Here is a 115,343-nt window from a genome sequence, read left to right on the forward strand (position 1 = left end):
AATACGAAAGAAGTTTAATCATGGCAGAAAAATTCCACGGCGTTATTCCACCAGTAGTTACGCCATTAACGGCAGACGGCGAAGTAGACGTTGTTAGCTTTGAGCGTTCGCTTAACCGAATGATTGAGGCAGGCGTAGACGGCTTGTTTACGCTTGGATCTTCTGGCGAAGTTGCGTTTAGCACAGATAAGCGCCGTCGTGAAATCATTGAAACCGTAATGCGCATTGTTGATGGTCGCGTGCCAGTGTTGGTTGGGTGCATCGATACGGAAACAAACCGTGTTATTGAGCATGCAAAGGAAGCTAAGGAGCTTGGAGCGGCTGCAATCGTTGCAACAGCGCCATTCTACGCACTCGGCGGCATGGCAGAAGTTGAGCGCCACTTCCGTCTTATTCACGAAGCTGTTCCAGATTTGCCACTGTTCGCTTACGATATTCCAGTTTGCGTACACACAAAGCTACCAGGCGCTTTGCTTGTAAAGCTTGGTAAAGATGGCGTACTTGCAGGCGTTAAGGATTCTTCCAACGATGACGTGTCGTTCAGGTTCCTTGTAGACGACAACAATAAGGCTGGCCACCCATTGACTTTGCTTACGGGTCAAGAGGTTGTTGTTGACGGCGCATACATGGCTGGCGCGGACGGTTCTGTTCCAGGACTTGCAAACGTTGAGGCAACTGGCTACGTGCGCATGTGGAAGGCTGCTCAGGCTGGCGATTGGGCAACAGTTAAGAAGGAGCAGGATTGGCTTGCTGCTTTGATGCGAATCGTTACTGTTCCTAGCGGAGTGGCAGGCTTCGGCGCAGGAGTTGGAGCATTTAAGACCGCAATGGCGTTGCTTGGCGTGTTTGATACAAATCAGATGCCAGACCCAGTTTGCCCACTTGAGGGAGAAAACGTTGAAGCCGTGGCTCGCGTTCTTAAGGAAGTTGGCTTGACTTTGGCAAAGACCCCAGAAGAAGTAAGCGCTTCTACTAAGTGAGTATTTTTATCAGATAATTTAAGCAAATAATTTAAGCAAATAATTTAAACAAAATCGTTTATTCATGGTGCATAGTAAATAAATGGTATTGCGGCGTACGCTTAAACGTATGCCGCAATGCTAATATTTGCTTGGAGTATTTGCAGAATCAAAAATCACCAAAGCTTTAAAGGAGAAGCTAAAGATGGCTGAAGTTATTATTGTAAAAGATCAGGATGAGGCAGGCGAGCTATACGCCGAATCTGTTGTAGATTTGATTAGTCGCAAGCCAGATGCAGTACTAGGGTTGGCAACAGGATCAAGCCCATTAAAAGCCTACGAGCATCTTGCAAAGCTTGTAAAAGACAAGAATGTTGACGTGAGCCGCGTACGTGGATTTGCGCTTGACGAATACATTGGATTGCCATTAGAGCACGAACAATCTTACCACAGCACAATCCGCAGAACTGTAACAGATCTAATAGGCCTAAACCCAGATTTAGTTCATGTTCCAGGAGATGTTCTTAATGGAGCGCCATTAAGCGAAGGTGATAAGATTGCGCACGCTGGAGCAGACTACGATGCTGCTATTGCTGCCGCTGGTGGGATTGACGTGCAAATCTTGGGAATTGGCTCCGACGGTCACGTTGGATTCAACGAGCCAGGATCTTCTCTTGCATCTGGTACTCGCGTTAAAACACTAACCGAGCAGACTCGCGTAGACAACCGCAGATTCTTTGACGGTGATATTAACCAAGTTCCAACTCACTGCATAACACAAGGAATTGGAACGATTTTGCGCGCTCGCCATCTCGTGCTTCTTGCGTTTGGTGAAAATAAGGCAGATGCGGTAGCTGCAACAGTAGAAGGTGGAGTAAGCTCGCTATGCCCGGCTTCTGCGCTTCAAATGCATCCTCATGCAACAGTGATTATAGATGAGGCTGCTGCAAGCAAACTTAAGCTTGCTGACTACTATCGTTGGGTGTATGCAAATAAGCCATCTTGGCAGGGGATCTGATACACAAGTCTGAAATTTAAGATAATAAATTTAAGATAATAAGATATCAAATAAGCACAAGCATAGGTGAATGAAATGTCAAAAGATGTGTATTTAGATGCCGTAAAGAAGATTGATGATTCACTAAAATCAAACGAAGAGCGCAATTTTGTAGTGCGCAACGTGAACGTTGTAGACGCTCGAGGAATTGTACCCAATTCGTGGATTTTGGTTAGTGACGGCGTAATTCTAGAGACTGGCATTTTAGACGAAGACCTTGCTTTAGCTATTAGCACTCGCGGCTTAAGCGCATCTGATTTAAGTGTTGTGGATGGGTGTGGCTGTTTTGCTACGCCAGGGTATATTGATCTGCACGCTCATGGAGCCTGGGAGCATTCGTTTGACGATGGTGCCGAAGGTATTGCTATAGCGCGCGCGTATCACATGCTTCATGGAACAACTAGGCAAGTTCTTAGCTTGATTACAAACCCTCTTGACGTAATGCAAGAGAATTTGCGTACTGTTAAGCGTGTTATGCAAACGCGTCCAGATGTGCTTGGGTCGCATTTAGAGGGTCCGTTCTTGGCGTTGTCTAGAAAAGGCGCGCACGACCCTAATTGCCTAGTGGACCCTACTCCAGAGCGCGTTGAGGCGTTGCTTGAGGCGGCAGATGGAACTTTGCGCCAAATTACTTTGGCTCCAGAGCGAGAACACGGCATGGAAGCGATTAAGCGTTTTGTAGAAGCTGGCGTGATCCCAGCAGTGGGGCATTGTGATGCAGATTATAAAACCGCGCGCGCGGCTTTTAATGCTGGCTCTACGCTTATGACTCACATGTTTAACGCCATGAACGGCATTCATCACCGTAAGCCAGGTCCAATCCCTGCAGCCTTGGAGGATTCACGCGTAACTATTGAGCTTATTAACGATGGTTTCCACGTTGAAAACCCAGTTTTGAGAATGGCTTTTGATGCTGCTCCTAATCGCATTGCGTTTGTAACAGATGCTATGGCGGCAACAGGTTGTGCGGATGGCGCTTATAAGCTTGGCGCTCTAGACGTTACGGTTACGGGCGGCCATGCAAGGCTTGTTTATAATGGTGCTATTGCGGGATCTACCCTGATCTTGGAAGTGGCAGTTGAGCGCGCTGTTAAGGAACTTGGCATTGGTTTGCCGGCAGCTATTGCGGCTGCAACTCTTATTCCTGCCCGCGCACTTGGAGTAGATAAGCCGAATGCTATAACTAGCGCTCCTTTGGGCTTAGTTGAAAAGGGGTACGCAGCCGATTTGCTTTTGCTTAATCCAGGAACTTTGGCAGTTGAGCACGTTTGGTGCGACGGTCATAAAATTTCGTAACGTAAAGCGTATCGTTGCGATTAATCGTGATGCTTTAGTACTCAGGCATCACCATTGAAGATGAAAGAACCGCTCTCGTTTAGTTAGGGAGCGGTTCTTTCATCTTATGCATACCAAGTGCGGTAGAGATTCGAGATTTTTCGCAGCGGATGAAGCGAACCTCAGCATCTTTGATGGTGATTCGCTGAAGTAGCAAGAAAAATCGAGAATCTCGGTGATAAACGCTACGCAATTGTTTTAGTACGTAAGAGGGCTGGGTGATTCTTGGTCGAACAGTATAAGAGCGGCAGCCGATACAAAATAATCCAATGATCAACCACTGCAAACAAACTTCAACACAAAAAACAAAATCAAAGACAAAACGGAACAACCGCAACAACAGACTACGCGTAAGAGGCAGAGCGTTGTGAGACAAGAAACACCCAGCCCTCAGCAACTCTAAATAGGAAAATCGCGCAAGACCAAGCTAAGTCACAGTGCTCATACAAGTCGATTTGTAAGAGAATGTACGTGCTTTAGTTCTTTTGCAGTCTATTAAGCAAAATAGACTGAATTGGCTCGTAATGGTCGTTTACAGCCTGTCTATATCCATCTGCGTCTCCCGCAATAGCCGTTTTTAGCATAAGCTCGTGCGCTCTAGCGGTTTTTTCAAGCTCGTCCGAAACTTCCAACCCCAATTGTGGCAAAACCGCCATATGCACAAGCCACAAGCATCGCACGAATTGCTCTGCAATCGTATTGTTTACCGCGCGCAAAATACCAGTGTGGAAAGCAATGTCTTGTTCCAAGAACGTTTTTCCAGCATGTGCTTCTTTAGTCATTATTTCCGAAAGCGCCTCCAATTCTGGCTGCTGTGTTCCTTTAAGTGACTCAACCACCTTATCCGCGCATCCAAGGTCTAGGAATTTTCGCATTTCTACAACATCGCTTAAATCTTCAAAATTCTTATTTATTGAGATTAAAGAGCGGAATGCAAGTGTTTCCACCATTGGGTCAAGCGATAATGAGCCAACAAACATGCCTTTCCCTTGCTTAACTTCCACAATATTAAGCGCTTCCAGCTTGCGAATCGCCTCGCGCACAGATGACCTTGATGCACCAATCAAGTTGCAAAGCATTGGTTCTGTTGGCAGCATATCTTTTGGCTGCAAGCGTTCTCTTAAGATAAGCGACCTGATTGCATCCATTGTTTCATCGCAGCGTTTTCTGGCTGTGATTGGAGCGGAGTTTGAGTTTGAGCTTGCCTGTAAGAAAGATAAACGATCTAGTGTTGTCATCTCGTCGTCTTCATGGCTGCTAAATGTCTCTTCCATGTTGGCTCCTTTCAGTTCGCGTAAGGCTTCCTTCTTCTAAATCTTTCATTTTTTCACTTGTGTTTATTTTATTTTTTATACAATCTAAGTCTGTATTGTTTAAACTTTTTGCATTGCTTTTAAAATCTATTTGTAAATTATCCTGCTTCCAAAGATTGGAATCTATTGCCGTTATATAAATTCCAGTAGTCTCTCTTTCCCACAGTAGTTGCAAAGTTCGTTTATTGCTAGAGCTAAGGCATTGATAAACGTGGTGGAATGGGTTTATGCACACGTTTTTTGCCCATGTTTTTCCGCCGTCGTAGCTAAATCTCACAACTCCGCGACCGCGATAAGGCATCATTTGGCTTGCGTTTGCAAACGCTATACAGTCTGCGTTTTCTGCATTTTCGCTGTTAAAACAGGTTGCGCTCGGCTGGCTGAATATCTCTGGCAAACTTGTGTCAAAAATTAGCTCGCTCCAAGTTTCTCCGCAATCATGACTAATGGCTTTGCCTACACATCCCGAGCGATTTTGATTTCGGAAGAAAGCCAGAATATCGCCATTTTTGCGTTCAACAAACACAGTTTCGGAGCTTGTGGCATCGTCGTCTTGCATTGTTATAGGATCTACGATTTTTCCGTTGATTAATCGCCCTTCGTTAATCATTTTGCCTCGGCTCCATGTTTTGCCGTCGTCGTCCGAAATAAGCGCTCCCGAAGAATAGTGCGATTTGCTTTTGCCGCTGCAATAGAATGGCACAAGTATTCTGCCGTAATGTTTCTCGCTTTGTCTAATAACTATTCCGTTCCCTGGGCATACTCCAGCGAAGCTCATCCATGGCTCCTTAACCATGTGATCGATTAGACGTGTCGCGCTCCACGTTTTGCCGTCGTCGTCCGAGTAGATTTGAGCTATATAACACGTTTTTTCGGCAAATAATGGCTGACTTTCGCTTGCAATTTCTTGCGATTTCCATATGTTCCACGTGGAACTGTCGCAAGTTTGTTTACTGTGCGAGTTATTGCGTAAGTCATTGTGCGAATCGCAATTTTTTATACTTCCGTCTGGGAAAACTAGCCACTTTGTTGCGCATTCTTTTTCGCTAGAATCGCATGGCAATTTTACGGCCGCGCTTCCATCCATTGCCGCCGCGTAGTTGCCACCTAAGCGGTCTATAAGCTTGATTCTTCCGCACGCGTCTACGCCTACAGCGGTTTTGCAATTTGTTAGCCCAATTCCGCTAGGATTAAGGTCTATTAATACGTTAATTCTTTCGCTTTTTCCCGCTGGATCTAAAATGGGGCAGGAGTCGATTGCGCTCGCGCCCAGTTTTCCAAGGTTTTTGCCAGGCATGTTGATTACGGTTTGCAAAGGCTTCCACGTTTTTCCGCCATCTGTGGATCTGCGAATCACAAAGTTTATGTGGTTTGGAGCGTCGTTTGAAACGCTTGTTCGCTGGTCTGCTCCTGAGATTAGCGTTCCCATGCGCGTTTTTACAAGAGACGGTATTCTGTAGCTGCGAGAGCTCGCATATCCCGTATCGAATAATGCGGTTGTTACAAGCGGCTTTACTCTTGATATTCTTTGGATTTGTCCTTCGGTTAGTGCGCTAAAGTAGATTCCGCCTGTTCTAGCTTCGCCCATTAATCGCACTCCGCGCAAGTCTTCGCCTATACTCACTGCGTTTAATTCTGGTATGTTTGCAAACCAGAATTGTCCTATGTTGTGCGACTGGCTGTATCCGTCTACGTAAATGTCGGTTGCTCCGCGATTTGCGCGAATAATCAAGTCGTGCCATTCGCCGTCGTCAACGCTTGCGGCTGCTTCGATTACGCTTTTTACGCACGTTTCGCTGTCGATTAGCGTGATTTTTATGCCTTCTGGTCCTGCGTACACGCTTATTTTTCCGCTAGATTCTAGATTAGTTTTTGTTCCAACAGTTCCAGCAGCAAAAAGCACTCCATGTTGGCCAGGTCCGCGCAATCTAAATTGAATGTGCAAAGTTCCGCTTGAGTTGCAAGATACGCGTTTTATGTCTCTTGCACAAATCGTAGGTCCTGCAAACCATATGTCTGGCTGTGCTTGAGTGGCCGAATTTGCGATTTCTTCTGGATTTGGCAAGTGACTTGAGTAGTAAAAGTCGTAGATTTGCGAAGATTCTGCCTGCGCTGCACACACTTCGGCCGCTTTTCCGCTCACTCTTTGCGGCCCAAGATTCGTTGCGCTCGCAAAGCATTGGTATCCGTCTAAATAGAATCGGCTTCCAAAACTTCCGTACGTTATTGCAAAATCGTGTTCGCGCCCGTCGCATGCGCCTAGCGCATCTTCCATTTGTAGTGCAATTTCTTTCGCACCGTTTGCGTCGGCGCTATCTTCTAAAAGATTTTGTGCACTAAGCAGGGGAGCGTCTTCTTTAATACTTATTTTTATTATTGGAGTTGTGTGCTCTTGTTGTGCAGAAGCTTCCGACTTTTGCGCGGGCTTAATATCTAATAAATCACAATCCGAATTTGCTACAAATTTAAACCCTATTATTCCTTCGTTCTGATTTATTTCCTCGTTTTTATCTTTGCGATTGATTCCCGATTCGTTTTCGCTATATTTTTTGATTTCACTAGATGGTGTAATTTTTATTGTGGCATGGTTGAATCGCGTGTGCTCCGAACCTTTGATATCCGCGATATCTTCAATAAGGCTCGTCGTCTTCGTTGAACGACGTTCCATTTTAGTCCTCCATGACCAGAAAAATTAAAACCACTATGTTTTAACACGTCTGACGTCTTACGACATCTACTTATTTAGTCTATCACATATTTTTAAGCAAACGCGCAACTGTTGTAAGATGATGCTACAAAATAAAAAAGAACGTCGAAAAATCAACGTTCTTAAAGAGTGCGAACGGCGGGACTTGAACCCGCACGAGTATACACTCACTGCCACCTGAAGACAGCGCGTCTACCATTCCGCCACGTTCGCATACAGACCACAAAGCTACCATATTTGCAGCCGTTTAGCAAATATACACCTAGTGTGTTGCGTGACGACCTGCCTTCGAGCTTAGAGCGTAGCGCGAGAAGGCAATTCGGAGCGCTGAGCTTGCTCAAAGTTGAAAGCACAGTGTGCTTTCAACGCAAGCGAAGGCGTGAGCGCGCTTAGACCGCGCGAACGCAGAAACACCCAGCCCTCTCGCAACGTTAAGTAGGAAATTGCACAACAACAAGTAAGGATCGCGCAACACCAAGCAAATTATCCACGCGAGCCATTCTCATAATAATGGGCTAACGATTCATCTCTGAACTCTTCAAAATATCCGCCGTCAATCGACGCACGAATGTCGTCTAGAAGCTTAACAAAGAATCGCTCGTTGTGAATCGTAGCAAGCGTGTATCCGTTCATCTCTTTAGCGCGCAGCAAATGGCTAACATACATGCGCGAATAATGCGTGCAAGTGTAGCAATCGCATCCAGCTTCAAGCGGTCCCTGATCGTGCTTAAATTCGGCGCGCTTTACGTTGTATCGTCCGTGGCGAGTAAAAATCGCGCCGTTTCGGCCGCATCGCGCAGGGGCAACGCAATCAAACGTATCTCCGCCGTTTTCTACGCAAGCAAAAATGTCGTCAACTGCAGCAATTCCAAGCACGTGGCGAGGGCGATTTTCTGGCATAGCATCGCAGATCCAAGCGCAAGTGTCTCCAATAATGCGCTTTTCAATTGCTCCACCAATTCCGACGCCATCAAAGTCGAGCGAAGCAATCTGCTCTGCCGCGTGCCTACGCAAATCCTCGTAATTCGCTCCCTGAACAACGCCATACAACGCCTGATACGGCTTTCCTAATCGCGCCTCGGTTAATCGCTTGTGTTCGGCAACACAACGCTTAGCCCAGCGGAAAGTGCGCTCAACGGACTCTTCTTGATATCGACGAGTATTCATCAAAGTTGTAAGCTCATCGAAAGCAAACATAATATCCGCGCCAAGCTTGTGTTGAATACCCATCGAGATTTCTGCGCTAAATCGGTGAATTGAGCCGTTTAGAGGGGACTTAAAAGTAACGCCATCCTCGTCAACGAATGCCATACGCTCTTTACCTTCTGCAATAACATCGTCGGACTTCATGCCTGTAACGTCCATTGCAAGAGTTTTCTTAAAACCAGCGCCAAGCGAAAGCACTTGGAATCCGCCAGAATCCGTAAAAGTTGGACCATCCCAGTTCATAAACTTTGCAAGACCGCCAGCTTCGTCTAAAATGTCTTCACCAGGGCGCTCATATAAGTGGAATGCGTTAGAAAGCATGCATTGGCCGCCCAAGTCTTTTATTGACTCTGGCAGCACGGCCTTCATTGCGGCTTGAGTTGCAACAGGCACAAAAGCAGGCGTATGAATATCCCCGTGAGGCGTGCGAATCACGCCTGTACGCCCGTATCTAGCTCCATCTTTTCCTTTACCGCTTGCCGTATTTTCCAAACGTGTTTTTGTTGTAAACGAGAATTCTCTGCGATCTCCTGGTTTACCAGGCTCTGCTCCGCGTGGGTGTTCAATAAGATTAGTCATACCTTTTACTCTATTAGAAGGTATGACGATATGCTCATAAGTTGCGGCATTGTGCGCGGAAAAGTCGCCAGCAACCGTTCGTTAAATTTTACGTGTTTATGTATTTTCTATAAAAACCGCTAGCTAATTTTACGGTATTCATACGGTAACTATATGGTATTTATACGGCATTATATGGCTAAATATTCAGGTAATTTTAAGAGCAAAACGTTTAACTCATATTGTAAGAAAATTAAATCTTAGATTTTAACTTACGCTTTATTTGCGTGTAGAAAGATTAAAGCGCGTAAAAATCTCATATTAACTTGTATGAATGCGTGTAATCAGATTAGAGTATGTTGTGTTAAAAGATTTAAGGAGGATTAATGGCTGACGATATTTATGATTCTAAGGCCTATGATTCTAGTGAAGTGCAATCTGAGCAGTCTTCACAAGGACAGTCACAGACGGAGGAGACTAAGCAGACTGGTCAGGGTGAACCTCAGATTTATCGTCCTGCTCCGGAATATGGTGCATATGGTCCTGTTAATACTGGCGACGGAAGTGATGAAAATAATTCTGCAAACTCTTCGGTTGCTGGCGACTCTACTGCTAATGATGGTGAAGAATCGTCAAGAAACACAGTTAACGGAGATTATGCGCGTTCGGATGACAATTTGGATAATCCATTCTTGCCTTATGGTGATCCCTATAGCGGCAATATTAAAAATTCTAGATTTGGGAATCCTTATGATTTGAGTGATGATGCTGCTGATGGCGATGCTGGCGATAATCAGGATGATGCAGTTCATGGCGAAGTACAGGTCGTAAATCAGGGTTCAAATCAGAATCCAAATCAGGGTCCACATGTAGTGTACAAAAAGCGTGGCGCTAGAAAAGAGTCCAGAGAAAACTCAAATATAACAGTGGCGATTGTGTCGTCAATTATTTCTGCAGTGGTATGCGTTGTTGTAATGTCATTCGCTATTACTCAAGGACTAATTTCTATTCCAGGTTCGGGAACGCTTGCAGATGTAGGCACGCAATCATCTTCAAAAGGCACAGCAGTAGTAAAAGGTGGTCAATCTCCAGATTGGCGTTCGGTTGCTAAAAACGTTTCTGGCGGCGTTGTGTCTATTCAGGCGCGCAATGACAAGAATATGAGCAAAGGCTCTGGGGCAATAATTGACAAGCAAGGTCATGTTGTTACAAACAATCACGTTATTGCTGGAATGCAACAGTTGCAAGTAACGCTATCTAATGGCCAGATTTACAAGGCAAAGCTTGTTGGAACCGATAAAACTACCGATTTGGCTGTGCTTAAAGTAGACGGTTTACCAAGTAACGTAAAGCCAGTTGAATTTGCTGATTCTGATGCTCTTGCTGTTGGAGAACCTGTGATGGCAATTGGAAATCCTCTTGGTTACGACGATACTGCTACAACAGGCATTGTTTCCGCGCTTAATCGCCCAGTTTCCGTTATGGATGATCAGAGTCGTTCGGAAATCGTAACAAATGCTGTGCAAATTGACGCTGCAATCAATCCTGGTAATTCTGGCGGACCAACTTTTGATGCTGCTGGAAAAGTAATCGGTATTAATTCTTCTATTGCCGCAACTTCTGCTAGAGGTGGCACAGCAGGGTCTATTGGAATTGGATTTGCTATTCCATCCAATCTTGTTAAGCGCGTAGTAAACGAGATTATTAAGAATGGTTCTGTAAAACACGTTGCTCTTGGAATTATGGTTAAAAGCGTGAACGTAACGCAAAATAACATTACGCGCGGCGGCGCCCAAGTGGCGTCTGTAACTCCTGGCGCTCCTGCAGCAAAAGGCGGAATGCGTGCTGGAGATACAATCGTGGCGTTTAATGGAAAGCCTGTGACAAGCAATTATTCGCTTTTGGGATTTGTGCGCGCTACCGCTTTGGGAGATAAGGCAACAATAACAGTTGTTCGTGGTAACGGAACTGTCAATCTAACAGTCAAGTTTAACCAAGAAGAAGCTGCTGTTAATGGCGCAACTCGTCAAGACCCTCGATCCTTGAGGAAGCGCGGAAGTAAAAAGCCTGATTCTTCCGATAAGAAGAGCCAGAACAACAATGGAGGCGATTCTTCAGATGGAGATGATGATCCTTTGGATCAGCTCCCTCGAGGCGGAGACGACGATTCTGACGATGGTGGCATTTTTGACCCATTCGGTTTCTGGTAAACTGATAGCATGACTTACAAAGATTTTTGCCAACTTGCATCGGAGCGGTTTTCTGCACGTGACTTTTTAAACAAGCCGATTGAGCAAAACGTTTTAGAGTCAATATTGCACACTGCTTCTCTTGCGCCAAGCTGGAGCAACACAAGAGCTTATGCGCTTGCGATTGCGCAAGGTGGCAAAAAAGATCGCATTGTGAAAGCTTATTTAGATAAGTGCAATGCAATGCTTAAAGCCAAAGATAAGAGTTTGAGCGAATCTGAGCGCGCTCAGTTTGCTCAAGAGTCAGCGCCTAATGGCGACGTTCCTGTTGCAAAGCCGTACCCCGACGATTTAAAGCAGCGAAGCGCTAAACTCGGTCTAGCGTTATATTCGCATTTAGGAATCGAAAGGCACGATTTTGCAGCTAGGAACGCCCATACGCGCAGAAATTTCGAAGCTTTTGGAGCACCCGTTATTGGCTTTGTTTTAGCTAGACGCGATTTTATGCCATTTGCTGCAATGGATGCAGGTCTTATGCTACAAACGCTGTTTCTTGCTGCTAAAGATTTAGGCGTTGACTCTTGTCCGCTTGGAGTTTTGGCGACCTGGCGAGATCCGCTAGACGCGGAGTTTGATGTTCCAGAAAACATGGAGCTTTTAACTGGATTTGCGCTTGGGTATGCTAGCGATTCGCACACAAACGAGTTTAGAGCCGAGCATCCAAAGATTGAGCTGCTTTAGCGATTGCGAAACAATCGTTTTTGCCTATTTTATGTGTGCTTTGCGCTCGTAAATAGTGGCAGTGCTTTCCCAAACAAGAGCCTTCCAAGACGTTTTAACGTTGGAAACAGCGTGCGCATTGTAATGCGAAATGTTGTAGTTTAAAGCCAAGAAGTAGTACCACGGCTGGCTGGATTCGCTAACAAAAAATTCTGGCTCGCCCTTTGCAGCACAATCCGTCAACTCTTGTGCTTGCTGGCTTGCAGTAGGGCTTTCATTCGTTATAAAAGTCTTGTTTTTGTAAGCGCAATCTATAAGATTTTTAGAAAAATAAGGGTTTGCGCCTATTAAAAGCCACGAATATTGGTGAGTGTCGTTTTCTTCGTGAGAAATAACTTTTCCACTTTCGTCAACCTGCTCGTCGTTATGGAGCCAAGATGCTACAAAACGCTTATTTTGCAAGTGATTACTAGATATGTATTGTGATACAGCTCTAGAAGGCGAATAGTCAAACAGAATGTCGTTTACGCAAGCAAACGCGTTCCAAATTAGGCTTGGTGCAAGGATTATTGATATTAGTAGGTTGATTTTAAAAGCTTTGTTTTCGGTAATTTTTGTTTTATTTTGATAAAGATTAGTCGGCTTTATTTTAGCTAGTGCAGATTTTGTAAAAATGGCGACTTTAATAAAAATCGCAGGAATATCTTTTGTACTAAGCGGCTCTTTGATGTGACTAATCCAAAGTATGCTTAGCAGAAACACAAAGATTAGACCTGCGTGGTGAAGTGTAAAATAGCGAACGGCTACGATTGTAAGAACAAGATAAGGGATTACAAGAACTGTAAGAAGTTTTCTGCGCTTGGCGATTCTAATTGCAAATGCCCAAATCGCAAGACTAAAAATCGTGCATATTGTGATTGGCAAAAAGTCAAAAGGCATTCTTCGCATTGAAATATCGCCATAAAAGCTTGTGAACATGCTTTCGGAAGGCATTACAAATATAAAAGCGAAGCATTTTGCGATTGTTGAATTACCATCAATCGTTGCGCGAGTGGCGAATGCGTTTTTTGCTGGCCATACAAGAGCAAGGTTTGCAGCGCCAAAAATGGCGATTAATCCCCATGATATAAGTCGCGCCAAATTTGATGCGATTGTTGCTTTAATCGCGTGAAGAATGGAGCTAAAATTAAGAGTTTTGCTAATATTCTTGCTAAAAACTCGCCAAATCCAAGCAATTGTAAAGCCTGCAGCAAATGCAATCCCGTACACGCTAAGCAAGCACATAAACATAAGACTAATCGCAAGTTTCCAAGCGCTAGAAGTCTTAGAATCCGCACTATTCCAGTAATGTGCCGCTACTAGCAAGCTTAAGCAAAGCAAAGCGTATGGTCGCGATGTAACACCGTACTGGAAGCAAGCAAAATAAGTAAACGGAATAAGAAAAGTTGCAAGGCTGCTTGCGTGTTTAAAAGGTGACTTAAAAATAAGCCACGCACCCAGTAGGCTTGCGCAAACCAGTTGAATACCCTTAATTCCAAACTCGTATGGAACGCCATTTTTAGCTGCAATCGCAAGTAAAAGATTCCAAAAAGGAGGGTGACCCTCGTAATGCGTTCTAACGCTAATAATGTCTGCAAGCGACGAGTCGCGCGCAATCAGCCAGCTTTGAGCTTCGTCAAACCAAGGTTCGTGGAAACACATTACGATTGCAATAATCGCAATGTATAAAACAAAAGCTAATAATAAAGCCAATGTGCGCGCGTTATGTGAATCTTGTAAATTGCGTGGCTTAAAAATCCGCATTACTGTTAACTCTTAATTCGCAATGCTAATTACTAATTTTGACTCAAGGCGGCAAGCCTACGAGCGTTAGCAACAGCATACAAGCTGATTCCAGCTGCAACGGATGCGTTAAGCGATTCGACAGCGCTAGAGATTGGGATTCCAGCAATAGCATCGCAAGCTTCACGCGTTAGGCGACTCATGCCCTTGCCTTCGCTTCCAAGAACTACAACAAGCGGATCGGTTTCAAAACCAGTTTCGCCAACAAGCTTGTCGCCGCCGCCATCAAGACCAATCGCGTACCATCCGCGTTCGCGCAAACCTTGAATCGCCTTGTTTAAATTCACAACGCGAGCAACAGGCAAGTGTGCTGCGGCGCCTGCAGAAACCTTCCAAGCGGCAGCTGTAACAGATGCGCTCCTGCGCTCAGGCAAGATTACACCATTTGCGCCAAAAGCTGCTGCGGAACGAATAACAGCACCAAGATTTTGCGGATCGGTAACTCCATCTAGTGCTATAAACAATGGGCGCGCGTTAATGCGAGCGGCTGCAGAATCCGCCGCCTCCATAGCGCGAGACTTCTTTTCTGCGCGATCAACAAGCTCTTGCAGCGAATAATATTGATAAGGCTGCACTTTTAATATAATGCCTTGATGGTTGGTGCTGTGAGCAATGCGATCCATTTCCAAGCGATCCGCTTCCAAAAGTCGCAAGCCTTGCATGCCAGCAAGCTTAACTATTTCGCGCGTGCGATCGTCGTGCTCAATGCGATTTGCAACATAAAGCTGCGTGCTAGGAACGCCTACGCGCAAAGCTTCAAGAGCTGCATTTCGCCCAATTACCAACTCGTCGCTATCTGTGCCCAACTTATCTACTCTTCGTCTAGCTGCCAAACGCGGATCTGCAAATGTGCGCTTAATCGCAGCCTTTTTAGCGAAATAAGCTTTATGATACACGCGGTCTTCTGCCTTAGGAGTAGGTCCCTTGCCGCGCAATGCATTACGATGTTTTCCACCCGACCCCTTGGTCGGTCCTTTTTTCATAGCCATATTCCTATTTTCACATGCCCCCGAGGCATTGACGATGCTTTGGTGCTGCATTAGCGAGGCATTAGTATTTGGCGCTTTATGTGGCATAATAGAACGGTACTTAATTATTGTTATTGCAATAATCCACAACCGCGCAATAATCAAGATTTTGAGTCAACTTTGCGTAAAAATTTTGATTATTGACTACTCCGCGGCGCTCCCAAGGGGGAAAATATGGTTGATCAAAGCGATCAATCCAAAGATCCGTCATTGCAAGACGTGCAAAATGTTGCAAATTCGCTTAATGTAAACGTTTCTACGGGTTTAAGTAGTGATGAGGCGGCTAAAAGGCTCGCGCAATTTGGCTCGAACGTTTTAGCTAGCGCTCCTAAAACACCAGCGTGGAAGAGGTTCCTCGAACAGTTTAAAGATCCGCTTGTTTACTTGCTTATAGCGGCTACTATTATTTCCGCAATCGCATGGTTTGTTGAGCGCGCACAACATGGTGGCGAAAGTGGCGGCGAAGTTCTGCCGTTTGACTCAATAGTTATAATCGTGATTCTTATAGCAAACGCAGTTTTGGGCTATATTCAAGAGTCGCGCGCGCAAGAAGCAGTTGAAGCGCTGGCAAAAATGAGCGCTCCACAAACGTCTGTTCTTAGAGATGGGCGAGTTATGCGCATAGATACGGCGGATGTTGTGCTTGGAGATATTTTGGTTCTTGGCGAAGGTGATGCTGTTTCTGCAGATGCAAGGCTTATTGCAGCCGCTTCTTTGCGCGTTGCGGAAGCAAGCCTTACGGGAGAATCTGTTGCTGTTAGCAAGCGTCCAGAAACTCTAGCTTCGCCAAAATCTTTAGCAGACCGCACAAACATGGTGTTTAATGGCACTGCCGTAACGCAAGGCACTGGTCGCGCAATAGTCACTTCTACTGGCATGAAAACTCAGGTTGGAAAAATCGCGGATATGCTTTCTAGCGCGCAAGAAGAAGCCACTCCTCTCGAGAAGGAGATGGTTCGCGTATCTAAGGTTCTTGGAATCGCAGTGTGTATTATTGCAGCCGTTGTACTTGCGTCTATGTGGGCGCTTGAAGGATTCCGCACTATTGAAGATGTTATAGATTCTTTGCTTCTTTCCGTTTCTCTTGCTGTTGCTGCTGTTCCAGAAGGCTTGGCTGCTATTTTAACGGTTGTTCTTGCGCTTGGCGTGCAGCGCATGGTAAAGCATCATGCTGTTGTTAAAAAGCTTTCGTCTGTAGAAACGCTTGGCTCCGCATCTGTTATTTGCTCTGACAAAACGGGTACTCTAACTCGAAACGAGATGACTGTTGAGCGTGTTATAACGCCTAGTGGCCAGGTGCAGCTTACAGGTAGCGGATATAAGCCAGAGGGACGAATGGTTTTGCTTGATTCTTTAGATGCTGATTTGGCGGTTCCTCCAGCTCTAGCAACAGAGGTGATTGGCGCGCTCGGATCTGGGTATTTAGCAAACGATGGCGATTTGCACCATAATGAATCGTCTGACGCATGGCAGCCAGTTGGCGACCCTACTGAGGTTTCTCTTATTGTTGCGGCGCGCAAAACCAAGGCGGACAAGCGTTACGCGCATCTTAGTCGTGTTGCGGAAGTGCCATTTACTTCTGAGCGCAAACGCATGTCTGTTGTTGTTAAAGACGATTCGGATTCTGGAAATCTTATTGTTTGTGCAAAAGGTGCTCCAGATGTTTTGCTTTCTTATTGCACGCGAATCGCAGTGGCTGGCGCTGTTCGTCCGCTTACAGATGGCGATCGCGAAGAGATTCTTGCAAATGTGGAAAAGCTCTCTGGCGAAGCGTATCGCACGCTTGCAATGGCGTATAGACCGCTTGGCGTAGATAGTTTAGCTAAAGTTGACGGCATGGTTTCTAACGCTGCCGGCCAAATCGCAGATGTTGCTGAACAAAGTGATGTTTTGGAGTCTGATTTGATTTGGAACGGCATGGTTGCGATTATTGATCCTCCTAGAATCGAAGTTCGAGATAGCGTTGCTCAAGCGCATCGTGCTGGAATCAGAACTGTTATGATTACTGGCGATCACCCGCTTACCGCTGCTCGAATCGCTCGCGACCTTGGCATTATTGGAAAAGATGAGCATGCTCTTACTGGCGATGAGCTTGACGAGTTGCTTTCTAGAGACGATGACAATATTGCTTTCGACGATGCGATTAGCAAAGTGAGCGTGTATGCGCGAGTAGCTCCAGAACACAAGCTTGCGATTGTTTCCTCGCTACAAAGGCAAGGCAATATTGTTGCTATGACTGGTGACGGCGTAAACGATGCTCCTGCCGTAAAGTCGGCAGATATTGGCGTTGCAATGGGCATTACGGGTACGGAAGTCACTAAAGAATCTGCCAAGATGATTTTGGCAGACGATAACTTCTCTACAATCGTTGCAGCAGTGCGCGAAGGTCGCGGAATTTTCGACAATATTCGTAAATTCTTGAGATATTTGCTTAGTTCCAATGTTGGCGAAGTGTTCACCGTGTTTGGTGGTGTAGTGTTTGCTGGCGCTTTGGGAATTACGCAGCCAAACTCTGTTGGCGTGACTTTACCTTTGCTTGCAACGCAGCTTTTGTGGATTAATTTGCTTACGGATGCGGCTCCTGCGCTCGCAATGGGTGTTGATCCGCAAACGGATGATGTTATGAATAGGCGTCCGCGAAGGCTTACGGATAGCGTTATCGATAAGCCAATGTGGGGAGACATTGTGTTTATTGGTGTGATTATGGCAGCTATAACGCTGATTGGCATGGACATGCATTTGGCTGGCGGATTGTTTACAGACCGCTCCACAACTGTTTTAACTCATGCAGCTCAAATGACTCACGCGCGCACAATGGGCTTCACTATTCTTGTGTTTGCTCAAATGCTTAATGCTCTTGCATCTCGCTCGCATTTGCAAAGCGTGTTTGTTGGCTTGTTCGCAAATCGTTGGCTTTGGGGTGCAATCGCAGTTTCCGTAGTGTTGCAGCTTGCTGTAATTTATATACCATTCCTTAATGGCCCGTTTGGCACAGTTCCGCTCGACTTTATGGAGTGGGTGGAGTGCCTTGGGCTTTCAATGGTTGTGCTTATTGCTTCGGAGTTAAGAAAGTGCGTTTTGCGATTTATTGCTAAGCGCAAAGCTGCATCTTCTGTTGCAATTTCTGCCTAATATTTTCGACCGCGGCACGCGCTACACTTGGCATATTAGTGTATTTAAGTGTTTGTTTTACGCGGTTTTATCGCAAGGAGATTTGACGTTATGCTGTTGTCTGATCGCGACATTCTCAAAGCTCATGACGAGGGTCATATTGATTTGACCCCATGGACCCCACAAATGGTCCAGCCTGCGTCGATTGATGTGCGGCTCGACCGATTCTTCCGGTTGTTCAATAATCACGCTTACACCTACGTGGATCCTGCAGAAAATCAGGGGGAGTTGACTGAGCAGTTTGCGGTTGCCCCTGATGAACCTTGGATTTTGCATCCTGGCGAGTTTGCGCTTGGATCCACTTGGGAGTATGTGAAGTTGGATTCCACAATTGCTGCGCGCTTAGAAGGTAAAAGCTCTCTTGGCCGTCTTGGAATTTTAACTCATTCCACAGCTGGGTTTATTGACCCAGGTTTTGAAGGCCACATTACTTTGGAGCTTTCAAATGTTAGTACTTTGCCAGTTAAATTGTGGCCAGGCATGAAGATTGGCCAGATGTGCTTCTTTAAGCTGAGTTCTCCTTGCGAAAATCCTTACGGGTCTTCTGTTAATGGATCTCACTATCAAGGTCAGCGTGGTCCAACACCATCTAGGTCTTATGAGAACTTCTATCGCGCAAATTTGGAAGATTAAATTTATAAGATTAGAGTTGAAAATCTAGATTTGAAAGTCTAAATTTGTAAGATTAGCAACTAATATCAAGAAAAATCAGGGGAAAAGTAGTAAACTTTCAGGAACTTATCAGCTAACGTACTAGCAGCACTAAGGATTATGTGTTTTCATAATATTAGTGAAAAACTTAAAAAGTAATTCACGAAAGCTTATTCATATTTTTTCCTTTAATTTAAACCCCGACTTAAACGGTCGGGGTTAAATTTTTATGTAGCGTTTACGCTTAGCGCAGTGTTCGGGTTACAAGGGTTATAAATGCCAAAGCTGTGCCGTATGCTGTAGATATGACTAATCATAACGGTGTGATCTCAGATGAGTTCGACAACGGCGAGTTTGACAATAACGACAATAATGGCGTTTTTGGCAGCGAAGACAGTGCTGCAAGCGCTTCAAATGGTCTCCATGCTGGTCGCGAATCTAGCGTTGTTCCAGGACGTTTCGGCGAAGATTTACATGTAAACGCTGCTAAGTATTCTCGCGGAGAAGCGTCGGCTTACGCTACAAGACCTCTTCTTTTGCTTCTGCACGGGTGGGGTTCCAATGAGGATGATTTGCTTGATTTGCTGCGCGTTGTTGCCCCCTATAATGATGCGATTTCTTTGCGTGCTCCGCTTCGATTAGATCAAGGCGCTTACAGCTGGTTCCATGATGCTGTTCCTCAGGGAGATGACTTAGATCGAGATATGTATGCTGCAGCTGCTGCAATTGACGAGTGGGTTGCAGCGAACGTTCCTGAAGATCGCGCTGTTGTGCCATTTGGTTTTTCGCAGGGTGCGGCGCTTGCTGTTCATATTCTCAGGCTTAACCCTGAACGTTATCGTGCAGCCGTTGCGCTTTCTGGCTTTGTAGCTCCTAATATTGCCAAGGATATTTCTCTTAATGATGATGTTCTTGCAGATCTTAATACGCCCGTTTTCTTTGGTTATGGTTTGGATGATGCTGTTATTGCTCCTTACGAGTTTTCGGCGGCTGCAGCCTGGCTTGAGGAACATACGTGGTTGGAAGAGAAGCGTTACCGAGGGCTTGACCATGCAGTTCACATGGAAGAACTTGGCGATATTCGCTCTTGGTTTGCTTTGCACAATATTTCTTCGGGGCTAATGTGACTTTGTGCGCGCGCGAATATGTTCCGCTAATGCAAGAGGCATTGCGACTTGCGCAAGTTGCTTCCGATTGTGGAGAGGTTCCAGTTGGCGCTGTTGTTGTAGATGGTTCTGGTGTGATTATTGGCCGCGGCTCTAATCTTCGTGAGCGAGACTCTGACCCTCTTTCTCACGCAGAAGTTCTTGCGATTAAGCAAGCAGCAGAGAGTAAAAAGTCTTGGAATCTTAGTGATTGCACGCTTGTTGTTACTTTAGAACCTTGTCCTATGTGCGCTGGGGCGATTTTACAAACGCATATAAAACGTGTTATTTTTGGCGCATGGGATTCAAAACTTGGCGCATGTGGATCTGTTTGGGATATTCTGCGAGATCCTCATGTTGGCTCGCATCCGCAAGTTTTTGGTTCTGTTTGCGAATCGGAGTGTGTTCAGATTCTAAGCGATTTTTTTAAGAATTGCAGGTAGGTTTGATTTACTCAAGTCTTTTCTAGCTTTGTTTAGCCTTGTTCAATATAGTCTAGTTTTGTCTTCTTTTATTGTGTCTTATTTAATCTTATCTACTCGTATTTTTAAATTATTTTATTTTACTAATAATTATTTTAATAATATAAATTTCTTAATATTTTTATCTTGCAATTGCGCTTTTTAAATGTTATAGTTGCGGTAACGTTACCGCACAAGGTTTGCTATGGAAGCGAGAAGAGTGTGAAAACGTTATCTCATAGGTGACTTTGGTCAGCGCTGATGAAGCTACTTAGTGAGATTGAGGTTAGTAAAAACATCATATGCATAGATGCATAGTGTGATTCTCTCAAAAGAGAGGAGTATATGAAAAAACGTAATTTAGAATATAGAATACAAGAGAAAATCAGAGCATATAAATTGCAATGTAAATAATCTTAAATGCTGTACTTGTATAGTTTTGTATAGTGTTACCGATGGGAGGTGCTATGACGTATATTACGATTCGCGATGTTGCACAACATGCTGGAATATCAGTGTCAACTGTGTCTCGTGCATTAAACAACACGGGTCGTATATCGGCAAACACCAAGGCAAAAGTTGAGCGTGCGGTTGCTCAATTAGGTTATATCCCAGATTCGCGCGCGCAAGCAATGCGATCGTTACGCACAAAAACAGTAGGACTGCTTGTGCCAGACATTCGTAACGCATATTTTGCCGAACTCGCTTACACTGTTCAAGACTCATTGTTTGAGGCAGGCTATTGTGCATTTATAGGAACATCATCTGAAAGTGCATCTCGTCAAGATTCATTTATAACCAGTATTCTTTCGCAACGTATTGATGGGGCGATTATAGTTCCTCAGGGTGAAGTTACTGAAGCTATGAGAAAGCTGATTGAGCAGCGACTCCCTATGCTGTTTATGGATCGCCACGTAGAACCGCAAGCTGGCGGCTTAGAACACGTGCCAGTAGTTGATTCAGACCCAACAAAGGGCATTCGTGATGCTCTGTTAGATGTTCTGCAACATGGTTTTCACTCAGTTGGCTATATTTCTGGCCCAATTATTGCTTCGCCCTCGTTGCAAGAACGTGAGCAAGCATTTAGAACCGTGGCTTCAGAGATATTTGGCGAAGAGCATGTATTCGTAGAATCAACAGGATTTGACCAGTCGTCGTGTGCAAGCGTAATGCATCGCATGATTAATGTTGGAGTGAAAGCTCTTATTATTGGCTATTCGCCAGATGCGTTGCGAGTAATGCAAGTGATGGCTCAAGAAGGATTAGTAATAGGCAAAGATATATCATTGATTTCTTTCGATGATGTAGAAGTGTTTCGCCTAGCAACTCCACGTATTTCTGTGATTTCACAGCAAGTTCAACGTATTGGCCACATAAGTGCTGCACTGTTTTTAGATATGCTTGAGAATAATGGTGACGTTAAATCGCAGCGTGTAGAAACTGTGTATATCCCTCGCGAATCGCTAGGGCGAGCATAGATTCGTAAAAAGCTGCAAAATATCGTCATTATTTAATGGTTTATCTATCAGTATTTCAACTGATTATTGCACTGTAACTTTGTTGTATGTGTATTAATTGTTTGAGTGGACATTGTTCGTACTTTGTACTTTGCACATTGTACTTAATGTTTTATTCGCAATTCGCAAGTCAATATAAACGTAACTAAACAAACAATAACTTGACGTAATCAATGGTAATTTCGCGAGCGCATTGATGCTATAGCGAAGGAAGAGGCTAAACATGACGGAGCTGTCATTAGTAGGAGTATCGAAAATATTCGGTAATTCTACTGTAGTTGACAATGTGTCAGTAAAAGTAAAGCCAGGTGAAGTTCATGTTCTACTTGGTGAAAATGGTGCTGGCAAGTCAACTGTTATTAAAATGATGAGTGGCATTTATCAGCCAGATAAAGGTCATATTGAGATTAACGGTAAAACGGTGCGTATTCCTAATGTAGATGCTGCGCGCAAATTAGGTATTGCTGTAATACACCAAGAGTTAAATTTAGTGCCTGAACTTTCTATTATGGAAAATCTGTTTCTTGGCATGCTACCAACCAAAGCTGGTTTTGTTGATCGTGCAACTATGCGATCTAAAGCAAAAGAGGCATTGCAAGTTATTGGCTTAGAAGAAGATGTAGATAGGCCAATGGGAGAGCTTGGAGTGGCTCGTCAACAAATGGTAGAAATTGCTAAAGCGCTTATGCAACATGCATCTATTCTTATTCTTGACGAACCGACAGCAGCACTTACAAAACGTGAGTGTGAACAATTATTCAGCATTATTGCAGATTTGAAATCTAAAAATGTTGGAATGGTATTTATTTCTCACCATTTGGACGAGATTGCGCGAGTTGGAGATGTAGTAACCGTACTTCGAGATGGAAAATACGTTGACACTGTTAGTGCAGATGTTCCAGAAAAAGAACTTGTAAGGTTAATGGTTGGACGCGATATAACTAATCAGTTCCCACATGGAAACAGGCATCAAGGCAAGGAATTGCTAAAAGTAGAAGGATTAACGCGAAAAGGTGCTATTGAGGATGTGTCTTTTAGCGTTCATGCTGGAGAAGTCGTTGGACTTGCAGGCTTGGTTGGTGCTGGTAGGACTGAGGTTCTTCGTGCAATATTTGGAGCGGATACTTACGATTCGGGATCTGTTTCAGTAGACGGAAAAGCGATTCCTAAAGCAAATATTGCTGGCAGCATTGCTGCAGGTCTTGGATTAGTGCCAGAAGATCGTCGCGTGCAAGGTCTTATTTTGGAGGCATCTGTTGCAGATAATCTTGGAATCTCTACGTTAATTCCTACATCTCATGCTGGTTTTGCAGATTTAAAAGGTCAGCGTGCGCATGAAGAAGAAACTGCAGAGAAATTGCGTATTCGCATGGCAAATATTGATCAGCTTGCTGGTTCGCTTTCTGGTGGAAATCAGCAGAAAATCGTATTTGGCAAGTGGTCTATGGCAAACGTAAAAGTGCTGCTTTTGGATGAGCCTACTCGTGGCGTTGATGTTGGCGCTCGCGTTGAAATCTATGAGCTTATTAACAATATCGTTGAAAACGGTGGAGCAGTACTTATGGCTTCGTCAGATTTACCTGAAGTTCTAGGAATGTCTGATCGTATTCTCGTAATGTCAAACGGCAAGATCAGTGGAGAACTTGCTGCTAGCGAGGCTACGCAGGAAAAGGTTATGGAACTTGCTGTAACGCATCTTAGTGAATCAGATAAATAGGAATAAATAGCAATAAATAACGATAAACAACAATAAACAACATGGCGTGAAGTCATATTGAAAAATTAAAAATTGAAAGATTACTTGTAAAACGTAAAAATTGCGTTCTGCAGTTTGAAAAGCGCAAATAGGTGCTGTGAACTGTTGGAAACTCGTTAAAGGAGTATTTGTTATGAGTGCTACAAAGAGCGAAAAATCTCACCGTTTAGGGTATGGTGCAGACGACAAAGGATTTTTGCCAACGTTAAAAAAGTTTGCATCTCGTAATGGTGCACTTATTGGTTTGATTATTTTGTGTGCAGCGCTTTCTTGCGCTACGCCTGCATTTTTAACAAGTGTAAATATTCTCAACGTTGGCATTCAAGCTGCTACGGTAGCAATTTTGGCATTTGGTCAAACTTTCGTAATCGTTTCCGCTGGAATTGATTTGTCGGTTGGTGCAGTTGCTGCGATTTCTAGCATGTTTGTTGCTTACACTGGCGCTTCTATGGGCTTACCTCCAATATTGACTATTATTATTGGTGTAGCTACAGGTGCAGTTTTTGGCTTAATTTCTGGCGTTGCTAATGCTTTTCTTAAGCTGCCGTCGTTTATCGCCACGTTGGCAATGATGTCTGTGGCTCGTGGACTTACGCTGGTTGTTTCGGATGGTCGTCCTATTTCCACTTCGGGCATGGTGAATTTCTTCGGAGCAACAATATGCGGAATCCCTATGCCAATAGTGATGATGATTATTATGGGCGTTATTTCCGCAATAATCTTGAACTTCACTACTACAGGTCGTTCAATGTATGCTGTTGGCGGAAATATGGAAGCATCTCGTCTTTCTGGCATAAACATTCATAAAACTCAAATTATGGTGTTTATTCTTTCTGGCGTTTTTGCTGCTGTAGCTGGTTTAGTGATTGCAGGGCGTTTGCATTCTGCTCAGCCTCAAGCAGCTACCGGTTACGAGATGGATGCTATAGCGTCTGTGGTTATTGGTGGCGCATCGCTTTCTGGAGGCAAAGGTAAGATTTCAGGCACATTCGTAGGCGCAATACTTTTGGCTGTTATTCGTAATGGCTTGAACATTTTGAACGTTTCTTCCTTCTGGCAGCAAGTTGTTATTGGCTTGGTGATTGCGTTTGCTGTAAGCCTCGATACTTTGCGACGCAAGGAAGATACTCACTGAAATAAGGCATACTAAGCAATTAATAGACATATTAATAATCCGTAGAAACTTGATCTCCTTGCTTAGAAGGGGGGTGTTTATAAAGGTATTGACTTAATGGTGGCAAGCATCAATGCCTAAATGCAGCAAAAATATAATAAGAAATCTAACAAAAATCTAATAAAAATAATTTAAATTATAACTGAAAACAATTTAACAATATGGTAAATAAATGGCAAAAACATCAGCCTTATTTATGCAAATAATGTTTTAAATATTGTGATTTGCGATTAATAAGGCAATAGTCAAAGGAGATATGATGAATTATCTAGTTATGCGCCGTGGTATGAAGCTCGCTTGTGCTGTTGCAGCAGCATCGGCTCTTGTTTTCAGCATGAGTGCGTGTGGAAATGCAAGCTCTAGCGACAAGGTTGCGCTGTTAGTGTCTACGCTAAATAATCCATTCTTTGTGGATTTGCGTGATGGTGCGCAAGCGGAAGCCAAGAAGCTGGGAGTTGATTTACAGGTTTCAGATGCTCAGAACGATTCTTCTAAGCAGCAAGATCAGGCTCAAAACGCGCAATCTCAAGGTGCTAAAGCAGTAATTATAAATCCTGTGGATTCCGATGCTGCTGGCCCAGCCGTTGCGCCACTTCTTAGCTCTGGTATGCCTGTGATTTCTGTGGATCGTTCCGTAACTGGCGAAAAAGTTACTTCTCACATTGCCTCCGATAACGTGGCAGGAGGTGCTCAAGCTGCCGATGCGCTCGCTAAGAGCATGGGAGAAAAGGGCGAAGTTCTAATTTTGCAAGGCATCCCAGGTGCTGCTTCTACGCGAGATCGTGGCAAAGGTTTTAAGGATCGCATTAAGAAGTATCCAAATATTAAGGTTGTTGCGGAGCAGACTGCTAACTTTGATCGTGCTGAGGCGTTGAACGTTGCAACCAACTTGTTGCAATCTCATCCGAACGCAGCTGGCATTTACGCCGAGAATGACGAGATGGCATTAGGTGCAATCCAATCATTAGGTGCTAAAGCTGGTAAAGATGTTAAAGTAGTTGGCTTCGATGGTACTGCCGATGGCATGAAGGCCATTAAGGCTGGAACAATGGCTGGCACTATTGCTCAGCAACCAAAGGAGCTTGGGCGTTCTGCCGTTGCTGCAGCTGTAAAAGCTATTAAGAAGCAAACTGTTCCAAAGACTGAGCCAATTACTGTGAAAACAGTTACAGCAAAGAATGTAGCTGATTTCGAGTAATAGTAAATCAAGTAGTACAAAAAGTAGTACAACAAATAGTACAAAAAAGTAGTAAACCAAATAGTGTGAAAAGTGTACAAAAAGTAGTACAACATTTATATGGCGTTGAAATCGTTGACTTGTATGCTGAGCGTAACAATTAATACGATTTTATTGTATATGCAACGTGTATGTTGTCATCGTTTTCAACGCCGCACTATTTGTTGTTTTTAATATCACATTATTTTTTGATGCATTATTTGTAAATATATAAAAGTAAATATTTAAAATAAAGTAAATACAAATAAGTAGATATTTAGTCTTACATCAATCATTACAGCAAGCATTTAAGCTTGATGAGCATTTGCTATTATGCGATTATCACTGTTGATAGTCACTAACGCAAAGTAAAAATTTAATATCATAAGGAGAAAAAATGTTAACTCATGGCATCTTGAACTCGCAATTAGCGGCTGCTCTTGCAAAGCTTAGGCATAAGGATCAATTTGTTATTTCTGATTGCGGATTACCGGTTCCTCAAGGCGTAGAAGTAATAGATTTAGCTTTAGTGTTTGGGATTCCGCGATTTAGCGATGTGCTGAATGCAATCAAAGCTGATTTGGTACTTGAATCAGGCATAATGGCTAAAGAAGCATGCAATAAAAAGCCAGAAGAGTGGGTAAAAGAATCCTTAGGCGTGCCGCTAACATACGTTCCACACGATGGCGATGAAGGTTTTAAAGCTTTAGTTTCACAAGCAAAATTTGTGATTCGTACAGGCGAAACTACGCCATATTCCAACGTTTTATTGCGCTGTGGCGTTCCTTTCTAAATTTCTAAATTGTGGTGTTCTTTTATAAATTTTTAATATTAAAGATTAGTTGCTGATTTAGGAGAAAAATGCATTGTTATAGTAAGCTTGATTCGTTAAGTGGATTAGAAAATATTGCGTCGCTCCGCTTAAACGATTTAAAAGTTACGCAAGAGAATATGCAAGAATCACATAAAGCGGATTCAAACGCTATTGCAATAGTCGGCTCTATGAATGCGGATTACACTATTGTGGCAGATCGTCTTCCTAACCCAGGAGAAACCATTAATGGAAACGAGATTCGCGTGTTGCCAGGTGGAAAATCTGGTAATCAAGCTGTATCGGCTGCAAAACTCGGTGCACACGTTAAAATGTTTGGTGCAGTTGGCAATGATTCCAATGCTGATTTTCTCCTAAATTCTTTGCAATCTTCCGGAGTTGATACAACTTGTGTTCGTCGCGTAGAAAATAAAAAGAGTGGCGCAACTGTGATTACTGTAGATGCGCATAGTGGGGAAAATACTATTGTGTATGCTCCAGGATCTAATTCTTTAGTAGATTGTGAGTATATTCAATCGCCGTTAGTAAAATCCGCTCTTACTAGCGCAAAAGTTCTTGGTCTTTGTTTAGAAAGTCCTTTAGAAACTGTAACTATGTGCGCACAACTAGCGCATGAAAACGGCGTAAAAGTGCTTCTTAACGATTCGCCATTTTTAAACAAGTTGCCTAAAGATTTGATTGATTCTGCGGATATTTTGCTTGTTAACGAGCATGAGATGGCGCAGCTTTTGAATATTGAAGAGCCAGATGATGGAGATTGGTATTCTTTTGATTGGAATCATGTAGCTCACGCTATGCATGATTTTGGCTTTGATGAAGCTGTAGTTACTCTTGGCTCTAAAGGCTCTGTAGTGTTGGATTATTCAAAAGAGGATTGCGTATGCATGATTTCCCCTCAGAGCGTTAAAGCTGTTGATACAACTGGCTGCGGTGATGCTTTTATGGGCACAATATTAGCTTGTTTGTCTGTAGATATGCGTTTAGACGAAGCTGCCGCGTTAGCGTCTTATGTTTCTGCGTATGCAGCTACTGGTTTTGGCGCTCAAGCTTCTTATGGCACAGTTGAACAAATTCGTCAATTTTTTAATGTTTAAGTGACTGAGTTGTAGGTGATTGCGATATACGCATATTTGTGAGCATTATTAGTTGGTAATTGCATTTTAAATAATACAAAATTTTGACATTCTCAAAAAACTGTGTAATATGCTATAAAAACCAAAAAGCAGTTGGCTGATTTTAGTCACTACAATCAGCTTTACTGCTTTTTACTATATTCATAGTCGCTTCGACGAATTTCCATGTATGTACGAATTTCGCCTAAGCACATTTTTACCTAAAAGGAGGTGTCACTATGAGTGGCATGAAATATGCAATGATCGGTTCTGGAGCTATGGGGTATCGCTATGGCGTTTTGTTGCAGGAAACGGCTGGCATTCATGTTGATTTCATTGATGCCTGGGATGAAAATGTGAATAAAGTTCGCGAGCAAGGCGGCGTAATGGTGAGCCGCGATCATGAGAATCGTCATCTTGTGCCAATCAATATGTATACCCCTGAGGATTATGAAGGCGATCCAGATGTGTGGATTGTGTTTATGAAGCAGATGCAACTTGCTCAAATGTTGGAGCGATGCAAGCATTTGTTTAAGGATCATCAGGTTGTGTTCGCGGCAATGAATGGTTGGGGTCATTTTGAGAAGCTTCAGCAATATTTCTCGGATGATCGTATTTATGGCGGCACTGCAATGATTGCAACCGTGCTGAATGGCCCGGGCGACGTTGATTTTATTGGTAAAGTCGGCGTTGGTACGATGAATATGTGCGCGTTGAACGAGCAGGTGAGTGATGTTGAGCTTGCTATGCGAGATGATTTTAAAGCTGCTGGCTTGAATCCTACTATTACGGAAGATTTCAAGGGTACTTGCATGGCGAAGGTAGTTTTTAATTCCGTAGTTAACACTTTGTGCACAATGTATCAGATTCAGATGGGTCAGTTTATTTCGTACCAAGGGGCTATGGATATGGCTCGCCAACTTATTGACGAGGCATACGATGTGTGCGATCGTGCAGGAATTCGTATGGTTAATACGCGTCAGCAGGAGTTGGAGGCTATTGATTACGTGAGCCGAGTGGCAAATCCTTTGCACTATCCTTCTATGTATCAAGATATGAGTCGTGGACGAAAAACAGAGGTTGATTATATCAACGGTTATATTGCGAAGCTTGGTCGCGAAAATGATTATGTATGCCGCACTCACGAGTTCTTAACGCACGGAGTGCATTTGGCGGAGCTTGCATTCAAATTGCATAATCAGCAGTGATTTGGAGAGCATTCTACAATTCGTACAATGAATGAGAAGGAGACACGGCTCGTGGTTTTTACTACGGGCCGCTTTTTATTATCCGCGCGTAACATCTAATATGCTGATAAAATTTAGAGTCTAAAATCATAAATACTATTAAATAAATAAAATTATTTGTAATAAATAAAACTGTAATAAAAATACTTATTGACGTAAATTAATGGGGAATGTATGACTACTTTTGACAGAGCGAATTTGCCAGAATCCGTGCGCACAAACGGTGCTACGCCAAACCCTTGGTGGGCGAATGCAGTTGTGTATCAGATTTATCCGCGAAGCTTCCAAGATACTAACGGCGACGGAATCGGTGATTTGAAGGGCATTACTTCGCGTCTTGATTATTTGGCTGATTTAGGTGTTGACGTGCTTTGGCTTAGCCCTGTTTACAAGTCTCCACAAGACGATAACGGCTACGATATTTCCGATTATCAAGATATTGATCCGCTTTTTGGCACTCTAGAAGATATGGACGAGCTTTTGGCACAAGCGCACAAGCGCGGGCTTAAGGTTGTGATGGATTTAGTAGTAAATCACACTTCCGACGAGCACGCTTGGTTCCAGGCTTCAAGAGATGCTTCTAGCGACTACGCGGATTGGTATTGGTGGAGACCAGCGCGCAAAGGTTGCGTTCCTGGGGAGCCAGGTGCTGAGCCAAATAAGTGGGGCTCGTATTTTGGCGGTTCTGCGTGGACTTACGATCCAAAGCGCGGCGAATATTACTTCCACCAGTATTCGCCAAAGCAGCCAGATTTGAATTGGGAAAATCCTGCGGTTCGTGCTGCCGTGTACAAGATGATGAATTGGTGGATGGATCGCGGAATTGACGGCTTCCGTATGGATGTGATTACGCAAATTTCTAAGCGCGTAGATAGCGAAGGACGTTTGCCAGGGGAATACGGTTCGCAGATTGAAGATGCTCCAGCAGGCGACGACGGCTACTCTTCGCCGTATTTCTTCTGCTCCGATGGCCCTCGTTTAGACGAGTTTTTGCGCGAGATGCGCGAGGCGGTTTTCAAAGGTCGTGAAGGTTTCTTAACTGTTGGCGAGGCTCCTGGAATTTCCGCGCATCGAAACACTTATATTACAAATCCTGCTAATGGTGAGCTAGACATGCTCTTCTTGTTCGATCAAGTTAATGTTGATTGCGCAAATGGCACTAAGTGGAATCCTATTCCTCTTAAGTTGACGGCATTAAAACGCGCAATGGCAGATCAGCAGCAGGCAGTTAGCGATGCTGGTTGGGCGAGCTTGTTCTTTAATAATCACGATCAGCCGCGTGCGCTTTCTCGCTGGGGTAGTGAGGCTAGCGATGAGATGCGCGTGCTTTCCGCTAAGGCGATTGCAATGCTCTTGCACATGCACCGCGGCACTCCGTACGTGTATCAGGGTGAAGAAATTGGCATGACAAACGCGCACTTTACGCGTCTCGAGCAGTATCGCGATTTGGAAGCGTTAAATATGTTTAAGCAGCGCGTAGAAGAAGCGCATATTCAGTCGGCTGAGTCGATGATGGATGCGCTCGCAAAGCGCGGTCGCGATAATTCTCGAACGCCTATGCAATGGAATGCGTCTAAATATGCGGGATTCATGCCTTTTAATGTTCCGTCGCAAAATAATGCACAGCCGTGGATTAGCGTGAATCCTAATTATGTAGATATTAACGCGGCTGAGCAAATGGAAGATTCGGATTCTGTTTACTCGTTCTACAAGCGTTTGATTGAGTTACGTCATTTGCAGCCTGTTGTTTCGGCTGGTTCTTGGAATTTGATTGATGCGGATGATGAGTGTGTTTACGCGTTTATTAGGAAGGTTGAGCAGACTTGTGAGAATGCTAAGGCGGATGAGACAGGTCTTGAGAATGGTGTGCGTTCTTCAAGCGCGGTTGCTGGCGATTCTTCCTCTGTCTCGATAAAGAAGCTGCTCGTAATGGTAAATATGACGGATTCGTCTGTGGCAATACCTGCTCAAAGTGCCGAATTGTTGCGTAATGTCGCCTCTAATGGCGTATCGTATGATGATGTGATGATTTCTACCTACAGCGCGGATCATGCTCTTAAATCACTTAAAAATGGCACGCTTGCGCCTTGGGAGGGAATCGCTGTTAGCTTGCAATAATTATTTTGAAATAGTCACTTTGTAATATTCACTTTGCAATAGTTTCGTCTACTAATTTTGGCAGAGCTTTCGCAATATCTTCGCGTATTATGCGCTCTGCCAAATAATCGTATTGCGTAGCGCTCAGGTTCATTATCGTAATCGGCACTCCTGCGCGAGCAGCTAGTGGCACAAGGCTGGCAGCTGGAAACACTTCTAGCGTGGAGCCAATAACCCACAGTTCGCTTGCTTGCATAATCGCCTGCGCGCTGCGTTCCATCGCCCCTTCGGGAAGTGCTTCTCCAAAATATACTACGTCCGTTTTTATAAGACCATTGCAAGGCATATTTCCGCGATACGGCAGCGCGCGCCTGCAATGTGGATCTGGGTGCGCGTCTAAGTCGCGCATAATGTCTGCTGTATTGTAGCTTGCGTGGCAGCTCATGCAGTGTGATGTTCCAATGCTTCCGTGCAAGTTCACTACAATATCTGGGCTGTTTCCAGCTTTTTCGTGAAGCGCATCAAAGTTTTGAGTGGCGATTAAGTCCAGCATCCCAGCTTTCTCAAGTTTTACTAGCGATTTGTGTGCTGTTCCTGGCTGAGCGTTCCAAACTGGCGACTCTTTTTGCCAGCGCCAAGAGTAAATGCGTTCCTCTTCACTGCTTAAAAACGCGTCTATATCGTAAACACTCATTTGCTCTGGGTGCTTAGTCCAAACTCCATCTGGGCCTCGAAAGTCTGGAATGCCTGCGCTTGTAGATATTCCGGCGCCTGTTAGAGCCACAATGTGATTATGTGAGTTGTTCTTGCTGTTTTTCTCGCTATTTCTCATATACCTATATATAGCACGCGAACGCATAGCACGTACACATGTTGTATGCATATATTTTGTTTACGTTGTTTGCGTTGTGTATTTTGATTATTTTGCTCGATTGCTTTGCACGACACTCCCGGGTTTTGGGTTTTTTATGGTTTTTTGTTTGTTTTTTGGGTTGTTTTTGGTTTTGTGTTGGTGGTTGTGGTGGTTTGTTGTGGTTTTTTGCGTGTTTTCGACACGCCGATGTTTTGGCTTGTTTTCAATGGTTTTGTGGTGTTTGTTTGGTGTTGGTTTGCGTTTTGGTGGGGTTTGGTGTAAGTTTATCTCTTGCTGCTCAGCGCGGCTGGTTCTCCTCGGTTGAGGTTGATGGGCCGGCTGGTGTGGTGGTGGTTTGAGAACTCAAGAGCGTGTCTGTACTACTTATTAGTTAATTATTGCCAGTTCATTGTCAGCCTCACGGATTGTGGGGTGCCTGAGAGATGGTTAAATGATGGTGAGGTTTTTTGTTGGGATGTTCTTTCCTTAAAGAATGTCTCGTCTTTTTCTTTTATATTGGAGCCTTTTGTTGGCTCTTCATTGAAGTTTTTCGTGGAGGGTTCGATTCTGGCTCAGGATGAACGCTGGCGGCGTGCTTAACACATGCAAGTCGAACGGGATCTGACCAGCTTGCTGGTTGGTGAGAGTGGCGAACGGGTGAGTAATGCGTGACCAACCTGCCCCATGCTCCAGAATAGCTCTTGGAAACGGGTGGTAATGCTGGATGCTCCAACTTGACGCATGTCTTGTTGGGAAAGTGTTTAGTGGCATGGGATGGGGTCGCGTCCTATCAGCTTGTAGGCGGGGTAATGGCCCACCTAGGCTTCGACGGGTAGCCGGCCTGAGAGGGCGGACGGCCACATTGGGACTGAGATACGGCCCAGACTCCTACGGGAGGCAGCAGTGGGGAATATTGCGCAATGGGGGAAACCCTGACGCAGCGACGCCGCGTGCGGGATGAAGGCCTTCGGGTTGTAAACCGCTTTTGATTGGGAGCAAGCCTTTTGGGTGAGTGTACCTTTCGAATAAGCGCCGGCTAACTACGTGCCAGCAGCCGCGGTAATACGTAGGGCGCAAGCGTTATCCGGAATTATTGGGCGTAAAGAGCTTGTAGGCGGTTCGTCGCGTCTGGTGTGAAAGCCCATCGCTTAACGGTGGGTTTGCGCCGGGTACGGGCGGGCTAGAGTGCAGTAGGGGAGACTGGAATTCTCGGTGTAACGGTGGAATGTGTAGATATCGGGAAGAACACCAATGGCGAAGGCAGGTCTCTGGGCTGTTACTGACGCTGAGAAGCGAAAGCGTGGGGAGCGAACAGGATTAGATACCCTGGTAGTCCACGCCGTAAACGGTGGACGCTGGATGTGGGGCCCATTCCACGGGTTCTGTGTCGGAGCTAACGCGTTAAGCGTCCCGCCTGGGGAGTACGGCCGCAAGGCTAAAACTCAAAGAAATTGACGGGGGCCCGCACAAGCGGCGGAGCATGCGGATTAATTCGATGCAACGCGAAGAACCTTACCTGGGCTTGACATGTGCCTGACGACTGCAGAGATGTGGTTTCCCTTCGGGGCAGGTTCACAGGTGGTGCATGGTCGTCGTCAGCTCGTGTCGTGAGATGTTGGGTTAAGTCCCGCAACGAGCGCAACCCTCGCCCTGTGTTGCCAGCGGGTTATGCCGGGAACTCACGGGGGACCGCCGGGGTTAACTCGGAGGAAGGTGGGGATGACGTCAGATCATCATGCCCCTTACGTCCAGGGCTTCACGCATGCTACAATGGCCAGTACAACGGGTTGCTTCATGGTGACATGGTGCTAATCCCTTAAAACTGGTCTCAGTTCGGATCGTAGTCTGCAACTCGACTACGTGAAGGCGGAGTCGCTAGTAATCGCGAATCAGCAACGTCGCGGTGAATGCGTTCCCGGGCCTTGTACACACCGCCCGTCAAGTCATGAAAGTGGGCAGCACCCGAAGCCGGTGGCCTAACCCTTTTGGGATGGAGCCGTCTAAGGTGAGGCTCGTGATTGGGACTAAGTCGTAACAAGGTAGCCGTACCGGAAGGTGCGGCTGGATCACCTCCTTTCTACGGAGTTTTTGTGCACGCTCGGATTGAGTGTGGTTACTGGTGTGGAAAACAATAGTTAATGTTTTTAGATGAGTTTGTTGGGCATGCTTTTGGGTTCCCGGATTGCCACCCCCCTTTTTTGGGGTTGCGGTCCTGGCCCTTGGATTACAGGTTGAGGCTTTTTGGTTTTTGGCTTGTGTTCTTGGTGTTTGGTGGTTTGAGAACTGGATAGTGGACGCGAGTAAGAATAGTGAGACTGTTTTTGGTTTTGCTTGTTTTTACTTTTATCAATTTCAACCGGCTCCATTTTGGTGGAGTCGCTTGATCGTTTTGTGATCGTTTAGTGTGATGATTTATTGTCTAGAGAGTTAAGCGATAGGCTTTTTACTGGTGTATCACTGGTAAGGGCGTATGGTGGATGCCTTGGTAGACAGGACCGATGAAGGACGTGACGGGCTGCGATATGCCTCGGGGAGCTGCCGAGTGGGCTTTGATCCGAGGATTTCCGAATGGGGAGACCCGGCCACTGTTATGGGTGGTCACCACAGTTTTTGTGGGGGGTACGCAGGGAAGTGAAACATCTCAGTACCTGCAGGAAAGGATACTCCGTGAGTAGTGGCGAGCGAAAGCGGATCAGGCTAAACCGAGTACGTGTGATAACCGTCAGGTGTTGCGTATTCGGGGTCGTGGGATTGACTGTTCAGCCTCTGACGGGGTTGAGAAGAGTGATAAAATGTCGTGTTATGTGAATGGGATTGAATTCCCAGCCGTAGAGGGTGATGGCCCCGTAGCAGGTTGCGCGATGTCTTTTTATGTTTATTCCCAAGTAGCGCGGGCCTCGTGGAATCCCGCGTGAATCTGCCCAGACCGTTGGGTAAGCCTAAGTATTCCTGTCTGACCGATAGTGTACTAGTACCGTGAGGGAAAGGTGAAAAGCACCCCGGGAGGGGAGTGAAATAGTTCCTGAAACCGTGCGCTTACAATCCGTCGGAGCCTTCTTTGTGGGGTGACGGCGTGCCTATCGAAAAATGAGTCTGCGAGTCAGTGGTATGTGGCGAGGCTAACCCGGGTGGGGGAGCCGTAGCGAAAGCGAGTTTTAAAAGGCGTTTTAGTCGCATGTCCTGGACCCGAAGCGGGATGATCTAGCCCTGAGCAGGTTGAAGCGCGGGTAAGACCGTGTGGAGGACCGAACCCACCTAGGTTGAAAACTGGGGGGATGACTTGGGGTTAGGGGTGAAAGGCCAATCAAATTCCGTGATAGCTGGTTCTCTCCGAAATGCATTTAGGTGCAGCGTCATGTTATTGCTTGCAGGGGGTAGAGCTACTGGATGCTTGCGGGCCCATACCGGGTACTAATAGCAGCCAAACTCCGAATACCTGTTAGGTTTATCATGGCAGTGAGTCGGCGGGGGATAAGCTCCGTCGTCAAAAGGGAAACAGCCCTGATCGTCGTCTAAGGTCCCGAAGCGCGTGCTAAGTGGGAAAGGATGTGGAGTCGCATAGACAGCCAGGAGGTTGGCTCAGAAGCAGCCATCCTTGAAAGAGTGCGTAACAGCTCACTGGTCTAGTGGTTCCGCGCCGACAATGTAGCGGGGCTTAAGCACGCCACCGAAGACGCGACTGCATGATTTAGTTCATGTGGGGTAGGAGAGCGTCCTGTATGGGGTGAAGCGGCAGTGTGAACTTGTCGTGGACTATACGGGAGTGAGAATGCAGACATGAGTAGCGAGAGACAGGTGTGAATCCTGTCCGCTGAATGACTAAGGGTTCCGGGGCCACGTTCGTCGTCCCCGGGTGAGTCGAGTCCTAAGGCGAGGCCGACAGGCGTAGTCGAATGGATGAACGGGTTGATATTCCCGTACCGGTGTTACACCGTTCGAACTGAATCTGAGAGTACTAACCTTCGTTATTCTGGTTGATTGCCTTTCGGGGTTTTCTTCTGGTTTAGTGTTGGGACTGTATCGGTAGTAGGTTAGCGTGGGAGTGACGCGGGTAGGTAGCCGGCTGCGGAGGTGGTTTTCCGTGGCTAAGCGTGTGGGCTGTCCTCTAGGTAAATCCGGGGGATGTTTAAGCTGAGGCGTGATGGGTAGGCTGTAAGGCTGATTCCGGTGATCCTGCTTGCCGAGAAAAGCTTCAACGTGAGGTGTGATTCCGCTCGTACCCTAAACCGACACTGGTGGTCTGGTAGAGTATACCAAAGCGATCGGGCGAATCCTGGCCAAGGAACTCGGCAAATTACTCCCGTGCCTTCGGCATAAGGGAGACCCCTGATGGTGATGTTTTTTACAAGCGGAGCTGTTGGGGGTGGCACAAGCTAGGGGGTAGCGACTGTTTACCAAAAACACAGGAGCGTGCGAAGGCGTAAGCCGCTGTATACGCTCTGACGCCTGCCCGGTGCCGGAAGGTTAAGAGGATCCGTTAGCTTCGGTGAAGCGGTGAATTTAAGCCCCGGTAAACGGCGGTGGTAACTATAACCATCCTAAGGTAGCGAAATTCCTTGTCGGGTAAGTTCCGACCTGCACGAATGGCGTAACGACTTCCCCACTGTCTCGGCCAGGAGCCCGGCGAAATTGCAGTACGAGTAAAGATGCTCGTTAAGCGCAGAAGGACGAAAAGACCCCGGGACCTTTACTATACCTTGGTATTGTCGTTAGGTGTGGATCGTGTAGCATAGGCGGGAGGCTGTGAAGCGTGGGCGCTAGCTTGCGTGGAGTCGATCAGTGAAATACCGCTCTTTCCATATCTGGCGTCTAACCTCGACACGTTATCCGTGTTAGGGACAGTGCCTGGCGGGTAGTTTAACTGGGGCGGTTGCCTCCTAAAGAGTAACGGAGGCGCTCAATGGTCCGCTCAGCCCGGTTGGCAATCGGGTGTTGAGTGTAATCGCACAAGCGGGCTTGACTGTGAGACTGACGGGTCGAGCAGGGACGAAAGTCGGAGATAGTGATCCGGTGCCGGCGTACGGACGTGGCATCGCTCAACGGATAAAAGGTACCCCGGGGATAACAGGCTGATCATTCCCAAGAGTCCATATCGACGGGATGGTTTGGCACCTCGATGTCGGCTCGTCGCATCCTGGGGCTGGAGCAGGTCCCAAGGGTTCGGCTGTTCGCCGATTAAAGCGGCACGCGAGCTGGGTTCAGAACGTCGTGAGACAGTTTGGTCTCTATCCTCTGCGCTCGTTGGAATGTTGAGGAGACCTGCCCATAGTACGAGAGGACCTGGGTGGACGAACCTCTGGTATGCCGGTCGTCACGCCAGTGGCGCTGCCGGTTAGCTACGTTTGGAAGGGATAACCGCTGAAAGCATCTAAGCGGGAAGCCTGCTCCAAGATTAGCATTCCTTGCACTTTGTGTGTGAGCCCCCATGTAGAACACGTGGTTGATAGGCTGGATGTGGAAGCCCTGTAAGGGGTGGAGCTGACCAGTACTAATGGGCGATTGTGATACTACTTGTATTGCTTATCGTTTAATTCTCTTAGATAGTATGGAGTGTTAGACGGTCATTTTATGGTTAAGTTGTTGATTTTGATGATTGTTTCTTCTGTTTGCTCGCGTTCATGTCCGGTTCCCAAACCGCCAAGTTGCCGCTCGTTTAAAGCGAGTGTATAATCTAGTTTTGCGGTGGTCATGGCTCAGGTGAGACGCCCGGTCCCATTCCGAACCCGGAAGCTAAGGCCTGACACGGTGAGGGTACTGCACTCGATAGGGTGTGGGAGACTAGCACGCTGCCGCATTATTCTTTCTAGCGGGGAACTTGATTGTTCCCCGCTATTTTATTACTTAAAACCAAGTCGTCGCGCAAGTGAGGTAGAGATTCGAGATTTTTCGCAGCGAATGAGATGTTTCGCTCGCGCGGTCTAAGCGCGCGAACGTCTTCGCCGCGCAGAAGCAGTGCTTCTGCTTTGAGCGGCTCAGCGCTCCGAATTACCTTTTCGCGCTACGCTCTAAGCGAAAAGGTAGGTCGTCGCGCATATAAATAACGTCATAACGAACATATATAGTCAAACATAGGTTCGGGGTGCGCATAAGCGCTGAGATTATACCCGTTGAACCTGATCTAGTTAGTACTAGCGAAGGGAAAATCATGACTACTGTGTCGTGTTCTAAAAATAATGAATTCTCAACTAATGCTCGTTGCAAGCAATTCATGCAAGATGTGCGAGAATGCATTGAAACTTTACGCGCAAAAAATCCGCTAACGCATTGCGTAACGAATAATGTTGTTCAAGAAATAACAGCAAACGTTCTGCTGGCTGCTGGAGCATCGCCAGCAATGGTCGTAGATGCAGAAGAAGCTGAAGTATTTGCTCAAATCGCATCTGGTGTATTAGTAAACATTGGAACGTATAGGCCAGTAGACAAAGAATCTATGGATGCTGCGATTCGCGGAGCTGTAAAAGCACACACTCCATGGGTTCTTGACCCAGTTGCAGTTGGCGGTTTAGCTCCACGCACGCAATACGCGCGCGAAATTGTTAAAAGTCATCCTGCTGTAATTCGTGCCAACGCTTCCGAAATCTTAGGCTTAGCTGGAGAAGAAAGCGGCGGTAAAGGCGTAGACGCTGGAGATTCCGTTGATTCGGCAGTTGCAGCAGCTAAGAAGCTAGTTAAACGCTACGGCTCGGTAGTGGCTATTTCTGGCGAAAAAGACGCTATTTATGGTCATGGATGCTCGGCACGAGTTTCTGGCGGCCACGAAATAATGACGAAAGTAGTCGGCACGGGCTGCTCTCTTGGCGCATTGGTGGCAGCGTACGTTGGAGCAAATCGAAATCGACCTTTTGCAGCAACAGTTGCCGCTCACGTACACGCTGCTGCAGCAGGAACTTGGGCAGCGCAACGCTCAACATTGCCAGGGTCATTTAGAAAATTATGGATGGATGCGCTTATGTATTTGAGCGCAGACGAGATGCTGAAATTAGCGAATATTGAATTTGAACTCGATCCTGTTGATTGGTCTTTATACTTTATAACAGACCCAAAGATGAGTGATCGAGCCGAAGAAGATATTGCAGTTGATTGCGTTAAAGGCGGAGCAAGCGTAGTTCAATTGCGCGATAAGTACGCAAATAGCGAAACTTTTAACAATAAAGCTCAAAGCCTGCGAGACAAAATGCTTGCTAATGGTTGCGGAGACGTGCCGATTTTTGTTGACGATCGTATAGATTGCGCTAAAAGCTTAGGGTTCAACTTGCATGTTGGTCAAACAGATACACCTTATATTGAAGCGCGTAAGTCTATTCCTGCAGAGTGGATGGTTGGACTTTCTATAGAAAAGTTAGAACAGTTAGATTACGTTTATAACGAATGTGCTAAAGAAAATGTGGCATTGCCTGATGTTATTGGAATAGGCCCAATTTGGCCTACTGCAACTAAGCCAGACGCTGCTCCTGCTTTAGGCGTTGAAGGAGTAGAAAAGATTGCTAAACGCGCTAAAGAACTCGGCATTAGCACGCTCGGAATTGGTGGTGTTAATGAAAATACCGTGTTTCCTATTAAAAGCACTTCAATAGATGGTTTATGCGTAGTATCTGCTCTAATGCTTGCGCAAAATCCTTGCGAAGAAGCACACAAATTACGCGATGCTATTACAAAGGAATAAAATAATGAATAATCAATTTTCGCAAACTCAAGCACCTTTGCAATCAATTTCTAAATTATATGATTCAAGCCTAAGGCCATCTTCCTTGCCATCTTTAGAAGAGCCAATTATTCCGCGAGTGCTAAGCATTGCTGGAACTGATCCAACAGGCGGAGCTGGAATTCAAGCTGATCTAAAATCAATCACAGCATCTCATGGATTCGCAATGTGTGTAACAACTAATTTGGTTGCTCAAAACACTTGCGGTGTGCGCGAAGTTTACGCTCCTCCAACAGACTTTTTGCAAGCGCAACTAGAAGCAGTATTTGATGACGTAACTATTGATGCTGTAAAAATCGGCATGCTTGGAGACAAATCATATATTAGCCTAGTTCAAGATTGGCTTAAGAATCATCCTGTTCCTGTTGTTGTGTTAGACCCAGTAATGGTAGCAACTTCGGGAGATAGGTTGCTTGAAAAGTCTGCAGAAGATGCAATGCGTGAGTTTGCGCCTCTTGCAGATGTGATTACGCCAAACATACCTGAACTCGCAGTATTATGCGATAAACAGCCTGCATCTAATTTTGAAGAAGCTTATGCTCAAGCAAGCGAGTGGAGTGCAAAAAACAATACTATTGTTATTGTTAAAGGCGGCCACTTAACAAGCGAAGATGCTGGTAATACTGTTGTGTTCCCAGATGGCCACAGAGTGCACGTTCCTTGCCCTAGGGTTGATACAACAACAACGCATGGCACAGGCTGCTCGCTATCTTCCTCGCTTGCTACGCGCATAGGATTAGCGTTGCGAGAAGGCAAGAAGCTAAGCGATTACAGTACAGTAGCGGATGCTCTAGCATGGTCGTCAAGATGGCTTAACGAAGCTATTGCTTGCGGTAAAGATTTGCATGTTGGCAAAGGTCATGGGCCTGTGAACCATGCTGCTCGTAATTATCGTTTGGAATTAGATTCTTCGTCAACTCCTTGGGAGCATATGCAAACTAGTGGCTTAGACGGATTAACTCCACAAAGCGTAGTCGTAAAAGCTCATAGCAAGGCTAGAAAGCCAAATGTGGAGCCTTGTGGCCCTTGGACTCAAGCTTTATGGGATGCTAGCGCAGATGTCGATAACAACATTATGAAAATGCCATTTATTAAGGCTTTAGGTAATGGAACGCTTGACTCCGACTTGTTTGCTTTCTACATAAGTCAAGATTCCGAATACTTGAAGCGTTACTCGCGCGCGCTAGCTGCTGTTGGAGCTAAAACGCCAGATAATGAAGCTAGAGTGCATTGGGCTACGGGCGCAGCTATGTGTATAGAAGCAGAATCGCAGTTGCACAGAGATTGGCTTGGAAGCAGAAATATAAGCATTGATGCGTCTTGCTCTCCAGTAACGTTAGCTTACGTAAATCACTTACTTGCTTCTACAATGGCAGAAGACTATGTGATTGGAGCTGCATCCATATTGCCATGCTATTGGCTTTATGAAGAAGTGGGGCAAATTTTAGTCAAAAATAATACTCCTGAAAACCCATATCATGATTGGATTTCAATGTATTCTTCTCATGATTTTGAGTCAGGAGTAAGAATGGCAGTTAAATTTGTTGAGAGAGCTTTTGAAGAAGCTGGACCAAAGGCTCGAATTCTTGCTGCTCAAGCATATATGACTTCATGCATTTACGAGTATGAGTTCTTTAATCAAGCTCATAGAGCATTGAGGTAGATGGTTTGATAGCTTGATAGCGCTGATGCATTGACTTCGTCTTTATTAACAAAATCTAGAAGATTTGAAGATGAGTAAAAGCGTCAGCGCATTTTTATAATACGCATGTCTCTTATTTATTGTTGATTTTCTGAGCAGCGCAGATGCACAAGTGACTTGCTTAAGACCTTGCTTAAGACTTAAATCGTGAGTAGTAAAAGTTACCTAAATTCGCTAGTCAATTTTCCTATCTGCATATTTTCCCATTTTCATATCTCCCTATCTTCCTATCTTGCAAAACTCAAAGTACTTTGGAAAATATCAAATAGAATTGCATTCAATGACGGTTATGCATTTGCGATGATTTTGTATGCAATGCCTATTTACTGAATTGATAAATAGGCATATACTTATATGTGTGAAGCGAAAAGAGTTGGAGAAAAAACTCAATCAGCTTGCAAGAAGTACTAATAGACAAATAACTTGGTCTGAGGGCGGTAATCATAGCAAAGTTTGCATTGGCGAATTGGCTACTACTGTTCCGAGGCATAATGAAATAAATGAGCTTACTGCTAGAAGCATTATTAGATATTTTGAAAGGAACCTGCAGGCATGATAGGAGCAATGAGTGTTACTGAGCATGATAATGCAACAAATTGTTTGCAAAAGGTGACTGCTATAGCTCGCAGATGCGATGACTGGTGGGCTATAGAAGTGCCAGAAATACCAGGATTATTTACTCAAGTACGTAGGCTTGATAAGGTTGCAGCAATGGTAAAAGATGCTGCTGCAACTTTAAATGTTAAAGTCAATTGCGTGGAAGTAACTCCGAAACTTAGTGAGCAAGATGAGCTTATGCTTCAGCGCATGTTAGATGCAAAATCTGCAGCTATAAAAACTCAAGAAGAAGCGTCTATACTTATGCGTGAAACAGTTCGTATACTAAGGAATCAGGGATTGACGGTTCGTGATGTTGCAGAGCTTACGGGGGTTACTCCGCAGCGAATAAGCTCGCTTAAATCTTAGTGATTTAATGCAATGCGGTTGGGGCTATGCACAAGCAAGTTGCTCAGTAGTGTATAAACTCTATGCAAAACAAATCAATAGCGGATAAATAAGTAAAGGTCAAGTCGTAGGATGTGTGGCTACAACTTGACCTTTGAAAATTGCGATATGTTTTTAAGTTAAAATCGCAGTCTAATGCTTTTATTTATTCTTGGCAATTCCAAGAGCTTTTGAACTTTCATCCTTGTCAAGGCCTATAAATAAAAGCACGATTATGCCAATAATCAGCGGAACATAACCGTATCCAGATCCGTGGATTATGCCGAATATTTCCATAAGTCCATTTGCTATTACGGCTAGTGAAGATACTATAAAATATAGTTGAGCGCACCACGGTTTTTTAATGAGAAACATGGTTGCAAGACCAAATAATCCAGCGATAATTTGAGGCACTCCCCATAGATAATCATTACGCATTACAATCAGCGCAATTCCGCTAGCAAGAAATACACCATTGGCTATTGTCCAAAATACGGATGGAATTTGTGCTTTTGTATCTTCTAAATTACTCATATTCTTCTCCTTCTAATACAAGAAAATAATTGTGTATATCAAACCTTTACAACTTATAAATTAATGGCGTGCTAAAAGGTAAACAATATCTTGTCTAGGAAAACCTTTACAAATAATTACTATCTAAAACTGCTTAAGATTCATTAATCTTTTAAACTGAATCAGTAAGCCATACTATCTATACAGTTATGTTCATTTTTGAAAGGAATAACTGCATTACATTCCCAATACTTACCAAAGGCTCGAAAATAGAGTGAACCGCCTAAATGCTTTATGGTATCGCGATGAAGCAAAAGTCCTTTTTGAGATACTGAGCGAATTGCATCTTTACTTTTCCCGCCCAAAAATCGAACATTGAACTGTTTTATAACAATTTGTTTTTCGCGTATCGAAATTCTGATGTAATAAACTAAAGAAGCATATTTTCGCATGTTCAAATATAGTTCTTCGATTAATTCAATAACTTCACAGATGATTTCATTGCTAATGTCTTCAGGAATATCGTTACTAGATATGTTGCATATTGATCTTCCTTTTAATCCACAAGATGTATTGATTGAGTCGTTCATTTGTAGTGTATCTTCAATGTGCTGAATGAACTCGCTTCGAGCATCTTGCTTAGCAGTATTTCCACGTAGAATGTCGATAATATTATGTCCTTCTTCAAAAGCCTGATCTGCCAAATCATTTATTGCCTCAATAGCACTTCGCTGTTTTTTAGAAATAGACTTGTCAAGTAATGCTATTTTACTTTGTAGTGCAATATCTGCAATCTTATTAGTTAATCTATCGTGCATTCGCACAGCCAGATGAAGATTATTAATTGTTTGCTTATCTTTTTCATAAAGAACCATTTTTTGGTGAGAAATGCGCAAAATAATACCAGTGCAAACGCAAAATATATTTATTAAAAGGTAAGCAATAAGATACTTGAAAGACAAAGTTGATAGGTATCGGTATGCAACGTAGTGTAATGCATCTATTACTAAGAATAAAGGTAGTGTAAATTGAATCGGATATAAATACGAAATAAAAACAAATGATATGATGAGCCCGAAAGTTACTGGTGGAAGATTCAGACTAGGAATAACAAGAATGCTGAGATGTACAAAAATATAGCACATGCTCATAAAATGCGGGAGCAAGCAAAGAAACAGATTTATAGCAGCAAGAATCATGTAAACTATGACAAGTTGTATTGTGCTATTGTCGCTATTTGAGTAAATATATGCATCCATTGCGCTCGACAAACATCCCAATAGTAAAAATGTTTTATTGTCAATAAGCTTTTCTCGTAAACGACGCATTAAGAAAATAATCATTGTGTATCATTTCCTAAATATTCATCATGCAGCCATGTAGTAATAAGTTGTGAACGATTTGTCACATTCAATTTTTTGAACACGCGACGAAGGATAGTTTCCACAGTACAAGTTTCAACAAATAAACGTTTGGCGATTTGCGCATTAGTCATGCCTTTACTGCACAACTTTATAATTTCAGTCTCATGATTCGTTAAAGCAAGGCGTCCATTTTTTGGCTTATTTTGCAAACGCTGAAATGCTGTCGTCGTGTCGTCAAAATGAAGATCTCCTATTATTTGTGGCTTGAACGTGCCATTGGCAATACTGCTAAGCATGGCGCAAATAGTTTCTGGGTGGTTCTTTCCAACAATGCCTTGCGCGCCTGCTGTTGATGCTTTTAAAGCATAATCGTTTATAGGGAATGAAGTTATAGCAATTATTATTGGGAGTGAGTATCTTCTTCGCAATTCGTATAATATTTTAATTCCCGAAACCCCAGACATATACATGTCAATTAGCAGCACGTCTGGGCATTGATTTTGACAAAATTGAATTGCTTGATCGGCGTACGCGGATAACCAGCAAATACTGCAGGACGGAACAACCTGTTCAATATATGTTTTTAGGCCGTGTAGACAAAAACAATCATCATCAACAATGCCAACAGTAATATGCTTTGCTATCATATTGCTCCTTCAGAAAAGCATTATTTAAGTAATAATAGTACTTGAATTTGTATGATGAATATCTTGTCTAGGAAAACCTTTACAAAGGTAATCTTATAAAGGTAGGCACTGAGAGCTTACGGGGGTTACTCCGCAGCGAATAAGTTCGCTTAAAGTTTAGTGATTCAATCACAATGTGGTTGAGGTTATAAGCAAATAAATTGTTCAGTAACATATAAACTCTATGCAAAACAAATCATTCTCTGGTATTACGCAAGCTCCAAAAATCATAAATAAAATCATCATTTAGTGTGATGCAAACTCTTTACGGCGATTATAGGCTATTAAGCAAAAGCTGAAATCCTCAATAAAGTGTCAATCATAAAAGCATTAATTGTAGCATTATCAAGCACTTTATTTATTTTGGATCAGTTTGAGAGGCTTGTTTCGACGCATACTATGTGTCTACGAGTTTGGCGAGTAAGGAGATTTGTGTTATGAGTAAGTTTACGAAAGTACTCTTGTTAGCTGCTCTGCCAGCGTGTTTGCTTACTGCATGCGCTGGTAGAGCAGTTGATAATAGTCAGCAGCAGGCATCACATGATTCAGTTCCACTTGTTTCAGTCAAAAAACAGCCTTTAACACAAGTTGTGTCGGGTAAAGCAACAATAGAACAATCGTCTACCTTTGTTATCACTGCTGTAAGTAGGGGGAATTTTTCTCCATCGGTAAAAGCAGGCAGTACTGTAAAAGCTGGAAGTATTTTAGGCTACAATGCTGGTAACAAAATTATTGCTCCCGTAGACGCTAAAGTTGTGTCAGTAGCTGAATCATCTGCGGACGTGCCTAAATCTTTCCCGCTATTCACTCTTAAATATGAAGGTTTTTCAATAAGCCTTAATGCAAAAGCTTTACTTCGTTCTGCGGATATTACAGATGTTAAAGGTCGCTTCCAAGTTGAAGACGGTGTTGGACCAACCAATTGTTTGCAAATAGTACAAAGCGGTGGAACTTCTACCGATGTTGCAGCCTCGGGTAGTAGCAAGAATGATAATGCTGATTCAACTCAAACAGATGAGTCGAGTGCGCAAAGTAAACCCAGTGTATCGTCAAAAGTTTTAACGTGTTTAATAGATAAAAGCGCAGAAGTAGAATCAGGTCAAAATGCGACGCTTGTTTTTAATGGCAAGCATAAACAATCGGTTCTAACTCTGCCTGTTAGTGCGATTGCTGGAAGAGTTCAAAAAGGCTTAGTCTCATACAAGAAAGGCGATAATTGGGAGCGTAAAGAAGTTGGTCTTGGAATCAGTGACGGCGCTAATATTGAAATTACGTCTGGTTTGCATGAGGGTGATGTTGTAGCAGGTGTTTCTCCTGATCTCATTCCAGGAGTGCAATGATTATGGAGAACAATCCTGTTCCACTGGTTGAACTACAAGACGTGTCAGCGCGTGTAAAACTAGGCAATGGCGAATGGCTTACCACTGTCAACTCTGCTTCTATGTTACTTAATCAAGGTGAAACATACGCGGTAGTTGGCAGGTCTGGCTCCGGCAAAACGAGTCTTATTTCTATTATTGGATTTTTGAATAAAAATTTTACTGGAAAATACTATTATTCTGGCAAGTCAATCCAAAAGTGTAGTGATAGTACAGTATCGCATATGCGCGCTCGAAATATTGGTTTTGTTTTTCAAAACTATTCTCTCATTAAGCATTTAAGTATTAGAGAAAATGTTGAGTTGCCGCTTTTATACGCGGGACTACAACAAAGCAAGCAGACAAGAAGAAAAACTATAGAAGAAGCATTATGTGATGTTGGATTGCAAGATAAACTAAACGAATACCCTGGAAGGCTATCAGGCGGTGAACAGCAGAGAGTCGCGATAGCGCGTGCTCTCGTCACTAATCCCGAATTACTTATTTGCGATGAGCCAACTGGTGCGCTCGATAGTAGTACGGGAGAAAAAGTGCTTCAAGTGTTGCACGATCGTGTTCAAGAATCTGGAACAACATTACTATTAGTCACTCATGATATGAAAGTGGCTCGTTCTTGCTCTCACATTTTTACTATGGAAGGCGGTGTTCTTTATGATCATGCTGCTTAAAGATTTGCGCCTGTCTCCTATGAGATCCTTCCTCACAGGTTTTTCAATGTTTATCGGCATCATTGCCGTTATTGCGTCAGTGCTTATCGGCACGGTTGGTAAGGACTATCTTATTGCAACTAACGAACAGCTAAATGGCCGTAGACCGACATACGAGATTACTTTTTCAGCACAAAATTTTGACGAATATTCAGTATTTAACAAATTCTTAAATCGCATTGAATCCGCAAACCGTAACGCTAACGTTATGCTACAACCAAACACTGGACTACTATTTAGCGCTTCTATGCCAGCCGTGAAGAGTGTAAAAATAAGCAAAGAATATAAGACTGGCAATCTTCAATATGCTGACGCTGTTTACACTACGGCAGGATACAACAAAGTTTATAACTTACCTATTGTAAGTGGAAGATGGTTTAGTAATAGCGATAAAAGCAACGCATTAGAAATGGTAGTAAACCAATCTGCTAGCAAAAGATACAAGATTGGTGAAGTAGCATTTATTACTTCTCGCAAAACAACACAAATGAGTCCTATAAGGATTGTTGGAGTTGTGAACGATGGCGTAGACTCAGCAAAAGTATACGTGAATATTCTAGGATTATTACGTTATGCTCCAACTCTTTGGGAATATTCTGGAAAAGAAGCTCAAGGCTCAATCTACTGGTTGAATAAAGAAAATCGTTCTCAAAAATCAATTAAATCTTATGTTTCAGATGCTCTTTACGACTGTTGTGGTGGACAAGTAAACGAAATTAGAAGACATGATAATAGTGATGATTACGAGAATGTTATAACAGTATTGCAATTAAGTTTTGCTATCGTAGCAGCATTATTGCTTTTTGTTTCCGCGCTAGGTTTAATCAATATTGGTTTAGCATCGTTGGAGCAGCGCACACATGAACTGCTTATACGCAGAGCCTTGGGTGCTACTAGATGGTCTATTGCTTCACTCGTGTTAGGAAGTGCGATTATTTTAGCGCTGATAGTTTCGATTGCTGCTGTCGCTGTTTCTTTTGGACTTGTGTCTATAGCATCAAGTTTTTGGGATGCAGCAAGCCCAGTTAGTCCGCCAGTTTACCCATATGAAGCCGCTATTGGAGCTGTTATTGCGGCTTTTATTACAGCGCTTGCTGGAAGTGTGGTGCCGGCAATAAAAGCATCACGTTTACAACCAGCATTAGCATTGCGTTAATTTTCAAAAAATAAGAAAGAAGGAATAATGAATAATCATACTATTGGTAAAGCAACTCTTATTGTTGGTGTGCTTAGTGCGCTTCTTATGTTTAATGCGTGTGGAGGAATAGGCAACAATAATGCGAGTGGTATGGGTGGCGCGCGCTCGCAAAATAGTTCGCCTAGAGAGACTGTTGATTTTGCTCATATAGAGAAGGAATATCAGGAATCTGTGGCAAAGCTTAGTTGGCCTGAAAAATATAAAGCTCCTGCAAACTTGGTTGGAGAAGAAAAAGACGCTCAGTTCCAGAGTGGATATGGTGATACGCAAGCATCTAATTATTATCAGTGTGCTTGGGAACGGCAATGGTTAGACACGTATGCTAGTGATGAACAAGCGGCAAGTAAAGCTTTGCATGAGCTTGAAAAAGTGCCTAGCATGCCGTTTATGGGTCCAGATCGTTGTGATGATGCAACGCGAAACTTTTTCAAAGAGCACATGCGTAAAGCAAAACTAGGAGATCCGTCAGGATTCCAACAGGATGTGCAAACTAATTGTCCTGTGATGTAATTGCATTTGTATAGCTTTATTGTGCTTACGCGCTAAATATCTTGTTATATGCTTCTTTTTACCCATGTTGATGGTGTCCAATAATCTTTGGTAAGCATTGATGGGTATGTTTGTTTACGAGCTTGAATAATCCATAAGGCTATACCTGTTGAAACAAGTATTACGCCAGCTGCAATCATTATGAATAATGATGAATTTAGATTTCCCCATGCTAGTACGCTTGCATACCCTACGATAATGCCGCATTGCTCCATAATAGAAGTAAAAGTAGTAGTTGCGCCGAGAATGTGTGTTGGTATGCCGTCGAGAAGAGCTGTTTGCCCATAGACAATAGTTGCGTCAAAAATAATACCTGCAATGAAAGCAGAGCAAAGGAAAAGAGCGATCCAATTATTAAGTGCGAAAATAAGTAAAGGAATAGAAAGGAATCCAGGTAATAAAATAGAGTATAAAATCTCATAATGTAGCACAATATATTTGCATAATAGCGAACCTACAATCATGCCAATGTTAAATATGCTGACTATTGATCCCCACGTGGATGCCGAATGAAAAAGCGTGAGACAATGGTGTGCTCCCATTAGTCTGAATGCAGCAAGCCATGAGCCTGATTGTAATGCTGATACTACTCCTAAGACTATTAACCATGGTGTAGATTTCATATAGTGTAAAGAAGCTGCAAAACCAGCAGTTTTATTGCTTCCTGTTTTCGTATTGTTTGAGCTATTTTGTGCTTGCTGGTTTAGATTAACTAACAGTAGAGGTAGTGCCGCTAATATCATCACAATAGCAATGCTCGTAAAGAAAATGAGCGGATTACATATATCAACAAATATGCCAGTAATCGCTGGTGCAGCAAGCCTGCTGAGATTAATCCACATACGCATGCTTGCTAAAAACTTGGTTTTTTCGCCAGTTGGCACGCTATACGCCATCAATACTTTTTGATTAGGCGAAGAAAATGCAGTAAAGAATCCGAATATTATGCCGAGTAGCGTAACCATAATAGCAATAAGGTTATGCTGTGCTACTAAAGCGAAACCGTATCCAGTACACAGCAAGGCAAAGCAGAACGTTAGAGCTATAAACAATCTAGTTGGTGGATATTTATCTGCGATAATGCCGCCAAGTGGTGCTGCTATGCAGGTCATAAGTGCTACGGACACTGCGTTAAGTGCTGCGTGAGATAAGTCAACATGCATTAAAAGATATAGACTTACGCCAAATCTACAGCTTGTTATAAGAAAAGCATTAAGCGATAAAACGGCAATAATAAGAGTTGTGCGAATCCGTGCCGCAGCGTTCATTTCCTTCTCTTTTTTCTTTCTTTCATGTTATGAATGTCTTTCATATTCTGAATGATATATGCCTCTTGATATACACCTTTTTCTGGACTGTGAGTGAAATGAGTGTTTTATTGCAGTGTTTTACTCTTAACTACTCTTAACTGTGCTGAGCCCTACTCTCGTATGGCTTTGTTGGGTTTTCTTTGTGTTTATTGTGGTGTTTCATTCCGAAATACTCCGAAATGTATTTACTTTTGCGCTTTGTTGTTTGTGTCGTGATTCGAATTGCTGCAGTTTGCAAACAAGATATATAACTACTGGCGATAGTAGGAGAGGAAGCTGGAGAGTTTGCCCATTGCATCGCGAAGCGTTTGCAAGCGCGGTAAGTAGATAACGTGTAATTATTTTATAAGGTATTGACGTTTGTTTAACAATGTAGTAAATTGATTTACAAGAGTTTAGCATTGCAGTTCAAAGGAGACTGAAATGGAGAGAATGCCTAAAGGTAAAAAGTTCCAATTTAAGGCATTGCTTGATGACAAACAGTGGGTATCTAAAGATAATGTCTTCGGAGTTGGAGGGGAGGAGGTAGAAACAAGCGTGCATTTTTGATTTGGTGTCTGTGTGAACATGACATGTAGATTTATATGAGCCAGTGTTTGCGGCAATTAAAAAACTGTTTGCTTGTTATGTAGTCATACAACAAAGAATAAAAAAATTACTAGTTTGTTTTCTGATGCTTTAGAGAATAGTTCGTCACCCATTTTCTAAATGCAAAATGAGTGCAAGTTAACATATGCAGATAAAAAGAAGGTTACAATGAAGAAACTTACAAAAATATGTGCATTAATCGGTGCTGCTGCAATGATTATTAGCGCAGGTGCGTGTGGTAGTGTAAAATCATCCGACGCTAATGGCTCAACACAGCTTACCATTTGGCATTATTGGGATGGCGCTAATGCCGATACCTTTGATGCAATGGTGAAGGATTTTAATGCTTCGCATAAAAATATTAAGATTAAGACTGCGAGCGTCCCGAACTCTGATTTTATGACGAAGCTTCGTGCATCGGCTTCGTCGAAGAGCTTGCCAGATATTTCTATAAGTGATTTGGTATGGGTGCCACAGATTGCAAAAATGGGCAATTTGACTGATCTTTCTAAGGTTATCAGCTCGAAAACGCTCGATGATGTGACTCCTGCATTGATTGACTATGGTCATATTGACGGCAAACAAGTTTCTGTGCCAGTTACTGCCAATAATCTTGCGTACATGTACAACAAGGACGTTTATAAAGCAGCTGGGTTAGATCCTAACAAACCACCACAAACATGGGATGAGTTGAAGAAAGTTGCAAAGACGATCAAGGAAAAGACAGGCAAGCCAGGGTATGATTTGCTTACTCAAGCAGGAGATAACGGCGAAGGTTTAACTTGGAACTTCCAGGTCAACTTGTGGCAAGCTGGCGGCGAATTCTTGACAAAGGATAATTCTAAGGCTGCATTCAATACGCCAGAAGGCAAGAAGGCTATGAACTTCTGGGTGGATCTTATCAAGAGCGGCGTGAGCCCATATGCTAAGTGGGGCGAATTTGAAAAGGGCAAGGGTGGTTCTGCTCAGGAAGGTAGCTGGATGGTTGGCATCTGGGCGCCAGATCCACCATTTGATTTCGGTGTAGCAAAAGCCCCTCATCCAAAGGATGGCAAGGAAGCAACTAATCTCGGTGGTGAACAAGCAATCGTCTTCCATAATTCTGACGCTCGTGCCAAGGCTGCTGGCGAATTCTTGAACTGGTTCTTGCAGCCAGAACAGGTGATCAAGTGGTCGCAAAAGACTGGCATGCTTCCTGTAACGAAGAGTGTTGCAAAGTCTGATAAGTATTTGGATTGGGTTAAGAAGGAACAGCCTCGTTTAATTCCGTTTGTGGAACAAATGGAGATTGCTCATACACGTCCAAATACGCCATTGTATCCAAAGATTTCCTTTGAATTTGCAAAGGCTGTGGAGAAGGCTTTCGCTGGAGAGCAGAGTGTTGACGAAGCGCTTGCGAATGCTGAAAAGGCAGTTAACGACGTGATTGCCAAAGGCTGATTGCATAAATACTGTGCCGATAGCTGGGTCAAAGGAAATGAAGTTGACTCAGCTATCGGGGTTCTTTGCATCAAGGAGTATGTAATGAAAAAACGTCATTTTCTCAAGTCTGCGCACAGGCACTACCAGAAAGATCAAGTAATATGTGCTGCGGTATTCTTGTTGCCAGCAGTGCTTATTATTGGTGGTTTCGTGCTGTACCCTGTGTTGTCTGCTGTATATATTTCACTAACATCGTGGGATGGATTCTCTCCAGAAAAGAAATTTATTGGCTTGGGAAACTATGTTCGTCTTTTCCAAGATCCTGAGTTTTTCAATAGTTTAATGGTAACGGTTATTTATGCTGCTGGTGTATGTGTATTAAGTGTGCTGACTGGATTGCTGCTCGCGCTTTTGCTTGATGCGCCTATACGAGGTAGGAGTATTTATCGTAGTATTTACTTCCTTCCAGTGGTTACATCTTCTGTGGCTGCAGCCATTGTGTGGAAATATATGCTCGATCCTTCTGGATTCGTGAACAGTGTGTTGATGAAATTCAATATACACGGACCAGATTGGTTACAAAATCGTTGGCTTGCGCTTATTGCATTAATTCTTTTGACCGTGTGGAAAAATATTGGTTTTAACGCTATTTTGTATTTAACTGCGTTACAAGCATTGCCAAAAAGCGTGTATGAAGCGGCTGCATTAGATGGAGCTACTGGGTGGCAAAAATTATGGAAGATTACTTTCCCATTGCTATCTCCAATGACGTTTTTTGTAGTAGTTCAGGCATTAGTAACGAGCTTCCAATCCTTCGACCTTGCATACATGCTCACTGGTGGCGGTCCTCGCGGAGGCACGGAAGTGCTTGGCATGATGATGTATCGTGATGCGTTCAAGCTCGGTGATTTTGGCTATGGAACAGCAATAGCGTTCATTACGCTTGCGCTAGTGCTAGGCGTGACGATGATTCAATGGAAAGTTTCTGGAGCACAAGGAGAAGAATAATGAAGTCATCATTATGGTCGCGTTTGGCGCGTCATGCGATTCTGATTTTAGGTTCAGCAACAGTAATCATTCCATTTTTGTGGATGTTCACTACTTCTTTGCAAATGCGTGCTGAAACATACACGAATACTTCAATTTTTCCTACATCATGGCATTGGGAAAACTATATTCACGCTTGGCAAGCGGCGCCGTTTGCGCAATATTATTGGAATACGCTATTGATGACGGTAGGAATTGTTGTAGGACATTTAATATTTGATGCCTTTGCCGCCTACGCTTTTGCGCGATTAGAATTTCCTTTGAAGAAAACAATATTCATTCTGCTGCTTTCTGCATTGATGATTCCTAATTTTGTGATTGTTATTCCGTCTTATGAGATAGTCGCTAATTTGGGATGGGTTGATACGCTGTATGCTTTGATTGTTCCTAGACTTGCAGATGTGTTTGGCATTATTTTACTTCGCCAATATTTTGCAACAATTCCTCGAGAGCTTGATGAGGCAGCGCGCATTGACGGTTGTGGCAGGTTTGGAATATTCTTCAAAGTAATCGTTCCATTGTCGTCCCCAGCGTTTGCGACGCTTGGTATTTTTAGTTTTCTCTTTGCGTGGAATGATTTCCTTTGGCCGTTATTGGTTACGAATACGGATGAAACTCGTACAATTCAGATTGGTTTAGCATCCTTCGTAGGGCGTTACGGAACCTCTTGGAATTATTTGATGGCAGGAACTTTGACTGCAACAATACCAAGTATTATTGTGTTCCTTTTCTTCCAACGTGCGCTTGTTAGAGGAATTGCCAATACTGGTATGAAAGATTAGAAATTGTAGAAAAATTAAGGATGGGGTTTATTATGTCTATACCACAGTGGTTGCCTGATGCAAGATTTTATCAGATTTTTCCTGATCGTTTCTATCGTTGTGAAGGCTACGGTATGCTAACTGAAGGTCATGTGCCGCTTGATCCATGGGATGCTGAGCCTACGCGTGAGAATTTCTTAGGTGGTAATATTGCTGGAATTACAGAAAAACTTGATTATATTCATGATTTAGGTTGCAATGCGCTCTATTTGAATCCAATTTTTTCTGCTGCAACAAATCATCGTTATGACGCAAACGATTATTTTAAAATCGATCCACTTTTAGGAGCTCTTGAAGATTTCCATACATTGGTAGATGAAGCGCATAAGCGGAATATACGTATAGTACTAGATGCAGTTTTAAATCATTGTGGTAAAACTCATTGGATGTTTCAAGATGTTGTTAAAAATGAAGAGAATTCAGAATATGTTAATTATTTTTCAGTGAAAAACTTTCCAGTTAAGTCATTGCCTGTGCCTAATTATAAAACCTGTTCTGGTTGTGAATATCTACCGAAGTGGAATGTGTTTAATCCAAAGGTGCGTGAGCATCATTTTAATGTTGCGAGATATTGGATTGATCAAGGTATCGACGGTTATCGTCTTGATGTTCCATATTTTATTTATCCAGAATTTTGGCAGGATTTTAGGCAAGTTGTTAAATCAAAAAATTCAGAATTATGTTTGATAGCTGAAGAATGGAGAGACCCTGCTCAATGGTTGCAAGGAGACACTACCGATAGCACAATGAATTATACTCTGCGTGATTTAGTTTTAGGTTTTACTGCAACAAAGCGATTCAATGCATACGATTTTGTTAACGGTATTAACCGTCTGCAGGAGCGCATACCGTATGGATATCACCATGGGATGATGAATTTGTTGGGTAGTCACGATACTGAGCGTGTTTTAACTGCGCATCAAAATAATACTGAGGATTGCATAACTGCCTACTGTTGCATGTTTGCCTGCGAAGGTGCTCCGATGATTTATTACGGTGATGAACTTGGTATGGTTGGCGATAATGATCCAGGGTGCCGTTCTGGCATGCAGTGGGATAGTCTTGATACAAATGCTGAAATATTCCGTACAATTGTTCAATTAAATGCATTGCGACGTGATCATATTGCGTTGCGAAGGGGTACGCAAAGTTGTTACGCTGTTGATGGAGATACTGTCATTATTTCGCGAGAGCATAAGGAAGAATCTCTTTTGATGATTATTTCACGTAGTAATTTATTAGAGTATAATTCATCGAAGCTACCTCAACAATTGCAAAATCATAATTGGCGAATTATAAATGGTGTAACTGTTGGAGATAGTTGGCGCCCTAATAAAGATAATTCTATGATCGTATTGCAGGCTCAACAGTAAAAATAATGTAGAAGTAAGAAGTGTGAAGCATGGGAAAGAAAATTACAATGCAGGATATTGCTGATGCAGCGCGTGTCTCTAAATCTGCTGTCTCCTTTGCGTATAATACTCCTGATCGCTTATCGTCAGAAACTGTAGAACACATATTTTCAGTTGCAAAGGAACTAGGATATGTGCGTAATCCTGTTGCTTATATGCTGCGAACTCAAAAGACAAATAGTTTGGGATTGTTACTACCACAGCAATTAGGGCGAGTGCTAGAAAACCCATACTATTCGGAATTTATTCAGGGTATTGGGCAAATCTGTGAGCGAGAGGGATTGACGCTTCTTTTAGTGCCTCCACTTCGTAATTCTATGTTAAAAGCAATTCCTTATGCTGCCGTTGACGGTTTTATAGTAACTGGTTTAGAAGAAGATCGTGGTGAAGTTGAAGCGCTTATGCAGCAAGGAAAGCCATTTGTGATTGTTGACAGTGAAGTACATAGCCAGGCTCCGAGTATCAATATTGATGAGACGCGCGCTATGAAAGAATTAACTGAGCATCTTATTTCATTGGGTCATCGCAATTTTGTGGTGATTTCTCCAGAATCAGGTAATGATGATGGGTATCTTTCTTGGCATGGAACAATTCGTCGCCGTATTGATGGTGTGGTTTCTGCTTTAGAAGAGAATGGAATAGCTCCACTGGTCGATAAGAAAAATGTTATTGAAGTGCCATGTACTCGTACTGGAGGAGAAGAAGCTTTTGCACAAATAAAACAAAATAATTCTGTATTACCAACTGCATTCATCTGTTTTAGTGATGTTATTGCGTTTGGAGTAATGGACGCTGCTAGACAGTCTGGTTTGCAAATCCCACGCGATATTTCTGTTACAGGCTTTGATGATATAGATGAGTCTGCATGTAGTAATCCACCGTTGACAACAGTTAAACAACCTGTCACAACTAAAGGACGTTTAGCTGCTGAATATATAGTAGAGACTTTGAATGCTGGGTATGAACGAGCATCATCCCGTCACGTATGCCTACCTATTACTGTGCTGCTGCGTGAGTCAATTGGCCCAGCAGCATCTATAAGAGAATAGGCTGCGTAGTAAATACTTGATTCCTTCCTCCTATGAAAATATAGTGCCACGTTAAGTTTTTTTAGCGTGGCACTATATGCATAATTTCTTGAATAGGGTCAGAATTAATCGTAATTTTTTGTTTATGCAAAAATTATGATTTCTACTGGCGATAGTAGGAGAGGAAGCTGGAGAGTTTGCCCATTGCATCGCGAAGCGTTTGCAAGCGCGGCAAGTAGACTACGCGGAAGTAGCCTGGAGTCTGCCAATTAAAGCCTTTGCCGTGCACAATCAGCAACTTTTGGTCGCGCAGCAAATCAAGCGCAAACTGTTCGTCGTCGTGAATGTTGTAGCGAGCAGAATCGAGTTTTACAAACATGTAGAAAGCAGCATCTGGTCGCTCGACGCTTACGCCATCCATCTCCTGAAGTGCGTTATAGCAATACTCGCGCTGCTCATACACGCGTCCGCCCGGCTCCAAATACTTCTCAACGCTCTGGTATCCGCCCAAAGCAGTCTGAATAATAGATTGCGCAGGAACGTTCGAGCACAAGCGCATATTAGACAGCATGTTAAGCCCCATAATGTAGTCGCGAGCTTTGGATTTATCTCCCGAAAGGCTCATCCAGCCAATGCGGAAGCCAGCAATCATATGCGACTTAGAAAGTCCGCTAAAAGTTACGCAGAACACGTCTGGAGCAAGAGAAGCAATCGAAACATGTTTTTTGCCGTCCATAACAAGACGATCGTAAATCTCGTCCGCAAAAATAATCAGATTAAACTCGCGCGCAATCTTAACAATCTCTTCCAAAACTTCGCGACTATACAGCACGCCCGTAGGATTATTCGGGTTAATAATCACGATTGCTTTAGTACGAGGCGTGATTTTAGAGCGAATATCGGCAATATCTGGGTACCAATGCGACTTTTCGTCACACATGTAGTGCACAGGAGTGCCGCCAGCCAAGCTCGCGCACGCAGTCCACAACGGGTAGTCTGGGCTTGGTATAAGAATCTCGTCGCCGCAATCAAGCAACGCTTGCATAGAAAGATTAATCAGCTCGGAAACGCCGTTTCCAGTGTAAATATCTTCCATTTGCACGCCTGGAATGCCCTTAAGTTGATCGTATTGCATAATCGCCTTGCGTGCGGAGAAAAGTCCGCGACTATCCGAGTAGCCTTCGCAGTCAATAAGCTGCTGTTGCATGTCGTAAATCACTTCGTCTGGAGCGCGGAATCCAAAAGGCGCAGGATTCCCAATGTTGAGCTTTAAAATATGCGTTCCGTTTGCTTCCATGCGGTTTGCTTCTTCTACAACAGGGCCTCGAACGTCGTAAAGCACGTGCTCAAGTTTGGTGGATTTGTTGAAGTTTCTATGTTTGAGTGTTTCGGAAAGCTCATCTTCTGTTAATGGGTGATTTTCCTCGTGCTGCTCGCTGCAGTCTGCTTGCGCCTTTTGCGCGGTTTTTGCGCAAGAATGCCCACCTTTGATTCCGTAGTCGCTAATTTCAAGAATTTGTGCAAGCATATCTCGCACGTCTTTGCGTGGCTCAGTTTTACCGCTTAAATACTGGCTTAACTGGCTTTTGCCAAGCTTATGGCCGCTTTTTGCTGCAAGATCGATTACATCAATCTGCTTATATCCTTTGATTTTCATGGCCTTTTTAAGGTCGTTTGCAAAATTCTGTGCCATAATCCGTCTTTCTTATAGAAGCTTATAAAATCAGCATTCTTAAATTGAACAAACTTACAACAAAGTTCAAAATAGAAGCTATAAATTGAACTTTGAGGCGATTAAAAGACAATTTTACGCATAAAAAAGCATTTTGCAAGCCTAGAATTGAATTTATTTTGAATTTTGACAGAACCGTGCGAACAATTATGAACTTTTTGAATCTATGTTGAACTTTTGAATAAATAGACAATTTTTTAGATTTATTTTAGATTACTTTGAATTACTCAAATTGTTTTACCATTTTCTTATATTTCGCGCGGTTGCCATGTTTCGATAAGCTGGAAAAATATGGCAAATAAGCAAGGGGAGTTATAGCAGTATGCCAATTTTTGAGCTAATTCTGTACATAATGGCAGTTGTGGTTCTGTCATCATTCTTGGAGCGTTTTATACCAAGAGTTTCAGTGCCACTTGTGCAGATAGCTATGGGCATTATTGCTGCAGAATTGCCATTTTTTCCAAACGCATCTTTAGATCCAAACATGTTTATGGTCGTTATAGTTGCGCCACTTATATACTTTGAGTCTAGAGAAATCAATAAGCTAGCTCTGCTGTCTTCCTTCAAATATTCAGCCACGCTAGCTATTGGATTAGTTTTAGCCACAATGATTGTTGTTGGCATTCTATTGCCTGCAATATGGCCGTTTGCGCCAATTACGGCAGCTCTTGTGTTGGGTGCTGCATTAGGTCCAACGGATGCCGTGGCAGTAAGCGCTTTAAGTCACGAAGTGTCGCTTACGCGCAAACAATTTAGCGTTCTTCAAGGCGAATCATTATTTAATGACGCATCTGGAATAGTAGGATTCCAATTTGCAGTGTTGGTAGCATCCTCAGGCGTTTTCGACATTGTTCCAGCATTAAGCAGTTTTACAACAAAATTCTTTGGTGGAATAGCAGTAGGCGCGTTAGTAGGTTTTGCTGCAAACTGGCTTTTTGAAAAAATCAGGTCACTAGGTTGGGAAACTACGAAAACTAGAATATTAATGGAATTATTCCTACCATTTTTGTTATACATGGGTGCAGAAAGCCTTGAAACTTCGGGAATGCTTGCGCTAGTTACTGCAGGATTGCTTACAAAATTCGATCGTTCTGGAGTAGGTCCTAATGTTTCGCGAACAAATATAGTGGCAAACAGTGTTTGGAGCGTTCTATCTTTTGGGCTTAATGGTGCTGTTTTTGTGCTTTTGGGAATCGCGCTTCCAAAAGTAGTAAGTTCAAGTTGGAATGATCGTGGAATTAACAATCTTATTCTAGTGGCGATTATTTGCGTAACTTTAGTTGCCATTATAGGCGTTCGATTCTTGTGGATGGTTATTATGATTCGCCTTGCAAGTCGATCTAAAGCAAATAGGCGAGATGTAGATTGGCTAAAATCGTCCGTAATAATGACATTAGGTGGAGCAAAAGGAACTTTAACATTAGCGCTGATGTTTACGCTTCCAATTAGCTTCTCGCTTAGAAATGAATTGATTTTTATTGCTGGAGTGGTGATAGTAGTAACGCTTTTGCTAGCTAACTTTATTCTTCCCCTAATATCTCCTAAAGATAACAATCATGAGCTAGAAGCAGTTACGCCAATAATCATAGAAGTTTTGCGGAGAACCGTTGAAGAGCTTACGCTTAACGTTACGCAGGACAATCTTAAAAGTGATGATTATGAAACTCGAGGTGCTGTTTTATCTGTGATTGATTCCTACACGGAACGAATCAATAGGCTAAAACAAAATGTAAATAAGAGTGATTCAAAAGACTACTTGTTATTACGTGTAGATGCTCTAAATTGGGAAAAGGACTATATAAAACAAAGGATTAAAGAACTTAAACAAGATAGTATAAATAAATCTCATAATTTAGAGACAGAAGCATGCGAGAGGCTTTTGGATCAGATAATGAATTCTTTAAGACATATCCACACAGGGGAACAATCACAATCTATAATGTGGCATTTGCGTGGACGATTTAGGTCTGCTCAGCGAAGAGTAGTAACAGTTGTAAGACGAACAAGTAATATGATTCGTCGAACGGCTCCGCTTCTTAGAGAAGACATGATTTTTGTGCGCGTTCGGCAGATTCATATTGACGTTATACATAGCGTTGTTAAACGCTTGTATCAGGAAATGCATAAGGAAACATATAATACGGAGCATTGTTCAACGCTTTTGCGTGAATATAGGGCTAATGAGGCGCTTCTTAGATCTAGGCCAAATGTTGCTATGAGCGTAAAAATGATTGAGAGAATTGATGATGTTAAGCGTGAAAGCTATGCGATTGAGCTTAGGATTATTCACGAGATGTATGAGGCGGGTGACATTACGCGTGCACAAGAGCGGCAGTTGCGAAACAACGTTTATGTTATGAATGTTGATGCTAATGCAGATGTGTAAGTTTTGTGTTAAATGCAGCTTTGTAGTGCGTTTGTATTAACTTTGCGGCGTGCTGTGTCGTTCGCGCGGTCTAAGCGCGCGAACGACTTCGCCGCGCAGAAGCAGTGCTTCTGCTTTGAGCGGCTCAGCGAATCGAGGTGATTTCTCGCGCATTATGCAGCTCGAAATCGTCGATTCGCACGCGGTCTAAGCGCGCTATTCCTCGCGGCTATTAGTAGCCGCTCGGCTGATTTGGCACATAAAGTCCACCGGACTTTATGTTTGAGCCAAATCACGCTTTGAAGGAGCTTGAAATGCGTTATGCAATTTCAAGCTCAGTCAAAGCGCAATCGAACTACATAAAGTTGCGAATCAACGCAGTTTGTTGCGGTGATACTATGGGTTACATGTATTTCTTTACTCCGCGCAGATGTGAATCTACCCAAAAAATAATGTATGCCAATAAAGGGCAGGCTCTTATGGCAGCGGATAAAAGCCTTAGAGAGCGCGGAGCAAGATTATGGGTTTATAAATGCGATTATTGCGGAAGTTGGCATTTAACGCATTCAAATCCTGCAATTCGTAAGTATTGCGATATGCGCTCGCGATTTGAAACAACCAAACCTAAGTCTAGAAAACGCGGATATAAGCCGCGTTTTCGTTAAATAATTAATGCTAAATAATTAACACTAAAAATCAGCAAATCAATAAATCAATACTTAAAAGTAAATCCTTGCGCATTAAGCTGCGATTCGCAACTATGGTTTTTGGCGCCAGAATCTACAGCAAGCTTTGCGATTTGTGCGCTGAACGCGTCTACTGGTTTGCTAGCATTTCGCAAATCGTAGTATTTATGCACTCTTTCATCGAATTCTGCAAGTTTTTCAAGCAAAACATCATCGCTGATAGGGTATTCATTTTCAAAGAATTGCATGCTCGAGTCCATGCGCGGCTTTAGCTCTGGGCTTTGGTCTGGCTCGCCAATCGCAAGCCCAAGTACTGGATACGTGTATTTTGGCAACTTCAAAAGTTCAATTAAATCGGGAATGTTGTTCAAAATTGAACCAAGGATTACGCATCCGAGCCCAAGTGATTCTGCAGCTGTTTCCATAGCGTGCAGTGCAAGAATTGCATCGTTCTGCGACTGTGAGAACCTGTATCCTGTTTTAAGCGTAAAATCGTTTCCGTCTGCATCAATGCCATTTTTGCGCGCTATAGCAGCATTTCTGTGCTGATCAATAATAAAAACATACAAAAGTGGCGCTGTGGCTATATAAGTTTGATTTCCAAGTTCGGAAAGCTTTTTCTTAAGGCTTACGCTTGTGATTTTAATCGCGGACCAGTCGTTTAAAAACTGACTACAAGCTGCGCGCTGTGCTGCTGCTTCCAACGTTTTTACAATATTTTCGCTAATCGGCTCGTTTTTAAAAGCGCGTATAGATCTGCGATTTAGAAGTGTCTGAATTGTTTTATTTTCTTCAATCTGTTTATTGTTGTTTTGATCGTTATTTTGTTGCAACTCTGTCATTTTATTTCCTTAAAATTATGCTATTTAAAAATATTTATGCTATTTAGACTACTTAAAATACTTGTTTTTCTTGTTATTTTCTGCGACTTTGCCTTTTCTTAATTGCAGATAGTACCGCGCGATTTGTGTATCTACCTGCAACTGTTGTTAATATTGCGCTAAAAATCGCAAGCCCGAGGTTCATGAGCAAAGAATCTTCTTGTTTATTGTCTTTACTGATTTTTTTATAGTCTTCCCTATTTACGTCTTTATTTTTGCTACTTTTATTTTTTCTGTATTTCTCAAATTGTTTATTTTGCGCGATTTTGTGCATTTTATTGTTTTTTACGTAATGCTTCCATACGATTTCTGCGACTTTACCTACGACCATTGTAACAATTGCAGGAATTGCAGATTTTGCAATCATATCTAACAAAGTGTCAGGATTTTTAAGTCTTTTTTGTCTTAATGCAATAGCTTTATCGTTAACCTTGTTTAAACGCTTAATTGTAAGATTTGAAGCGCTGCGGGTTGCGCTGCGAGACGCATTATGAGTCGCACAATAATCTGCATGTGCGTTGGAAGATTCGGTATAAAATTGACCAGAAAAGTCTTGTCGTGAATTGTGTTGCGAATCATTCCGTGAATCATATCGTGAATCATTTTGGGTTAACGTCATATTTTTATGGTAATGGTAGCGAAATACCAATTAGTAATTGACATGTAAAAGTGTTATAAAAGTGTTATAAAAGCGAGCGAATATGGCAGTGGAGCCAGTTTGTAAGTAATGGGTTTAGATTTGCGCTAAGGCACCAAGCGTAGATTTTTGACTTGTTGGCGGTGCTTAAGGCGGAGTGGATTTATGCTGAACAGTATTGACGTTGACGTTAATGGTGGTTCATTTAGCGGAGATTCGTACGAGATTCAAGATGTTCCAGCAACTTGTGGCGGAGCTCCAGAGGGAAGACTTGTTCTTTTGCGTCACGGACAAACTGTTTGGAGCGAATCAGGTCAGCATACAGGCAGAACGGATATACCGCTTACTCAAATTGGTTGTTCGCAAGCAGTTTATGCTGGTGAGCGCATTCGACAAGCATTTCCTAAGGGTTTTGATGCAGACTGCCAGTTTGTAAGCCCTCTTGTTCGCGCTCGGCAAACAGCTCAACTAGCAGGTTTTACGCATTGCACGCCGCTAGAATACGCAGCTGAATGGGATTATGGGTGTGCAGAAGGGCGAACTAGAAAAGATGTCTCCGCGTTAAGTGGAGTAGAATCGTGGGATGTTTGGCGAGATGGTCCTAAGGCTCTTCCAGAGTTTATGTCGGATTCTTGTGAAGAGTCTCTTCCGAGTGGTGAAACGGTGAAAGTAGTACGCTGCAATGGGGAAAGTCTGCAGGATGTTTCTGATAGAACGCAAAAAATAATCGACTCTGTTTTGCCAAAGCTTAAAAGCGGCAAGGATGTGATTATTGTTGCGCACGCGCATGTTCTTAGAATTTTAGCTATGAGATGGTTAGGCGTTGATGCGTCTCAAGCGCGGTTGCTGCGACTAGACACCGCCCACTACAGCGCTCTTGGAACTTATAAGGGAGATCGTGTAATCGTTCGCTGGAATTGTTGATTTGTGATTGTTGCAGATTGTGCGACACGCCATCATATCAACACTGCTATCGTTTGCAATATCTTTGCATTTGAGGCATAATAAAAATTGTCGAAAAGGGCACCTAGGGGTGCGGCGGCTCATAGTAGGGTCGACGGCATAGGAGAAAGGTTCGATGATGAATCGTACAATTAAGTCAACAATTGCACTTGTAGCTTGCTCCGCGATGGCATTCGGTGCGCTCGCTGCATGTGGTTCCAGCTCTTCGGATTCTTCCGATAAGGGTAAGGTTTACTTCCTTAACTTCAAGCCAGAATCTGCTGATCAGTGGAAGGAAGTTGCTAAGGAATATACCAAGAAGACTGGTATTCCTGTAAAGGTCCAGAACGCTGCTTCTGGCACATATGAGCAGTCTCTTAAGAGTGAAATCAGCAAGGGTGATGAAGCCCCTACACTCTTCCAGGTGAATGGTCCTGTTGGATATGCATCTTGGAAGGATTACACTGCAGATCTTAAGGATACGGAGCTTTACAAGCAGCTTCAGAACAAGGATATTGCTCTTAAGGACGGAGATAAGGTTGTTGGTGTTCCATACGCAATGGAAACTTACGGCTTGATTTACAACAAGTCTTTGTTAAAGAAGTACACTGAGCTTAAGGATGCAAAGGTAAAGTCTGCTGAAGAGATTAATTCCTTCGATAAGCTTAAGGCTGTTGCTGACGACATTCAGGCTCGTAAGAGTGAACTTGGTGTTGATGGTGCTTTCACTTCTGCTGGTTTCGATTCCAGCTCTGATTGGCGCTTTAAGACTCACCTTGCAAACATTCCTCTGTACTATGAGTTCAAGGCAGACAAGGTAACTAAGCAGCCAGCAAAGATCAAGGGCACGTTCCTTGACGGATACAAGAAGATCTTTGATCTTTACATTACTGATTCCACCACTCCTGCAACTCAGCTCAGCTCTAAGACTGGTGAGGATGCAAACTCTGAGTTCTCGCTTGGCAAGGCTGTGTTCTATCAGAATGGTACTTGGGCTTGGACCGACCTGCAGAAGGCTGGCATGAAGGCTGAAGACCTTGGCATGCTCCCAATCTACATTGGTGCTAAGGGCGAAGAAAAGCAGGGCTTGGCTACTGGCTCCGAGAACTACTGGTGCATTAACGATAAGACTTCGGATGCAAACAAGAAGGCAACTAAGGACTTCTTGAAGTGGGTTCTTACCTCTGATTATGGCAAGGAAGCTATGTCTAAGAAGATGGGCTTCACCACTCCATTCAAGAGCTTTGCTGATATGAAGTCTGAGAATCCTTTGACTGCTGCTGCTGTTGAAGATGCTCAGTCTGGTAAGACTCCTGTAAGCTGGAACTTCACTATGATGCCATCTGACAACTGGAAGAACGATCTTGGCTCCGCTTTGCTTGAGTATGCTCAGGGCACTGGCAAGTGGGATAAGGTTAAGAGCGCCTTCGTTGACAATTGGGCTAAGGAAGTTGCTCAGACTCACGAAGATCAGGATTAATCTGAATATTGATTATTCGGCTTAAACTTGATTACAAATTAAAGTCATAATTTAAGAACATAATTTAAAACGATAATTTAAGATTGGGCTGTTGATGTAATTGCATTAGCACAGTGCATTAATAGCCTACCAAAAGAGCTTCAAGCCTTAGGGGTTTGAAGCTCTTTTGTTTGAATTTAGGCTGACTTAGTCTGATATTTAAATAGTATTTTAAGATTGCATTTAAAATGGTACTTGAACTAAGCTGCGTCAAGTTGAGATGTACTCGAGCGCACAATTAGCTGTGCTGGAATCGTAATGTATCTGCGACTTTCATCTAAATAATCTCCATTAATTAAAGATAAAGTCATTTTTGCAGTATCTACTGCCATGCTTACAGGGTCTTGTCTAATAGTTGTAAGTCCTGTTTCTCTAGCGTAGAAGCTGTCGTCAAAACCAATAATTGAAAGATCTCCTGGAGTATTGTATCCACTCCTAGAAAGCTGGAACATTAAAGGTATTGCTATTCCATCTTCTTGGCATGCAATCGCAGTAGGCATACTACTGTTGCTTAAAAGCGATGAAACTATTGAACTTATGCGGTCTAAACCTTCTGGAGCTACGATTTCGGTAGGCGTAATATTGTTAATCTTGCATTCGTCAATAAACGAATGATAACGTTGTAAAACGCTGAAATGCAGGGAAACATCGCGATTTGTGCGAATATAAGCTATGTTTTTATGACCTAATCCAATAAGATGGCGAGCCATAAGCCTCGCGCCCTGATTGTCGTCAATATTAATTGTTGCGTCAAAATCGCAGTCCATAGGATATAAGCAATTTATGCCTAAAACTGGTACACCAGTTGCCTTTAATGAAGCAACTTCCGACTTATTTACGTCAAATGAGCAAACTATTACAGCATCCGCATTTCTTCGAGTTGGTAGCATATCAAAGAATTCTGCGCGTTCTTGGCTGCTTGATATTTGGAAAATTGATAGATCGTATCCTGCTGGGTGAAGAACCTGATTCAATCCTTGTATTATGGATGCGCTAAACCACAGGCGAATGCTGTCGCTCATTAGTAGTGCGACTCTTAGAGTTCTGCCAGATTTTAAAGCGGCTGCAGAACGAGATATTGAGAAGTTTAGTTTTTCTGCAATAGCCAACACTTTGTCGCGAGTTATTGCGGAAACTAAGTCTGGTCGTGTAAATGAGCGTGAAACAGTAGATACTGATACGTGAGCTTCGTTGGCAACATCTTGAATATTAGCCGGCATGTGAACTCCTTTATTCGCACAACATCAATATCTTCATCAATATTTTTATTAATGTCTTCATTAATATCATTCAATCATCTTCAACGATAGTATATGAGCAGCGCATACATCAATGTTCATTGCGCCTCTTATACACAAACGTTTGCAATAAAAATAATAATAGCAGATTTTGCTGCAAAATCGCCAAAAATAGGGATTTTCTTCACATTTAATTTTGATTTCATCGCGTAACGACATGCAAAAAATGACAACGTTTGACATTGCTGTTGCATGTAGTAATATAAAAGTATTGGTTCGGGCGTCGACGCTCGTACAAGCGTTGTACTCAAGGAGGAGAAAGTGACGAGTCATGATTAATATGAGTGGAAAAGCAATACGCAAATGGTGGGCGTTATTCGCTTTGCCAACGTTTGCTGCTTTTGTAATCGGCTTTTTAGTGCCATTCGTAATGGGTGTGTATCTTAGCTTTACTAAGTTCCATACTGTTACGGATGGAAAGTTTGTGGGTATTCGCAATTATCGCAAGGCTTTGCGCGATCCTCATTTTATTCATTCGTTGATTTTCACAACTGCTTTTACTGTTGTAACAACAGTTGTTATTAACGTTATTGCTTTTGCAATTGCGTATATGCTTACAAAGAAGTTCAAAGGTTCAAACTTATTCCGTACAGTGTTCTTTATGCCAAATCTTATTGGTGGCATTGTTTTGGGATATGTTTGGCAAGTAGTGCTTAATGGTATTTTAGGCTACTTTGGTCGTGCTATTACGTATTCTGCGACGTACGGATTCTGGGGCATGGTTCTTTTGATATGCTGGCAGCAAATCGGATATATGATGATTATTTACATTGCTGGTTTGCAGGCGCTTCCAGGAGATGTTATTGAGGCGGCAGCTGTTGATGGCGCAACACCAATGCAAACGCTGTTTAAGATTACGATTCCTCTTATGATGCCGTCCATTACAGTGTGCACATTCTTGACTGTTACAAACGGATTCAAGCTGTTCGATCAGAACTTGGCGTTGACTAATGGTGCTCCTTCCAGAAAGTCGGAGATGTTGGCGTTGAACATTTTCAACACATTCTATGGAAGAATCAATGGTGAAGGCGTCGGTCAGGCAAAGGCAGTCATATTCTTCATCATTGTGGCTGTAATTGCTTTGATTCAGAACAGGTTGACAACGTCTAAGGAGGTGGCAGCATGAACGAGAAAACTAAGCATCCTGTGCTTTGGACCACGCTTTTTGCTGTAGTGAGTTTGTTGTGGATTTTCCCAATCGCGTTAGTGTTTATGAATTCCTTTAAGTCAAAGGTGTATATTGCTAGCGAGCCATTCTCACTTACTCCAAAGTCGTTTATTGGTTTTGATAATTACGTTCTTGGCATTAACCGCACGAATTTGTTGATGAGCTTCTGGTGGACAATTGTTGTAACGATTGGCGCTGTGGTTCTGATTCTTTTGTGCACTTCGATGTGTGCATGGTGGATTGTGCGAGTAAACAATTGGGCTGCAAGGCTGCTTTACGTATTGTTCTTGTTCAATATGATTGTGCCGTTCCAGATGGTTATGTTCACTCTTTCCAACATCACTACAAAGCTTGGATTGAACACCCCTTGGGGATTGTGGATTATCTACCTTGGTTTTGGCGCAGGTTTGGCTGTGTTTATTTTCACGGGCGTTGTGAAGGGTATTCCTCAGGAATTGGAAGAGTCCGCAATGATTGATGGTGCTTCAGTGCCTCGCATATTCTTCCAGATTATTGTTCCGATTATGAGACCTGCTATTATATCTGTGTCGATTTTGCAAACAATGTGGATTTGGAATGACTTCCTTCTTCCTTACCTCACTTTGGATTTGAACAAGTATAAGACTGTTTCGATTGCAGTTCAATATTTGAAGGGTGGTTATGGCTCCGTTGAAATGGGTGCCATGATGGGCTGCTTGGTTCTTGCCATTCTTCCAATTATTATCTTCTACCTCATCTGCCAGAAGTATATTATCAAAGGCGTTATGGCTGGTGCGGTAAAAGGCTGAGGTCTTTTCTCCTTCGGACCTCGGTTGCATGATGATGGTGGTTGCAAAACTTTGCTTCCACCATCATTTGTGTTTAAGTGTATTTTTTAGTGTATTGTTATTTTAGATTTGTTTTAGATTGCGTTTAACTATGCAGGAGTGGTTGTAATGATTTCTTTTGGAAGCCCCGATTCAAAGTTTGCTCAAGGAATGGAATCGTTTGCAGACGCAGTATGGCTTACCATTTTAATGATTATTACGAGTGTTCCGATTATAACGATTGGCGCATCAATTACAGCTGCTCATGAAACTGCTAGAAGGATTGAGCGCGGAGAAGCACACACAACTTCAATCTATTTTAAATCTTTTAAAAATAATTTTGTTAAATCTACTATTATTTGGATAATCTTGCTTCCGATTCTTGTGGCAATTGTAGGGTCTTGGATTTTTCTGCAGCTTACGCCACTTTTAATAATAAAGTTTGCGATCAGTATTTTATGGGTTTTGGTTGCTCAATGGGTGTTTGCTCTTCAAGCAAGATTTGAAAATTCTGTTGGTAGAACCTTGATTAATTCGTTGATTTTTAGCGTATCTTACATTGCAACCACTTTTATGATGGTTTTGCTTGATTTTGTATTTTTTGCGCTTGTCTATTTATCTTTAAAGTATTTTTTGCAGGGATTACCGCTGTTGATTTTGCTTGGATGGGGGTCTTTGATTATGCTCCATACTCCGCTGCTTGAGCGTGTGTTTGCAAAATACGTTAAAACAAGTGGTAAGTGATTTGTGAATTGACATTAGTAACCCGAGAATTATATTTAATTGGGTATTTGGGTAACTAAATAACCGTGGTAACCAAATAAGGGCAATCGGCAAAATAATTAATGAGGCGAACACCATCACGGATGTTCGCCTCATTTGGGACATCATTACAAGGTGCTTTAAATGTGCAACTATGCGCAAATCCTAACACCATGTCGGGGAAGGAAACAAGTTACTCTTAACAGATAACCATTCCCTTTCATTATACTCTAAATAGCTTTATTTATAAAGGTTTTCACCCTTTCTTTTTTGTTGTTTTTATTGTTGTTTTTATTGTTATTTTGGCTTAAATTCTAATTATTTTTTGCCGTTCATAACAGCTGCCATAGAAAGCACTCTAGGTGACTTAAACACTTCGTCGGTATGAACAACATTGCCATCTTTATCAGTAAGAGGAATACGCCAATTTGGATATTCTGTACTGGTTCCAGGCTGATTCTGCGAACGCTTTTCTCCAACTGCGTCAACAAGCGCCACTTGCAAAAGCAAAGATGGGGAAGTGCGCATAATCGCATGCATAGCCTCCACAATCTCTTGCACATGGTCTTCTACATGTTCGGCAGCATCCTTGCTAATCCATCCGCCTTCCAAAAGCATCTTCATCATGGCGTCTCGCTCGGCGCTAGCAGCCTTCTGGAAGCTTTCTACAGAATCGGTAAGCAAATGAAGCTCCTCGCGAAGCTTAACATGCTCAAAAGCAAGGTATCCAGCTGTAGGTGGCATGTCGTGAGTTGTAACAGATGCCAAAGCGTATTCGCGGTATGTAGAAGGGTTTGCAAATATAATCTGCTTTTTACCAGCCTTCTTAGCGGCTTTTTCTGAATCGTCGTTGTGAGTGAACCATTCAACAACAGTTCCAAGAATTCCATGCGAGGCAAGAACCTTAGAAACATATGCTGGAACAGTGCCCAAATCTTCGCCAATCACCAATCCGCCTGCGCGAGTTGCCTCAATGCTAAGCACAGCAAGCATAGCGTCCACGTTGTAGTACACGTAAGCACCGTTTTTAGCTCCTTGACCTTGCGGAATCCACCATAAGCGGAAAAGCCCGAGCACGTGGTCAATTCGAACCGCGCCAGCATGCAAGAACACGTTGTGAACCATGTCTCGGTATGCAATGTAACCAGTTTCGTCTAGATAATTAGGGTCAAATGGAGGCTGACCCCAATCCTGACCTTGCTGGTTGTAGAAGTCTGGAGGTGCACCAACGCTAACGCCGTTAGCAAATCGCTCTGGGCTCCACCACACATCTGCGCCATAACCGTGAACACCAACAGCCATGTCTTGCATAAGACCAATCGCCATTCCAGCGGCTTTAGCTTCGGCATGGGCAGCTGCAACCTGCTCGTCTGCAATCCACTGCAGCCAGCGGTGGAACTCCAACAAATCAGCGTGCTCGCGCTTAAGCGCGTCAATCTGAGGAGTGCCCTTGCCAGTGGTATCAAACCAAAGGTTATCTCCCCAAGGAGCGCCCCAAACCTCGAAGGCTACGCACCAAGTCGCAAAAGCGTCTAAGTCTTCTCCAGAACGCGCCTTAAAGTCTGCGAAATCCTGCTCGCGCTCTGCGCTTCTAGGCTGCTCAAAAATCATCTTTAATGCTGGTAGCTTTGCGCTCCAAGCAGTGTTAATATCCATAGGATTTGGATCGTTGTTTTGCGCTTCAACCGACTCGTGCAGAGCTTCCACTTGTTCTCTCTGGCTATCGCTTAATTGCGTGTATTCTGGAATATCCTGTGGGCGAATATAAGTTACGTTTAAGAATCTGCGCGACTCAGGCAAATAAGGCGAAGGCTCTAAAGGCGCCACTGGTGCGCAGGCGTGAATTGGGTTTATAAGCATAAAGTCGGCTTTGCCAATGCTACCCGCGTCTTTAAGAAGTCTACGCAAGTCGCCATAATCGCCAACTCCCCAAGATTCCTTTGATCGCACGGAGTAGAGCTGAGTCATGTAGCCCCAGCGATGGCGTTCCTGAACGCTTTGCGGAAGAGGGATTCTTGCTGGAGCAGAAATCAGTGTAACCTGAGCATGCAAGGCGCATTCGTCATCTACAGTTGCTTTCAGAGTGTGGTAACCCATTGGCAAATCTTCTGGAAGTTCCAGCAATAAGTCGCCCTCTTTGCTTGTCTTAAAGTTATTAAGCGGCTTATCAGGCGTATCCTCGTATTCTGTCCCGTCTTCTAAAGTCAGTGTTACGTGGATCTTGCTTGGGTTGATTGCACTGCCGCCAGTGTGCACAGGCACTATTGTTTTTGTGCCATTAAAGCATACAACTGTTGGTGGCAGAAGTTCGCTATCTCGCTTTTCTTGCACTCGTTTTAGTGAGTTTGCAATATTTTCCTCTGTATTTGCTTGCCAACCTAGTGCATCTAGCACGCCAACAAGAGCTTCATCGGTAATTTCCGTATAGTCGCCTAGTTGGTCGATGTAGAAAGTTGCAACTCCGCAGGCTTTTGCTAACTGAATTAGTGGACGATTGAGTCGTTCTGTGCTTTCTTCTACGGGCACAGGCGTGGCAGCCTTTGTTTTGGCGTTGTCTGTTGTGCTCATGATGCTCCTTTGTTAATCAGTGGCACATGTAATCTCGTCGCATCGATGTTGGTTTGCAAACGATGTTGAAGAGTGCGATTTCTCAACACCTCACTGGATTGAGGCACGCTCTAGCTAACCATTATATTAAGTATTGATATCGTTTGCAATATTGGCGATTTTCGTGGCACTTAACAAAAAACCGCAGAAGGTTAAATACCAACTGCGGTTTTTTGTTAAGTGTTATTTGTTATTTGCGCATAGTTGCTGCTACTTACTTGCGACGGATTCGCATAAAGTGCCATCCTGCGCCGATTGCTGCGATTCCAGCAGTTATGCTGCCAGCAACAGCTGCGATTAACGTTGTGCTGTTGCCAGCGGCGTGCTCACCGTTGTTTGCGCCAGATGCCTGAGCGCTCTTATCGCTGCTATTGTCTTTGCTCTTTGAGTCTTCGTTCTTGGACTCTTCGGATTCCTTCTGATTTTCATCTTTTGCGGAATCGTTAGATGTGTTCTTGGACTCTTCGCTCTTTGTTGTGTTTGCGGAGCTTGCTGTAGGAGCAGCAGGAGCAGCAGATGCTGCAGCACGAGGCGTGCGTGCAGGAGTCTCTGCGGTTGCTGGCGACTTAGCAGTAGCATTTTCTACGAGTTCTTCTGCAGCTTTTGCGGTATGCGTGGACTCCGTTTGGTTCGCTGGAACAGCACTGTGCTTAGGTGCAGACTGTGGTGCAGACTGTGATACAGAAGGAGCCGAAGCCTGTGGCGCACTTGGTGCAGCATTGTTCTGTGGCGCATTCTGTGTAGTGCTTGGAGCTGGAGCTGGCTGTTTTGCGCTTGGTGGCGCAGAAGGAGCCGGTTCCAGCACCTGTGGGTTTGAAGCCGCTGGAGGTGCTGGTGGATTAAGCGGAGCTTGTGGCTGCACCTGTGGAGCCTCTTGTGGAGTCTCTTGCGGAGTGCTTGGAGCTGGAGCAGGAGCTGGTGTAGAAGGAGTTGGCTTCTGAACCTGTGGATTCAAAGATTCCTCAGCCTTCTGCTTTGCTGCAGTGAGACTCTTTTCCACATCGTTCAACGTTTGTGTTGATTTATCAAGTTCTTTAGATCGATTAGCAACCTCTTTTATCATTAAATCAAAAGCGAATTCGATGGTTTGGGAGCTTGCAGCATACTTTGAAATAAGTGTACGCTTGGTCTCTTCAATTGAAGCTTTTAGCTCTAAGATCTTTGCTTTAGTTGCTTCAACATTAGTTTTCGCTTCATTTAGTTTTTGCTTTGCTGTTTCAGCAAGTTGTTTAGTCGCCTCGACATTAGTTTTAGCTTCGGATATTTCTTTATCGATTCGCTTCAAGTCTTCTTTCAGTTGATTAAGATTCTTTTCGGCGGTATCCTTATCCATTTTAGCGTTTTCAAAATTAGCTTTTTCATCTTGAACTTTTTTCTCTGCTTTTTGTGCTTCTTCTGTTATTGCCAGTAAGTTTTGAGCAGCATTTTCTGCCGCCTCTTTAGCTTTTTCTGCATCTCTGCTAGCGACGTTTAGATCTTTTTCAGCATCTTGTTTAGATTCTTTTAGCTCTTTTATAGTATTCTCAAGCTCAGCTAGTTCGGATTCTTTATCTGAAACTTTTTTAGCTAAAGAATTAGATTCAGACTTCTTCTCATTGGCAGCTTTTCGAGCATCTTTTGCATTATCAGAAATTCTTGTTAAAGAATTTATCTCAGAAGTCAATTCAGAAATTGTATCTAATAGATCTCTTATTTGACTACTTTTATCTGCTTCGGCAAGTTCTTTTTGAGCGGTTTCAGCCTCTTTTCTTAGTTTTTCACTTCTTCGATTAGCTTCTTCAACTATTGGCTTAAGATTTTCAACTTCGTCTCTGGCAGATTCATATTCTGTTTTAGCTTTGTGCAGTTTATCAACATATCCAGGAGTACTATATTTTGAAGTATCTTTTTCTAAAGATGTATATTCTTTAGATGCGCGTTTATATTCAGCGTCTTTTCCTTCATATTCTTTTTGTTTTTGGGCAGCAGTTTTTTCTGCTTCTTCAGCTTGTTTTTTAGTCGAAGCAACTTTTTCTTTTAACTGATTAATTTTGTTTTGATCATTGTCAGCATCAAGAGTTTTTAGATTTTCTTCTGCAGTTTTAATTTGCTTAGTAATGTTCTCAATCTTATTATCGACGCCTTCAGCAGCTGCTTCCTTTTGCTGTGCTTCTTTTTCAATCTTTTCAGCTTCTGCCTTAGCAGATTCAGACTTTTGCTTGGCTTCAGCTAACTCTGCTTCAAGCTTAGATTTAGCCTTTTCTTCATTTGCTAAATCTTCTGTAGTTTCTTCGTTGTCATCTTTTGCGTCCTCAGCAAGTTCATCTTTTGCAGCTTTTTCTTCAGACCTAATTTTGTTCACTTGATCAGCATTTTGTCTAGCCTCGTCAGTCACTTTCTTGGCTTTTTCTGCCTCTTCTACGGCTTTATTCTTCTCTTCAATGCGCTGCTTGGCATTTGCTATATTCTGAGTCTCTGTTTCTATTTTCTTATTGGTCTCAGCAATGCTATTTTCTGCATTATTTTTCTTTTCTACAGCTTCATTAATTTTTCTTGCAGTATCTTCAGCTTCTTGTTTTGCTTCTTCTACAGCTTTATTTGCTTCATCATGCTTATTCTTAGCTTCTATTTGTAACTTCTTTGATTCTTCGACTTTTTGGAGTATTTCTGCATTTGCTGGAGTGTTATTCTTAGGTGTGCCTGAACCTTGAACCGTTCCAGGATTTTCTTTCTCTTGCTTGCCGGCAGCAGCGTCGCCAGTAACAGGCGAGTTAACGGTTTGTGGTTTAAAATCTTCTGGACCATAAGAAACAACATTGCTAACAGCATCAAAACCAGTGTCGGATATGGTCTTAACCTGTGCTGCTGGATGATTGGACGTATCTGTTGTAGTCGCGTCTGCTGCGTTGGCAGCGTTTGCAATGCTTATGCTTCCAATAAGAGCCAAAGAGCTTGCGCCCAAAGAGATAGCGGCTGCAATCTTAGCGTTCATATTTACCTCATTCTTCAAATCATTTAGGTTTGGGTGTGGGGGTATTTGTTTAATTATCAAGTTGTAAGATCAAAGCGCTGGCATACAATCCGTGTCTGTATTGCGTCTCTGTCTTGTTTCTAGACTTTCTACTCTTCTCTACTCTGCATATTTCTCCACTTTGCATATACACAATAGGGGTATAAAGTATAAAAGTTATTCTAACAGAATCACAGGAATAATTCGCTCACTTTGGCAAGTTATAAGGAACAATTAAGGAAATTACAAGGATTCGCCTTGAAATATTAGTATCCGACTCAGTATTCGAAAATATTGGGTTATTCCCCAAAATATTAATATTCAATCATAAGCCAAAAAATAATCCCGACTTTGTTCCCAAATCACAGGAATAAGAGAACAAAATCGGGATAAATTGCGAGCCGAGCGCGCTCAAGAACTCAAGCAATCAAGCGCGCTTGCGACTCAACACAACGAATGTACGCGGCGGCACATGAACCGCACGCTGAGAGCCATTATCATCGCACAGCATAGAAACGCAGCTGCCAGAGTCGTGCCCCGTCCACTTAGCAAAATACTCAGTGGAATCCAACACGCAGCGCCACGGGCTTGGAGATTTAGCAGGCAAATCAATCGTTGCAGACGCATCATTCATAGGGTTCACACACACAATCAAGTCGCTTCCAATCTGCTCCGCAAGAACAGTATTATCAGACGCAGTAAGGTGAGTGCGCTTAGCATCATAAAACTCAGCATTCTTAGCGCGAAGTTTTATAAGCGCACTATACCATTCTACAAGCGGTTGGAATCGCTCAGCTCTAGACCAATCAAGCTGGTTCATAAGAACTCCGCGATTATAAGAATTATCGCAACCATGCTTAGTGCGACCAAACTCCTCGCCTCCAAGCATAAACGGCATACCAGCAGAACACAAAATCAATCCAGCACTGAGAATATTAGCGCTAAAAATGTCTGCAACGCTGTTTGGATCGCTTGCGTCAAAATCGCAGCTAGACGCGTTATCGCGCATAGAAATACACAGCTTATCCCACAAAGTCAAATCGTCGTGAGCAGAAACATACTGCACAATTTGACCAACACTTTTACCAGCACAAGGCATACCACGCCAGCCATTAAACGCGTTTCGCACAGGATCCGCCGTCCAAAACTCATTGCCATTTACATATCCGCGGTCATGATGATCCATAACATTGCCCTTAAGCGTATCGCGAGACTCATCACTAAACCAGCCGATTCTAGAATCAAGGAAGCCGCGCCCATCTTTATCTCCCATAGGGCAATCATCGCCAACAGCTGCAGCATCCGCACCCCACGGTTCACCATACATAAGAATATCTTTGCCGCCATCAAGCTTATCTAATTCGGCACGAATCATATTCAAAGTTTCCGCATCCGTTAAGCCCATAAGGTCAAACCTAAAACCATCCACATGGTAGCAGCGCGCCCAGTGCAAAATAGATTCAATCATAAAACGCCTAAACATTGGGTGATCGGAAGCCATCTCGTTACCGCAGCCAGAACCATTAGCAAAAGACCCATCAGCCTTACGCCTGCAGAAATAGCCTGGAGCCACACTTTCAAACACATTCGACGCAGCCTCAAACATGTGGTTATAAACAACATCCATAACTACGCGTATACCATTCTTATGCAAAGCGCCAATCATCGCCTTGCACTCGCGTATTCTTGCCGTACCGTCGTATGGATTGCTAGAGTAAGCACCCTCCGGCACATTGTACGCATGTGGATCGTAGCCCCAATTGTAAAGCGAATCCACGCTCTCACCGTTTTTGCGAGCAGACGAAATCGCAACCTCATCCACAGTAGCAAAATCGTAGATTGGCATTAGTTGAACGTGAGTTACACCAAGTTTTTTAAGATAGTCAATTCCAGTAGGGAAGTGCTCATCGCCACCTAAAGTCGTATGCGAATCTGTAAAAGCAAGATACTGACCACTATGTTCTGGCTTAAATCCGCCATTAGGATTGCTGCTAAAGTCTTCAACATGCGTTTCCCAAACAACCGTCGCATGGCGCACAAACTCTGGCGACTTATCTTTGTGCCAGTCAGCTGGGCTAACGCGTTCCTCACTTACAACCATGCTGCGCTCGCCATTTACGCCACTAGCAACACCCCAAGGGTCACTTGTACGATTGACTCTTCCATCAGCAAAAGTCACCAGAAAATCGTAGTAAACGCCATCTAGCCTTTGCAATATTGAAGTTCTCCATGCGCCGTCGCGCAATGGCTTTAAATTACGTGTTTTGAACGGCTCGCTGTTGTTTCCTGTTTCAAAAAGTCTTAGCGTTACGCATGATGCGGTTGGTGCCCAAACTGTGAATGTTGTTGATTTTTCATTAAGCGAGCATCCAAGCTGACCCGAGTACACTGGCCATTGTGTTGAAGACGTGCACGTCATGTAATATATCCTTCTTTATTATTCAGAAGAAAATGAAGGCCGAAACGCTTTAAAACGCTCGACCCCCATTTTCAATTAAACCCCACAATTGATGTAGAGGTTACTATCCCTTAACAGAGCCAGACATCGACTCTTCATAGAATCGCTGCATGACAATAAACAGGATTGCAATCGGGATGGAAACGCACACAGCTCCAGCAGAGAATCGTGCGAACCAGTGATTGATGTATTCTCTCTGCAACATCTGGTACAAGCCCAAAGCCACAGTGTAATTATCTTGAGTACGGGCAATAGTCTTAACCAAAACGAAGTCAAGCCATGGACCCAAGAAGCTAACAATAGCTTGGAACACAATCATAGGCTTGCAGATTGGAAGAATAATCTTCCAGAATACTTGCCAAGTTGTGCATCCGTCCAAATAAGCGGCTTCATCCAAAGACTTTGGAATCGTGTCCATATAGCCCTTCATAACGTAGAAGCCCATGCCGCTACCAGCAGAGTAAACGATTATAAGGGAAATAAGAACAACAGAACCATTCGTCAAGCCAAAAGCCTTCAAAATGAAGTAGATAGCAATAACTGCCATGATGCCTGGGAACATACCAAGAATCAAAGCAATGTTCATAAATGTCTTACGACCGCGGAAACGCAAACGAGACATGCAGAACGCTACTACAAGCACGAAGAACAGAGAGATAATGCACACGAAAATAGACACAATCAAGGTGTTTAAGAACATTCGTGGGAAGTCAAGAACTTCTCGCTCAGTAAACAGCTGAATGTAATTATTAAACGTGTACTTAGTTGGGAAGAACGTTGTCTGATATGGTGCAGTGTTCTGGTTAAAGCTTTCCAAGAACACCCAAACGATTGGCGCAAGCCAAATCACAGCCATAACAATCAGGAACAGATGAGCTACAATGTCTCCGAATATGCGGCGGATACGCTGATCGCGCCAGAACGGGACACTACGTACACTATGCACAGTCTGTTCGCCTTGCATAAGATCCTTCTTATTACTCACCGGAATCCCTCCTCATTCTTGTAGGAGCCAGAGTTGCGGTATGTTATCAAAGCAACAATCGCAAGCACAATGAATGTCATAATGCCGATTACCGCGCCCATGCTGTAGTTATCTTTATCAACCGTAAGCTTGTACAGCCAGGTGATGAGCAAATCAGTCTTACCTGCAGAAGAACCAATTGGTGTTGGCTCGCCGCCAGACAACAGGTAAATAACGTTGAAGTTATTAACGTTTCCAGTGAATGTGGTGATCAGGTATGGAGTCATAACAAAGAAGATGTATGGCATAGTGACGTTCATGAAACGCTGCCACCAGCTTGCACCGTCAAGCTCTGCTGCTTCGTAAAGTTCAGCTGGAACGTTCTGCAAAATACCAGTGATCTGCATGATGGTGTAAGGAATACCAACCCAAAGGTTGATGAGAATAACCGTAACCCTTGCCCAAGTAGCATCCTGGAAGAACGGTAGTGGAGAATGAATCCAGCCAGAAGATATAAGAAGACGGTTAATAGCGCCATCTCTTTGCAACATGCTGTGCATAACAAGCAAGGACACAAACTGTGGGACAGCAATGGTCAAAGAGAAGCAGATACGCCACAAGCTCTTAAGACGAGTGGTGCGCCTGTTAATAATCATTGCCATAAACATGCCGAAGAAGAAGTTCAAGAATGTAGCGAAGAAAGCCCAAACAAGGGTCCAAATCAAAACATCAAAGAAGATTCCAGCATTAATGGTTCCAGTTGTATTTCCAAGAATCTTAAAGAAGTTGTTTAAACCAACCCAATGGAACAGCAATGTGTGGTCACGATCATAGTTTGTGAATGCCATCGAAATCATGAACACCAATGGCAAAACCGTGAACAAAACAATTCCAGCGGTTGGAAGAGTCATAAAACCAACGTGCGCATGGCGGTCGAGCAAAGACTCAACATCTTTAACAAAAGTAATAGGCTTTTCTCCGCGCGCTACAAAAGCCTGAGCTTTGTATGCGCTACGCAAAGACAAAGTAGCTAAATAAATTAAAACAACAATTGCTGCAATGCTCATAACGCCATACAGCAAAATTTCAACAGAATTATCTCCAGCCACATAGTGCCAGAAGCCGTTAATCTTTACTCTACCCTGCTTCTTAGTACCAAGAGTACCGAATTTTGGTAGATATTCAGCGCCAGTTGTGGCCAAGAAGGCAAGAACTCCAGCCTCGCATAGAATGAATACGAGACCTTTCACGTACTGTTTGCGAACGAAGTTACCAAAACCGAAGATAATTATCGAAACCCAAGACAGTACGTCTGCGTGCTTTGCAGCCTCCTGTAATGAGTATTGCGAAGGGGCAATGTATTCATCGGCAGCAGGTGCCTTCTTACGCTTCCCTCGCTTGGTGGATGTCGTGCCAGTCATGACATGCCTTTCGTAAAATTGTGGGGTTTTTACAAGCAAAAGACGCCCCGCCCCGATTTTAAAATCCTTAGGGGAGCGGGGCGTCCTTGCCGTGTGTTTTCTAAATATTATTTTCTTTTAAAAGAAAATAATATTTAGAAAACAGTCGTAAGTAATACTTACTTCTTAAGAGCTTCCTCAAAGCCCTTCTGGAAGTCTGCAATCTTTGCAGCGGCGTTGCCGTCGTTGACTTCCTTGTTTGCCAATGCAGTACCGAAGGTCTTCATTGGATCCCAGAAGGCACCCATTTCTGGAACGGTTGGCTGCAAGACAGAAGTCTTAGCAATGGTGTTCATCTGAGCCACAGCGGCTGGGTTGTCCTTAACGAGATCAGACAAAGACTTAGCAACTGGGATATCGCCGTGAAGCTTGTACATCTGCTCCTGGGATTCCTTAGAACCGAGGAATGCAGCGAACTTAGCGGCCATCTCTGGAGCCTTGGAGTTAGGGTTGTAAGCAACAGCCTTAGAACCAGCGAAGGACTTCATCTGATGTTCGCCATCTTCAGACTTGAACTTTGGAAGCTGAGCAGCAGCGTAGTTGTCGCCCAAAGCCTTCTTTACATCGCCAGCATCCCAAGAGCCAGAGAAGTAAGCGTCAACGGTGTGGTTCTTAATGCCAGCTAAGCCAGCGCCATCGCCATCCATTACGAAGTTCTTGTTCTGAATGAACTTTGCAACATACTTGGTGATTTCGGCAGCCTTGTCACCAATCTTGATGCCAGCCTTGCCATCGTTGCTCTTCTCGCCGAAGAGGGTCATGTTGCCATCGAGGTAGAAGCCTGGAAGGTACCAAGCGTTGCTGATATCGAAAGCAACCTTGCCCTTTTCGAGCATCTTATCGAGGGACTTAACGTCTTCGTCGGAGAACTTGGACTTATCGTAGTACATGAACCAAGTGTTGCCCATGTATGGAACGCCATAAAGCTTGCCATCCTGAGCGGTTACAGACTGGATGATGGTATCATCGTTGTCTTCCTTAACCTGCTTGGCAGCGTCGTCGCTCAACTCGCCAATTGCATTTGCCTTTACCAAGTCGCCGAGCTGATCGTTAGGGAACAGGTAAACATCGGCAGCAGCCTTAGCGTCCTGCTTAACGGTCTTAGCAGCATCTGGTGGAGCAATAACAGCGTTCTTAAAAGTAACCTCTGGGTGATCCTTCTTGAAGGCTTTCTCCATAGCCTGAATCCAGCCGCCAGCCTTCTGATCTTCGGAAGAAGACCACACGGTGAGCTTTACTGGGTTTGCCTTGTTGCTGGAGCCAGCGTTGGTGCTAGAACCGCATGCAGCAAATCCAAACATTGTAGCGATTGCGAGGCCTGCGCCCAGCACTTTCTTCATATTCGTCATCCTTGACCTCCTATATCATGCCAGCTTGGCATGTTCTTTGGTGGCATAGTAACAGATCCCATGCGACGCACCATCGCATTTTGCTGCGTTGAGCAACGTCACATTTTTATTGAAATCCGTGTATAAGCAATGTGTAGTATACACGGATATAAAAGTGTTAGCAAATCATGTCGCAAGTGATTAGAAAAATTGTTTGTAAAGTGACTTTTTAGCTTTAGAAAATCGTATTTTATTCCATAACTCAGTAAATTTAACGGAATTTTATTTTGATTGCGCTCCAACCTGTCTTCGCGCTTGTAGCGTAGCGCGAAGACAATTTGGAGCGCTGAGCTTGCTCAAAGTTGAAAGCACAGTGTGCTTTCAACGCAAGCGAAGACGTTCGCGCGCTTAGACCGCGCGAACGATGTGACGCATTTTGTAGCTCAAAACGGCGCGTCGAGCAACAAAAAGCGGAAAAGTAAGAAAGTGAATAGTAAAATAAAGTCGGACAAGTCAAAAGTTAATATACGCAAAAGTTAATATACGCCAACAAAACGGGGTAAACATGCAAAACGAACATGCACAATGGCTGCGCGACGCCGTGTTCTACGAAATCTATCCACAAAGCTTCTACGATTCAAACGGCGACGGAATCGGCGATATTCCAGGCATAATCGAAAAACTCGACTACGTAAAATCGCTTGGATGCAATGCGATCTGGCTAAATCCTTGCTACGATTCGCCATTTAAAGACGCGGGTTACGACGTGCGCGACTACAAAAAAGTGGCAGCGCGCTACGGCACAAACGAGGATTTGCAACGTCTTTTTAGCGAAGCGCACAATCGCGGAATGCACATTTTGCTAGACCTTGTTCCAGGGCACACAAGCGAAGAGCACGAGTGGTTTAAGCAAAGCTCGCGCGCGCAAGAAAACGAGTTTAGCAAGCGATATATATGGACCGACAGCGCGTTTAGCGGCTATTCCATGCCGTTTATTGGCGGCGAAAGCGAGCGAGATGCCACGTATATTCTGAACTTCTTTAAATGCCAGCCAGCGCTAAATTACGGCTTTGCGCATAGGGATCGCGCGTGGCAATCCGCGCCAGATTCTGAGGAGGCGGCGCAAACGCGCGCTGCAATGGTTGATGTTATGCGATTTTGGCTTGCGCTTGGCGCGGATGGATTCCGCGTAGACATGGCGGATTCGCTTGTAAAAAACGACGACAACAATGGCGAAGGAAGCCTTGGCAAAGACAATACGATTCGTGCATGGCAAGAAATGCTGGGCGCTGTAAAGGCCGAGTATCCGCAGGCTGCGTTCGTTTCGGAGTGGGGCAGGCCGCGTCAGGCGCTGGCTGCTGGATTTGACATGGACTTCTATTTGAATTGGCGCTGGGATGGGCAGCCAAACGGATATGCGCGCCTAGCTAGAGATGTGGATAATGCGCTAGACGGCAATCCTGAGCGCGACCATAGCTACTTTAATGCGCGCGGCGGCGGCAGTATTTGCCCATTTTTAGACGATTATTGCCCGCAGTATGAGGCCACTTGCAATGATGGCTACTTTAGTTTCATAACGTGCAATCACGATACGCCGCGCCTGGCTCCGCGATTAAGCGAACGCGAAAGGCGGATTGCGTTTGGCATGATTCTTACAATGCCAGGCGTGCCGTTTGTATATTACGGCGACGAAATCGGCATGAAATACCGCGATATTCCAACAAAAGAAGGCGGTTATGCGCGCACGGGTACGCGTACGCCAATGCAGTGGGATGATTCTAAGAATTTTGGATTCTCCACGACCGCAAAGTCGAAGTTGTACCTGCCTGTTGAGGCGCGCGCAGATGGAAGGACTTGCGCAAATTCACGTAAGCAGGCCGTGCAAAGTGGCGAAATTCCAACGGTTTTGGGGCAGGAGCAGGATGGCGATTCGCTGCTTAACTGGGTGCGCGCGCTGATTGCTTTGCGCCACGAGTGCGCGGCGTTGCACGCGGATGCCACTTGGCGAGTGTTGCACGCGCCTGTGGATGGTCGCAGTTTTGCGTACGAGCGATGCGCGGCTGAGTCGGATGGGTCGGATGGCGAATCCTCTACAGATAGATGCATTGTGGTTATGAATCCTGGATTAAACGAGGAGACGATTGCGCTTAGCGCGCTTGCAGGGCTTACGCCAGAGGCGATTTTGCAGCCGCGGATTTCGGTTGGAGCGGTTGCTTGCGATTCTTCCGCGCTTAAACTCGGCGCGCAGTCCTTTGCTGCGTTCCGACTTGCATGAGCGCTTTGACTGAGCTTGAAATTGCATAACGCATTTCAAGCTCCTTCAAAGCGTGATTTGGCTCAAATGTAAAGTCCAGTGGACTTTACGTGCGGCGAAGACGTGAGCGCGCTTAGACCGCGCGAGCGAAACATCTCATTCAGTGCGAAAAATCTCGAATCTCTACCTCACTTGATGTAATATACGTACTTATATACGCACTTAACGCAACGAGTGCTAGCAAGGGGTGAATTATGGACGCGCTAAAACCAAAGATTCGCGCAGACAAGAACATAAAAATGGGTATTACGCTCAAAAAGTTCAAGCTGCTCGGCGCTGTAATGATGATGCTCAGTGCGTTCGGAACAACCGTGATTCCGCACCTTTTTGGCGGTCTTTCCAACTCCAACATGTGGAGCCTCACTGCTGCCGTAGTGTGCGAAGTTATAAGCTGGTCGGCTCTGCCGTGGTATGCGTGGCTGCTTGTTCGCGGATATCAAAACACGCATAACCTCAACCTTTATACGTTTCGGCTGCTTATATTGGCGCTTATTTGCGAGGTCCCGTACGACTTTACAACCTTTGGCTGCGCTTTCGATATGCGCTCGCAAAATCCAGTGTTTGGGCTTGTTATTGCGCTTTTTGTGCTTTCGGGAATCGACATGGTTCGCGCGCGTTTTAAAGGCGCTCAAAAAGTTGCGTCAATCGCAGTAATCCTGGTTGCAGGAATATTGTGGAATCTTTTCGGAAAAGTTGGCTTTAGGCAGAATATTTTTTGGGGCGGAGCTTTACTTTTAGGATTTGTTCTTATCTTTAGATTCCTAGAAAACCACGAGATTCGCATGGAGCTGATTGCTGGCGCTTTCGGCGCTATGTCGCTTTTGGCGCCAGGAGTTGGCGTGGCTGTGCTGCACTATCGCAGTCCGTATGGCGACGGACCTAAGCAAACTAAGCAATTCCGCTGGCTTATGTATGCGTGGTATCCGCTGATGCTTGTAATCGCAAGCGCATTCACGATTTTGCTTTAGTCTTTAGGCGCAGCCGTAGAATTTCTTATAATAAGCTGCACTGGAGCTGTGATATGCCTTCGCGCTACGGGTTTACCTTCTATAAGGGATATCGCAATATTCCCAGCCTGCTCTGCCATTGTTTTAGGATTTTGACGAATGGTGGTTAGTCCAGCCTCTTTTGCATAAGTGCCATTGTCGAATCCTGTAATTGATAGATCTTCAGGCACGCGAATTCCTAATTTTTGCAATCTAAACAAGAAGGGCATTGCCGTTGAATCCTGGTGGAAGCATATTGCAGTAGGCGGATTTTCTTGTGTAAAAAGCTCAGAAAGAGTTGCATCTATAGGGTCATCTTTTATGTCTATTGGCAGTACTTTCACTTGCATTCCATCAATATTGCTGCACACGTTTTCAAAGCTTGTGATTCTTCTTGACGAGCTAAAGCGGAAAGATGAACAAAAATGCTCATACACGTATAAAAGACGCTTATGCCCTAATGTTGCTAAGTGTTGAATCGCAAGTTTTATACCCAGAGCATCGTCGATTCCGATTGATGCAGAAAGCACTTTAGAAGCTGTGCAGTTTATTCCAACAATTGGTACGTTTATGCGTTGTAATTGTTCGGCCTCATTGCTGCTTATGTCAAATGACGATACGATTATTGCGTCTGTGTTTGCGCGTAAAGGCAGCTCTTTAAAGAAGTTTTTTCTTTGTTCAACTCCTTCTAAAAGGTGTATTACAAGGTCGTAGCCATTTTTGTTAAGTACGCTATTTAATCCTTCTATAATTGCTGAGCTAAACCATTCGATTTTACTGCTTCCGATTAGTAGCGTTATGCGATACGATTTGCCTGTTTTAAGCTCTCCAGCAGTTCTAGAAACAGTGAAATCCATTTGTTCGGCTGCGCGCATGACTTTGGCGCGTGTAGATGCGGAGACTTTTTCTGGATGTGCAAATGTTCTGGAGACGGTTGCAATCGACACTCCTGCCAGTGTTGCTACATCGCAAATACTAGTTTTTGACAAGTCACACCTCTTTTAAGCGTTTTAGCTGCAGTGTTTTAACCGCATCTCTTGTAATCGCCATGCTTCTAGTTATCATAAATGAAAAGGTTTACATTTTTAGACACGCCGCCTAAAAAGTATTTATTCATGCAAAAATAGCCTAGTATTAAGGATTCAAAATGAAAACCTTTACATTTACATTTTTAATGTTTGACCGAGCCAAACTTAAAGCAATATTATAAAATTACCAATCAATTTCACGAGGAAGTGGAGTAGCAATGAAAATTAAAAAAATATGCATATCCTGTATAGCAGTTTTAGGCATGATTTCTACGCTTGCTGCATGTGGGAATAGTGGTGCAGCAGGAGTAACCGATACAAAGAAGGACAAAGGCCTAGCTGTTATGGGTCAAGCTTTAAAGTATGATCCAAATCATTTAGTGAATCAAGGAAAGCCAATACAACTCGAGTATTGGAGCTGGGGAGACGCATCCACTGATCCAATTTACGACATGATTAAGGATTATCAAAAGATTTATCCAAATGTAAAGTTTAAGACTAAGAACGTAGCCTGGGATGATTATTGGACTAAGCTTCCACTTGCTCTAAAAGGAACAAAAGGCCCAGCTTTGTTTAATATTCACAATTCCAAGGATGAGCTTATTCGCCCATACGCTGCCGACTACAAGATTGACACAGCTGCTATGGAATCGGATTACGCAACGGCGAGTGCACATGAAGATGCTAAAGGTAATGTAAAGTACATTGATTCCGTAATCAATACGGGAAACATCTATTACAACAAGAAGCTTTGGAAGGAAGCTGGTTTAACTGAGGCAGACATTCCTACGACTTGGGATGAGTTGCGCGAAGTGGCAAAGAAACTCACTAAGTGGAATGGTTCCAAGATGGAACAGGCTGGATTCAACGTGAATGGCGACGCTTATGCTGCAATCAATCAAGGATTGAACTATCAGCGTGGCGAACTTGCTTTTGACGAAAGTGGCAAGAAACCTAATTTCGACAACAAAGTCACGCGTGAAAACATGAAGTTCTTGAAGAACCTGTACGACAAAGACAAGGTTATTTCTACTGACTTTGGTACGGATTACACGCAAAGCTTTGGAAACGGCCAATCTGGAATGGTTTATGCCTGGGGATGGCTCGAAGGTGTGCTAAAAGAAAAGTACCCAAATATTGAGTATGGAGTCTTCCCAACTCCAACATTCACAAAAGAAAAGCCATTTGCATACGATCGCTACAATGGAGAATCCACTCCAGGAATTAACGCGCATCAGTCAAAAGAGCAGCAAGAGGTTGCTCAAGACTTTATTAAGTTCATTCTTGCTAACGACGCGTTTATTCGCTCGGCAGTAAAGCATTTGAACTCGTTCCCAGCAAAGAAGTCTTTGCAAAAGGATCCTGAGATTCTAAAGGCTCCAGTAATGGCTGCGATTCAGCCGCGTGCAGATCGCCTAATCTGGCCAGGAATCACGCCTTCTACAGTGGAAACAAGTAGCAAGGCTGCTTTCCAGAATGTTATGCAAAATGGTGAGTCTATTGATGATGCAATCAAAGAGGCTCAGGCAACAATGGTCAAAGATATGAAGAATTCTAAGTTTACGTCTGCAGAAAGTAAGTATGAGTTCTTCAAAGAGCACAAGTAAAAACAAAGCAGACTAGGTAGCTAGTTGTAAAGCGTAATCACTGTGCTCAGTAGGTAAGGCAAGGAAAATCATGAAACAATTTAATCAGGATTCTCATTTGAGCAAAATGAGAAAACATAATGGTGGTATGTCAAAAATAAGCGCTGCTCTTTCTCGAACCTTCTCCTTTCGGAATATAGCAGTAGTGTTTCTGATTGTTTATTTTGTGATTTTTCTTGCCTATCCAATATATAAGGCTTTTGCAGGCAGCTTCCACGAATGGAATCCGCTTGTTGGAACATACAATTGGGTTGGGTTGGATAATTTTAAGCAGATTTTAGTAGATAAGTTATTCTGGAAGTCCATTGCAAACACCGCAGTCTTTACGTTTGTATCTGTTGTATTCCGCGTTATTCTTGGCATTGGTTTTGCAATGTTGTTAAGCTCCAAACTGGTTAAGTGCAAAGATACGCTGCGAGGTCTTTTCTACATGCCAACAATTACGCCGTTGGTGGCAGTGAGCTTTGTGTGGATGTGGATGTTTGACCCGCAGTTTGGCATGATCGATAGGGTTACAGGCTTAAACATAAACTGGTTGCACAGTTCCACTTGGGCTATGCCGGCAATCATAATAATGACAATTTGGAAAGACTTTGGCTACGCAACGGTATTGTATTTGGCTGGATTAATGAACTTGCCAAAAGATGTTTACGAAGCGGCAGAAATTGACGGCGCTAATAGCGTGCAAAAATTCTTTAGAATAACAGTTCCATTGCTCAAGCCAACAACACTTTTTATAGTAATCACATCTATGATTGGCTATATTCAAGCGTACGTTCAGATTCTTGTTATGACCAATGGTGGTCCAGGAACATCAACGTACACAATCAGCTACTTGATTTTTGATCAAGCATTTCAGAAATATAACTTTGGAATCGCATCTGCAATGAGCGTCATTCTGTTTATAATCACCGGAATCCTAACATTCATAATGTTTAAAGCGTCTAAGGATAGTGAGTTAGTATGAAAAAACAAAATCTTAAAAAGAGCATTATTGGATGGTTTCTAACAATATTCCTATTCTTATTGTCTTTCTTAACAATCGTTCCATTTATTTGGATGTTTGTATCTTCCTTTGCTCCAAACAGCGACATTGTGCGCATAGATGGCGGCTTGTTCCCAAAGCCAAGCACATTTGGTAATTACGTTGGAATTCAAGAGAAATTCGACTTTTTGAGGCTATTCTTTAACTCATTGTTTATATCGGTAGTTAAAACGGTAATAGCCATTTACACGAGTGCCGTTCTTGGATACGTATTTGCAAAAATGAGGTTCCGTGGCAGAAATCTGCTTTTTGGAATAGTAATAAGCACGATGATGGTGCCGTGGGCAGTAACAATTATTCCTCAATACGATATGATGACTAGCTTTGGTTGGCAAGACACGTATCGTGCACTTATAGTTCCAGGCTTAATAAGCGCATTTGGAATCTTCTTATTCCGACAATCAATAAGCGGAATATCTGATGAATTGATTGAAGCAGCAAAATTGGATGGAGCCTCGGATTCTAGAATATTCCACAGAATAATTCTGCCAATGAGCCACAATACTATTGCTGCGCTAGCAATCTTTACGTTCTTGTGGAATTGGGAAGACTATTTGTGGCCATTCCTTATGATTACAGACGAGAAAAAGCAACTTCTTGCAGTTGGATTGAAGACGTTTAGCGGAAGATTTGGAACTGACTACGGCGGTTTGTTTGCTGCGGCATCGCTTGCTATTATTCCTGTAGTAGTAGTGTACTTGGTGTTCCAAAAGCAGTTTATTGCTGGAATTTCAACTGGCAGTGGTAAGTAGAAAAATAAGTAGAAAAGATAAGTAGAAAAGGGCGAGTCTAATGATTTTACAAAACGCACATGAAGCGCAGGGGGTGCAGGGGGTTCAAGACGCGCAAAATGTTCAAGATGCGCAAGAATCGCAGGAATCGCACAATGTGCAAGACACACACATTTTTTACGATTACGCTAAAAATCCGCTAGCTAAGGCAAAAGAATCGCAGGTTATAAGCGGCAAAAATTGGCGAATCACGTTAATCACGGATTCGCTTGTGCGCCTTGAGTGGAGTGAAAACGGCGGATTTGTAGACGCGCCTACGACGAAACTTCGAGGCTGGCACGCAGATTGCCGCGGAAAAGTCGCAAGCAACCGAAGATGAAGCATCGCGCGCTTTTAATCCAAAATCTTTTAATCCAAAATATAGTGTAAAAAACTTGGAAAATGACTGGATAGAAGTCGAAACCGAAAAACTACTGATCACATACAACCAGCAGCCGTTTAGCAAAGAGGGCTTGAGCATTGTTGTGCGCGGAGTGCCAGGCTCGCAATTCAACACGTGGCATTACGGCGACGAGTGCCACGGCAATTTGCTCGGCACGGCTCGAACAGTGGACGAGGCGGATGGAGCCGTTAAGCTTGGAACGGGCGTAATATCTCGCGACGGGTGGGCTGTGTTAGACGATTCGCGCTCGGCAAAAATCGCGTATGCGGCTGCTGTTGATGGAAAAGAAAACCCATACGGGGCATGGGTGGAGCCGCGTGAAAAGGCGGATGGCAGTGTGTCTGGCGAAAACTCTGGCGAAAACTCTAAAGACCTATACTTCTTTGGCTACGGTCACAACTATATAGGCGCAATTCGCGACTTTTACAAGCTTACGGGCGCGCAGCCTCTTCTTCCGCGATTCGCACTAAGCAACTGGTGGAGCAGGTACTACAGGTACAGCCAAGACGAATATTTGCAGCTGATGAGCCGATTTAAGCGCGAAGGCATACCGTTCTCCACTGCCGTAATCGACATGGATTGGCATGTAACGGATGTGGACCCAAAGTACGGTTCGGGATGGACTGGCTACACGTGGAACCGCGATTTATTCCCAGATCATCGCGCATTTTTGCGCCAACTTGCCAGCGAAGGGCTTACCGCAACGCTTAATTTGCACCCGCGAGACGGCGTGCGCGCGTTTGAAGAAGACTATGCGCAAGTTGCGCGCGATATGGGAATTGACCCTGCAAGCGGCAAGGCAGTTGAGTTTGACCTTACAAATCCGCGCTTTTTGCGAGCATACCTAAACATGCATCGGCGCATGGAGAACGAGGGCGTTGGGTTCTGGTGGATTGACTGGCAGCAGGGCGGAGTTACAAAGCAGGCTGGGCTGGATCCGCTTTGGATGCTTAACCACGTGCACTACCAGGATTCGGGGCGCGGCGGTGCGTGGCCGCTAACGTTCTCGCGCTACGCTGGACCTGGCTCGCACCGATACCCAGTGGGATTCTCGGGAGATAGCGTAACAACGTGGGATTCGCTGGCTTTCCAAACTTACTTTACTTCTACGGCGTCTAACATTGGCTACGGCTGGTGGAGCCACGATATTGGCGGACACATGCTTGGCGTGCGATGCAATGAGCTGGAGGCGCGCTGGTATGCGTTTGGCACGTTTAGCCCGATTAATCGCCTTCACTCCAGCTGCTCGCCGTTTGCAGGCAAGGAGCCGTGGAACTTCCCTCGTGAAACTCGTGACGCGATGGTTAAAATGCTGCGACTTCGCGCGCAATTGATGCCTTATTTATATACGATGAATTATCGCGCGGCGGTTGATGGCAGGCCGATTGTAGAGCCAATGTATTGGCAATCGCCAGAAACACCTGCAGCATACGAGATGCCGAACGAGTACCGTTTTGGCAGCCAGCTTGTTGTTGCGCCAATCGTTAGCAAGGGGTGCGCGCAAGTTGAGCGCGGGTGCACTGCCGTGTGGCTTCCAGAAGGCGATTGGTACGATTTCTTTGACGGAAGGCGCTACGTTTCGCGCGGCGGTGCTGGGCGCAGATTTGAGGTTTGGCGAGGAATCGACCGCGTGCCGGCGTTTGCGCGCGCTGGTGCCATTATTCCAATGCAAGTTTTGCCAAGCGAAGCGGATTGCGCAAGTAGCGAGCAGGCGGCGGAGCTTGTTAATAGTATTGAAAATCCGCGATCTTTGCGCGTTCTTGCATTCCCAGGTGCAAACGGCGAGTTTGTGATGCGCGAAGATAACGGCAGATTTGAAGACGCGTGCGCTGGGAAAACTGCCGATACACGCATGGAGTTGATTTGGCGCGACTCCTGCGATGGTGACAGCAACGCGTCTACACAATTTGTGATCAACTCTGCAAAGGGTTGCGATAATGCTGTTGCTTCGCTGCCTTCTGAGCGCGATTGGAGCGTGGTGTTTAGAGGCGTGGCTCGCCCGGACTTTTCGCGCGTTCGCGTTTTTGTTGGGGAAAATCAGCTTGAATCTAAGGCTGTAGAAGTTTCATATGAAGGCGAAGAGGGCGACTTAAGTCTTACTGTTTCTGTGCGCAACGTGCCTGTTGGCGATTGCGTGCGCATAATTGTTGACGGCGGTTTGCAAATTGCGCAAGACCCTAAGATTGGCGATTGCTACAGGTTGCTTCTTAAAGCGCAAGTGCCATACCGCGGCAAGGAGATTGCTTTTGACGCGATTCGCCAAGCTGGTGGCAGTGCGAGTGCTATAAGTGAGCTTTGCGCGCTTGAGTACACTAGCGAGAGCGAGTTTGAGCGCCATCAGCAAAGCGTTGACTTGACTAACGCACATGCGCCGCAGCACCCAGAGGTTGCTAAGTGGGCGCAATGGAAGTGCACGCTGCCTGACTCGGTTAAGCGCGCACTTGAGGAGATTTTAATTCGGAGCGCTGAGCTTGCTTAAGGTTGAAAGCACAGTGTGCTTTCAACGCAAGCGAAGACGTTAGCGCGCTTAGACCTCGCTAACGACGACTGCCTTCGTGCTTAGACCGCGCAAGTGATTTTCCTATTTACTGTTGTGCGAGGTTTGAGTATTTCTCTCCTTGCAAGTCCCGTCGCTACGCTCCTCTTTTATTGCTCGTATAGAAATACATCAAACCTTCTGAATATCTGGAACAATTGCGTATTGCTTAATCACAGAGATTCTCGATTTTTCTTCTTCATTCGATGAATCACCATCAAAGATGCTGAGGTTCATCTCATTCAGGGCGAAAAATCTCGAATCTCTACCTTGCTTGCGCGACGACCTGCCTTTTCGCTTAGAGCGTAGCGCGAAAAGGCAATTCGGAGCGCTGAGCCGCTCAAACGTAAAGTCCAGTGGACTTTACGTGCGGCGAAGACGTGAGCGCAGCTAATCCGCGCGAGCGATATTCCTTGTTTGGTGTTGTAGGAGGGCTGGGTGTTTCTACACTCGCGAGGGGTATTCCTGAATTTGTTTATCGAAACGCCAAATATGGGAACAAACGCGGGATAAAAGAGAAAAGCGCACTGCAGAGGGTCTAAAAATGTGATTTGTATCATATACAAATGTTTAGATGAGTGAGCTAAAAACGGTGTTTGGCGTGTTGAAATCGCAAGCGTTTTCTAAAAAAATATTTCGCAAAAACCCTTAAAATAAAAGGCTTGGGGGGGGGGGGGTATCTCTCCCCAAAAGCTATAAACATTTGTTAGTTGTCTTCAAAATTTTTTATTAAATGTTATAATGACTTCTCAAAGGATGGTTACATCATTATAGATGTACGCTATAAGACTTTGTAAAACTATTGTTAAAAACTATAGGGCTTTGAGAGTCACGGTCGGTGCGCAAAGCAATATCAAGTAAATTTAATTAATCTCACGGAAAGAGGAGAACATGACTACAAAATCTGCTAAACACGCCAACAAGACATTTGGTTCTGCAAAAGATAAGTCTGCAAAGGCTGTTGATATGCGCAAAGTGGCTGCTCTTTCGGCTGGTGCTGCTGGCGTAATTGCTGGCGCTGCGATTGCTTTTGGCGCAACTCCTGCAATGGCGGCGGAGACTCCTGCTTCTGCGCCTGTTAATACGAATGATCCTGCAAAAGAACAGAGTGTAATTGCTAATAAGAAGAAGGCTGAGGGTGCTGAGGCTTCTAAGAAGACTGCGACCGAGACTAATAAGAAGGAAGAATCTAAGAAGGAGCAGCCTGAGCAGACTAAACCAACTGAGCAGACTGTAGTAAAAACCGAAGGTAAGGCTGACGCTACTAAGACTGAGTCTGGGTCGAAGGTTGAGAGGGCTGCGGCTGTAGATAATAAGGTTACAAATAGCACTTCTGCTACTGATAAGACTAATGCAGACAGTAGCACCACTGAGGAAACTAGCACTCCTGCGGAAAATGTTGTAAAGAAGCGTACAAGGCGTGCAACGGTTGAGAATAAGCAACCTGAGGCTACTAATGATGCTAAGGATGAAAATCAGAAGCAGGGCGAACCTGTTGTTGGTACAGATCGCGAAGCTAATCCTGCACCAGCTCCAAAAGTTAACAGTGAGATAACACTTTCAAAAGAAACAAAAGACACGCTCCCTAACATGTATGCATGGGGATCTTCTGACAATGTGTATATTGAAAAAGGGCAAAACCAAGAAGTAACATTTAATTTTGCAAAACCTTCTGACGGCAGCACCATTACCAAAGTAGCAATTTTCCCATCTGATGGTAATACTGTTGATAATGCTAAAAGTAGAAAGTTCCTTGAATATTATTCTGCTAATGAAAACGAGCACAAGCCATATTCTGGTAAGTACGAATTTATAGTAAATACAGATGGCTCAGCTAAGCTTACCATGACTAAGCTTTATAGCGAAGCAAACATGGCTGCAGAAAAATACACTGCAAACCGCTGTATTTATGTGTACGGCACCAAAGATGGTAAAGAATCTGTACTGTATAAAACAAATATTGTGCGTGCAGCAACACTTGTTCCGCCTAAAACAGCTGGCTCAATTGTTTTGAAGTATAACGAAGAGCTTACTGCACAGCAAATTCAAGATAAGCTTAAGGCTGCCTTAGATTCTCCTACCGAAGCTACTGGTAAAAAATCAATTCGTGCACAAATTGATGCTGCAAGTAGATCTAACGGCGTTGGTGGTCGCACTGGAGAAAATGGCGCATTCGTTCAGACGCCAGATACCGCTGAAAACAAGGTAATTATTAACGATCAGCGCGCATACAATCCAACTGAGGTTACTCGCTTTAATAGAACAACATCGAAAGAGGGTGCTGCTGAAAAAACGTATATAACTACGGTACAAACCCTTAAAACTCATCTCATAACAGACACAGGTTATACCTCTGATGATTTACCACTTACCGTTGCACGCTACGATACGCGTATCGAAAAGCCGATTGTGGACGACCTGTCCAAGGTTTCCGATGATGTAAAAACCGAAATTAAACGCAAGCTTGCGCACCTTAATCACGTAAGCCAAGATCAGGTGACCATTAACGACCAGGGTGAAGTCACTATCAACTTTGCTGACGTGGATGCTGCGGACGCTCCTAAGATTGCTCTGCGCGACCTTGTGTTGAAGAAGATTGCAGAAAAGGATGTTGTCGTTCCTGAAAACGACAAAGCAGTCTTTGTGGCTAACCCACTTGGCTACTCCAATGCCGAGCTTGACCGAATTAAAACAGCTATTTACGAAGCTAATAAAGACAATAAAGAGCTTGGTCTTACCAGCAAAGATCAGATTACACTTGAGTATCTTAAGGGCGATCTTACTGCATCTGGTGACTCTAATAAGGGAATCTCTAATGGTCAGGCGGAAAACAAGATTACCGTTAAAATCAAGACTGACAAGTCAGTTGCTGAGTTTACGTCTAATGTAAAAGAGAGCAAGCTTACAAAGCTTCCAAATATTCGTACAGATTACACCGTTTCGTGGGACAAGACTAAGATTGATGGTCGCGATACCGACGAAGGTATTTCTTGGAGTAATGATCAGAAGACCACTATCATCTACCGTTACGATCCAACTAAAGCGCAAGAGTTTGATACAACAAAGATTCTTGGCTTGCTGAAGGCTAAACCAAAGGATAGTAGTTCTGGTTTGCGCGACCTTACTGGCGGCGAGCAGCTTTCCTATGAAGGTACAGGGAATAACGCGCGCAAGTCGCACATGAACTATGCGCTTAATAAAGATGGCGAGCCAACAACTGAACTCACGCTTGGCAATATGGGTGGCGCTTATTGGTCTGGGAATCAGAAAGTTTCTAATTCTGACGTAAACCTCGGTGATAATTTATCAATAGCTGGTTCGTATTCATGGGATCCAGAAGCTGGTTCTGTAACGGTAGCTGGCAAAAAGGACAAGATTTTCAAGGCACGTCTGTTTGTTGAGCCGTATGCAATGACGTACTATAAGCATGTTTATATGGAGAAAGATCGTCACCCAGGCAATACGGCAAAGGCAATTAACGTTATCTTTGTGCCGCAGACGAATCATAAGACTGCCGATTTGAAGACGTCGATTGGTGAGCATAAGACCACTAAGGTTGATAATACGGATGTTCCGACTGACTCGAAGTACTACAACGCGTCTGATGCAGTGAAGAAAGACTACGAAGATGCATTGAAGGTTGCTAAGCAAACGCTTGAAAAAGTTGGAACTACACCAGATGATCAGTTAACTGAACAGCTTAAAGCTGAGGTTGATAATGCAACCATTAAGCTGGATAAAGCTCGCAAAGCTCTTGATGGTGACGCTACCAAGAAAGACGAACTGGATAAGTCGATAACAGAAGATGGTACGCCTGCTGAAGGTCAACAAGCTACAACTGGCACAAAGGCTAGTGACAAGTATAAGAATGTTACTGAGCCTGACTTCAAGAAGGCCGACGGTTCTGATGACACCGAAAGAAATGAGGCAGCTAAGAAAGCCAAGACAGCTTACGATGAAGCGCTTGCTGAAGCCAATAAGGTAAAGGACGACAAGAACGCCACACAAAAGGCTGTTGACGATGCGAAGGCGAAGCTGGACGAAGCTCGCAAGAAGCTTAACGAATTTACCACTAACAAGGATGAGTTGAATAATGCCATCGCTCAGCACGGCAAGGTGAATACGGGCGATGCAAAGAAGACTGATCCTGCAGAGAAGCTTAAGACCGCTGACCCAGCCTATCAAAATGCAACTGATGAAGAGCGCAAAGCATACGATGCTGCTGTAAAGAAGGCAAAGGATCTTTCAGCAGATCCAAACGCTTCTCAAAAGGAAGTGAACGAGGCAATTGCAGCTCTCGAAAAAGCTAAGAAGGCGCTTGATGCTAAAGCTACCGATAAGTCAAAGCTTATAACTGCTGAAAAGCTCACCTTTGATAATCCTGATAAGGATGACGCAAGCAAGCAGAGTACCTTCTATAAGAATGCGCTTAACAAGCAGACTAATGGCGCAAACGATCAAGAGAAACAAGCTGCTAAAACTGCCGTTGACAACTATAACAATGCGTTAACTAAGGCACGTGAGGTTCTTAAGAACGATAAGGCAACTCAAAAAGAAGTTGATGATGCTAAAGATGCATTAACTAAGGCTGAAGATGCACTTCATAAAGATTATGCAACTGACGCTAATGAACTTACGAAAGTTCTTGCGGATAACTTTAGCGGTTACCTGATGCCTGCATACTTTAACGCTTTCGATAAGGCGCAAGCTGGCGACGAAGACGCAAAGAAAGCATTCAAAGATTACAACGATGCTTATCAAAAAGCTAAGGCGCTTAAGGAAGATCTAGAAAAAGCTAAGAATGGTGGAACTGCTCCAGGTCAAAACCAGATTGATGAAGCCAAGAAAGCTCTTGAAGAAGCGCGTAAAGTTATCGACAAGTATGCAACTAATACCAGCAGGCTTTCTGCGGCTGTGTTTAATGACCTTGCAATACAAAACAGCCCAGCGTATGCGAATGTAAAGGAACTTGCCGATAAGCAGAATCCTAGTGAAGAAGAAAAAGCCCAGGTAGAGGCTGCTAAGAAGGCTAAGGAAGCGTATGAAAAAGCTGTAGAGAAGCTAAACCAGGCGCTTAATAAACAGATGCCTAAGGATAAAGCAAATGGTAAGGAGATTCCTGATACAAATACTCCTGATAAGGACGGCAACCCTGAAGATAGTACATACTTGGATAATATTCAGGCACATGCACAAGGCGAGCCTCTGGATAGGGATATTACCTCAATCCTTAAGGAAATGAACGATGCTATTGCAGATTTGAACAAGTTTGCAACCAAGACCGACGATTTGCTTAAGTCTGTTAACGAGCATGACAATACTCAGAAGACGCCTGCGTATAAGAATGCTTCGCATCCTGATTTCAAGAATGATGATGGAACAACTGCTGATAAGACTAAGAATGATGCAGCCCAGAAGGCTGTAGATGAGTATGGCGAAGCTCTTAACGTGGCAAAGGAATTGCTCAAGAATCCTGCTGCAACGCAGAAGCAAGTCAATGATGCACTTAATACCTTGAACGAGAAGCGTAAAGCGCTTGACACGTACAAGACTGACACCGCCAAGCTCAAGGATAGTGTTGGCAAGCACGGCTCTACAGATGGCGCTGCACCTACAGAAGGTACACAAACTTCTGATGCATATCGCAACGCGTCTGATCCTCACTTCATGAAGGAAGAGGGCGGCAAGCTTGTTCCTGATACGGATAAGAATGATCAGGCTACTGCAGCCAAGAAGGCGTATGATGAAGCTTTGACAAAAGCTCAGGAGCTTTTGAAGAAGCATGACGAGAAAGATACGCCGCAAGACGCAAAGCCAACTCAAAAAGACATCAACGATGCACTTAAGGCTCTTGACGATGCTCGTACTGAGGTTGAGAAGTATAAGACTGTTACTACTGAACTTGAGAAAGAAATTAATAAGTCTACTGCGGAGGGTGCTCCTGGTGTTACTGAAAATGACTTCGAGAATACGCCAGAGTTCAAGAATGCTAAAGCTAAGACAAGCGATGGGCAGACAAATGCTGACGTTGCTGCCTATCAGGAAGCCCTCAAGAAGGCTCGTGATCTTGTAAAGGCTGCAGCAGATCAAGACAAGAAGAACAGTGAACGCCCAACACAGCAGCAGATTAACGATGCACTCGATGCTCTTACTGCAGCTAAGAAGCAAATTACTGATAATTACAAGACCAATCTTGAGCCGTTGACTTCTGCTAAAGACTTTGCAGGTGGCGACTTCAAGAAGACTCCTGAGTATCAAAATGCTGTTGCTAAGAAGGGTGCTGGTGACCAAGGTGCCACACAAGCCTTAGGTGAAGATGGAAAAGACACAGGCTTTGACAATGTTCTCAAGAAAGTTGCCGCTAAGCTCAATGATAATGATTGGAAGCAAAAGGCAACCCAAAAAGAAGTAAACGCTCTGCTTAAACAGCTCCAAGACGCTCAAGAGAAGATTGCTAAGGAGTACAAGACTGATGCAATTAAGCTTGAACGTGAGTTAGGAGATAAAGATCAAGACGGCAAGCCTGTAACTCCTCCGTTTGAGGCGTCGGTAACGTACAAGAACGCACTTGAAAAGGCAAAGACGGAGGATGCTGCTACAACGGATGCTAACTCTGCCACCAAGAAGCTCAAGGAATACACCGACAAGCTGAAGGATGCGAATGACCTCATTGAAAAGGTCAAGAATCCTGATCCAAACGCTAAGCCAGAAGATCGTCCAACACAGAAGCAGGTTGATGAAGCGCTTGCAGCTTTGAAGAAAGCAAAGAAAGACATTGACGACAACTTCAAGACCAAAGTTGATAAGCTCCAAAATGAAGTTGATGATAAAAACGAAGATGGCACTGCGCGTACTCCAAAGTTTGAAGAATCAACCGAGTTTGCAAACCTCAAGGCAAAGGGTGATGACACAAATAAGCCTGATGACCTTGTAGCGTATGAGAAAGCTTTGGCAAAGGCTAAGGATCTCATCGACAAGAATGATGGCAAGGTTACGAAGGATGGTCAAGAAGTTGACGTTCCAAAGGATCAGCTCCCATCTCAAAAGGAAGTTGACGAGGCTCTTCAGACGCTGAAGGAAATCAAGGACAAGATTCTTGCTAACTACAAGACCAGTCCTAAAGACCTTCAAGATGAGGTAGACAAGTCTAAGGATGGCGATGACGATACAAGCACCGACGTGTTCGAGAACACTCCTGAGTTCAAGAACGCTACTGATAAGGGTGATGACGCTGCTAAGAAGGCACTAGATGCCTACACAGAAAAGCTCAAGGCTGCCAAGAAGCTCCTCGATGCCTTTGACCGCACTACTGGCAAGCCAAAGACCAAGCTTCCAGAAGGCATGGATAAGGCTCCAACTCAGCAGGAACTTGACGCTGCTTTGAAGGATCTTCAGGATGCCAAGAACAAGATTACTGACGGCTACAAGACTAATAAGTCTGATTTGAACACTGAAGCTGGTAAGGATTCTGACTTTACTAAGACACCTGAGTATCAGAATGCTCAAGCTAAGGGTGATGACGCGTCTAAGCAAGCTCTTGAGGACTACAAGAAGGCTCTTGAGGATGCGAATAAGGTTCTTGGTGATAAGGATGCAACTCAGGCTCAGGTTGACGAGGCTTTGAAGAAGCTTCAGGATGCTAAGCAGAAGCTTTCGGATGGTTATAAGACTGATAAGACTGATCTGACTGTTGAGGCTGGTAAGGATTCTGACTTTACTAAGTCTCCTGAGTATCAGAATGCTGCAGGAAGCTCAGAGGCTGAGGCTTACAAGCAGGCGCTTGATGAAGCCAACAAGGTTCTCGGTGATAAGAATGCAACTCAGGCTGAGGTTGATGAGGCTTTGAAGAAGCTCCAGGATGCTAAGCAGAAGCTTACTGATTCTCATAAGACCGATAAGTCTGATTTGAACACTGAGGCTGGCAATGATCCTGATTTCCGTAAGTCGATTCCGTTCATTATTGGTAAGGCTGCTGATTTGGCGGAGTATCAGCAGGCGTTGAATGATGCGAATAGTGTGCTTAAGGATCCTAATGCTACTCAGGATCAGGTTAATCGGGCTCTTCGTAGGCTTCGTGATGCTAAGCAAAAGTTGATTGATGCTTATAACAGGCTTATTAATAGTGGCAGTGGTGTTGGTGACAATACTGGTGTTGGTGTTAATGATTCGAATACTACTAGTGTTAATAATGTTGTTGATAAGGGTGCTTTGCAGGCTGAGGTTGATCAAGCTCTTGGTGATGTTTCGGCTAATGCTAGTGGCGTAGTGGCTGATTCTAACTTGGTCAGTGAGTTTAATGCGGCTTTGGATTATGCTCGTTTAGTGTTGGCGGACGCGAATGCTACTCAGGGGCAGGTTGATTCGGCGTTGGCTCGTTTGCGTGCTGCGCGTGCAGCTTTGCGTGCGGGAATGCTCGCAGCGCGTAACTCTGCTGGAATGAATTTCAAGCGTGGTGACGTGAGTGGTGTTAATACTGGCGCTAGTTCCTCGGTGTTTGCTGCTTTGGCTGCGGTGTTTGCTGGGCTCGGAGTGGTTGGTGCTGCGTCTAAGCGTAGGAAGCATTCGGCTCGTTAGTTTAATCTGTAGCAGTGTGTGATGCTGCTGCAACGTAGTGTAGATTAATGGCTTGGAGATAATCTCTTCAAGCCATTAATTGTTTTCTTCTTTTCCACATTTTGTTTGGTGTTGTAAAGAAGAAAACGACAAGTAACATTTCGAAGAACATTTCGAAGAACATACCAGTGAATTTAGTAATTTTCCACAAAAGTGTTAAAATCCCTAACTGTGACTTATGCAAATCAAAATTGCAAATCACCCGTATGGGGACGTTTGCAGGATTGCACTATCGCGAATAATCGCCAGTAGTTGTGATTGCAAAAGTCAAAAAGAGAAAATAGTCTAAAAAATAATCTAAAAAACAGTCTAAAAGGTCTAAAATTAACCAAAATAGACGAAACACGGGAGCTTGTTCTATACAGGCTGAGAGGGCGAAAGCCGACCGTAAACCTGATGCGGGTAATGCCGCCGTAGGGAAGGAGTATTATGCGAAATATTCGTATTATTGGTGCAGGTATCATTGGTTTAGCAACAGCATGGAGACTTACGGAAGCTGGCGTAAAAGTTAGCATAATTGATCCAGATCCAGTCTCTGGCGCTTCTCATCATGCTGCCGGCATGTTAGCTCCTACCGCAGAAATGCAATATCAGCAGGATGCTTTGTATCCGCTCATGTTTGAGTCTGCAACTATGTATAAGGAATTGGTTGATTCGGTTGCAAAATACACCGATAAGCCAACTGGCTACTTAGAGTGCGGATCTTACGTAATTGGCGGTGATGCTGCAGATAACGAGCACGTGAACGAGTTGCTAAACTTGCAGCATCGTTACGGACGTAGAGCTGAGCATATTTCTGTGAGTAAGCTTCGTGAAATTGAGCCTGCGCTTTCGCCGACGATTGCAGGCGCTGTAAGCGTTCCGGATGATCATCAAATTAATCCTCGTCAGTTTACTGCAGCAATGATTGATGCACTTGAAAAGCGTGGTGTTGTTATTGAGCGTCGCGCAAGCACTCCAGACGATTTGGGTCCAGACACGGTTTTGGCATCTGGTTTGGGTGCTAAGGAAATGCTTCCTCAGCTTAAGCTTCGCGCTGTGTGGGGCGATATGATTCGTATGACTATTCCAGAGCCTTTGCGCCCAATTTTGAGCTCTGTGGTTCGTGGATTTGTGCATGACCGCCCAGTGTATTTGGTGCCTCGCGCTAAGGAAACAGGTGAGCTTGTGCTCGGCGCTACTTCTCGCGAAGATGACCGCGATATTCCAAAGGTTGGCGGCGTGCTCGATTTGCTTCGCGATGCCGCAAGCGTACTTCCTGGCATTCAGGAATGCTCGATTACTGAGGTTACTGCTGGTGGTCGCCCTGGCACTCCAGATGATTTGCCATTCATTGGTATTGATCCTAAGACGCACACCACGATTTCCACAGGTTACTTCCGTCATGGCATTTTGCTCACAGCTTTGGGTTCGTCTTTGACTACAAAGCTTGTGCTTGAGCAAGAGTTGACTGAGAAGGAAAAGGGCTTCTTGGAAAGCTGCAATCCTGCTCGTTTCTAGTTACTAAAGTTTTTAGTGATGAAAGTTCCTAGTGACACTCGTTTCTAGTGACGCAAGTTTTAATAGACGCTAATAAAGGTTGAATTATGCAAATCGTCGTCAATGGTGAAACCACTCAAGTGAAGGATAACTTGACTATTGCCCAACTTGTTGCACAACTCTACGGATCTGACTCTGGTTTTGGCATTGCGGTTGCCATTGGCGACGATGTGCTTAAGCGCGCCCAATGGGAATCAACCGTGATTTGCGACGGAGACAGAATCGAAATTCTTAGCGCTGTGCAGGGTGGCTGATTCCCAATAGGCGGATGACGCTAAATAATTTGAGTGTAATTTCAAAAAATTTATATAAAAGGCTTAAAGGCTTAAAATGTCAGAAAATAATACAGAAAATAATGAAGAAAATGTCGATACTTGGCAGCTTTGTGGTAAAACCTTACATTCAAGGCTTTTGCTTGGAACGGGTGGAATGACAAGCATTGACATTATGGAAAAGTCACTTGTGGCTTCAGGTGCGGAAGTAGCAACTGTTGCTTTACGCCGTCACGCAAAAACTGGCGTTGATATTTACGGTATGTTGCAGCGTCATAATATTAACGTTTTGCCAAATACTGCTGGTTGCAAAACTGCACATGATGCTGTTCTTACAGCAAAAATGGCTCGTGAATCACTTGGAACTGATTGGATTAAGCTCGAAGTGATTGCAGACGACGATACTTTGCTCCCAGATACTCGCGAAGTCTTGCTTGCTGCAGAAAAGCTAGTTGAAGAAGGATTTAGCGTGCTCTGCTACACGAATGACGACCCGATTGTGGCTCGTCGCCTTGTGTCGCTTGGCGTGAAGGCTGTTATGCCAGGGGGTGCTCCAATCGGAACTGGACTTGGTATTTTGAATCCTCGAAACATTGAGCTGATTGTTCAAGAAAGCAAAGAAGCTGGCATTCCTGTGATTTTGGATGCTGGCGTTGGCACTGCTTCCGATGTTGTGAAAGCTTTCGAAATCGGTTGCTCGGGCGTGCTTCTTGCAAGCGCTGTAACTCGCTGCCCAGATCCTGTAAAGATGGGTCGTGCAATGGCTGCTGCTGTTACTGCAGGCAAGCTTGCTCACGATGCTGGCCGTATTCCTAAGCGTGAGCATGCGCTCGCTTCTTCGCCTGTTGAAGGTCGCGCTTGGGCTGACGCAGTACTGTAAATTCTGTAAATTTTGTACTGTAATTGATTCAGCATATTCAGTATGACGATTAATAAGATTTATGACAACCTGCAGGAGCTTGAGGCGGAACGCACTTGCCGCCACTTGCTCCTGCCAGGCTTTACGCATGAACATCAGCAGTTACTTCGCGATGCGAAAATCTGCATGGTTGGGGCAGGTGGACTTGGTTCGCCGTGCTTGCTTTCGCTTGCTGCTGCAGGAGTTGGTGAAATCACGATTTGTGACGACGATGTTGTAGAGCTTTCTAATTTGCAAAGGCAGACTTTATACACTGTTGATCAGTGTGGCAAGTCGAAAGCGCAACTTGCAGCTAAGCGCTTGCAGGCATTATCTCCAGGTTTAAAAATCAACCTTGTAAATAGATTTAATGAAGACAACGCAAAACAACTTGTAGAAAATCACGACTTAATAATTGATGGTTGTGATAATTTTGCTACGCGCTTTTTGATTGCGGATGCTGCTTGGAATGCTGGCACGCCAGAAGTTTATGGCTCAGTTCTTTATTATGAAGGTCAAGTAAGCGTTTTTGTGCCAGGAAAAGGACCTACTTTGCGTGACTTGTATGCTTGCCCTCCACCTAAAGAAAAAGTGCCAAAATCGGCTGTATTAGGCGCAACTGCAGCTATTGTTGGCGCAATGATGGCAACGGAAGCAATCAAGATTATAACTGGTATAGGAAAGCCGCTTATTGGGGTTTTGGCGCGATATAACGCCATTGATAACTCGCTTCGACATTTTAGGTTTGCGTGAACTTTGCGTAATGCAAAAGTTGAGTGGAGTAGTATTAAGTTTTTGCGAAACGCGCACCAAAATATTTGACTTTAATAACTTGAGTGTGTTAGACTCAAGTTTTGTAAAAAGAAAAAGCGGTTAGTCGCAAGGCTGGCTGCCAAGAATTTGAGTACATAGATTAAAGGTACATAGATAAAGATAGCTAGGAGATATTATGGGACGCGCAGTAGGTATTGATTTAGGAACAACGAACTCCTGCATTGCAACGCTTGAAGGCGGCAGTCCAACAGTTATTGTTAACGCAGAAGGTGCGCGTACAACACCATCCGTGGTGGCATTCAGCAAGTCGGGCGAAATCTTGGTTGGTGAAGTCGCTAAGCGTCAGGCAGTTACAAACGTTGATCGCACGATTAGCTCTGTAAAGCGCCATATGGGTACGGATTGGTCTGTTGAGATTGATGGCAAGAAGTGGACTCCACAAGAGATTTCCGCACAGGTTTTAATGAAGTTGAAGCGCGATGCTGAAGCCTACCTTGGTGAGCCAGTAACCGATGCTGTTATTACATGCCCAGCTTACTTCAACGATGCACAGCGTCAGGCAACTAAGGATGCAGGTAAGATTGCAGGCTTGAACGTGCTGCGTATTATTAACGAACCAACTGCTGCAGCTTTGGCTTACGGCCTCGAAAAAGGCAAGGAAGACGAGCGCATTTTGGTATTCGATTTGGGTGGCGGTACTTTCGATGTGTCGCTTCTTGAGATTGGTAAGGATGACGACGGCTTCTCTACAATCCAGGTGCAGGCAACTAATGGCGATAACCACTTGGGTGGCGATGACTGGGATCAGAAGATTATCGACTGGCTTGTTGGCGAAGTTAAGAACAAGTACGGCGTTGATTTGAGCAAGGATAAGATTGCTTTGCAGCGCTTGAAGGAAGCTGCTGAGCAGGCAAAGAAGGAGCTTAGCTCTTCTACTTCTGCTTCAATTTCTATGCAGTACTTGGCAATGACTCAAGACGGAACTCCAGTGCATTTGGATGAGACTTTGACTCGCGCTCACTTTGAGGAGATGACTTCCGACTTGCTCGGTCGCTGCCGTACGCCATTTAACAACGTGCTTTCCGATGCTGGCATCTCCGTAAGCCAGATTGATCACGTGGTGCTTGTTGGTGGTTCAACTCGTATGCCAGCCGTCAAGGAGCTTGTAAAGGAGCTTACGGGCGGTAAGGAAGCGAATCAGTCCGTGAACCCAGATGAGGTTGTGGCTGTTGGTGCAGCCGTGCAATCGGGCGTTATTAAGGGAGACCGCAAAGACGTTCTGCTTATTGATGTAACTCCACTTTCCTTGGGCATTGAAACCAAGGGTGGAATTATGACGAAGCTTATTGAGCGTAATACCGCAATTCCAACTAAGCGCTCTGAAGTGTTCTCTACTGCAGAAGACAATCAGCCATCCGTGTTGATTCAGGTTTATCAGGGTGAACGTGAGTTTGCTCGCGATAACAAGCCTCTTGGTACTTTTGAGTTGACTGGTATTGCTCCAGCTCCTCGTGGCGTTCCACAAATCGAAGTTACTTTCGACATTGATGCTAATGGCATTGTGCACGTTTCCGCTAAGGATAAGGGCACTGGCAAGGAACAGTCCATGACGATTACTGGCGGTTCTGGTTTGCCAAAGGACGAGATTGACCGCATGGTTAAGGAAGCTGAAGCTCACGAAGCTGAAGATAAGAAGCGCAAGGAGGAAGCTGATACTCGCAACCAGGCAGAATCCTTCGCTTACCAGACTGAAAAGCTAGTAAACGATAATAAGGATAAGCTTTCTGACGAAATCTCCAAGGAAGTTACCGAAAAGGTTAATGCTTTGAAGGAAGCTTTGAAGGGCGATGATATTGAGAAGATTAAGTCTGCTCAGAGCGAGCTTATGACTTCTGCTCAAAAGATTGGTCAGCAGCTTTACGCTCAGCAGGGTGCGTCTGGTGCACAGGCTGGCGCTGCTGGTGCTGCATCTGATGCAAATGCTGGCGCTGGATCTTCTGCAAAGGATGACGACGTGGTTGACGCCGAAGTGGTGGACGACGACAAGGACGATAAGGACAACAAGTAATGTCCGAGTTTAACGCCAACGACTACTTGAGCGGATTGGAAGATGTGCCTTCGGATGCTGGCGATTTGGAAGAATCGTCAAATCCAGCTGATTCTGCTAGTGCAGCCTCGTCTAGTGAGCATGTGGATGCATCACAAAACGAAGCACAAGACGCAGCTGCTCATGAGTCAAAGCATGCGGCGACGCAAGATACGTCAACACAAGATGTGGATGCTAATGCAAGTGCCGATGCGGAAAAGTCGCCAGCAACCGACGATAAAGCCAACGCTAGTAAGTCTCAAGAAAATAATGATTCTTCAGACACGCAAAGCAACGAAGAAGAAGATTCTTTAACACCGCTTGGCAAAGCCAAAAAAGAGGCGGCGGAGTATTTGGAAGCGTTGCAACGCGAGCGAGCAGAGTTCATAAACTTCCGCAACCGTGCTTCTAAAGAGCAAGATCGATTCCGTCAACATGGAATTATCGATGTTTTAACAGCTTTGCTACCTGCTTTAGATGATATTGATCGTATTCGTGAACATAGCGATATGGACGATTCATTTAAAGCCGTTGCTGCAAAGTTAGACAAAGCATTTGAGAAATTCGGCGTTGAAAAGTTCGGCGAAAAGGGCGAAGAATTTGACCCGACTAAGCACGATGCGATTCTGCATAAGCCAGATCCAGATGCTACAAAAGACACAGTAGATGTTGTTGTAGAAGCAGGATACAGGATCGGAGATCGAGTGATTCGCGCAGCTAGAGTAGTTGTTGCATCGCCAGCAAGCTCGTGAAACACGCTGTGAAACATTCGTATGGTTTGTATGTAACGCAATAAAACGCAGTTACCGACTAGCGAAGAATCCCATAAAAACTTACTCGTGCTGGTTTAAAACGTTTAAAACACTGTTTAAAAACGCAAAACCAACACGAGTAGGTTTGTATTTAAGGTTTATATATAAATGTTATGCCAATGTGCTCGAAACATAAGAAGGAGGCACAAATGGCTGAAAATGAATGGTTAGCCAAAGATTTCTACAAAGTGCTCGGTGTCTCCAAAGATGCCGACGAAGACACAATCACAAAAGCATACAGAAAACTAGCTAGAAAATATCATCCTGATTTAAACAAAACAAAAGAAGCGGAAGAAAAATTCAAAGACGTGTCCGAAGCGTATGACGTGTTGAAAGATAAGCAAACACGTCAGCGTTACGATGCGATACGCCAATTCGGAGCGGGCGGCGCAAGATTCGCTGGAGGCTCTGGAGCAGGCGGATTCGACGCAAGTGGATTCAGTGATATATTCTCATCGATGTTCGGAGGCTCAAATGGGTCTCGCGTGCGATTCTCCACAAGCGGAGCTGGACCAGACATGGGAAACATATTCTCCATGTTCACGGGAGGTGCAGGAGCGCAATCTTCGCAAGGATTTGGAGGAAGTGGCTTTAATGGCGGTGCAGAATATGGTCAATATGGTCAGTATGGTCAATCTGCTCCACAAAATTCGCCTGAACGCGGTGAAGACATTACAACTTCAATCAAACTAACATTTAAACAAGCGTTCAAAGGTGCTACGGTTTCGCTGCGATCTGGCGGAGAGTCGTTCAAAACTCATATTCCAGCAGGAGTAAAAGATGGGCAAAAAATCCGCTTAAAGTCCAAGGGTAAGCCAGGGAAGTTTGGTGGAGAAGCTGGAGATATGTACTTACAGGTGCAGGTAGAAAAAACCGATAATTTTTCTCTACGCGGCTGTGATTTAGTGGCAAATCTTCCGCTTACACTAGATGAGGCTGTTCGCGGAGCAAAAGTCACGCTTAAAAACCTAGATGGTAAGCCAGTAGTGTTTAAAGTGCCAGCTGGAACATCTAGCGGTAGCGAAGTACGTGTAGAAGGCGAAGGCGTGCCAGGTAAAAATGGAGCCTTTGTAGGAATCGTACAAATACAAATACCAAAGCGATCGGGCATGATGATAAAGCGTGCTGCAAAAGAATTCAACAAGGCATGCGGAGAATCATATGAGCAAGAAGTGCACGATTTGCGCGCATAGCAACAAATCGCTTAGTGTGTGCGTGTAGAAAGGAAAAGTCATGGTTAGGTTGGAGCGCCAAACTAAAGCATTGTACGAAATGTGTGCAGTGGCGTTAGTGCGTGGAAGCGCAACTCTTGACGGCGCAGATGAAGTCGGCTTTAAAATCGACATGCCGATTTTTACAGTAAGCCACGTAGCCAACCTAACCGACACTCATCCACAAACACTAAGACAGTACGACAGGCTGCGCTTGATTATGCCACAGCGTACAGAAGGTGGAGCTAGAAGATACTCTCTTAGAGACATAGATAGGCTTGTGCAAACACAAAAACTAAGCCAAGAAGATGGAGTAAATCTTGCTGGAATAATGCGTATTTTGGCTTTGCAAGAAGAAAATCGCCAGCTTAAAAGACAAGTAAGACACTTGATTGAAGAAGCCAATTGCGCTGAACGAAATATTTTTACTGCGACTGTAGATGGGAATATTGTAGAAGTTCAAAGGTCACAAAGCGCAAAGGATTGGCGACGCGACATTCGTGTTCAACAGCGAGCATTGCCATCATCGTATAATAAACATTCTCACTCGCAAAACGATGCTCAATACAACAATTGTGATTATGATGATTTAAACGACGATAAGTCTGTTGTTTTGTGGCGAGCATTCAGAATATAGCAATGTAGCAGTCTAACATTAGTTTAGATATTATTAAATACTAATCAAATGTTTAAATATAAAATGTAAATATAAAATATAAATATTGATAAATATCGCATACGTAAAGCGACAAAACAAAGGGTATTGATGGCAATAAACACAACAGCAGCGCAAAACACCACAAATCACAAGCTTTCCGCAGTCTTTTGGGATATGGACGGCACGTTAATTGATTCGGAACCGTATTGGCATGATGCTGAAATCCAAATCGCAAAAGAACATGGTGGCGAATGGAACGAAGAATTAGCTTGGCAGTATTCTGGTGGATCTTTAAAAGATGTTGCTGAAGCCATGATTGCTCGCGGAACAAAAATGGGCGTTGAAGAAATCGGCAACGCGATGGTGGACTATGTAGCGCAAAAAGAGCAGATAGAGGTTCCATGGGTACCAGACGTTCTGAATCTTTTGCAAAAATTAGCGGATGCAGGAATCCCTTCGATTCTAGTGAGCAATTCACCAAGGCGACTTGTTGAAAACATTGTGAACCATGCGCCAAAAGGTGCGTTTGCAGGATACATTTGCGGAGACGATGGATATGCTACAAAGCCAAGCTCCGAGCCATATTTAGCAGCAGGGAAACTGCTTGGTATTAGTGCGCAAAACATGAAGTATTGCATCGCTATTGAGGATTCGTTTGCAGGGTTAAAGTCGGCTGCAGCTTCGGGGGCGACGACTCTTGCACAAACAGCGTACTCGAATCTAGACGTAAGTAACGGACCGCAATTCGCTGATATACATGGATACGAAGATGTTACGCCTCAAACGCTTGAGCGCTACATTATTGCTCGAATTGCGCAGTAGCGAATACGTGAGCGCTTAGAGCGCGCGAACGGTATTTCTTTGCTTGCTGTTGCGCGAGGTTTGAGTATTTCTCTCCTCGCAAGTCCCGTCGCTACGCTCCTCTTTTATTGCTCGTATAGAAATACATCAAACCTTCTGAATATCTAAAACTTTTGCGTATATCTTAATCACCGAGATTCTCGATTTTTCTTCTTCATTCGATGAATCACCATTTCATGCTGAGGTTCATCTCATTCAGTGCGAAAAATCTCGAATCTCTACCTACTTGGCGCAACCTACGTAATCTTGTAACGCGCGAACCAATCGACGCTTTTTGTACCAAATTCGACCCGATTCACGTACAAACTCGGGGAAATATAGATTAATCGCCGCCAGCAGCGCCTTCTTGAGTCTCTGATCCAGAGTATCCATATGGCGATCCTGCCGAGCTAGATGCTCCAGACGAATTGCGTTCAGACTGACCAGATTGACCAGACTCTCCCGAACCAAGCCCAGATCCATAAGATCCTTCGGACGCACGAGAAGAGTCGCCAGCAGCCGCGCCTGCAGAATCTGAAGGCTTATTTTCTGTCCTATCTACTTTATCCTTATTTTCCTTATAAGGCTCTTTATCGTCAGAAGCTCTATCCGAGTAGTCGTATTCCGAAGTACGCCTATTGCCGCCAAGTCCCCACTTGCCATCTTCGCCACCAATTTTGCCGTTATCCTTAGCTTCTGGGAATTTCTCGGTAGGCATTCCAGTGAGCGCGTGACGCATATACTTTGTAAACAAGTGCGCAGAATACCCAACACCGCCTGGATAACCGCGGAAAGTTGGAACAGGCTGAGGATTTCCCTGCGCATTCGGATACCATATAGCAAACACTGTTACAACACTAGGAGTAAAACCAACAAAGCTGCATGCAGTCTCATCGTTTGCGGTACCAGACTTTCCGGCTATAGGTTTGCCAACACCCCTAGCTTCCGTAGAAGTACCATATTGAACAACGCCTTGCAGAGCTTTAGTGGTAAGAGCCATGTCTGCTGGAGAAAACACTTGTCGTCCAGATGTTGGAGCCCTATAAAATTCTTTTCCATCTGGATTCTTAACGCTAGCAACAATATGAATATCTGGCCTGCGCCCCTGATTTGCTATCGTAGAATATGCTCTCGCAATTTCGCTCACATGCACAGGGTCGTTACCCAACACTGTGAACGGATTTTCGCCATTAATCCTCTTAGGATCCAAGCCAGCCGTAACAGCAGTATGAGCCACAGCCCTACGCCCAAGCTTTTGCTGCAAAGACATAAACGGCGTGTTCACGGAGTTTGCTGTTGCTTTATAAAGGTTGATTGTTCCCCAATTAGTGTTTGCATAGTTGTTAACAGGCTTATCTATGCCTTCAAACTTTAGGTTAGAATTTCCATTAAACAGTGTATTAAGACTTGTTCCAGCCTGAATAGCACCGATTAAAGCGAATGGCTTCATGGTACTTCCAGGCTCGTAAAGGGCTTGAGTGGCATTATTAAGCGGTTTAGAAAGATAGTCATCGCCAGCATAAACGGATATGATTGACCCGTCTTTAGGATTTACACTCATTCCACCTACTTGCAACCCAGCTGGAGCGATTCCGCGGCCACCCATAGCAGGGCTTGCCACACTAAACATTAAATCCTGCTTAGCTTTATCGATTGTTGTAACAATACGGTATCCGCCAGTATCAAGGTCTTCCTTTGTAAAAGCTCCGCTTTGAGTAAGCTCGCTGCGAACCATGTGAAGCAAATAACCTTGAGGTCCTGAATAAACGTTTTGCTTAGTCTGATTAATGGTTTGTGGCATTTTAGCGCTTTTATATTCTGCGTCAGTAATGTACTTGTCTTCACGCATAATCCTAAGAACGCGCTTGAATCGCATATTCGCTTCTTTAGGCATAATTGCAGGATCCCAGCTGCTAGGAGCAGGAATAATTCCAGCCAATAATGCTGCTTGAGATAGTGTAAGATCCTTTGCTTCTACACCAAAATACGCTTTTGCTGCAGCTTGGATTCCATACGCTCCGCGACCAAGATAAATAGTGTTCATATAGTTACATAACACAGTGTTTTTATCTTGTGTTTGCGCGATTTTTAGCGCTAGAATCGCCTCGTGAAGCTTGCCTAAATATGTTTTTGTTTCACCAAGATAGTAGCGTTCTGCATACTGTTGTGTGATTGTGGACCCGCCCCAGCGTCCTTTAGAAGTTATGTTGTGAATTATTGCGCGTCCAATTCCTTTAAAATCAATTCCACCGTCTTTGTAGAACGATCTGTTTTCGCTTGCGACTATCGCGTTGCCAACATATGGTTTTAACGCAGAACAATTTATGATTTCTCGATTCTGTTCCGCAAAACTACCGATTTCTGTTTTTCCATCTGCGTAGTACACCTTGGTTTTGTCTGCCATCGCAATCTTATCTGGCTGCGGAATGTCGGTGTTTACATACATAACCGCAAATACGAGTGTGCCAAGGATTATTGGTGTAAAAATTATGATTAATGCCCAAAATAGGATTGGATGTTTTGTTCGCCACGTGTCGCGGATTCTTTTGTGTTTTCTTCTTTGACGCCTCTGCCTTGTTGCGCTTGGTCTGGCTGTTCCAGTTCTGGCGTTTGCGCGTCGTTTTTCCTCTGCAGAAGTCGCGCTTCTTACAGTGCGTCCTGTATTAGAAGAGTGCGAATTTTGTCCATTACTATTTGCAACCATATAATCCAAGTTAGCGCTTGGCGAGGAATTTTAATCATATGTAATATCATGTGTAATATTTGTAAAAGCTAGTATTATAAAAGTGTGTTAGTGCAGCATGATTATATGCTGCTGTTTTTGGGCAAGGAGTTTATATGAGTATCCGCGTTGCCATTGCCGGTGTTGGCAATTGTGCTTCGTCGTTGGTTCAAGGCGTTGAATACTACAAAAATGCCAATGATGGCGATAAAATTCCAGGATTAATGCATGCTGTTTTTGGGCAATATCGTGTGCGAGATATTGAGTTTGTAGCAGCTTTTGATGTTGACGCTTTAAAAGTGGGTCATGATTTAAGCGAGGCGATTTATGCTTCGCAAAACAACACGATTCGCTTTGCAGATGTGCCTAATCTTGGTGTTAAAGTGCAGCGTGGACCTACTTACGATGGTTTGGGCGACTACTATAAGCAGATGATTGACGAATCTGAAGAAGAACCTGTGGATGTTGCCGCGGTTTTGCGCGATTTGCATGTAGACGTGCTTGTGTCTTACTTGCCAGTAGGCTCCGAGCAGGCAGACAAGGCTTATGCGATTGCAGCTATGGAAGCTGGATGCGCGTTTGTAAACTGCCTTCCTGTTTTTATTGCTTCCGACCCAGTTTGGGCGCAAAAGTTCCGCGATGCAGGCGTTCCGATTATTGGCGACGATATTAAAAGCCAGGTTGGAGCTACGATTACGCATCGCGTTATGGCGCGACTTTTTGAAGATAGAGGAGTGCGTTTGGATCGCACTTACCAGCTGAATGTTGGCGGAAACATGGACTTTATGAACATGTTGCAGCGCTCTAGGCTTGAGTCGAAGAAGATTTCTAAGACGCGCGCGGTTACTTCGATTGTTCCGCACAATATGGATGATCACAACGTGCACATTGGTCCTTCGGATTATGTTGCTTGGCTTGACGACCGCAAGTTTGCGTTTGTGCGCTTAGAGGGCACCACTTTTGGCGATGTTCCGCTTAGCTTAGAGTACAAGCTCGAAGTGTGGGATTCGCCTAATTCTGCAGGTATTGTTATAGACGCTGTGCGCGCAGCGAAGATTGCGTTGGATCGCAAGCTTTCAGGCCCGATTTTGGCTCCTAGCTCCTACTTTATGAAGTCGCCAGCTGTTCAGCATGAAGATAGCGAGGCGCGCGAACTCGTTGAGCGCTATATTGCTGGAGATGTTGAGGCAGATGAGTCGCAGCTTAATGCAGATGTTGAGGCTGCAAAAGAGCATGGTAAAAGCGTGTGGCGCGCCTAGCAATGCGCCTAATGGTGCGGAAGCTTCCGACTTGCGCTCGACTTGTAGCCAAAATCGTGTAATATAGGTAGAGCCTCCGCGTGGCACTACGTCACCCAATCCCCCCAGGGCAGGAATGCAGCAAGGGTAAGTGGCCTCTGGTGGGTGCGCGGGGGTTTTCTTATATTTTTGTAGTGCAAGTGCTCTGTAGTGCAGAGTGTTGTTTGATAAAATGCTTGGTATGAGTCTATTTGAAGGCAGCAAGATTAGCGATGGCAGCGACGACAGTGATAATAGTCAAATTAGCGGCATTGGTGAAAATATCAAAAATAGTCAAAATTCTCAAAGCAGCGAGGCTAATCAAGATATTTCTAAGCTCGATCCGCTGATGAATCGTCCTAGAATATCAACAATAGCTTTGTGTGCGCTGTGTGCTGTTCTTTTTGCATCTTTTGCATCAATCATGTGGATTCTAGCCGTTAGAACCGCAATAGGTCAGTCGTATGAAGAAATGGTGATTAGTACTTTTGGATATAGTGCCATTCCGTCGTGGCTGTCTGTTGTACTAACTCCGCTTAGAAGTTCCATACTCGTTATAGTCTTATCTGCCTTGATTTGCGCTGCGGCAGTAATAATATCAATCATAAGAAAACGCTGGTGGCTGATTGCGCAATGCGCTGTAATACTAGTTTTATCTCTAGCTGCAGAGCCTCTAAAACGTGTGCTTCCGCGTCCGATCCTAGTAAATGTAGCAACGCTTGCAAAAAATTCCGCTCCGTCTGGTCACATGCTACTAATGGCGGCTGCGTGCGCGCTGCTTGTTTGCGCTGTAAGTCGCGCTTTTAGAGCATGGGTTGCACTTGGCTCAGCAATAATCACATTTCTGCTTGCCATAGCTCTTTTGGGAGGCAGATGGCACAGGCCGGCAGACGTTATGATATCCGTTCTCATAGTTGGTGCTGTAACGTCAACAGTGTTGATTTTTACAAGATCATCTGGAATGGACGTGCCAGGTTCAAGAAGATCATCTATAAGCGTGCAAATCGTTGGAAGCGCAATGATCACAATGGGAATAATCTGCCTAACTTACTGTTCGTACATGATTTACCAGATTATGCCAGGAATAGATTTAGGTGCAAAATGGGCTATAGGGGTATCGCACTCTTGTGCATATTGGGCTGTAGCAGGAGTGTGTAGCTTGACTTTCGGCGTTTTGATGGTTCTTAGACAATCCAGTGCAGCTCCTTTAAGTAGGCTCGGATTAGTTGGTGCTCCGCCTACTCCTCCTTCAAAAAGCGAAGTTCCAAAACGTCAAGATGAGGACGATTTATTGTTAAGATTATCGTCTAATTGAATAAAAAATAAGTAAAGTGGTATATATAGGAGTATATGCTGATATTTCGCAAAGTTTGATTTTGTTGATTTTGTTGAATATGAAACGCGTATTGCGTTAGAGTTTGCGTGGATTGAGTAGTAAAAGCGCGGAATATGCATACAAAATGCATCTGTACGAAAGGAGAGCGTATGACAGAGCAGAACAAGCTTGTCATTGTGGAGTCTCCCACTAAAGCGCGTAAAATAGGCGGATATCTTGGAAACGGATACACTGTTATGGCATCCGTTGGCCACATTCGTGATTTAGCACAGCCAAGTCAGGTGCCAGCTGCTAAAAAGGCAGAATTTGGCAAGTTTGGCGTAGATGTAAACAATGGTTTTGAGCCATACTATGTTGTTGGCGCGGATAAAAAGAAAACAGTTTCGGATTTAAAGGCTGCGCTCGCAAAGTCGGGCG

The 115,343-nt window shown here is 44.1% G+C and carries 79 protein-coding genes, 1 tRNA gene, 3 rRNA genes, 1 other RNA gene, 1 pseudogene and 1 riboswitch (1 of these 86 only partly in view); of the genes and pseudogenes, 62 read left to right on the top strand and 23 right to left on the bottom strand.

Translation table 11 applies throughout. The annotated features are described in order from the left end of the window. Positions 1-20 precede the first annotated feature (20 nt). The 3 genes from HXT19_RS00245 to nagA all read left to right on the top strand — a co-directional run bounded on the left by HXT19_RS00245 (position 21) and on the right by nagA (position 3,312). Positions 21-980, top strand: coding sequence for a dihydrodipicolinate synthase family protein (locus tag HXT19_RS00245; RefSeq protein ID WP_116439746.1), 960 nt, complete (start codon positions 21-23; stop codon positions 978-980). 184 nt (positions 981-1,164) lie between these two features. Next, positions 1,165-1,977 carry a glucosamine-6-phosphate deaminase gene (gene nagB, locus HXT19_RS00250; RefSeq protein ID WP_004116530.1) on the top strand — a complete coding sequence of 271 codons (813 nt, stop codon included), beginning with the start codon at positions 1,165-1,167 and terminating at the stop codon, positions 1,975-1,977. 75 nt (positions 1,978-2,052) lie between these two features. Continuing rightward, positions 2,053-3,312 carry an N-acetylglucosamine-6-phosphate deacetylase gene (gene nagA / locus HXT19_RS00255; protein WP_422119684.1) on the top strand — a complete coding sequence of 420 codons (1,260 nt, stop codon included), beginning with the start codon at positions 2,053-2,055 and terminating at the stop codon, positions 3,310-3,312. A 515-nt stretch (positions 3,313-3,827) separates the two neighbouring features. Here the strand turns inward: nagA and HXT19_RS00260 are convergent. The 4 genes from HXT19_RS00260 to tgt form a co-directional block, all read right to left on the bottom strand. Then, positions 3,828-4,625 (bottom strand): FadR/GntR family transcriptional regulator, encoded by a 798-nt coding sequence (locus tag HXT19_RS00260; protein WP_004116536.1) that lies wholly within the window; start codon positions 4,623-4,625, stop codon positions 3,828-3,830. Beyond that, entirely contained in the window at positions 4,609-7,332 is a 2,724-nt protein-coding gene (locus tag HXT19_RS00265; protein ID WP_422119685.1) for an exo-alpha-sialidase, read from the bottom strand. The genes HXT19_RS00260 and HXT19_RS00265 overlap by 17 nt, the downstream gene beginning before the upstream one ends. 169 nt (positions 7,333-7,501) lie before the next feature. Beyond that, positions 7,502-7,584: transfer RNA gene (locus HXT19_RS00270), tRNA-Leu, on the bottom strand. Positions 7,585-7,854: 270 nt separating this feature from the next. Then, on the bottom strand, positions 7,855-9,156 hold the full coding sequence (gene tgt, locus HXT19_RS00275; RefSeq protein ID WP_004116546.1) for a tRNA guanosine(34) transglycosylase Tgt: 1,302 nt from the start codon (positions 9,154-9,156) through the stop codon (positions 7,855-7,857). A gap of 365 nt (positions 9,157-9,521) precedes the next feature. Here tgt and HXT19_RS00280 point away from each other — a divergent pair, with 365 nt between their 5' ends. Then, complete coding sequence (locus HXT19_RS00280) at positions 9,522-11,345, top strand: S1C family serine protease (protein WP_422119686.1); 1,824 nt, start codon at positions 9,522-9,524, stop codon at positions 11,343-11,345. Positions 11,346-11,354: 9 nt separating this feature from the next. After that, a complete protein-coding gene (locus tag HXT19_RS00285) occupies positions 11,355-12,065 on the top strand; it encodes a nitroreductase family protein (RefSeq protein WP_422119687.1) in 711 nt (236 codons plus the stop codon). Between the two features lie 24 nt (positions 12,066-12,089). Here HXT19_RS00285 and HXT19_RS00290 read toward each other — a convergent pair whose 3' ends face one another. Together HXT19_RS00290 and rlmB are read right to left on the bottom strand one after the other, a co-directional pair. Beyond that, positions 12,090-13,847, bottom strand: coding sequence for an ABC transporter ATP-binding protein (locus HXT19_RS00290; RefSeq protein ID WP_422119688.1), 1,758 nt, complete (start codon positions 13,845-13,847; stop codon positions 12,090-12,092). Between the two features lie 32 nt (positions 13,848-13,879). Then, positions 13,880-14,875, bottom strand: a complete 996-nt coding sequence (gene rlmB / locus HXT19_RS00295) for a 23S rRNA (guanosine(2251)-2'-O)-methyltransferase RlmB (protein ID WP_019261477.1) — start codon at positions 14,873-14,875, stop codon at positions 13,880-13,882. 213 nt (positions 14,876-15,088) lie between these two features. Between rlmB and HXT19_RS00300 the strand changes: the two genes are divergently transcribed. From HXT19_RS00300 to HXT19_RS00355, 12 genes are all read left to right on the top strand, one after another. Then, positions 15,089-18,046, top strand: coding sequence for a cation-translocating P-type ATPase (locus tag HXT19_RS00300; protein ID WP_422119689.1), 2,958 nt, complete (start codon positions 15,089-15,091; stop codon positions 18,044-18,046). A 90-nt stretch (positions 18,047-18,136) separates the two neighbouring features. After that, on the top strand, positions 18,137-18,718 hold the full coding sequence (gene dcd / locus HXT19_RS00305; RefSeq protein WP_014554278.1) for a dCTP deaminase: 582 nt from the start codon (positions 18,137-18,139) through the stop codon (positions 18,716-18,718). Positions 18,719-19,041: 323 nt separating this feature from the next. Beyond that, on the top strand, positions 19,042-19,863 hold the full coding sequence (locus tag HXT19_RS00310; protein WP_422119690.1) for an alpha/beta hydrolase: 822 nt from the start codon (positions 19,042-19,044) through the stop codon (positions 19,861-19,863). Further along, positions 19,860-20,324: a nucleoside deaminase gene (locus HXT19_RS00315; RefSeq protein ID WP_422119691.1), complete on the top strand. Its 465-nt coding sequence runs from the start codon at positions 19,860-19,862 to the stop codon at positions 20,322-20,324. The genes HXT19_RS00310 and HXT19_RS00315 overlap by 4 nt, the downstream gene beginning before the upstream one ends. A 485-nt stretch (positions 20,325-20,809) precedes the next feature. Then, positions 20,810-21,820, top strand: a complete 1,011-nt coding sequence (locus tag HXT19_RS00320; RefSeq protein WP_004113891.1) for a substrate-binding domain-containing protein — start codon at positions 20,810-20,812, stop codon at positions 21,818-21,820. 262 nt (positions 21,821-22,082) lie between these two features. Next, positions 22,083-23,576: a sugar ABC transporter ATP-binding protein gene (locus HXT19_RS00325; RefSeq protein WP_004116559.1), complete on the top strand. Its 1,494-nt coding sequence runs from the start codon at positions 22,083-22,085 to the stop codon at positions 23,574-23,576. 172 nt (positions 23,577-23,748) lie between these two features. Then, a complete protein-coding gene (locus HXT19_RS00330) occupies positions 23,749-24,750 on the top strand; it encodes an ABC transporter permease (RefSeq protein ID WP_248902928.1) in 1,002 nt (333 codons plus the stop codon). A gap of 298 nt (positions 24,751-25,048) precedes the next feature. After that, a complete protein-coding gene (locus HXT19_RS00335; RefSeq protein ID WP_004116565.1) occupies positions 25,049-25,987 on the top strand; it encodes a D-ribose ABC transporter substrate-binding protein in 939 nt (312 codons plus the stop codon). A gap of 415 nt (positions 25,988-26,402) precedes the next feature. Beyond that, positions 26,403-26,798 (top strand): D-ribose pyranase, encoded by a 396-nt coding sequence (rbsD, locus tag HXT19_RS00340; RefSeq protein ID WP_004116568.1) that lies wholly within the window; start codon positions 26,403-26,405, stop codon positions 26,796-26,798. Positions 26,799-26,866: 68 nt separating this feature from the next. After that, positions 26,867-27,931: a ribokinase gene (locus HXT19_RS00345; protein ID WP_014554280.1), complete on the top strand. Its 1,065-nt coding sequence runs from the start codon at positions 26,867-26,869 to the stop codon at positions 27,929-27,931. Positions 27,932-28,188: 257 nt separating this feature from the next. Continuing rightward, on the top strand, positions 28,189-29,157 hold the full coding sequence (locus tag HXT19_RS00350; RefSeq protein WP_422119692.1) for a ketopantoate reductase family protein: 969 nt from the start codon (positions 28,189-28,191) through the stop codon (positions 29,155-29,157). 213 nt (positions 29,158-29,370) lie between these two features. Next, positions 29,371-31,314 carry an alpha-glucosidase gene (locus HXT19_RS00355; RefSeq protein ID WP_422119693.1) on the top strand — a complete coding sequence of 648 codons (1,944 nt, stop codon included), beginning with the start codon at positions 29,371-29,373 and terminating at the stop codon, positions 31,312-31,314. Between the two features lie 28 nt (positions 31,315-31,342). Here HXT19_RS00355 and HXT19_RS00360 read toward each other — a convergent pair whose 3' ends face one another. Further along, positions 31,343-32,125, bottom strand: a complete 783-nt coding sequence (locus tag HXT19_RS00360; protein ID WP_174190976.1) for an SIR2 family NAD-dependent protein deacylase — start codon at positions 32,123-32,125, stop codon at positions 31,343-31,345. A 38-nt stretch (positions 32,126-32,163) separates the two neighbouring features. Here HXT19_RS00360 and HXT19_RS00365 point away from each other — a divergent pair, with 38 nt between their 5' ends. From HXT19_RS00365 to HXT19_RS00395, 7 genes are all read left to right on the top strand, one after another. Beyond that, the gene (locus HXT19_RS00365) at positions 32,164-32,505 is read left to right on the top strand and encodes a hypothetical protein (RefSeq protein ID WP_174190857.1); all 342 of its coding nucleotides are present in this window, start codon (positions 32,164-32,166) and stop codon (positions 32,503-32,505) included. Between the two features lie 190 nt (positions 32,506-32,695). After that, positions 32,696-34,223 (top strand): 16S ribosomal RNA (locus HXT19_RS00370). A gap of 373 nt (positions 34,224-34,596) precedes the next feature. Then, a 23S ribosomal RNA gene (locus tag HXT19_RS00375) occupies positions 34,597-37,657 on the top strand. A gap of 167 nt (positions 37,658-37,824) precedes the next feature. Further along, positions 37,825-37,941 (top strand): 5S ribosomal RNA (rrf, locus tag HXT19_RS00380). The 16S, 23S and 5S rRNA genes sit together here, the layout of an rRNA operon. Positions 37,942-38,211: 270 nt before the next feature. Continuing rightward, positions 38,212-38,304: riboswitch (TPP riboswitch) on the top strand. Continuing rightward, positions 38,292-39,809 (top strand): hydroxyethylthiazole kinase, encoded by a 1,518-nt coding sequence (gene thiM, locus HXT19_RS00385; protein WP_422119694.1) that lies wholly within the window; start codon positions 38,292-38,294, stop codon positions 39,807-39,809. (Overlaps the previous riboswitch by 13 nt.) A gap of 4 nt (positions 39,810-39,813) precedes the next feature. Next, a complete protein-coding gene (locus HXT19_RS00390; protein ID WP_422119695.1) occupies positions 39,814-41,511 on the top strand; it encodes a bifunctional hydroxymethylpyrimidine kinase/phosphomethylpyrimidine kinase in 1,698 nt (565 codons plus the stop codon). Positions 41,512-42,102: 591 nt separating this feature from the next. Further along, the gene (locus HXT19_RS00395) at positions 42,103-42,516 is read left to right on the top strand and encodes a transcriptional regulator (RefSeq protein ID WP_004113737.1); all 414 of its coding nucleotides are present in this window, start codon (positions 42,103-42,105) and stop codon (positions 42,514-42,516) included. Between the two features lie 180 nt (positions 42,517-42,696). On the opposite strand, the gene HXT19_RS00400 is transcribed toward HXT19_RS00395, so the two are convergent. From HXT19_RS00400 to HXT19_RS00410, 3 genes are all read right to left on the bottom strand, one after another. Further along, on the bottom strand, positions 42,697-43,068 hold the full coding sequence (locus HXT19_RS00400; RefSeq protein WP_004112863.1) for a hypothetical protein: 372 nt from the start codon (positions 43,066-43,068) through the stop codon (positions 42,697-42,699). A 161-nt stretch (positions 43,069-43,229) separates the two neighbouring features. After that, positions 43,230-44,390 (bottom strand): hypothetical protein, encoded by a 1,161-nt coding sequence (locus HXT19_RS00405; RefSeq protein ID WP_004113739.1) that lies wholly within the window; start codon positions 44,388-44,390, stop codon positions 43,230-43,232. Continuing rightward, the gene (locus tag HXT19_RS00410) at positions 44,387-45,058 is read right to left on the bottom strand and encodes a response regulator transcription factor (protein WP_004113741.1); all 672 of its coding nucleotides are present in this window, start codon (positions 45,056-45,058) and stop codon (positions 44,387-44,389) included. Before HXT19_RS00410 ends, HXT19_RS00405 begins: the two co-directional genes overlap by 4 nt. A 476-nt stretch (positions 45,059-45,534) precedes the next feature. Here HXT19_RS00410 and HXT19_RS00415 point away from each other — a divergent pair, with 476 nt between their 5' ends. Genes HXT19_RS00415 through HXT19_RS00430 form a run of 4 tightly spaced genes read left to right on the top strand, consistent with a single transcriptional unit; the run spans position 45,535 to position 48,891 of the window. Then, on the top strand, positions 45,535-46,437 hold the full coding sequence (locus tag HXT19_RS00415) for an efflux RND transporter periplasmic adaptor subunit (protein ID WP_064623616.1): 903 nt from the start codon (positions 45,535-45,537) through the stop codon (positions 46,435-46,437). Beyond that, the gene (locus HXT19_RS00420; RefSeq protein WP_020761632.1) at positions 46,434-47,144 is read left to right on the top strand and encodes an ABC transporter ATP-binding protein; all 711 of its coding nucleotides are present in this window, start codon (positions 46,434-46,436) and stop codon (positions 47,142-47,144) included. The genes HXT19_RS00415 and HXT19_RS00420 overlap by 4 nt, the downstream gene beginning before the upstream one ends. Further along, positions 47,128-48,339 carry an ABC transporter permease gene (locus HXT19_RS00425; RefSeq protein WP_101886737.1) on the top strand — a complete coding sequence of 404 codons (1,212 nt, stop codon included), beginning with the start codon at positions 47,128-47,130 and terminating at the stop codon, positions 48,337-48,339. Before HXT19_RS00420 ends, HXT19_RS00425 begins: the two co-directional genes overlap by 17 nt. A 27-nt stretch (positions 48,340-48,366) precedes the next feature. Beyond that, positions 48,367-48,891, top strand: a complete 525-nt coding sequence (locus tag HXT19_RS00430; protein ID WP_004118111.1) for a hypothetical protein — start codon at positions 48,367-48,369, stop codon at positions 48,889-48,891. A gap of 44 nt (positions 48,892-48,935) precedes the next feature. Here HXT19_RS00430 and HXT19_RS00435 read toward each other — a convergent pair whose 3' ends face one another. After that, the gene (locus tag HXT19_RS00435) at positions 48,936-50,198 is read right to left on the bottom strand and encodes an MFS transporter (protein WP_101886736.1); all 1,263 of its coding nucleotides are present in this window, start codon (positions 50,196-50,198) and stop codon (positions 48,936-48,938) included. 465 nt (positions 50,199-50,663) lie between these two features. On the opposite strand from HXT19_RS00435, the gene HXT19_RS00440 reads away from it, so the two are divergent. From HXT19_RS00440 to HXT19_RS00465, 6 genes are all read left to right on the top strand, one after another. Beyond that, positions 50,664-50,789 (top strand): hypothetical protein, encoded by a 126-nt coding sequence (locus HXT19_RS00440; RefSeq protein ID WP_004113751.1) that lies wholly within the window; start codon positions 50,664-50,666, stop codon positions 50,787-50,789. Positions 50,790-50,996: 207 nt separating this feature from the next. Beyond that, on the top strand, positions 50,997-52,268 hold the full coding sequence (locus HXT19_RS00445; RefSeq protein WP_422119696.1) for an ABC transporter substrate-binding protein: 1,272 nt from the start codon (positions 50,997-50,999) through the stop codon (positions 52,266-52,268). Positions 52,269-52,352: 84 nt separating this feature from the next. Further along, positions 52,353-53,258 (top strand): carbohydrate ABC transporter permease, encoded by a 906-nt coding sequence (locus HXT19_RS00450; protein WP_004118115.1) that lies wholly within the window; start codon positions 52,353-52,355, stop codon positions 53,256-53,258. Continuing rightward, positions 53,258-54,079, top strand: coding sequence for a carbohydrate ABC transporter permease (locus HXT19_RS00455; protein ID WP_004112888.1), 822 nt, complete (start codon positions 53,258-53,260; stop codon positions 54,077-54,079). The genes HXT19_RS00450 and HXT19_RS00455 overlap by 1 nt, the downstream gene beginning before the upstream one ends. Positions 54,080-54,111: 32 nt before the next feature. Then, entirely contained in the window at positions 54,112-55,491 is a 1,380-nt protein-coding gene (locus tag HXT19_RS00460) for a glycoside hydrolase family 13 protein (protein WP_422119697.1), read from the top strand. 29 nt (positions 55,492-55,520) lie between these two features. Continuing rightward, the gene (locus tag HXT19_RS00465; RefSeq protein WP_004113759.1) at positions 55,521-56,579 is read left to right on the top strand and encodes a LacI family DNA-binding transcriptional regulator; all 1,059 of its coding nucleotides are present in this window, start codon (positions 55,521-55,523) and stop codon (positions 56,577-56,579) included. A 142-nt stretch (positions 56,580-56,721) separates the two neighbouring features. Here HXT19_RS00465 and HXT19_RS00470 read toward each other — a convergent pair whose 3' ends face one another. Next, entirely contained in the window at positions 56,722-58,251 is a 1,530-nt protein-coding gene (locus HXT19_RS00470; RefSeq protein WP_081264633.1) for an aminotransferase class I/II-fold pyridoxal phosphate-dependent enzyme, read from the bottom strand. Positions 58,252-58,612: 361 nt separating this feature from the next. Here HXT19_RS00470 and HXT19_RS00475 point away from each other — a divergent pair, with 361 nt between their 5' ends. Both HXT19_RS00475 and HXT19_RS00480 read left to right on the top strand, forming a co-directional pair. Further along, positions 58,613-60,676 carry a cation:proton antiporter gene (locus HXT19_RS00475; protein WP_422119698.1) on the top strand — a complete coding sequence of 688 codons (2,064 nt, stop codon included), beginning with the start codon at positions 58,613-58,615 and terminating at the stop codon, positions 60,674-60,676. A gap of 377 nt (positions 60,677-61,053) precedes the next feature. Continuing rightward, on the top strand, positions 61,054-61,320 hold the full coding sequence (locus HXT19_RS00480) for a hypothetical protein (RefSeq protein WP_081264679.1): 267 nt from the start codon (positions 61,054-61,056) through the stop codon (positions 61,318-61,320). Positions 61,321-61,367: 47 nt separating this feature from the next. Here the strand turns inward: HXT19_RS00480 and HXT19_RS00485 are convergent, their stop codons facing one another. Both HXT19_RS00485 and HXT19_RS00490 read right to left on the bottom strand, forming a co-directional pair. Further along, on the bottom strand, positions 61,368-62,183 hold the full coding sequence (locus HXT19_RS00485) for a nitroreductase family protein (RefSeq protein ID WP_075038483.1): 816 nt from the start codon (positions 62,181-62,183) through the stop codon (positions 61,368-61,370). 73 nt (positions 62,184-62,256) lie between these two features. Beyond that, positions 62,257-62,841, bottom strand: coding sequence for a hypothetical protein (locus HXT19_RS00490; RefSeq protein ID WP_004112904.1), 585 nt, complete (start codon positions 62,839-62,841; stop codon positions 62,257-62,259). Positions 62,842-63,024: 183 nt separating this feature from the next. Here HXT19_RS00490 and HXT19_RS00495 point away from each other — a divergent pair, with 183 nt between their 5' ends. Beyond that, positions 63,025-63,783, top strand: coding sequence for a histidine phosphatase family protein (locus HXT19_RS00495; protein WP_004113771.1), 759 nt, complete (start codon positions 63,025-63,027; stop codon positions 63,781-63,783). Positions 63,784-63,937: 154 nt separating this feature from the next. After that, the gene (locus tag HXT19_RS00500) at positions 63,938-65,281 is read left to right on the top strand and encodes an ABC transporter substrate-binding protein (protein ID WP_013399402.1); all 1,344 of its coding nucleotides are present in this window, start codon (positions 63,938-63,940) and stop codon (positions 65,279-65,281) included. Positions 65,282-65,520: 239 nt separating this feature from the next. Here HXT19_RS00500 and HXT19_RS00505 read toward each other — a convergent pair whose 3' ends face one another. Further along, positions 65,521-66,540 (bottom strand): LacI family DNA-binding transcriptional regulator, encoded by a 1,020-nt coding sequence (locus HXT19_RS00505; RefSeq protein ID WP_422119699.1) that lies wholly within the window; start codon positions 66,538-66,540, stop codon positions 65,521-65,523. A 349-nt stretch (positions 66,541-66,889) separates the two neighbouring features. On the opposite strand from HXT19_RS00505, the gene HXT19_RS00510 reads away from it, so the two are divergent. The 3 genes from HXT19_RS00510 (at position 66,890) to HXT19_RS00520 (ending at position 69,336) form a co-directional block, all read left to right on the top strand. Then, positions 66,890-67,744 carry a carbohydrate ABC transporter permease gene (locus HXT19_RS00510; protein ID WP_004112931.1) on the top strand — a complete coding sequence of 285 codons (855 nt, stop codon included), beginning with the start codon at positions 66,890-66,892 and terminating at the stop codon, positions 67,742-67,744. Beyond that, positions 67,741-68,574, top strand: a complete 834-nt coding sequence (locus HXT19_RS00515) for a carbohydrate ABC transporter permease (RefSeq protein WP_004113778.1) — start codon at positions 67,741-67,743, stop codon at positions 68,572-68,574. The genes HXT19_RS00510 and HXT19_RS00515 overlap by 4 nt, the downstream gene beginning before the upstream one ends. 147 nt (positions 68,575-68,721) lie before the next feature. Further along, positions 68,722-69,336, top strand: coding sequence for a YesL family protein (locus HXT19_RS00520; protein ID WP_004118127.1), 615 nt, complete (start codon positions 68,722-68,724; stop codon positions 69,334-69,336). A gap of 336 nt (positions 69,337-69,672) precedes the next feature. Here HXT19_RS00520 and malQ read toward each other — a convergent pair whose 3' ends face one another. The 6 genes from malQ to HXT19_RS00550 form a co-directional block, all read right to left on the bottom strand. Beyond that, a complete protein-coding gene (malQ, locus tag HXT19_RS00525; RefSeq protein ID WP_422119700.1) occupies positions 69,673-71,922 on the bottom strand; it encodes a 4-alpha-glucanotransferase in 2,250 nt (749 codons plus the stop codon). Between the two features lie 253 nt (positions 71,923-72,175). Next, positions 72,176-74,932: a hypothetical protein gene (locus HXT19_RS00530; protein ID WP_415706752.1), complete on the bottom strand. Its 2,757-nt coding sequence runs from the start codon at positions 74,930-74,932 to the stop codon at positions 72,176-72,178. Between the two features lie 445 nt (positions 74,933-75,377). Beyond that, positions 75,378-77,369 carry a type I pullulanase gene (gene pulA, locus HXT19_RS00535; protein ID WP_422119701.1) on the bottom strand — a complete coding sequence of 664 codons (1,992 nt, stop codon included), beginning with the start codon at positions 77,367-77,369 and terminating at the stop codon, positions 75,378-75,380. A 103-nt stretch (positions 77,370-77,472) separates the two neighbouring features. After that, entirely contained in the window at positions 77,473-78,393 is a 921-nt protein-coding gene (locus HXT19_RS00540) for a sugar ABC transporter permease (protein WP_004113786.1), read from the bottom strand. Next, a complete protein-coding gene (locus HXT19_RS00545; RefSeq protein WP_004113788.1) occupies positions 78,390-79,793 on the bottom strand; it encodes a carbohydrate ABC transporter permease in 1,404 nt (467 codons plus the stop codon). Before HXT19_RS00545 ends, HXT19_RS00540 begins: the two co-directional genes overlap by 4 nt. A gap of 158 nt (positions 79,794-79,951) precedes the next feature. After that, the gene (locus tag HXT19_RS00550) at positions 79,952-81,181 is read right to left on the bottom strand and encodes an extracellular solute-binding protein (protein ID WP_285085194.1); all 1,230 of its coding nucleotides are present in this window, start codon (positions 81,179-81,181) and stop codon (positions 79,952-79,954) included. Between the two features lie 544 nt (positions 81,182-81,725). Between HXT19_RS00550 and HXT19_RS00555 the strand changes: the two genes are divergently transcribed. Both HXT19_RS00555 and HXT19_RS00560 read left to right on the top strand, forming a co-directional pair. Beyond that, entirely contained in the window at positions 81,726-83,435 is a 1,710-nt protein-coding gene (locus HXT19_RS00555) for an alpha-amylase family glycosyl hydrolase (RefSeq protein ID WP_422119702.1), read from the top strand. Positions 83,436-83,668: 233 nt separating this feature from the next. Next, positions 83,669-84,442: a TraX family protein gene (locus HXT19_RS00560; protein WP_101888034.1), complete on the top strand. Its 774-nt coding sequence runs from the start codon at positions 83,669-83,671 to the stop codon at positions 84,440-84,442. Here the strand turns inward: HXT19_RS00560 and HXT19_RS00565 are convergent. Beyond that, positions 84,439-85,449 (bottom strand): LacI family DNA-binding transcriptional regulator, encoded by a 1,011-nt coding sequence (locus tag HXT19_RS00565; RefSeq protein WP_101888033.1) that lies wholly within the window; start codon positions 85,447-85,449, stop codon positions 84,439-84,441. The genes HXT19_RS00560 and HXT19_RS00565 overlap by 4 nt on opposite strands. A 257-nt stretch (positions 85,450-85,706) precedes the next feature. Between HXT19_RS00565 and HXT19_RS00570 the strand changes: the two genes are divergently transcribed. From HXT19_RS00570 to HXT19_RS00640, 15 genes and pseudogenes are all read left to right on the top strand, one after another. Then, positions 85,707-87,095, top strand: a complete 1,389-nt coding sequence (locus tag HXT19_RS00570) for an extracellular solute-binding protein (protein ID WP_101888032.1) — start codon at positions 85,707-85,709, stop codon at positions 87,093-87,095. A 70-nt stretch (positions 87,096-87,165) separates the two neighbouring features. Beyond that, positions 87,166-88,101, top strand: coding sequence for a carbohydrate ABC transporter permease (locus tag HXT19_RS00575; protein ID WP_101888031.1), 936 nt, complete (start codon positions 87,166-87,168; stop codon positions 88,099-88,101). Then, positions 88,098-88,931: a carbohydrate ABC transporter permease gene (locus HXT19_RS00580; protein ID WP_004113800.1), complete on the top strand. Its 834-nt coding sequence runs from the start codon at positions 88,098-88,100 to the stop codon at positions 88,929-88,931. Before HXT19_RS00575 ends, HXT19_RS00580 begins: the two co-directional genes overlap by 4 nt. 40 nt (positions 88,932-88,971) lie before the next feature. Then, positions 88,972-89,289 carry a hypothetical protein gene (locus tag HXT19_RS00585; protein WP_422119703.1) on the top strand — a complete coding sequence of 106 codons (318 nt, stop codon included), beginning with the start codon at positions 88,972-88,974 and terminating at the stop codon, positions 89,287-89,289. A 400-nt stretch (positions 89,290-89,689) separates the two neighbouring features. Then, positions 89,690-90,955: pseudogene (locus HXT19_RS00590) on the top strand (TIM-barrel domain-containing protein); the annotation flags it as partial. Between the two features lie 1,824 nt (positions 90,956-92,779). Further along, on the top strand, positions 92,780-100,462 hold the full coding sequence (locus HXT19_RS00595; protein WP_101888029.1) for an FIVAR domain-containing protein: 7,683 nt from the start codon (positions 92,780-92,782) through the stop codon (positions 100,460-100,462). 468 nt (positions 100,463-100,930) lie between these two features. After that, positions 100,931-102,001: a glycine oxidase ThiO gene (gene thiO / locus HXT19_RS00600; protein ID WP_004118154.1), complete on the top strand. Its 1,071-nt coding sequence runs from the start codon at positions 100,931-100,933 to the stop codon at positions 101,999-102,001. Between the two features lie 86 nt (positions 102,002-102,087). Then, positions 102,088-102,294: a sulfur carrier protein ThiS gene (thiS, locus tag HXT19_RS00605; RefSeq protein ID WP_004113804.1), complete on the top strand. Its 207-nt coding sequence runs from the start codon at positions 102,088-102,090 to the stop codon at positions 102,292-102,294. 76 nt (positions 102,295-102,370) lie between these two features. Next, positions 102,371-103,192 (top strand): thiazole synthase, encoded by an 822-nt coding sequence (locus tag HXT19_RS00610; protein WP_422119704.1) that lies wholly within the window; start codon positions 102,371-102,373, stop codon positions 103,190-103,192. 42 nt (positions 103,193-103,234) lie between these two features. Then, positions 103,235-103,963, top strand: coding sequence for a HesA/MoeB/ThiF family protein (locus HXT19_RS00615; protein ID WP_004112833.1), 729 nt, complete (start codon positions 103,235-103,237; stop codon positions 103,961-103,963). 196 nt (positions 103,964-104,159) lie between these two features. After that, positions 104,160-106,052, top strand: coding sequence for a molecular chaperone DnaK (gene dnaK, locus HXT19_RS00620; protein WP_101888027.1), 1,893 nt, complete (start codon positions 104,160-104,162; stop codon positions 106,050-106,052). Continuing rightward, the gene (gene grpE / locus HXT19_RS00625) at positions 106,052-106,822 is read left to right on the top strand and encodes a nucleotide exchange factor GrpE (protein WP_101888026.1); all 771 of its coding nucleotides are present in this window, start codon (positions 106,052-106,054) and stop codon (positions 106,820-106,822) included. The genes dnaK and grpE overlap by 1 nt, the downstream gene beginning before the upstream one ends. Positions 106,823-107,031: 209 nt before the next feature. Beyond that, positions 107,032-108,075 carry a DnaJ C-terminal domain-containing protein gene (locus tag HXT19_RS00630; RefSeq protein WP_004113822.1) on the top strand — a complete coding sequence of 348 codons (1,044 nt, stop codon included), beginning with the start codon at positions 107,032-107,034 and terminating at the stop codon, positions 108,073-108,075. Positions 108,076-108,115: 40 nt separating this feature from the next. Continuing rightward, positions 108,116-108,730, top strand: coding sequence for a heat shock protein transcriptional repressor HspR (locus HXT19_RS00635; RefSeq protein ID WP_004112824.1), 615 nt, complete (start codon positions 108,116-108,118; stop codon positions 108,728-108,730). A gap of 129 nt (positions 108,731-108,859) precedes the next feature. Beyond that, positions 108,860-109,573, top strand: coding sequence for an HAD family hydrolase (locus HXT19_RS00640; protein WP_004112821.1), 714 nt, complete (start codon positions 108,860-108,862; stop codon positions 109,571-109,573). A gap of 361 nt (positions 109,574-109,934) precedes the next feature. Here HXT19_RS00640 and HXT19_RS00645 read toward each other — a convergent pair whose 3' ends face one another. After that, positions 109,935-112,295 (bottom strand): transglycosylase domain-containing protein, encoded by a 2,361-nt coding sequence (locus tag HXT19_RS00645; RefSeq protein ID WP_101888025.1) that lies wholly within the window; start codon positions 112,293-112,295, stop codon positions 109,935-109,937. Positions 112,296-112,429: 134 nt separating this feature from the next. Between HXT19_RS00645 and HXT19_RS00650 the strand changes: the two genes are divergently transcribed. From HXT19_RS00650 to topA, 4 genes are all read left to right on the top strand, one after another. After that, positions 112,430-113,572, top strand: a complete 1,143-nt coding sequence (locus HXT19_RS00650; RefSeq protein ID WP_048731013.1) for an inositol-3-phosphate synthase — start codon at positions 112,430-112,432, stop codon at positions 113,570-113,572. Between the two features lie 67 nt (positions 113,573-113,639). Continuing rightward, positions 113,640-113,736, top strand: an RNA gene (ffs, locus tag HXT19_RS00655) — signal recognition particle sRNA small type. A 47-nt stretch (positions 113,737-113,783) separates the two neighbouring features. After that, positions 113,784-114,905 carry a PAP2 family protein gene (locus HXT19_RS00660; RefSeq protein WP_116437973.1) on the top strand — a complete coding sequence of 374 codons (1,122 nt, stop codon included), beginning with the start codon at positions 113,784-113,786 and terminating at the stop codon, positions 114,903-114,905. Between the two features lie 170 nt (positions 114,906-115,075). After that, positions 115,076-115,343 carry the start of a type I DNA topoisomerase gene (gene topA / locus HXT19_RS00665; protein WP_174160339.1) on the top strand. Its footprint extends 2,570 nt past the window's final position, so only the first 268 of its 2,838 coding nucleotides appear in the window; the start codon lies at positions 115,076-115,078; its stop codon lies beyond the right edge, outside the window.

The organism is Gardnerella sp. DNF00038 (assembly GCF_049262855.1).
GTDB classification, from domain to species: domain Bacteria; phylum Actinomycetota; class Actinomycetes; order Actinomycetales; family Bifidobacteriaceae; genus Bifidobacterium; species Bifidobacterium vaginale.

Bases quoted from the DNA above. Each gene is read 5' to 3' on its own strand.
- HXT19_RS00245 (WP_116439746.1), top strand. From the start codon at position 21: ATGGCAGAAAAATTCCACGGCGTTATTCCACCAGTAGTTACGCCATTA.
- nagB (WP_004116530.1), top strand. From the start codon at position 1,165: ATGGCTGAAGTTATTATTGTAAAAGATCAGGATGAGGCAGGCGAGCTA.
- nagA (WP_422119684.1), top strand. From the start codon at position 2,053: ATGTCAAAAGATGTGTATTTAGATGCCGTAAAGAAGATTGATGATTCA.
- HXT19_RS00260 (WP_004116536.1), bottom strand. From the start codon at position 4,625: ATGGAAGAGACATTTAGCAGCCATGAAGACGACGAGATGACAACACTA.
- HXT19_RS00265 (WP_422119685.1), bottom strand. From the start codon at position 7,332: ATGGAACGTCGTTCAACGAAGACGACGAGCCTTATTGAAGATATCGCG.
- tgt (WP_004116546.1), bottom strand. From the start codon at position 9,156: ATGACTAATCTTATTGAACACCCACGCGGAGCAGAGCCTGGTAAACCA.
- HXT19_RS00280 (WP_422119686.1), top strand. From the start codon at position 9,522: ATGGCTGACGATATTTATGATTCTAAGGCCTATGATTCTAGTGAAGTG.
- HXT19_RS00285 (WP_422119687.1), top strand. From the start codon at position 11,355: ATGACTTACAAAGATTTTTGCCAACTTGCATCGGAGCGGTTTTCTGCA.
- HXT19_RS00290 (WP_422119688.1), bottom strand. From the start codon at position 13,847: ATGCGGATTTTTAAGCCACGCAATTTACAAGATTCACATAACGCGCGC.
- rlmB (WP_019261477.1), bottom strand. From the start codon at position 14,875: ATGGCTATGAAAAAAGGACCGACCAAGGGGTCGGGTGGAAAACATCGT.
- HXT19_RS00300 (WP_422119689.1), top strand. From the start codon at position 15,089: ATGGTTGATCAAAGCGATCAATCCAAAGATCCGTCATTGCAAGACGTG.
- dcd (WP_014554278.1), top strand. From the start codon at position 18,137: ATGCTGTTGTCTGATCGCGACATTCTCAAAGCTCATGACGAGGGTCAT.
- HXT19_RS00310 (WP_422119690.1), top strand. From the start codon at position 19,042: ATGACTAATCATAACGGTGTGATCTCAGATGAGTTCGACAACGGCGAG.
- HXT19_RS00320 (WP_004113891.1), top strand. From the start codon at position 20,810: ATGACGTATATTACGATTCGCGATGTTGCACAACATGCTGGAATATCA.
- HXT19_RS00325 (WP_004116559.1), top strand. From the start codon at position 22,083: ATGACGGAGCTGTCATTAGTAGGAGTATCGAAAATATTCGGTAATTCT.
- HXT19_RS00330 (WP_248902928.1), top strand. From the start codon at position 23,749: ATGAGTGCTACAAAGAGCGAAAAATCTCACCGTTTAGGGTATGGTGCA.
- HXT19_RS00335 (WP_004116565.1), top strand. From the start codon at position 25,049: ATGAATTATCTAGTTATGCGCCGTGGTATGAAGCTCGCTTGTGCTGTT.
- rbsD (WP_004116568.1), top strand. From the start codon at position 26,403: ATGTTAACTCATGGCATCTTGAACTCGCAATTAGCGGCTGCTCTTGCA.
- HXT19_RS00345 (WP_014554280.1), top strand. From the start codon at position 26,867: ATGCATTGTTATAGTAAGCTTGATTCGTTAAGTGGATTAGAAAATATT.
- HXT19_RS00350 (WP_422119692.1), top strand. From the start codon at position 28,189: ATGAGTGGCATGAAATATGCAATGATCGGTTCTGGAGCTATGGGGTAT.
- HXT19_RS00355 (WP_422119693.1), top strand. From the start codon at position 29,371: ATGACTACTTTTGACAGAGCGAATTTGCCAGAATCCGTGCGCACAAAC.
- HXT19_RS00360 (WP_174190976.1), bottom strand. From the start codon at position 32,125: ATGAGAAATAGCGAGAAAAACAGCAAGAACAACTCACATAATCACATT.
- HXT19_RS00365 (WP_174190857.1), top strand. From the start codon at position 32,164: ATGTTGTATGCATATATTTTGTTTACGTTGTTTGCGTTGTGTATTTTG.
- thiM (WP_422119694.1), top strand. From the start codon at position 38,292: ATGACTACTGTGTCGTGTTCTAAAAATAATGAATTCTCAACTAATGCT.
- HXT19_RS00390 (WP_422119695.1), top strand. From the start codon at position 39,814: ATGAATAATCAATTTTCGCAAACTCAAGCACCTTTGCAATCAATTTCT.
- HXT19_RS00395 (WP_004113737.1), top strand. From the start codon at position 42,103: ATGATAGGAGCAATGAGTGTTACTGAGCATGATAATGCAACAAATTGT.
- HXT19_RS00400 (WP_004112863.1), bottom strand. From the start codon at position 43,068: ATGAGTAATTTAGAAGATACAAAAGCACAAATTCCATCCGTATTTTGG.
- HXT19_RS00405 (WP_004113739.1), bottom strand. From the start codon at position 44,390: ATGATTATTTTCTTAATGCGTCGTTTACGAGAAAAGCTTATTGACAAT.
- HXT19_RS00410 (WP_004113741.1), bottom strand. From the start codon at position 45,058: ATGATAGCAAAGCATATTACTGTTGGCATTGTTGATGATGATTGTTTT.
- HXT19_RS00415 (WP_064623616.1), top strand. From the start codon at position 45,535: ATGAGTAAGTTTACGAAAGTACTCTTGTTAGCTGCTCTGCCAGCGTGT.
- HXT19_RS00420 (WP_020761632.1), top strand. From the start codon at position 46,434: ATGATTATGGAGAACAATCCTGTTCCACTGGTTGAACTACAAGACGTG.
- HXT19_RS00425 (WP_101886737.1), top strand. From the start codon at position 47,128: ATGATCATGCTGCTTAAAGATTTGCGCCTGTCTCCTATGAGATCCTTC.
- HXT19_RS00430 (WP_004118111.1), top strand. From the start codon at position 48,367: ATGAATAATCATACTATTGGTAAAGCAACTCTTATTGTTGGTGTGCTT.
- HXT19_RS00435 (WP_101886736.1), bottom strand. From the start codon at position 50,198: ATGAACGCTGCGGCACGGATTCGCACAACTCTTATTATTGCCGTTTTA.
- HXT19_RS00440 (WP_004113751.1), top strand. From the start codon at position 50,664: ATGGAGAGAATGCCTAAAGGTAAAAAGTTCCAATTTAAGGCATTGCTT.
- HXT19_RS00445 (WP_422119696.1), top strand. From the start codon at position 50,997: ATGAAGAAACTTACAAAAATATGTGCATTAATCGGTGCTGCTGCAATG.
- HXT19_RS00450 (WP_004118115.1), top strand. From the start codon at position 52,353: ATGAAAAAACGTCATTTTCTCAAGTCTGCGCACAGGCACTACCAGAAA.
- HXT19_RS00455 (WP_004112888.1), top strand. From the start codon at position 53,258: ATGAAGTCATCATTATGGTCGCGTTTGGCGCGTCATGCGATTCTGATT.
- HXT19_RS00460 (WP_422119697.1), top strand. From the start codon at position 54,112: ATGTCTATACCACAGTGGTTGCCTGATGCAAGATTTTATCAGATTTTT.
- HXT19_RS00465 (WP_004113759.1), top strand. From the start codon at position 55,521: ATGGGAAAGAAAATTACAATGCAGGATATTGCTGATGCAGCGCGTGTC.
- HXT19_RS00470 (WP_081264633.1), bottom strand. From the start codon at position 58,251: ATGGCACAGAATTTTGCAAACGACCTTAAAAAGGCCATGAAAATCAAA.
- HXT19_RS00475 (WP_422119698.1), top strand. From the start codon at position 58,613: ATGCCAATTTTTGAGCTAATTCTGTACATAATGGCAGTTGTGGTTCTG.
- HXT19_RS00480 (WP_081264679.1), top strand. From the start codon at position 61,054: ATGGGTTACATGTATTTCTTTACTCCGCGCAGATGTGAATCTACCCAA.
- HXT19_RS00485 (WP_075038483.1), bottom strand. From the start codon at position 62,183: ATGACAGAGTTGCAACAAAATAACGATCAAAACAACAATAAACAGATT.
- HXT19_RS00490 (WP_004112904.1), bottom strand. From the start codon at position 62,841: ATGACGTTAACCCAAAATGATTCACGATATGATTCACGGAATGATTCG.
- HXT19_RS00495 (WP_004113771.1), top strand. From the start codon at position 63,025: ATGCTGAACAGTATTGACGTTGACGTTAATGGTGGTTCATTTAGCGGA.
- HXT19_RS00500 (WP_013399402.1), top strand. From the start codon at position 63,938: ATGATGAATCGTACAATTAAGTCAACAATTGCACTTGTAGCTTGCTCC.
- HXT19_RS00505 (WP_422119699.1), bottom strand. From the start codon at position 66,540: ATGCCGGCTAATATTCAAGATGTTGCCAACGAAGCTCACGTATCAGTA.
- HXT19_RS00510 (WP_004112931.1), top strand. From the start codon at position 66,890: ATGATTAATATGAGTGGAAAAGCAATACGCAAATGGTGGGCGTTATTC.
- HXT19_RS00515 (WP_004113778.1), top strand. From the start codon at position 67,741: ATGAACGAGAAAACTAAGCATCCTGTGCTTTGGACCACGCTTTTTGCT.
- HXT19_RS00520 (WP_004118127.1), top strand. From the start codon at position 68,722: ATGATTTCTTTTGGAAGCCCCGATTCAAAGTTTGCTCAAGGAATGGAA.
- malQ (WP_422119700.1), bottom strand. From the start codon at position 71,922: ATGAGCACAACAGACAACGCCAAAACAAAGGCTGCCACGCCTGTGCCC.
- HXT19_RS00530 (WP_415706752.1), bottom strand. From the start codon at position 74,932: ATGAACGCTAAGATTGCAGCCGCTATCTCTTTGGGCGCAAGCTCTTTG.
- pulA (WP_422119701.1), bottom strand. From the start codon at position 77,369: ATGACGTGCACGTCTTCAACACAATGGCCAGTGTACTCGGGTCAGCTT.
- HXT19_RS00545 (WP_004113788.1), bottom strand. From the start codon at position 79,793: ATGACTGGCACGACATCCACCAAGCGAGGGAAGCGTAAGAAGGCACCT.
- HXT19_RS00550 (WP_285085194.1), bottom strand. From the start codon at position 81,181: ATGACGAATATGAAGAAAGTGCTGGGCGCAGGCCTCGCAATCGCTACA.
- HXT19_RS00555 (WP_422119702.1), top strand. From the start codon at position 81,726: ATGCAAAACGAACATGCACAATGGCTGCGCGACGCCGTGTTCTACGAA.
- HXT19_RS00560 (WP_101888034.1), top strand. From the start codon at position 83,669: ATGGACGCGCTAAAACCAAAGATTCGCGCAGACAAGAACATAAAAATG.
- HXT19_RS00570 (WP_101888032.1), top strand. From the start codon at position 85,707: ATGAAAATTAAAAAAATATGCATATCCTGTATAGCAGTTTTAGGCATG.
- HXT19_RS00575 (WP_101888031.1), top strand. From the start codon at position 87,166: ATGAAACAATTTAATCAGGATTCTCATTTGAGCAAAATGAGAAAACAT.
- HXT19_RS00580 (WP_004113800.1), top strand. From the start codon at position 88,098: ATGAAAAAACAAAATCTTAAAAAGAGCATTATTGGATGGTTTCTAACA.
- HXT19_RS00585 (WP_422119703.1), top strand. From the start codon at position 88,972: ATGATTTTACAAAACGCACATGAAGCGCAGGGGGTGCAGGGGGTTCAA.
- HXT19_RS00595 (WP_101888029.1), top strand. From the start codon at position 92,780: ATGACTACAAAATCTGCTAAACACGCCAACAAGACATTTGGTTCTGCA.
- thiO (WP_004118154.1), top strand. From the start codon at position 100,931: ATGCGAAATATTCGTATTATTGGTGCAGGTATCATTGGTTTAGCAACA.
- thiS (WP_004113804.1), top strand. From the start codon at position 102,088: ATGCAAATCGTCGTCAATGGTGAAACCACTCAAGTGAAGGATAACTTG.
- HXT19_RS00610 (WP_422119704.1), top strand. From the start codon at position 102,371: ATGTCAGAAAATAATACAGAAAATAATGAAGAAAATGTCGATACTTGG.
- HXT19_RS00615 (WP_004112833.1), top strand. From the start codon at position 103,235: ATGACGATTAATAAGATTTATGACAACCTGCAGGAGCTTGAGGCGGAA.
- dnaK (WP_101888027.1), top strand. From the start codon at position 104,160: ATGGGACGCGCAGTAGGTATTGATTTAGGAACAACGAACTCCTGCATT.
- grpE (WP_101888026.1), top strand. From the start codon at position 106,052: ATGTCCGAGTTTAACGCCAACGACTACTTGAGCGGATTGGAAGATGTG.
- HXT19_RS00630 (WP_004113822.1), top strand. From the start codon at position 107,032: ATGGCTGAAAATGAATGGTTAGCCAAAGATTTCTACAAAGTGCTCGGT.
- HXT19_RS00635 (WP_004112824.1), top strand. From the start codon at position 108,116: ATGGTTAGGTTGGAGCGCCAAACTAAAGCATTGTACGAAATGTGTGCA.
- HXT19_RS00640 (WP_004112821.1), top strand. From the start codon at position 108,860: ATGGCAATAAACACAACAGCAGCGCAAAACACCACAAATCACAAGCTT.
- HXT19_RS00645 (WP_101888025.1), bottom strand. From the start codon at position 112,295: ATGGTTGCAAATAGTAATGGACAAAATTCGCACTCTTCTAATACAGGA.
- HXT19_RS00650 (WP_048731013.1), top strand. From the start codon at position 112,430: ATGAGTATCCGCGTTGCCATTGCCGGTGTTGGCAATTGTGCTTCGTCG.
- HXT19_RS00660 (WP_116437973.1), top strand. From the start codon at position 113,784: ATGCTTGGTATGAGTCTATTTGAAGGCAGCAAGATTAGCGATGGCAGC.